The 110,846-nt window shown below is 58.7% G+C and carries 111 protein-coding genes, 1 tRNA gene and 1 pseudogene (2 of these 113 cut by a window edge); 50 read left to right on the forward strand and 63 right to left on the reverse strand.

Going from position 1 to position 110,846, the window contains the following annotated elements:
* On the reverse strand, window positions 1–330 hold the beginning of the coding sequence (locus LGM20_RS00275; protein WP_023291424.1) for a PTS sugar transporter subunit IIC. 993 nt of this gene lie to the left of the window's left edge; 330 of the gene's 1,323 nt are visible here — the first part of the coding sequence; its start codon is at window positions 328–330; its stop codon lies off the left edge, out of view.
* An 11-nt stretch (window positions 331–341) separates the two neighbouring features.
* Entirely contained in the window at window positions 342–656 is a 315-nt protein-coding gene (locus tag LGM20_RS00280) for a PTS sugar transporter subunit IIB (RefSeq protein ID WP_023291423.1), read from the reverse strand.
* A gap of 94 nt (window positions 657–750) precedes the next feature.
* Here LGM20_RS00280 and LGM20_RS00285 point away from each other — a divergent pair, with 94 nt between their 5' ends.
* From LGM20_RS00285 to LGM20_RS00300, 4 genes are all read left to right on the forward strand, one after another.
* Window positions 751–966, forward strand: a complete 216-nt coding sequence (locus LGM20_RS00285) for a hypothetical protein (protein WP_130940719.1) — start codon at window positions 751–753, stop codon at window positions 964–966.
* Window positions 950–1,891 carry a LacI family DNA-binding transcriptional regulator gene (locus tag LGM20_RS00290; RefSeq protein ID WP_044525077.1) on the forward strand — a complete coding sequence of 314 codons (942 nt, stop codon included), beginning with the start codon at window positions 950–952 and terminating at the stop codon, window positions 1,889–1,891. Before LGM20_RS00285 ends, LGM20_RS00290 begins: the two co-directional genes overlap by 17 nt.
* A 211-nt stretch (window positions 1,892–2,102) precedes the next feature.
* A complete protein-coding gene (locus LGM20_RS00295; protein ID WP_023291421.1) occupies window positions 2,103–3,473 on the forward strand; it encodes an MFS transporter in 1,371 nt (456 codons plus the stop codon).
* Between the two features lie 13 nt (window positions 3,474–3,486).
* A complete protein-coding gene (locus LGM20_RS00300; protein WP_023291420.1) occupies window positions 3,487–4,749 on the forward strand; it encodes a gallate dioxygenase in 1,263 nt (420 codons plus the stop codon).
* Here LGM20_RS00300 and LGM20_RS00305 read toward each other — a convergent pair.
* A complete protein-coding gene (locus LGM20_RS00305) occupies window positions 4,746–5,972 on the reverse strand; it encodes a LysR family transcriptional regulator (protein ID WP_023291419.1) in 1,227 nt (408 codons plus the stop codon). The two genes, LGM20_RS00300 and LGM20_RS00305, sit on opposite strands and share 4 nt — an antisense overlap.
* A gap of 127 nt (window positions 5,973–6,099) precedes the next feature.
* Here LGM20_RS00305 and galB point away from each other — a divergent pair, with 127 nt between their 5' ends.
* From galB to LGM20_RS00325, 4 genes are read left to right on the forward strand one after another with little or no spacing between them, the layout of a single operon-like run.
* The gene (galB, locus tag LGM20_RS00310; RefSeq protein ID WP_012540275.1) at window positions 6,100–6,840 is read left to right on the forward strand and encodes a 4-oxalmesaconate hydratase; all 741 of its coding nucleotides are present in this window, start codon (window positions 6,100–6,102) and stop codon (window positions 6,838–6,840) included.
* Window positions 6,837–7,550, forward strand: a complete 714-nt coding sequence (locus LGM20_RS00315) for a 4-carboxy-4-hydroxy-2-oxoadipate aldolase/oxaloacetate decarboxylase (protein ID WP_023291418.1) — start codon at window positions 6,837–6,839, stop codon at window positions 7,548–7,550. Before galB ends, LGM20_RS00315 begins: the two co-directional genes overlap by 4 nt.
* A 1-nt stretch (window position 7,551) precedes the next feature.
* Entirely contained in the window at window positions 7,552–8,637 is a 1,086-nt protein-coding gene (locus LGM20_RS00320; protein WP_044525076.1) for a 4-oxalomesaconate tautomerase, read from the forward strand.
* A gap of 2 nt (window positions 8,638–8,639) precedes the next feature.
* A complete protein-coding gene (locus LGM20_RS00325) occupies window positions 8,640–9,506 on the forward strand; it encodes a DUF1932 domain-containing protein (RefSeq protein ID WP_044525075.1) in 867 nt (288 codons plus the stop codon).
* A gap of 3 nt (window positions 9,507–9,509) precedes the next feature.
* On the opposite strand, the gene LGM20_RS00330 is transcribed toward LGM20_RS00325, so the two are convergent.
* From LGM20_RS00330 to eefA, 8 genes are all read right to left on the reverse strand, one after another.
* A complete protein-coding gene (locus tag LGM20_RS00330; protein WP_023291415.1) occupies window positions 9,510–9,800 on the reverse strand; it encodes a YicS family protein in 291 nt (96 codons plus the stop codon).
* A 106-nt stretch (window positions 9,801–9,906) separates the two neighbouring features.
* Window positions 9,907–10,809: a DMT family transporter gene (locus LGM20_RS00335; RefSeq protein WP_004205129.1), complete on the reverse strand. Its 903-nt coding sequence runs from the start codon at window positions 10,807–10,809 to the stop codon at window positions 9,907–9,909.
* A gap of 152 nt (window positions 10,810–10,961) precedes the next feature.
* On the reverse strand, window positions 10,962–12,392 hold the full coding sequence (gene murP / locus LGM20_RS00340; protein WP_023291414.1) for a PTS N-acetylmuramic acid transporter subunit IIBC: 1,431 nt from the start codon (window positions 12,390–12,392) through the stop codon (window positions 10,962–10,964).
* 24 nt (window positions 12,393–12,416) lie between these two features.
* On the reverse strand, window positions 12,417–13,319 hold the full coding sequence (murQ, locus tag LGM20_RS00345; protein ID WP_023291413.1) for an N-acetylmuramic acid 6-phosphate etherase: 903 nt from the start codon (window positions 13,317–13,319) through the stop codon (window positions 12,417–12,419).
* Window positions 13,320–13,481: 162 nt separating this feature from the next.
* Window positions 13,482–14,645, reverse strand: a complete 1,164-nt coding sequence (locus tag LGM20_RS00350) for a multidrug effflux MFS transporter (RefSeq protein ID WP_044525074.1) — start codon at window positions 14,643–14,645, stop codon at window positions 13,482–13,484.
* A gap of 45 nt (window positions 14,646–14,690) precedes the next feature.
* Window positions 14,691–16,055 carry a multidrug efflux RND transporter outer membrane subunit EefC gene (eefC, locus tag LGM20_RS00355; protein ID WP_032454402.1) on the reverse strand — a complete coding sequence of 455 codons (1,365 nt, stop codon included), beginning with the start codon at window positions 16,053–16,055 and terminating at the stop codon, window positions 14,691–14,693.
* Between the two features lie 3 nt (window positions 16,056–16,058).
* On the reverse strand, window positions 16,059–19,166 hold the full coding sequence (gene eefB / locus LGM20_RS00360; protein ID WP_044525073.1) for a multidrug efflux RND transporter permease subunit EefB: 3,108 nt from the start codon (window positions 19,164–19,166) through the stop codon (window positions 16,059–16,061).
* Window positions 19,166–20,290 carry a multidrug efflux RND transporter periplasmic adaptor subunit EefA gene (gene eefA / locus LGM20_RS00365; RefSeq protein ID WP_044525072.1) on the reverse strand — a complete coding sequence of 375 codons (1,125 nt, stop codon included), beginning with the start codon at window positions 20,288–20,290 and terminating at the stop codon, window positions 19,166–19,168. The genes eefB and eefA overlap by 1 nt, the downstream gene beginning before the upstream one ends.
* A gap of 206 nt (window positions 20,291–20,496) precedes the next feature.
* Here eefA and LGM20_RS00370 point away from each other — a divergent pair.
* Window positions 20,497–20,620, forward strand: a pseudogene (locus tag LGM20_RS00370) (hypothetical protein).
* Here LGM20_RS00370 and LGM20_RS00375 read toward each other — a convergent pair.
* Window positions 20,580–20,696 (reverse strand): hypothetical protein, encoded by a 117-nt coding sequence (locus LGM20_RS00375; protein WP_032429230.1) that lies wholly within the window; start codon window positions 20,694–20,696, stop codon window positions 20,580–20,582. The pseudogene LGM20_RS00370 and the gene LGM20_RS00375 sit on opposite strands and share 41 nt — an antisense overlap.
* On the opposite strand from LGM20_RS00375, the gene LGM20_RS00380 reads away from it, so the two are divergent.
* Window positions 20,671–21,087: a GNAT family N-acetyltransferase gene (locus LGM20_RS00380; RefSeq protein WP_044525071.1), complete on the forward strand. Its 417-nt coding sequence runs from the start codon at window positions 20,671–20,673 to the stop codon at window positions 21,085–21,087. The genes LGM20_RS00375 and LGM20_RS00380 overlap by 26 nt on opposite strands.
* A gap of 810 nt (window positions 21,088–21,897) precedes the next feature.
* Here the strand turns inward: LGM20_RS00380 and LGM20_RS00385 are convergent.
* Window positions 21,898–22,545: a TetR/AcrR family transcriptional regulator gene (locus tag LGM20_RS00385; RefSeq protein ID WP_032454396.1), complete on the reverse strand. Its 648-nt coding sequence runs from the start codon at window positions 22,543–22,545 to the stop codon at window positions 21,898–21,900.
* A gap of 80 nt (window positions 22,546–22,625) precedes the next feature.
* Here LGM20_RS00385 and LGM20_RS00390 point away from each other — a divergent pair, with 80 nt between their 5' ends.
* Window positions 22,626–24,119 (forward strand): MDR family MFS transporter, encoded by a 1,494-nt coding sequence (locus tag LGM20_RS00390; protein WP_044525068.1) that lies wholly within the window; start codon window positions 22,626–22,628, stop codon window positions 24,117–24,119.
* On the opposite strand, the gene LGM20_RS00395 is transcribed toward LGM20_RS00390, so the two are convergent.
* On the reverse strand, window positions 24,116–25,030 hold the full coding sequence (locus LGM20_RS00395; protein ID WP_023291405.1) for a LysR substrate-binding domain-containing protein: 915 nt from the start codon (window positions 25,028–25,030) through the stop codon (window positions 24,116–24,118). The two genes, LGM20_RS00390 and LGM20_RS00395, sit on opposite strands and share 4 nt — an antisense overlap.
* A 95-nt stretch (window positions 25,031–25,125) precedes the next feature.
* On the opposite strand from LGM20_RS00395, the gene LGM20_RS00400 reads away from it, so the two are divergent.
* Together LGM20_RS00400 and LGM20_RS00405 are read left to right on the forward strand one after the other, a co-directional pair.
* Window positions 25,126–25,758, forward strand: a complete 633-nt coding sequence (locus LGM20_RS00400; RefSeq protein WP_044525067.1) for a pyridoxamine 5'-phosphate oxidase family protein — start codon at window positions 25,126–25,128, stop codon at window positions 25,756–25,758.
* On the forward strand, window positions 25,755–26,225 hold the full coding sequence (locus LGM20_RS00405) for a nuclear transport factor 2 family protein (RefSeq protein ID WP_044525066.1): 471 nt from the start codon (window positions 25,755–25,757) through the stop codon (window positions 26,223–26,225). The genes LGM20_RS00400 and LGM20_RS00405 overlap by 4 nt, the downstream gene beginning before the upstream one ends.
* 20 nt (window positions 26,226–26,245) lie before the next feature.
* On the opposite strand, the gene LGM20_RS00410 is transcribed toward LGM20_RS00405, so the two are convergent.
* The gene (locus LGM20_RS00410; protein WP_032433699.1) at window positions 26,246–26,782 is read right to left on the reverse strand and encodes a carboxymuconolactone decarboxylase family protein; all 537 of its coding nucleotides are present in this window, start codon (window positions 26,780–26,782) and stop codon (window positions 26,246–26,248) included.
* A 118-nt stretch (window positions 26,783–26,900) separates the two neighbouring features.
* Between LGM20_RS00410 and LGM20_RS00415 the strand changes: the two genes are divergently transcribed.
* From LGM20_RS00415 to LGM20_RS00425, 3 genes are all read left to right on the forward strand, one after another.
* Window positions 26,901–27,806 (forward strand): AraC family transcriptional regulator, encoded by a 906-nt coding sequence (locus tag LGM20_RS00415; protein WP_023291401.1) that lies wholly within the window; start codon window positions 26,901–26,903, stop codon window positions 27,804–27,806.
* A gap of 127 nt (window positions 27,807–27,933) precedes the next feature.
* Complete coding sequence (gene nlpA, locus LGM20_RS00420) at window positions 27,934–28,743, forward strand: lipoprotein NlpA (RefSeq protein ID WP_023291400.1); 810 nt, start codon at window positions 27,934–27,936, stop codon at window positions 28,741–28,743.
* Between the two features lie 24 nt (window positions 28,744–28,767).
* Window positions 28,768–29,622 (forward strand): DMT family transporter, encoded by an 855-nt coding sequence (locus LGM20_RS00425; RefSeq protein WP_023291399.1) that lies wholly within the window; start codon window positions 28,768–28,770, stop codon window positions 29,620–29,622.
* On the opposite strand, the gene LGM20_RS00430 is transcribed toward LGM20_RS00425, so the two are convergent.
* Window positions 29,612–30,172 carry an NUDIX hydrolase gene (locus LGM20_RS00430; RefSeq protein WP_044525065.1) on the reverse strand — a complete coding sequence of 187 codons (561 nt, stop codon included), beginning with the start codon at window positions 30,170–30,172 and terminating at the stop codon, window positions 29,612–29,614. The genes LGM20_RS00425 and LGM20_RS00430 overlap by 11 nt on opposite strands.
* Window positions 30,173–30,340: 168 nt before the next feature.
* Between LGM20_RS00430 and LGM20_RS00435 the strand changes: the two genes are divergently transcribed.
* Window positions 30,341–31,120: an MBL fold metallo-hydrolase gene (locus LGM20_RS00435; protein ID WP_023291397.1), complete on the forward strand. Its 780-nt coding sequence runs from the start codon at window positions 30,341–30,343 to the stop codon at window positions 31,118–31,120.
* A gap of 21 nt (window positions 31,121–31,141) precedes the next feature.
* Window positions 31,142–32,095 (forward strand): GlxA family transcriptional regulator, encoded by a 954-nt coding sequence (locus tag LGM20_RS00440; RefSeq protein WP_023291396.1) that lies wholly within the window; start codon window positions 31,142–31,144, stop codon window positions 32,093–32,095.
* Here LGM20_RS00440 and LGM20_RS00445 read toward each other — a convergent pair.
* Window positions 32,092–33,141 (reverse strand): NAD(P)-dependent alcohol dehydrogenase, encoded by a 1,050-nt coding sequence (locus LGM20_RS00445; RefSeq protein WP_044525064.1) that lies wholly within the window; start codon window positions 33,139–33,141, stop codon window positions 32,092–32,094. The two genes, LGM20_RS00440 and LGM20_RS00445, sit on opposite strands and share 4 nt — an antisense overlap.
* Window positions 33,142–33,503: 362 nt before the next feature.
* Here LGM20_RS00445 and LGM20_RS00450 point away from each other — a divergent pair, with 362 nt between their 5' ends.
* Window positions 33,504–34,202 (forward strand): winged helix-turn-helix transcriptional regulator, encoded by a 699-nt coding sequence (locus tag LGM20_RS00450; protein WP_044525063.1) that lies wholly within the window; start codon window positions 33,504–33,506, stop codon window positions 34,200–34,202.
* A gap of 49 nt (window positions 34,203–34,251) precedes the next feature.
* On the opposite strand, the gene LGM20_RS00455 is transcribed toward LGM20_RS00450, so the two are convergent.
* From LGM20_RS00455 to LGM20_RS00470, 4 genes are all read right to left on the reverse strand, one after another.
* On the reverse strand, window positions 34,252–34,542 hold the full coding sequence (locus LGM20_RS00455; protein WP_023291393.1) for a putative quinol monooxygenase: 291 nt from the start codon (window positions 34,540–34,542) through the stop codon (window positions 34,252–34,254).
* A 1-nt stretch (window position 34,543) separates the two neighbouring features.
* On the reverse strand, window positions 34,544–35,551 hold the full coding sequence (locus LGM20_RS00460) for a zinc-binding alcohol dehydrogenase family protein (RefSeq protein ID WP_044525062.1): 1,008 nt from the start codon (window positions 35,549–35,551) through the stop codon (window positions 34,544–34,546).
* A 112-nt stretch (window positions 35,552–35,663) separates the two neighbouring features.
* A complete protein-coding gene (locus LGM20_RS00465) occupies window positions 35,664–36,131 on the reverse strand; it encodes a DUF3237 domain-containing protein (RefSeq protein ID WP_032454383.1) in 468 nt (155 codons plus the stop codon).
* 165 nt (window positions 36,132–36,296) lie between these two features.
* Window positions 36,297–36,391: transfer RNA gene (locus tag LGM20_RS00470), tRNA-Sec, on the reverse strand.
* Between the two features lie 288 nt (window positions 36,392–36,679).
* Here LGM20_RS00470 and LGM20_RS00475 point away from each other — a divergent pair.
* On the forward strand, window positions 36,680–36,874 hold the full coding sequence (locus LGM20_RS00475; protein WP_044525061.1) for a hypothetical protein: 195 nt from the start codon (window positions 36,680–36,682) through the stop codon (window positions 36,872–36,874).
* 31 nt (window positions 36,875–36,905) lie between these two features.
* Entirely contained in the window at window positions 36,906–37,628 is a 723-nt protein-coding gene (locus LGM20_RS00480) for a MurR/RpiR family transcriptional regulator (protein WP_044525060.1), read from the forward strand.
* A 108-nt stretch (window positions 37,629–37,736) separates the two neighbouring features.
* On the opposite strand, the gene LGM20_RS00485 is transcribed toward LGM20_RS00480, so the two are convergent.
* From LGM20_RS00485 to LGM20_RS00500, 4 genes are all read right to left on the reverse strand, one after another.
* Complete coding sequence (locus LGM20_RS00485; RefSeq protein ID WP_032454377.1) at window positions 37,737–39,116, reverse strand: family 4 glycosyl hydrolase; 1,380 nt, start codon at window positions 39,114–39,116, stop codon at window positions 37,737–37,739.
* A 12-nt stretch (window positions 39,117–39,128) separates the two neighbouring features.
* A complete protein-coding gene (locus LGM20_RS00490; RefSeq protein ID WP_044525059.1) occupies window positions 39,129–40,688 on the reverse strand; it encodes a PTS transporter subunit EIIC in 1,560 nt (519 codons plus the stop codon).
* Between the two features lie 247 nt (window positions 40,689–40,935).
* Window positions 40,936–42,651 carry an AsmA family protein gene (locus LGM20_RS00495; protein ID WP_044525058.1) on the reverse strand — a complete coding sequence of 572 codons (1,716 nt, stop codon included), beginning with the start codon at window positions 42,649–42,651 and terminating at the stop codon, window positions 40,936–40,938.
* Window positions 42,652–42,802: 151 nt separating this feature from the next.
* The gene (locus LGM20_RS00500) at window positions 42,803–44,194 is read right to left on the reverse strand and encodes a nucleobase:cation symporter-2 family protein (RefSeq protein WP_004150226.1); all 1,392 of its coding nucleotides are present in this window, start codon (window positions 44,192–44,194) and stop codon (window positions 42,803–42,805) included.
* 283 nt (window positions 44,195–44,477) lie between these two features.
* Here LGM20_RS00500 and gltS point away from each other — a divergent pair, with 283 nt between their 5' ends.
* The gene (gene gltS, locus LGM20_RS00505; RefSeq protein ID WP_032454381.1) at window positions 44,478–45,680 is read left to right on the forward strand and encodes a sodium/glutamate symporter; all 1,203 of its coding nucleotides are present in this window, start codon (window positions 44,478–44,480) and stop codon (window positions 45,678–45,680) included.
* Between the two features lie 220 nt (window positions 45,681–45,900).
* On the opposite strand, the gene glpK is transcribed toward gltS, so the two are convergent.
* Window positions 45,901–47,412: a glycerol kinase GlpK gene (gene glpK / locus LGM20_RS00510; protein WP_004873089.1), complete on the reverse strand. Its 1,512-nt coding sequence runs from the start codon at window positions 47,410–47,412 to the stop codon at window positions 45,901–45,903.
* 21 nt (window positions 47,413–47,433) lie between these two features.
* Complete coding sequence (locus LGM20_RS00515) at window positions 47,434–48,285, reverse strand: MIP/aquaporin family protein (RefSeq protein ID WP_012967047.1); 852 nt, start codon at window positions 48,283–48,285, stop codon at window positions 47,434–47,436.
* 442 nt (window positions 48,286–48,727) lie between these two features.
* On the opposite strand from LGM20_RS00515, the gene zapB reads away from it, so the two are divergent.
* From zapB to LGM20_RS00535, 4 genes are all read left to right on the forward strand, one after another.
* Window positions 48,728–48,973, forward strand: a complete 246-nt coding sequence (gene zapB / locus LGM20_RS00520) for a septal ring assembly protein ZapB (protein WP_086075620.1) — start codon at window positions 48,728–48,730, stop codon at window positions 48,971–48,973.
* A gap of 152 nt (window positions 48,974–49,125) precedes the next feature.
* Entirely contained in the window at window positions 49,126–50,115 is a 990-nt protein-coding gene (locus LGM20_RS00525) for a sulfate ABC transporter substrate-binding protein (protein WP_023291381.1), read from the forward strand.
* Between the two features lie 189 nt (window positions 50,116–50,304).
* Window positions 50,305–51,075, forward strand: a complete 771-nt coding sequence (locus LGM20_RS00530) for a CDP-diacylglycerol diphosphatase (RefSeq protein ID WP_072096576.1) — start codon at window positions 50,305–50,307, stop codon at window positions 51,073–51,075.
* Window positions 51,076–51,139: 64 nt separating this feature from the next.
* Window positions 51,140–52,444, forward strand: coding sequence for an SLC13 family permease (locus LGM20_RS00535; protein ID WP_044525056.1), 1,305 nt, complete (start codon window positions 51,140–51,142; stop codon window positions 52,442–52,444).
* Window positions 52,445–52,535: 91 nt separating this feature from the next.
* Here the strand turns inward: LGM20_RS00535 and tpiA are convergent, their stop codons facing one another.
* Both tpiA and LGM20_RS00545 read right to left on the reverse strand, forming a co-directional pair.
* Complete coding sequence (tpiA, locus tag LGM20_RS00540; RefSeq protein ID WP_002922909.1) at window positions 52,536–53,303, reverse strand: triose-phosphate isomerase; 768 nt, start codon at window positions 53,301–53,303, stop codon at window positions 52,536–52,538.
* Between the two features lie 109 nt (window positions 53,304–53,412).
* On the reverse strand, window positions 53,413–54,012 hold the full coding sequence (locus LGM20_RS00545; RefSeq protein WP_023291378.1) for a YiiQ family protein: 600 nt from the start codon (window positions 54,010–54,012) through the stop codon (window positions 53,413–53,415).
* Between the two features lie 112 nt (window positions 54,013–54,124).
* Here LGM20_RS00545 and LGM20_RS00550 point away from each other — a divergent pair, with 112 nt between their 5' ends.
* Complete coding sequence (locus LGM20_RS00550; RefSeq protein ID WP_004173894.1) at window positions 54,125–54,553, forward strand: DUF805 domain-containing protein; 429 nt, start codon at window positions 54,125–54,127, stop codon at window positions 54,551–54,553.
* Here LGM20_RS00550 and fpr read toward each other — a convergent pair whose 3' ends face one another.
* The 7 genes from fpr to gmk form a co-directional block, all read right to left on the reverse strand.
* Window positions 54,554–55,300 carry a ferredoxin--NADP(+) reductase gene (gene fpr / locus LGM20_RS00555; RefSeq protein ID WP_023291377.1) on the reverse strand — a complete coding sequence of 249 codons (747 nt, stop codon included), beginning with the start codon at window positions 55,298–55,300 and terminating at the stop codon, window positions 54,554–54,556.
* A gap of 150 nt (window positions 55,301–55,450) precedes the next feature.
* Entirely contained in the window at window positions 55,451–56,461 is a 1,011-nt protein-coding gene (glpX, locus tag LGM20_RS00560) for a class II fructose-bisphosphatase (RefSeq protein WP_023291376.1), read from the reverse strand.
* 48 nt (window positions 56,462–56,509) lie between these two features.
* A complete protein-coding gene (gene recG, locus LGM20_RS00565; RefSeq protein WP_044525055.1) occupies window positions 56,510–58,591 on the reverse strand; it encodes an ATP-dependent DNA helicase RecG in 2,082 nt (693 codons plus the stop codon).
* 5 nt (window positions 58,592–58,596) lie between these two features.
* Window positions 58,597–59,286, reverse strand: coding sequence for a tRNA (guanosine(18)-2'-O)-methyltransferase TrmH (gene trmH, locus LGM20_RS00570; protein ID WP_017900060.1), 690 nt, complete (start codon window positions 59,284–59,286; stop codon window positions 58,597–58,599).
* A 163-nt stretch (window positions 59,287–59,449) separates the two neighbouring features.
* The gene (gene spoT / locus LGM20_RS00575) at window positions 59,450–61,570 is read right to left on the reverse strand and encodes a bifunctional GTP diphosphokinase/guanosine-3',5'-bis pyrophosphate 3'-pyrophosphohydrolase (protein WP_004205080.1); all 2,121 of its coding nucleotides are present in this window, start codon (window positions 61,568–61,570) and stop codon (window positions 59,450–59,452) included.
* A gap of 18 nt (window positions 61,571–61,588) precedes the next feature.
* Window positions 61,589–61,864 (reverse strand): DNA-directed RNA polymerase subunit omega, encoded by a 276-nt coding sequence (gene rpoZ / locus LGM20_RS00580; protein ID WP_000135058.1) that lies wholly within the window; start codon window positions 61,862–61,864, stop codon window positions 61,589–61,591.
* 54 nt (window positions 61,865–61,918) lie between these two features.
* On the reverse strand, window positions 61,919–62,542 hold the full coding sequence (gene gmk / locus LGM20_RS00585; RefSeq protein WP_002922664.1) for a guanylate kinase: 624 nt from the start codon (window positions 62,540–62,542) through the stop codon (window positions 61,919–61,921).
* Window positions 62,543–62,800: 258 nt separating this feature from the next.
* Here gmk and ligB point away from each other — a divergent pair, with 258 nt between their 5' ends.
* Window positions 62,801–64,480 carry an NAD-dependent DNA ligase LigB gene (gene ligB, locus LGM20_RS00590; protein ID WP_044525054.1) on the forward strand — a complete coding sequence of 560 codons (1,680 nt, stop codon included), beginning with the start codon at window positions 62,801–62,803 and terminating at the stop codon, window positions 64,478–64,480.
* Between the two features lie 5 nt (window positions 64,481–64,485).
* On the opposite strand, the gene LGM20_RS00595 is transcribed toward ligB, so the two are convergent.
* The gene (locus LGM20_RS00595; protein ID WP_002922654.1) at window positions 64,486–65,103 is read right to left on the reverse strand and encodes a trimeric intracellular cation channel family protein; all 618 of its coding nucleotides are present in this window, start codon (window positions 65,101–65,103) and stop codon (window positions 64,486–64,488) included.
* 275 nt (window positions 65,104–65,378) lie between these two features.
* On the opposite strand from LGM20_RS00595, the gene LGM20_RS00600 reads away from it, so the two are divergent.
* Window positions 65,379–66,638 (forward strand): chloride channel protein, encoded by a 1,260-nt coding sequence (locus LGM20_RS00600; RefSeq protein ID WP_044525053.1) that lies wholly within the window; start codon window positions 65,379–65,381, stop codon window positions 66,636–66,638.
* Window positions 66,639–66,687: 49 nt separating this feature from the next.
* Here the strand turns inward: LGM20_RS00600 and LGM20_RS00605 are convergent, their stop codons facing one another.
* Window positions 66,688–67,551 carry a YicC/YloC family endoribonuclease gene (locus LGM20_RS00605; protein ID WP_002922636.1) on the reverse strand — a complete coding sequence of 288 codons (864 nt, stop codon included), beginning with the start codon at window positions 67,549–67,551 and terminating at the stop codon, window positions 66,688–66,690.
* A gap of 623 nt (window positions 67,552–68,174) precedes the next feature.
* Here LGM20_RS00605 and LGM20_RS00610 point away from each other — a divergent pair.
* The 6 genes from LGM20_RS00610 to pyrE all read left to right on the forward strand — a co-directional run bounded on the left by LGM20_RS00610 (window position 68,175) and on the right by pyrE (window position 74,486).
* Window positions 68,175–69,875, forward strand: a complete 1,701-nt coding sequence (locus tag LGM20_RS00610; RefSeq protein ID WP_044525052.1) for a lysophospholipid acyltransferase family protein — start codon at window positions 68,175–68,177, stop codon at window positions 69,873–69,875.
* 89 nt (window positions 69,876–69,964) lie between these two features.
* Complete coding sequence (locus LGM20_RS00615) at window positions 69,965–70,930, forward strand: HlyD family secretion protein (protein ID WP_044525051.1); 966 nt, start codon at window positions 69,965–69,967, stop codon at window positions 70,928–70,930.
* Window positions 70,923–71,840 carry an ABC transporter ATP-binding protein gene (locus LGM20_RS00620; protein WP_023291370.1) on the forward strand — a complete coding sequence of 306 codons (918 nt, stop codon included), beginning with the start codon at window positions 70,923–70,925 and terminating at the stop codon, window positions 71,838–71,840. Before LGM20_RS00615 ends, LGM20_RS00620 begins: the two co-directional genes overlap by 8 nt.
* Window positions 71,827–72,966 (forward strand): ABC transporter permease, encoded by a 1,140-nt coding sequence (locus LGM20_RS00625; RefSeq protein WP_023291369.1) that lies wholly within the window; start codon window positions 71,827–71,829, stop codon window positions 72,964–72,966. The genes LGM20_RS00620 and LGM20_RS00625 overlap by 14 nt, the downstream gene beginning before the upstream one ends.
* Before the next feature lie 96 nt (window positions 72,967–73,062).
* Window positions 73,063–73,779 carry a ribonuclease PH gene (rph, locus tag LGM20_RS00630; protein WP_023319338.1) on the forward strand — a complete coding sequence of 239 codons (717 nt, stop codon included), beginning with the start codon at window positions 73,063–73,065 and terminating at the stop codon, window positions 73,777–73,779.
* A 65-nt stretch (window positions 73,780–73,844) separates the two neighbouring features.
* A complete protein-coding gene (gene pyrE, locus LGM20_RS00635; RefSeq protein WP_004205073.1) occupies window positions 73,845–74,486 on the forward strand; it encodes an orotate phosphoribosyltransferase in 642 nt (213 codons plus the stop codon).
* Window positions 74,487–74,531: 45 nt separating this feature from the next.
* On the opposite strand, the gene slmA is transcribed toward pyrE, so the two are convergent.
* The 3 genes from slmA to coaBC all read right to left on the reverse strand — a co-directional run bounded on the left by slmA (window position 74,532) and on the right by coaBC (window position 76,903).
* Window positions 74,532–75,128: a nucleoid occlusion factor SlmA gene (gene slmA, locus LGM20_RS00640; protein ID WP_004205072.1), complete on the reverse strand. Its 597-nt coding sequence runs from the start codon at window positions 75,126–75,128 to the stop codon at window positions 74,532–74,534.
* A 124-nt stretch (window positions 75,129–75,252) separates the two neighbouring features.
* The gene (gene dut, locus LGM20_RS00645) at window positions 75,253–75,711 is read right to left on the reverse strand and encodes a dUTP diphosphatase (protein WP_004145270.1); all 459 of its coding nucleotides are present in this window, start codon (window positions 75,709–75,711) and stop codon (window positions 75,253–75,255) included.
* Window positions 75,689–76,903 (reverse strand): bifunctional phosphopantothenoylcysteine decarboxylase/phosphopantothenate--cysteine ligase CoaBC, encoded by a 1,215-nt coding sequence (coaBC, locus tag LGM20_RS00650; RefSeq protein WP_044525069.1) that lies wholly within the window; start codon window positions 76,901–76,903, stop codon window positions 75,689–75,691. The genes dut and coaBC overlap by 23 nt, the downstream gene beginning before the upstream one ends.
* Before the next feature lie 172 nt (window positions 76,904–77,075).
* On the opposite strand from coaBC, the gene radC reads away from it, so the two are divergent.
* From radC to mutM, 4 genes are all read left to right on the forward strand, one after another.
* Window positions 77,076–77,741, forward strand: coding sequence for a RadC family protein (radC, locus tag LGM20_RS00655; protein WP_017900054.1), 666 nt, complete (start codon window positions 77,076–77,078; stop codon window positions 77,739–77,741).
* 216 nt (window positions 77,742–77,957) lie between these two features.
* Window positions 77,958–78,194: a 50S ribosomal protein L28 gene (gene rpmB, locus LGM20_RS00660; RefSeq protein ID WP_000091955.1), complete on the forward strand. Its 237-nt coding sequence runs from the start codon at window positions 77,958–77,960 to the stop codon at window positions 78,192–78,194.
* A 20-nt stretch (window positions 78,195–78,214) separates the two neighbouring features.
* Window positions 78,215–78,382, forward strand: a complete 168-nt coding sequence (gene rpmG, locus LGM20_RS00665) for a 50S ribosomal protein L33 (protein ID WP_002922510.1) — start codon at window positions 78,215–78,217, stop codon at window positions 78,380–78,382.
* Window positions 78,383–78,517: 135 nt separating this feature from the next.
* A complete protein-coding gene (mutM, locus tag LGM20_RS00670; RefSeq protein WP_044525050.1) occupies window positions 78,518–79,327 on the forward strand; it encodes a bifunctional DNA-formamidopyrimidine glycosylase/DNA-(apurinic or apyrimidinic site) lyase in 810 nt (269 codons plus the stop codon).
* 123 nt (window positions 79,328–79,450) lie between these two features.
* Here mutM and coaD read toward each other — a convergent pair whose 3' ends face one another.
* From coaD to rfaQ, 7 genes are all read right to left on the reverse strand, one after another.
* The gene (gene coaD, locus LGM20_RS00675; protein WP_004205067.1) at window positions 79,451–79,930 is read right to left on the reverse strand and encodes a pantetheine-phosphate adenylyltransferase; all 480 of its coding nucleotides are present in this window, start codon (window positions 79,928–79,930) and stop codon (window positions 79,451–79,453) included.
* Window positions 79,927–80,703 carry a glycosyltransferase family 2 protein gene (locus LGM20_RS00680; RefSeq protein ID WP_023291366.1) on the reverse strand — a complete coding sequence of 259 codons (777 nt, stop codon included), beginning with the start codon at window positions 80,701–80,703 and terminating at the stop codon, window positions 79,927–79,929. Before LGM20_RS00680 ends, coaD begins: the two co-directional genes overlap by 4 nt.
* Window positions 80,703–81,977, reverse strand: a complete 1,275-nt coding sequence (gene waaA, locus LGM20_RS00685; RefSeq protein ID WP_004205065.1) for a lipid IV(A) 3-deoxy-D-manno-octulosonic acid transferase — start codon at window positions 81,975–81,977, stop codon at window positions 80,703–80,705. The genes LGM20_RS00680 and waaA overlap by 1 nt, the downstream gene beginning before the upstream one ends.
* A gap of 91 nt (window positions 81,978–82,068) precedes the next feature.
* Window positions 82,069–83,058, reverse strand: coding sequence for a glycosyltransferase (locus LGM20_RS00690; RefSeq protein ID WP_023291365.1), 990 nt, complete (start codon window positions 83,056–83,058; stop codon window positions 82,069–82,071).
* 29 nt (window positions 83,059–83,087) lie between these two features.
* Window positions 83,088–84,182 (reverse strand): glycosyltransferase, encoded by a 1,095-nt coding sequence (locus tag LGM20_RS00695; protein ID WP_044525049.1) that lies wholly within the window; start codon window positions 84,180–84,182, stop codon window positions 83,088–83,090.
* Between the two features lie 2 nt (window positions 84,183–84,184).
* On the reverse strand, window positions 84,185–85,312 hold the full coding sequence (locus LGM20_RS00700) for a glycosyltransferase family 4 protein (protein WP_044525048.1): 1,128 nt from the start codon (window positions 85,310–85,312) through the stop codon (window positions 84,185–84,187).
* Window positions 85,309–86,385: a putative lipopolysaccharide heptosyltransferase III gene (gene rfaQ / locus LGM20_RS00705; RefSeq protein WP_044525047.1), complete on the reverse strand. Its 1,077-nt coding sequence runs from the start codon at window positions 86,383–86,385 to the stop codon at window positions 85,309–85,311. The genes LGM20_RS00700 and rfaQ overlap by 4 nt, the downstream gene beginning before the upstream one ends.
* A 111-nt stretch (window positions 86,386–86,496) precedes the next feature.
* Here rfaQ and LGM20_RS00710 point away from each other — a divergent pair, with 111 nt between their 5' ends.
* Both LGM20_RS00710 and LGM20_RS00715 read left to right on the forward strand, forming a co-directional pair.
* Window positions 86,497–87,459 (forward strand): polysaccharide deacetylase family protein, encoded by a 963-nt coding sequence (locus tag LGM20_RS00710; RefSeq protein WP_023291361.1) that lies wholly within the window; start codon window positions 86,497–86,499, stop codon window positions 87,457–87,459.
* Window positions 87,460–87,477: 18 nt separating this feature from the next.
* On the forward strand, window positions 87,478–88,557 hold the full coding sequence (locus LGM20_RS00715; protein WP_044525046.1) for a glycosyltransferase family 9 protein: 1,080 nt from the start codon (window positions 87,478–87,480) through the stop codon (window positions 88,555–88,557).
* 44 nt (window positions 88,558–88,601) lie between these two features.
* On the opposite strand, the gene LGM20_RS00720 is transcribed toward LGM20_RS00715, so the two are convergent.
* Genes LGM20_RS00720 through rfaD form a run of 5 tightly spaced genes read right to left on the reverse strand, consistent with a single transcriptional unit; the run spans window position 88,602 to window position 93,631 of the window.
* Entirely contained in the window at window positions 88,602–89,771 is a 1,170-nt protein-coding gene (locus LGM20_RS00720) for an O-antigen ligase family protein (protein WP_044525045.1), read from the reverse strand.
* Window positions 89,749–90,657 (reverse strand): glycosyl transferase, encoded by a 909-nt coding sequence (locus LGM20_RS00725; protein WP_023291358.1) that lies wholly within the window; start codon window positions 90,655–90,657, stop codon window positions 89,749–89,751. Before LGM20_RS00725 ends, LGM20_RS00720 begins: the two co-directional genes overlap by 23 nt.
* Window positions 90,657–91,628: a lipopolysaccharide heptosyltransferase RfaC gene (gene rfaC, locus LGM20_RS00730; protein WP_044525044.1), complete on the reverse strand. Its 972-nt coding sequence runs from the start codon at window positions 91,626–91,628 to the stop codon at window positions 90,657–90,659. Before rfaC ends, LGM20_RS00725 begins: the two co-directional genes overlap by 1 nt.
* 3 nt (window positions 91,629–91,631) lie before the next feature.
* Window positions 91,632–92,690 (reverse strand): ADP-heptose--LPS heptosyltransferase RfaF, encoded by a 1,059-nt coding sequence (gene rfaF, locus LGM20_RS00735; RefSeq protein ID WP_044525043.1) that lies wholly within the window; start codon window positions 92,688–92,690, stop codon window positions 91,632–91,634.
* 8 nt (window positions 92,691–92,698) lie between these two features.
* A complete protein-coding gene (gene rfaD, locus LGM20_RS00740; RefSeq protein ID WP_023291355.1) occupies window positions 92,699–93,631 on the reverse strand; it encodes an ADP-glyceromanno-heptose 6-epimerase in 933 nt (310 codons plus the stop codon).
* A gap of 213 nt (window positions 93,632–93,844) precedes the next feature.
* On the opposite strand from rfaD, the gene kbl reads away from it, so the two are divergent.
* From kbl to LGM20_RS00755, 3 genes are all read left to right on the forward strand, one after another.
* The gene (gene kbl, locus LGM20_RS00745; protein WP_017900044.1) at window positions 93,845–95,038 is read left to right on the forward strand and encodes a glycine C-acetyltransferase; all 1,194 of its coding nucleotides are present in this window, start codon (window positions 93,845–93,847) and stop codon (window positions 95,036–95,038) included.
* Window positions 95,039–95,050: 12 nt separating this feature from the next.
* Window positions 95,051–96,076 (forward strand): L-threonine 3-dehydrogenase, encoded by a 1,026-nt coding sequence (tdh, locus tag LGM20_RS00750; RefSeq protein WP_044525042.1) that lies wholly within the window; start codon window positions 95,051–95,053, stop codon window positions 96,074–96,076.
* 220 nt (window positions 96,077–96,296) lie between these two features.
* A complete protein-coding gene (locus tag LGM20_RS00755) occupies window positions 96,297–97,034 on the forward strand; it encodes a glycosyltransferase family 2 protein (RefSeq protein ID WP_231792015.1) in 738 nt (245 codons plus the stop codon).
* A 5-nt stretch (window positions 97,035–97,039) separates the two neighbouring features.
* Here the strand turns inward: LGM20_RS00755 and LGM20_RS00760 are convergent, their stop codons facing one another.
* From LGM20_RS00760 to gpmM, 3 genes are read right to left on the reverse strand one after another with little or no spacing between them, the layout of a single operon-like run.
* Window positions 97,040–97,996, reverse strand: a complete 957-nt coding sequence (locus tag LGM20_RS00760; protein WP_044525041.1) for a divergent polysaccharide deacetylase family protein — start codon at window positions 97,994–97,996, stop codon at window positions 97,040–97,042.
* A 3-nt stretch (window positions 97,997–97,999) separates the two neighbouring features.
* Window positions 98,000–99,271 carry a murein hydrolase activator EnvC gene (envC, locus tag LGM20_RS00765; protein WP_023291352.1) on the reverse strand — a complete coding sequence of 424 codons (1,272 nt, stop codon included), beginning with the start codon at window positions 99,269–99,271 and terminating at the stop codon, window positions 98,000–98,002.
* A 9-nt stretch (window positions 99,272–99,280) separates the two neighbouring features.
* Window positions 99,281–100,825: a 2,3-bisphosphoglycerate-independent phosphoglycerate mutase gene (gpmM, locus tag LGM20_RS00770; RefSeq protein WP_023291351.1), complete on the reverse strand. Its 1,545-nt coding sequence runs from the start codon at window positions 100,823–100,825 to the stop codon at window positions 99,281–99,283.
* A 245-nt stretch (window positions 100,826–101,070) separates the two neighbouring features.
* Here gpmM and LGM20_RS00775 point away from each other — a divergent pair, with 245 nt between their 5' ends.
* The 5 genes from LGM20_RS00775 (at window position 101,071) to cysE (ending at window position 104,300) form a co-directional block, all read left to right on the forward strand.
* Entirely contained in the window at window positions 101,071–101,502 is a 432-nt protein-coding gene (locus LGM20_RS00775) for a rhodanese-like domain-containing protein (RefSeq protein WP_023291350.1), read from the forward strand.
* Between the two features lie 104 nt (window positions 101,503–101,606).
* Complete coding sequence (gene grxC / locus LGM20_RS00780) at window positions 101,607–101,858, forward strand: glutaredoxin 3 (RefSeq protein ID WP_002922429.1); 252 nt, start codon at window positions 101,607–101,609, stop codon at window positions 101,856–101,858.
* A gap of 60 nt (window positions 101,859–101,918) precedes the next feature.
* Window positions 101,919–102,386: a protein-export chaperone SecB gene (gene secB / locus LGM20_RS00785; RefSeq protein WP_002922428.1), complete on the forward strand. Its 468-nt coding sequence runs from the start codon at window positions 101,919–101,921 to the stop codon at window positions 102,384–102,386.
* A complete protein-coding gene (gene gpsA / locus LGM20_RS00790; protein WP_004205045.1) occupies window positions 102,386–103,405 on the forward strand; it encodes an NAD(P)H-dependent glycerol-3-phosphate dehydrogenase in 1,020 nt (339 codons plus the stop codon). Before secB ends, gpsA begins: the two co-directional genes overlap by 1 nt.
* Window positions 103,406–103,478: 73 nt before the next feature.
* Window positions 103,479–104,300: a serine O-acetyltransferase gene (cysE, locus tag LGM20_RS00795; protein WP_002922426.1), complete on the forward strand. Its 822-nt coding sequence runs from the start codon at window positions 103,479–103,481 to the stop codon at window positions 104,298–104,300.
* Window positions 104,301–104,402: 102 nt separating this feature from the next.
* On the opposite strand, the gene trmL is transcribed toward cysE, so the two are convergent.
* The 5 genes from trmL to LGM20_RS00820 form a co-directional block, all read right to left on the reverse strand.
* Window positions 104,403–104,876: a tRNA (uridine(34)/cytosine(34)/5-carboxymethylaminomethyluridine(34)-2'-O)-methyltransferase TrmL gene (trmL, locus tag LGM20_RS00800; protein WP_023291348.1), complete on the reverse strand. Its 474-nt coding sequence runs from the start codon at window positions 104,874–104,876 to the stop codon at window positions 104,403–104,405.
* Window positions 104,877–104,980: 104 nt separating this feature from the next.
* The gene (lldD, locus tag LGM20_RS00805; RefSeq protein ID WP_004205042.1) at window positions 104,981–106,165 is read right to left on the reverse strand and encodes an FMN-dependent L-lactate dehydrogenase LldD; all 1,185 of its coding nucleotides are present in this window, start codon (window positions 106,163–106,165) and stop codon (window positions 104,981–104,983) included.
* Window positions 106,165–106,938 (reverse strand): transcriptional regulator LldR, encoded by a 774-nt coding sequence (gene lldR, locus LGM20_RS00810; protein ID WP_004205041.1) that lies wholly within the window; start codon window positions 106,936–106,938, stop codon window positions 106,165–106,167. Before lldR ends, lldD begins: the two co-directional genes overlap by 1 nt.
* Window positions 106,935–108,590 (reverse strand): L-lactate permease, encoded by a 1,656-nt coding sequence (gene lldP, locus LGM20_RS00815; protein ID WP_044525040.1) that lies wholly within the window; start codon window positions 108,588–108,590, stop codon window positions 106,935–106,937. Before lldP ends, lldR begins: the two co-directional genes overlap by 4 nt.
* A 281-nt stretch (window positions 108,591–108,871) precedes the next feature.
* A complete protein-coding gene (locus LGM20_RS00820) occupies window positions 108,872–109,234 on the reverse strand; it encodes a YibL family ribosome-associated protein (RefSeq protein ID WP_002922410.1) in 363 nt (120 codons plus the stop codon).
* Between the two features lie 272 nt (window positions 109,235–109,506).
* Here LGM20_RS00820 and LGM20_RS00825 point away from each other — a divergent pair, with 272 nt between their 5' ends.
* Window positions 109,507–109,731, forward strand: coding sequence for a hypothetical protein (locus LGM20_RS00825; RefSeq protein WP_044525039.1), 225 nt, complete (start codon window positions 109,507–109,509; stop codon window positions 109,729–109,731).
* Here LGM20_RS00825 and mtlR read toward each other — a convergent pair.
* Window positions 109,720–110,316, reverse strand: coding sequence for a mannitol operon repressor MtlR (mtlR, locus tag LGM20_RS00830; RefSeq protein ID WP_002922401.1), 597 nt, complete (start codon window positions 110,314–110,316; stop codon window positions 109,720–109,722). The two genes, LGM20_RS00825 and mtlR, sit on opposite strands and share 12 nt — an antisense overlap.
* Window positions 110,316–110,846, reverse strand: partial view of a mannitol-1-phosphate 5-dehydrogenase gene (gene mtlD / locus LGM20_RS00835; RefSeq protein WP_023291346.1) — the 3' portion only. It continues 618 nt past the right edge of the window; 531 of the gene's 1,149 nt are visible here — the last part of the coding sequence; its start codon lies off the right edge, out of view; it ends in the stop codon at window positions 110,316–110,318. Before mtlD ends, mtlR begins: the two co-directional genes overlap by 1 nt.

Here is a 110,846-nt window from a genome sequence, read left to right on the forward strand (position 1 = left end):
ATCGAGCTGAAACTGACGACCGAGGCTGGCGCCAATGCCGACCGAGATAAAGAAGGTCATTACGCCCATGCTGAGGTTAAACGGCAGCATCAGCTGTTCGCGGTAGTGCTGGGAGAAATCGAGCCAGCCGCGGGCAAAGCCGTTGGTGGTATCGGGTGAAAACGGCGGAAAGATAAATACCAGCATGAAAGAGCCGATGATCATAAACGGCAATGCGGCAGTGAAGCCATCGCGGATAGCGATAACATATTTCTGCTGCCCAAGGCGTCCTGCCAGCGGAGTAATAGATTGCTCGATCACGGCAATCATGGACTGATACAGAGAACTCATTTCAACACCTCTCAGTGCGCCGCTGGGATCAGCGACAGAGCATAATTCAGGACGTTGTCTCCCCGCTGCATGCCGTAGTCCATCGTATCGATGGGCTGAACCGGAATGTTCAGGGAAGCCGCTTTGTCAGACAGGGTTTTCAACATGTATTTCACCTGGGGGCCAAGCAACACCACCTGATACTGCGGAAACTGGATGTCAAATTCGGAAACGCCATAGGCGTCAATCTGCACCGGCAGATCACGTTCATTCGCCGCCTCCACCATCTTTCTGACCAGCAGACTGGTGGACATTCCGGCAGAACAGCACAGCATAATCTTGTACATCGACGACCATCCTCAAAATGTAAAAAGTTATTGCGTGGATGATTTGATATCAGACGGAAACCGGTTTCCATTCATAAAAAGCAGAACTGTGATAGTGGTCAAGATCTCCTGCTTATGGGGCGGATTTATTGGATTTGGCTCACATTATTCTGTCGATTTGGCGATGTTTTGCGCTGAAATGGAAAATCGGTTTCCAAACAAATGGCGAAATGGATATACTGCGCTGGTCATAATTGAAGCGATTCAGGTTTACGGGATTTTAGCGGGGCGCGGCGCCCGCGCAGGGGAAAATGATGTCGACAATCAATGATGTTTCACGACTTGCCGGGGTTTCCAAAGCCACGGTGTCGCGAGTGTTGAGCGGCTCACGTGGCGTGAAGGAGGCCAGTCGTCAGGCGGTGCTGCAGGCGGCGGAAACGCTCAATTACCGGCCAAACATGATAGCCCAGTCGTTGCTTAGCCAGTCCACCGGCTGCATCGGCGTCATCTGCGCCCAGGACAATATCAATCAAACCACCAGCTATCTCTACGCCCTGGAAAAACAGCTCAGCCAGCACCAGAAGCACCTGCTGCTGCGCTTCGCCAACACCAGCAGCGGCGTGATGAACTCGCTGGAGGAGTTGACCTGCGGGCTGTGCGATAACGTGCTGATCATCGGCGCGCGTTTTCCTCTGAATATTAACCGCCCGGACGTAGTGCTGGTGGACTGCCTCGACAGCGAGGGCGAAAACAGCATTCAGTTCGATCACGCCTTCGCCGCCGAAACCGCCTGTCACTATCTGATAAGCCAGGGCAGAAGGCAGATTGCGCTGATCCATCCCCAGAGCAGCGGCTTCGCCGATCAGGTGCTGCTGGGCTACAAGCACGCGCTGGAAAAAAACTTTTTGCCGTTTAATCGCAATCTGGTGTTTCTGGATAACACCTCGCCGTCGGTGGCGGTGCAGGAGCTGGTCAATAACGCCACGACGCTGAACTTTAACGCGCTGCTGGTGAGCGATGAACAGCAGGCGCAGCGCGTGGTGCCGCAGCTGCAGGCGTTTAACCGCGCCGTTCCGCAAAATGTGATGGTGTTTAGCCTCGCCGGATCGTTAGAGCTGCCCGGTATCCCGACTATCCCGGCGATTGAATATTCCATGGACGCGATGGCGTCGCGGATCGTCAACTGGTTGACCGAGAAAACGGACAACCCGGGCGGCAGTCCGCTGCGCGGCGATTTAATTATTCCGAAGCACTGATCGTCGCTCTTGCCCTGACCCGCCGCCGTTGGCTGCGGGTTTTTTAATGGCTGTTTTTTGTCGTATCCTTCACATTATAAATAAAACTCATATCTGTCGCCGGGTTTTCGAACCGGACAGCCTGCGTGACCTGCCTTAAGTTGAGTACGAAAGTTCCACTCAAAAAACACTAACCAGAACATTCGTACCGCCTGCTTGAGGAAGTCACCCTATGAATCACATGAACGTTGTCGATGTGAAAGCGTGGATAGATGCCCGCCCGGTCTCGCGCTTTCAATGGAACGTGCTGCTGCTCTGTTTCATCATCATTATGCTGGATGGGTATGACGCCGCGGTGATGGGCTTTGTCGCCCCGGCGCTCATCGAGGACTGGGGCATCAGCCGGGCTGAAATGGGGCCGATTCTTGGGGCGGCCATGTTCGGCGTCGCCATTGGCGCGCTGGTGGCGGGCCCGCTTTCTGACCGCTACGGCCGAAAGCGCATTTTACTCTGGTCGGTGGCGTTGTTTGCGCTGTTCAGCCTGGCCGGCGCCGTGGCGCAAAGCCCATCGCAACTGGCGCTGATGCGTTTTCTTACTGGCCTTGGACTTGGCGCGGTGATGCCCAACTGCGTCACGCTGGTGGCGGAATATATGCCGGAGCGGCGTAAAGGGGTGATGATCACCCTGATGTACAGCGGTTTTAACGTGGGTTCCGGCCTCGGCGGCTTTATCGCCGCCGGATTGTTATCGCATTACAGCTGGCATTCGGCGCTGATTTTTGGCGGCGTGCTGCCGCTCGTGGTGCTTCCCTTTATGATCGTGATGTTACCTGAGTCGGCAATGAGCATGGTGGCGCGCCGATTACCTGGCGAGCAGATCGCCAGGGCGCTTAACCGGCTTGGGGGCCAGTTTACGGCTGAAACCGTTTTCCAGCTGAATGCGCCGCCCATCACGCGGAGCAGTAAAGTGGCGCAGCTGTTCCGGCATGGCTATGCCCGCGGCACGATAGCGCTGTGGCTGACCTATTTTATGGGCCTGTTCGTGATATATCTGCTGAACGGCTGGCTGCCAACCATTCTTCGCTCCGGCGGGTTGTCGCTGCAGCAGGCGGCGATGATGACCGGCTTGTTCCAGCTTGGTGGCCCGCTGGGCGGGATCCTTGTCGGTATGCTGATGGATCGTGCCTCGGCGAAAGCGGTGATTGCGGCAACCTATTTTCTCGGCTGCCTGTGCTTGATGTCCCAGGGGTTGATGGATTTCGGATCGGCGGCGCTATCGGTGCTGATTTTTATCAGCGGGATGTGCATTAACGGCGCGCAGAACGGTCTGCAGGCCTATTCGCCAGCCTATTATCAAACCGAAATCCGCGCCACCGGCGTCAGCTGGATGCATGGTATCGGCCGTACCGGCGCTATTCTCAGCTCCACGCTGGGCGGGATGCTGATGCTGGCCGTACCGGGACACTCCTCGATCTTTTTAGTGCTTGCGCTACCGGCCTGCCTGGCGGGGATCTGTATTTTGTTGCACCGTATGAATCACGCTAAGCCTCGACTCACAGAGGCAGAACTGGACGCTTTGTCATCCCCCCTGGAACACCGATAAGTGGAGTTATCAGATGGCTAACATTCTCGGCGGTATCGCCGTCTCTCATACCCCGACTATCGGCTTCGCGGTCGATCATCATAAACAGCAGGACCCGGCATGGTCGCCGATCTTCCAGAGCTTCGAACCGCTGCAGCGCTGGCTGGAGGAGAAAAAACCGGATGCGCTGGTGTACATTTTTAATGACCATGTGACCGCCTTTTTCTTCGATCACTATTCGACTTTTACGCTGGGAATCGACAATCAATATGACGTTGCCGACGAGGGCGGCGGACCGCGCTGCCTGCCCCCGGTACAGGGCAACGCGGCGCTCTCAAGGCACATAGGCGCCAGCCTGATGGCCGATGAGTTTGATATGTCGTTCTTTATGGATAAAAAGCTCGACCACGGCCTTTTCTCGCCGCTTTCGGCGCTGTTGCCCTGGGATGAAGAGCAGGGGTGGCCGACGGCGGTGATCCCGTTACAGATCGGCGTGCTGCAATTTCCGGTACCAAGCGCGCGTCGTTGTTACAAACTCGGCCAGGCGCTGCGGCGGGCGATTGAAAGTTTCCCGGAAGATATCAATGTGGCGATTGTCGCGACCGGCGGGCTCTCTCATCAGGTCCATGGCGAGCGCTGCGGATTTAATAATCCTGAGTGGGACGCCCAGTTTGTTGACATGCTGGTTAATGACCCGGAAAAGCTTACCGAAATGACCCTTGGCGAATATGCCGAACTGGGGGGAATGGAGGGGTCTGAGGTGATCATGTGGCTGGTGATGCGCGGCGCGCTATCAGCCAATGTCACCGAAACCTGGCGCGACTATTACCTGCCGTCGATGACCGGTATCGCTACGCTGATCCTTGAGAACAATGCGCGCATGCCCCCCGTCGATACCCTGACGCGCCATCGCCAGCATATGGCGCAGCAGTTGGCCGGGGTGGAGAAACTGCCGGGAACCTATCCTTTTACCCACGAGCGCAGCCTGAATGGCTTGCGGCTTAACCGTTTCCTGCATCGGCTGATTGAGCCTGCCTGGCGCGAACGTTTTCTGCAGTCGCCTCAGTCGCTTTATGCCGAAGCTGGACTGAGTGAGGAGGAAAAGCAGTTGCTCAACGCACGCGACTGGCGTGGATTGATTCAGTACGGCGCCAGTTTCTTCCTGCTGGAGAAAATGGGCGCGGTGGTCGGCGTATCCAACCTGCATATTTACGCCGCGATGCGCGGGCAGACGCTGGAGGCGTTTCAGCAAACGCGTAACCAACAGGTAACTTACTCAGTGGCGGGTAAACGTTAAACGGTCCCGCCCTGAACCTGCTGATAAATAAAACGCAACAGCGCCTGCGTCGCCGGGGAGGGCAGGCTGCCGGCGCGAAACGTCAGTCCGATACGCCGGGTGGTATCAGGCAGGGGGACCGGCAACACGCTGAGCAGCCCGTTGTCTGTCTCAAAACGCATCTGGCTGGCGGAAACCGCCGCCAGCATGTCTGAGTCCCTCAGCAACCCTCGCACCATCGCCGCATCCCCGGTCTCCACCGTCGGCTGAGGCAGCGGCAATCCTAAGGTGACAAACGCCCTATCCAGCAAATGGCGTGCCGGGGCGTTGGCGCGCGGTAGCACCCATTGCGCTGTCGCCAGCTGGCTACGCGGGTCTGGATGGCGTAGCAGTGGGTGGTTATTACGCAGTAAAATCAGCATATCCTCTTCGAATAACGCCTCGCTACAGAGGTCCGGTAGATCTTCATCCTGGCGCAGCGCACCGATAATAAAATCGATATTACCTGCCCGCATATCGGCGACCAGCGACTCATACGGGCTTTCATTGGTCATGAGAGTAATGCCCGGGTGCTGTGCCAGAAAGGCGGCGATGGCGGTGGGCAGTAGCCGGGTGCGACTCAGCGGCAGAGCGCCAATACGCACGGTGCCCTCCAGTACCCCACGACGGGCGGCGAGATCGCTCCAGATATTTTCCAGTTCGTTGAGCGCTCTGCTGACCGGCGGATAGAGCAGTTCTGCGGCAGGCGTGGGGCGTACCCCTTCTGGCGTTCGGCGAAACAGCGCCGAATCCGCCCCTTTTTCCAGGACCTTCAGCGCGGCGCTGACCGCCGGTTGGGTGATCCCCAACTGTTGCGCGACGGTTTGGGTATGGTTGACGTGATAGAGCTGAATAAAAATGGCTAACCGGCGGGTATTGAACAGCCAGCCGGCGTCCGCCAGGGGGCCGCTGGTGCGGGTATGGTGTTTCTGCAATAGCGCCGGAATGGCCTGCAGGTCGTCAATCGCCCGCCGGGCGCGCGGCAGGATGCACTTGCCATACTCGGTGGGCACCATGCCGCTGTAATGGCGTTCGAATAGCGTGACGTTCAACGCGGCTTCAAGATCGCGGATAGCCCGGGTTATCGCTGACTGCGTGCGGAATAAGTCATCGGCAGCACGCGAAACGCTTCCGCGCAGCGCGACCTGACAGAAAAAACGCAGCTGCATGATATTTATGATTTTATTGTGCATTCTCTTCAGCATTATTCGTCAGGCCTGATACAGTGAGTGAGTCGACAACATAAATAAAAATCATAGCCTTCGCAAGTTAACGAATTACCTCCCAACGGCGGGACATGACAAGCTGAAAAAAACAACAGAGGAAGCCATCATGTCTCATCCGGTTAGCGAAAAAAGTGCCCTTGTCGTCAGCGCCCACTCGGCCGATTTCGTTTGGCGCGCGGGCGGTGCGATAGCCCTGCATGCCCTGCAGGGCTATCAGGTCCATGTGGTCTGTTTGTCCTTTGGCGAGCGCGGCGAGTCCGCCAAACTATGGCGTAAAGGCAACATGACGGAGGAGGCGGTGAAGCAAGTCCGTCGCGAAGAGGCGCAGGCTGCTGCCGAGATCCTGGGCGCCAGCGTCGAATTCTTTGATATCGGCGACTATCCGCTGCGCGCCGATAAAGAGACGCTATTTCGTCTGGCGGATGTGTATCGCCGTATCCAGCCCCACTTTGTCCTGACGCACTCCCTGCACGATCCCTATAACTACGATCATCCGCTGGCCTCCCATCTGGCTCAGGAAGCACGGATTATCGCCCAGGCAGAGGGCTATCGCCCCGGTGAGAAAATTGTCTCTGCTCCCCCGGTTTACTGTTTCGAACCGCACCAGCCGGAGCAGTGCAATTGGAAACCCGATGTGTTACTGGACATCACCGCCGTCTGGGAGAAAAAGTATCAGGCCATTCAGTGCATGCAGGGTCAGGAGCATCTGTGGGAATACTACACCCGCGTGGCGCTGCAGCGCGGGGTACAGGCCAAGCGCAATATCGGCATCACGGCCGCGCGCGATATCGTTCACGGCGAAGCCTTCCAGAGCATCTTCCCCCGCGTAACGGAGAACCTGGCATGAACCTGTTAAATAAAAAAGGCCTTGTGATCCGCCATCTGCCGCGCCATGACGAGGCGGTTTTGCGCCGCTGTGAGGCGGCCGGGGTGGCGACGCTTCATGAGGCCTGGGATCGTCAGGGGCTGATGGGGCCGACAATCCGTCCGATTCAGCAGGGTGTCAGTCGGGCGGGCAACGCGGTAACCGTGCTGGTGACGCCAGGTGACAACTGGATGTTTCATGTCGCGGTCGAGCAGTGCCGCGCCGGCGATATTCTGGTGGTGGCCCCGACGTCGCCGTGCGGCGATGGCTTCTTCGGCGATCTGCTGGCGACGTCTCTACAATCGCGCGGCGTGGTCGGTCTGGTGGGCGATATCGGCATTCGCGATTCGCAGACGCTACGGGAGATGGGATTCGCCGTCTGGTCTCGTCAGGTGTATGCCCAGGGAACAGTGAAAGAGAGCCTCGGTTCGGTTAACGTGCCGGTGATTTGCGCAGGCCAGCTTGTGCAGCCGGGCGATGTCGTAGTGGCTGACGACGACGGAGTCGTGGTGCTGCCGCACGCTCAGGTTCGTGATGTGCTTGATAAAGCGGAAGCCCGCATGAGTAATGAACTTGCGAAGCGTGAGCGGATGCGCCATGGCGAGTTGGGACTCGATATTTACGCTATGCGCCCGCGTCTGGCGGAAAAGGGGCTGCGGTATTACGACAGTGCTGATGAGGTGGAGGAGTAAGATGGCGCAACGTGGGATCCCTTGTCTGTGGATGCGCGGCGGCACCTCGAAGGCGGCCTGTTTTCTTGCTGACGATTTGCCTGCCGATCCGGCGCAACGTGATGCGGTGCTGCTGGCGGTGATGGGCTCGCCAGATCCCCGGCAAATTGACGGGATCGGCGGCGCCGATCCGCTGACCAGTAAAGTGGCGATTATTCGCCGCTCTGCACGGCCTGACGCCGATGTGGACTATCTGTTTGCCCAGGTGAACGTGGCGGGGGCCACGGTGGATTACGGCCAAAATTGCGGGAATATTCTTGCCGCCGTTGGCCCTTTCGCCATCGAGCGTGGGCTCGTTCCCCACGATGCGCCGCTTACTCGGGTGCGTATTTATATGGAGAACACGGGGCAACTGGCGGTGGCAGAGATCCCCTGCGATGCCGAGGGAGTCAACTACGTCGGCGAGAGTCGTATCGATGGTGTGCCGGGCAGCGCCAGTCCAATCCTGCTCCATTTTCTTGATGTGGCAGGCTCCAGCTGCGGGACACTGCTGCCGACCGGCAGGGTCCGCGACCGTTTTGATGGCGTCGAGGTGACCTGCATCGATAACGGGATGCCTGTGATCCTGCTGCGCGCTTGCGATCTGGGATGCACAGGCTATGAGACACGCGAACAACTGGATAATGATGACGCGCTTAAACGTCGCCTCGAGTCGATTCGTCTGCAGGCCGGGCCACTGATGCAGTTGGGTGACGTCAGCCAGCGTACGGTGCCAAAGATGACCCTGATCGCCGAGCCGCGACACGGCGGCGCCATCAGCAGCCGCACCTTTATCCCGCATCGCTGCCACGCGTCGATCGGCGTTTTTGGCGCGGTGAGTGTCGCCAGCGCCTGTCTGATCCCGGGCACTGTCGCGCAGGGCATGGCGCAGGTCGCGCCAGGCGAGACGCCGCTGCTCAGCGTTGAGCATCCGACAGGTGAATTTAGCGTGACGCTTCAGCTTGACGCTGATGGCGCCCTGGCAGGCTGCGGCCTGTTACGCACGGCGCGACTGCTGTTTGCTGGCGAAGTTTTTATTCCGGCCCGCGTCTGGCCGTGTGAGGAGTAATGATGACGACAATCGCGTTTATTGGTTTTGGCGAGGCGGGTGGCATTCTGGCGGCAGATCTGGCCCGTGAGCATGCGGTGACCATTTGGGATTGCAAGCTCAATGGCCCGGAGCGAGAGGCAATGGTCAGGAAAGCCAGTGAGTCGGGCGTTCAGGTGGGGAGTTCGCTGGCGCAGGCGCTGGAGAGCGCCACGCTGGTTTTTTCTACTGTGACCGCCGGTGAGGCGCTAAAGGTCGCGCAGCTGGCCGCCGCGCTGCTGCAGCCGGGGCAATATTTCCTCGATCTCAACTCCGTGGCGCCGGAGACGAAACGGCAGGCGGCTGGCCATTTTCTTCCCGGCGTTTACATTGATGTCGCGGTGATGGCGCCGGTGCCGCCGGCCCGATTGCAGACACCGTTATTGATCGGCGGGCCGCAGGCGGAGGCGATGGCGCCGCGTCTGCAGGGGCTGGGGCTGAACGCCCGCTATGGCGCCAGTACGGTGGGCCAGGTGTCGGCGATAAAAATGTGCCGCAGCGTGATGATCAAGGGTCTTGAAGCGCTCACCACTGAATGTCTGTTCGCGGCCCGTGAATATGGCGTCGAGGAGGAGGTGCTGAGCTCCTTGCATCATAGTTTCCCCTCTCTGGGCTGGACGGGGACGTTTCCCGACTATCTGATCAGCCGGGTGGCGGAACACGGAATTCGGCGCAGCGAAGAGATGGAAGAGGTGGTGAAAACCCTGCGTGACGTGGGTAGCAGCGGGGTCATGAGCAAGGCGATCGCGAAAAGCCAGCGCCAGCTTCCGCACCAGATGGCTGCCCGTAGCCTGAGCTACAGGCAGTTGACGCCGTTTGACTGGAGAACGCTGGTCGCCAGGCTGAAATAGTCGCTATTTGGCCGGACAGACGATTTTGTCGATCGCGGCCTGGTAGCTTTTCTGGTTATTGCGCTCTTTCGCCAGCGTTGCTTCGCGGACCGCGTTCTTGTTGCCGTCGGTCGCCAGCACGTTATTGGCAAAATCGTTGTCGCTGAGGTGGCTTGCTGGCGCGCATTTTTCCTTCACCGCTTTAAGCACCTGCTGCTTTTGCTGTTCGAACTGCAGGCTTTGCAGCGGTGATTCAGCCCACGCCGACGTGGCGCTCAGGGCGGTGACCAGGCATACCATCCAACATGCTTTCATCAGGCTTCTCCTTCCGTAATCGCTTCCGTCAACTATATGCGCAGGCGGGAAAACACGCAAATAGCGGTTAATTTAACTTGTTGAAAAGGCGTTTGTTATCATCGCCTCAGGCGGCTCTCACCCGCCGCCGCGAGTCGATGGCGATCAGCACCACCGAGGCCAGGATCAGCAGCGTGCCCAGCCAGTCCGGCAGCGTGAAGGTGATCCCCAGCAGCAGAAGCGACAGCAGGGCGCTGCTCAGCGGTTCGGCGCAGCTGAGGATCCCGGCTTTGGCGCCGCCAATCTTCTGCGCGCCGTTAAGATAAAGGCTGAAGGTCAGCGAAGTACCGATCACCACCAGGTAGAAAAAGGCTAACAGCAGGCTGCCGTTAACCACAAAATCGGTGCCCTGGCCGCCATAAAACGGCAGCAGCATCGCGCCGCCGAACAGCATGCTCCATCCCACGATCGGCAGCGTCCCGTAGCGGGCAATCAGCGTCGAGGGATAGGTGGTATAAAACGCGGCGGCAAACGCCGAGGCGATCCCCCAGAACAGCGCCGCCGGCGAAATCGACAGCGTCGTCGGGTTGCCGTGGGTCACCAGCAGAAAGGTGCCTGCCAGCGAGGTGCAGATAGCCCCCAGCACCAGCGGAGTGGGGCGCGCTTTACGGGCGAGGGCGAACCAGGCGACGATGATCGTCGGGGACAGGAACTGCAGCACCGTGGCCGTGGCGGCATTCGATTTTTCAATGGTCATCAGAAAGGTGAACTGCACGGTTAACGCGCCAAACAGCGAGAAAAACAGCAGGCTGACGGCGTCGCGGCGGTTTTGCAGCACGCGGAAAATGCGGTCGCCGTGAACAAAGCCGAGCATCAACAGGATCAGCCCGGCGAACAGCAGACGCGTCATGGTCAGAAACGGCGACGACATCTGGCTTTCCTGCATAATAAACTGCGCGCACACCCCGGAACTGCCCCACAGCACGGCGGCAATCAGTACGTTCAGCATCCCTTTTTTGCTGGAGCCCATCTTTTCCTCTGGCGAAATATGACAAAGGGGAATCATAGCATGCGCCCGCCCGGGGCGGCGGGGCAGGAAATGGTAGTCGGGCGCGGCGGTACAACTATTTTGCAGGCCCGGTAAGGCGAAGCCGCCGCCGGGCATTAACCGACAAACGCGCTCTAACTTAAATCGACATTTTTACTGCCGAACAGCCAGGTGAGCGCAAAGCCGCACAGGTAGGAGACCGCCAGTCCGCCGGCGTAGACCGCCATCCCGGCGTAAATCCCGCTGCCGGAGGTCATCAGCGGCAGCGCCACCAGCCCGGACGGACCAAACACCGTGTTCAGGCCGACCGGCAGCCCCAGCCAGGCGATCAGCCCGACGAAGAAGCCGCCGCAGGCGCCGCCGAGGCAGGCGGTGACAAACGGCTTCATCCGCGGCAGGGTGACGCCGTAGATTAGCGGCTCGCCAATCCCGAGGAAGCCCGGAATAATCGCCCCCTTAATCTGGGTTCGCAGCAGCGAATCGCGCTTCGCCCGCCAGAACAGCGCCAGCGCCGCCCCCACCTGCCCGGCCCCGGCCATCGCCAGGATTGGGAACAGCGAGTTAAAGCCCTGGGCATCCACCAGCGCAAAATAGACCGGGACAAACCCCTGATGGACGCCGAACATCACCGCCAGCAGGAACAGACCGGCCAGCACCGCCGAGCCAAACGGATTGCCGTTAAGATGCAGGAACAGCCACGACATGCCGGTAAACAACCAGCCGCCAATCGGCATGATCACCGTAAAGGTCACCGCGCCCATGATCAGCAGCGTCACCGCCGAGGTGAGGATCATATCGAGGTTGGCCGGCATGACCCGCCGCACCTGGCGTTCAACCCACGCCCCAAGGATGGCGGCGATCAATACGCCGATGATATTGCCGCGCGGATCGATACCGTGGCCGAAGAAGGTGGAGATCCCGGCATAGACGCCGCTGGTCGCCTCCGGGTTGTAGCCCAGCACGAACAGCGAGGCGATAATCGCGCCGTTCACGCCGGAGCCGCCGAACGCCTTCTGGGCGTTATAGCCAATCAGGATACTCAGGAAGGTGAACATCCCTTTGCTGAATACCTTCATATAGCCAATCAGCGCCACCAGGCTGGCGTTCGGATGGGCGTTCTCCAGCACGAAAACCTGTTCCGCCAGGGTGGCGAAGCCCAGCAGCAGCCCGACGGCGATAAAGCCGGGGATCAGCGGCGTAAAAATGGTGGCGAATTTGGCGAGAAACTTCTGCACCGCGCTGGTCTGCTTGCCCTTCAGCGCCTGTTTTTTCTCCGCCGCGACGTCGGCCAGCGTCGGCGCGGCGGGCGCCTCCTCCAGCAGGCCGTTCATCATCTCGGCGGCGGTTTGCGCCTTGCCGGGGCCGAGCACCACCTGGAACTGCTCGTCGCTGACGATCACCCCCATCACGCCGTCAATCTGGCGTATGGCGGCGGTGTCGGCCAGGCCTTCATCGCGCAGGGTCAAGCGCAGGCGCGTCATGCAGTTGCCTGCCTGCGCGACGTTAGCGGCGCCGCCTGCGTGGGCGAGGATCCGCGCTATCATCTCTTTCGTTATTTTTGCCATTGCCCGTTACCTGTCTGTCGGCGCTCAGGTGTTGCTGAGCGCCTTGCGGATATAGCCGTTGTTCTTCGCCAGCAGCGACTGCGCCGCTTCGGCGCTTAAGTCCGCCAGCACCATCACGATCGCCGTTTTACAGTGGCGGCCGCAGGCCTCCAGCGCCTTCTGGGCTGTGGGACGATCGCAGTCGGTCGCCTCCATCACGATGGAAACCTGGCGCTCAATCAGCTTGGCGTTGGTCGCTTCGACGTCGACCATCAGGTTGCTGTAGACCTTGCCGACGCGGATCATCGCCCCGGTGGAGATCATGTTCAGCACCAGCTTCTGCGCGGTACCGGCTTTCAGGCGGGTCGAGCCGGTCACTACCTCCGGGCCGACCACCGGGGTGATGGCGACGTCCGCCAGCTGAGCCATTTCGCCATGCGGGTTACAGCTGACGATGGCGACAAAGGCATTCTGACGATGGGCATACTCCATGGCGCCAATGACGTACGGCGTGCGTCCGCTGGCCGCCAGCCCCACCAGTACATCGCGGTTGCTGAAGTTCAGGTTCTGCAGATCCATCGCCCCCTGCGCTTTGTTGTCTTCCACGTTTTCCACGGCGCTGAGAATCGCTTTATGTCCGCCGGCGATGATCCCCACCACCTGCTCCGGGCGGGTGCCAAAAGTCGGCGGGCATTCGCTGGCATCGAGGATCCCCAGACGCCCTGAGGTGCCAGCGCCGATATAAATCAAGCGGCCACCGGCCTGCAGCGCCGTCGCGACCTTATCCACCACCTCGGCAATCTGCGGCAGATAGGGCGTAATCGCCTGGGCCACCTGCTGGTCTTCCTGGTTTATCACCGTCAGCATCTCGAGGGTGGAAAGGGTGTCAATGTTGGCGCTGTTGGCGTTGCGTCGCTCGGTCAGCAGTTTGCTCAGGTCAATACTCATAGGAACCTCGTTATTCTCAGTCGTGCGCAGTATAAGGAATTATTTATTCCTTGCCTGTGAAGAGTATCACGATTAGTTCGAGGAGAATAATATGAGAATGGTAGAGATGGCGGGAAATAGTGCGGTAATCAAGGTGGAATATTTTATTACCGCACCTGGCGTTTAGCGCGCGCCGCGCGGCTGGCTGAGGCCCATCAGCAGCGCCAGCAGGTAGCAGATCGCCATCGCGAGGCTCATCTTCAGCATCGTTTCGCCGCCGAGGCCCGCCAACGGCGCGGCGATGCCGCCGAAAACAAACATCAGGGTGCCCATCAGCGCGGACGCGGTCCCGGACTGGGCGGCGTCGACGGCGCTCATCGCTTCCGCGCCGGCGACGGTACTGATGCCGCTCATCAGCGACACGGTAAAAAACAGGCCGACCAGCGCCAGAACCGGCAGCTGCAGCCAGGCAAACAGCAGCATGATCGCCGCGCAGCCCACCGCCAGCGTCAGGCCGCCGCGCAGCAGGCCTTCGGCGCTGAAGCGGCGCGCCAGACGGGAAAAGATCATCGTCGCGATAATCAGCCCGATACCGTTCAGACCAAACAGCAGGCTGAACTGCATGGCGCTCATGCCGTATTCGCTCTGCATTACGAAGGAAGAGGAGCCGATGTAGGAGAACAGCCCGGCCATCATAAACGCCTGAATCAGGCAGAAGCGCAGAAAACGACGATTCTTCAGCACCGGCTGGCCGGGCCGCTGGCGGGCGGCATGGGTCGCCGCGGCCGGGCGCGTTTCCCGCAGGATAGTCAGGCTCATGACCAGCAGCGCGCCGCCAATGGCGGCCATCGTCCAGAAGAGAATTCGCCAGTCGAAGGCGGTGATCACGTAGCCGCCCAGCACCGGGGACAGGACCGGCGCAATGCCGTTCACCGTCATCAGCAGGGCGAAAAACTGGGTCAGCAGGGTGCCCTGGTATTTATCGCGGGCGATGGAGCGCGACAGCACCGAGCCGCCGGCGCCGGCGAAGCCCTGTAAAAAGCGCCAGACAATCAGCATGTTGATATCCCGGGTCAGGGCGCACATCGCCGAAGAGAAGATAAACAACAGCAGGGACAGCGCCAGCGGTTTCAGGCGGCCAATCCGGTCGCTCAGCGGGCCGAAAAACAGCTGACCCAGGCCGAGGCCAATCAGCGCGGCGGTCAGCGACAGCTGGGTCTGGGTGCTGGTGGCCTGCAGCTGCTGAGTGATCTCCGGCAGAGCCGGCAGATAAAAATCCGTGCACAGCGGCCCAATGCCCGACAGCAGGCCGAGGATCAGCGCCCAGGAGAGGGAAACACGTGGCATAACGATTCCTTACAGAAGCCGGGCGCGGTCGCCCGGCGGGTGAAATTAACTGGCGCCGCCGCCCAGCGACTGCCAGAGGGTGATCCGGTTATTGAGGTCGGTCTGCTGCAGGGACAGCAGCGTCGTCTTCGCCGACCACAGCGTGCGCTGGGCGGTGAGCACCGACAGATAATCGCCGACCCCAGCCTGATAGCTCTTCATGGCGATATCCAGCGAGGTCTGCTCGGCGGCGACATACTGTTGCTGGGCATCGAGCTCTTCATTTAGCGTTTCCCGGCGCGCCAGCGCATCGGCAACGTCCTTAAAGGCGCTCTGAATCGATTTCTCGTAGGTGGCGATCAGCCCCTTCTTCTCCGCTTCCGCATAGCGCAACTGCGCCAGGTTGCTGCCGCCGGTGAACAGCGGCAGGCTGATGGAGGGGGCGAACGACCACACCTGCATCCCGTGGCTGAACAGCGACGACAGCGAGTCGCTGCCGACGCCGGCGCTGGCGGTCAGGGAAATCGACGGGAAGAAGTTCGCCCGCGCCGCGCCGATATCGGCATTGGCGCTCTTCAGATTATGCTCCGCTTCCTGAATATCCGGCCGGCGCAGCAGCACCGACGATGATACCCCCGCCGGCACCAGGGCGATGCAGTTATCCCCGAGACTGTCGAGGGTGCCGGGCAGCAGGCTCTCCGGCACGGTTTCCCCCGCCAGCAGGTTAATAGCGTTTTTATCCTGCGCCACCAGCGTGCGGTAGCTGGCGACGCTGGCGCGCGCCTGCTGATAGACGCTTTCCGCCGAGCTTAAATCGCCGGCGGAGGCGGTGCCCACCGCCATCTGACGGGCGACGATGTTGCGCGAGTTTGCTGCGCTGTCCATGGTCTGCTGCGCCAGCGCCAGATTGCTGTTATCCGTCGCCAGGGTCACCCAGGCGGTGGTCAAATCGGCAATCATCGTCAGCCGGGTATTCTGCGCGGTGAATTCGCTGGCAAGCCAGGTTTCGCGCGCCGCGCGCGACAGGCTCTGGTTCTTGCCAAACAGATCCAGCTCGAAGCTGGAGACCGCCCCGTCGGCCTGCGAAGCGGAGCTCAGGCCGCTGGCCACCGTTTTGCTGCGGGTATGGCTCAGCTCGGCATCGACGGTGGGGAACAGCGACGCCCGCGTCTCGCCGTACTGGGCGCGCGCGGCCTCGATATCGGCCAGCGCCTTTTGCACATCGCGGTTGCTGTTCAGCGCGATACTGACCACTTTTTTCAGCCGCGCGTCATTGACCACTTTCTGCCAGTCGCCGACCACCGCCGTCGATTCGCCGTGCGCCCCGGGCAGGGTAGCCGGCACCGGCGCGGCCGGGCGATCATAATGCGGGTCAAGCGAGACGCAGCCCGCGGTCAGGAGCGCGATAAACATAAAACTCAAACGAAACATACCTTACTCCTGAGAAGAACGTTGGCGGGTGAAGAAGCGTTTCACCAGCACGAAGAACAGCGGTACGAAGAACACCGCCAGCAGGGTGGCCGTCAGGGTGCCGCCGATGATGCCGGTGCCGATCGCCACGCGGCTGTTGGCCCCGGCGCCGGTGGCGATGGCCAGCGGCAGCACCCCGGCGATAAACGCCAGCGAGGTCATGACAATTGGGCGCAGACGGGTCTGCGCGGCGCGGATCGCCGCCCGGGAGAGCGAATAACCCTCATCCACTGCGGATTCAGCGAACTCCACGATCAGGATGGCGTTCTTCGACGACAGGCCGATGGTGGTCAGCAGCGCCACCTGGAAGTAGACGTCGTTGCTTAAGCCTCGCAGCGTCGCCGCCAGCGCCGCGCCGAGCAGGCCGAGCGGGATGACCATGATCACCGAGAACGGCACCGACCAGCTCTCATACAGCGCCGCCAGGCACAGGAACACCACCAGAATCGAGATGGCGTACAGGCTCATCGCCTGGCCGCTGGCCAGCTTTTCCTGCAGCGAAATGCCGCTCCACGCCCAGGTGGAGCCCGCCGGCAGGCTGTCGGCCAGCTTTTCCATCTTGTCCATCGCCGCGCCGGAGCTGAAGCCGGCGGCGTTTTCGCCCTGGATCTCAAAGGCGGCGGAGCCGTTGTAGCGCACCAGGCTTTCCGGGCCGTATTGCCAGTGGGTGGTGGCGAAGGCGGAGAAGGGCGTCATGCTGTTATCGCTGCCGCGAACGAACCATTTGCCGAGGTCGGAGGGCACGGCGCGCGCGTCGCTCTCGCCCTGGATGTACACCTTCTTCACCCGGCCGCGGTCGATAAAGTCATTCACGTAGGTACCGCCCCAGGCGCTGGAGAGGGTATCGGTCACGTCGCTCAGCGACAGCCCCAGCGAGACCGCTTTGTTGTTATCGATATCCACCTGCAGCTGCGGCATCTGCGGCAGGTCGTTGGCGCGCACCGACTGCAGCTCGCCGCTCTGGTTGGCCGCCGCCAGCAGCTGACTGCGCAGCTTCATTAGGCTGTCGCGGTCGGTACCGCCGCTGGCCATCAGCTCGAAGGTGAAGCCGTTGCTCTGTCCGAGACCGTCCACCGACGGCGGGGTCATGGCGAACAGGGTGGCGTCGCGGATCGTCCCCAGCTCTTTATTGGCGCGCAGGGCGATGGCCTGGGCGGTATTGTCGTCGCCTTTGCGCTGCGACCAGTTGTTCAGCGACACGAAGGCCATCCCGGCGTTCTGACCGCTGCCGCTAAAGCTGAAGCCGTCGACGGTGAAAATGACGTTGGTATTGGCTTTCTCTTTGGTCAGGAACCAGTCGGTGACCTGGCGACGCACCTCGGCGGTACGCACCGCGGTGGCCCCGGCGGGCAGGGTGTACTGGACCATGATCTCCCCTTGGTCCTCCACCGGCAGAAAGCTGCCCGGCAGTTTCCACATCGCCAGCGCCATCGCCCCGCAAATCAGGACGTAAGCGCCCATCATCACCGCGCCACGGCGCAGGCCGCCGAGCACGCGGCGCTGGTAGCCCGCTTCCGTGCGCCCCCACAGGCGGTTAAACGCGCCGAAGAACCCTTTGGTATGAGGCCTGGAGTGGCTGAGCAGCGCGCCGCACAGCGCCGGGGTGAGGGTCAGGGCCACCACCACCGACAGCATCATCGCCGAGATAATGGTCACCGAGAACTGGCGATAAATGACCCCGGTCGAGCCGCCGAAGAAGGCCATCGGCAGAAAGACCGCCGACAGCACCAGGGCGATCGCCACCAGCGCGCCGGAGATTTCGCCCATCGATTTTTCGGTGGCTTCCCGGGCGGGCAGCCCTTCGTCGCGCATAATGCGCTCGACGTTCTCCACCACCACAATGGCGTCGTCCACCAGCAGGCCGATCGCCAGCACCATGGCGAACAGCGTCAGGGTGTTAATCGAGTAGCCGAACAGCGCCAGCACGCCGAAGGTGCCGAGCAGCACCACCGGGACCGCTACCGCCGGGATCAGCGTGGCGCGGAAGTTCTGCAGGAACAGATACATCACGCAGACCACGAGGATAATCGCTTCGAAAAGGGTCTGAATCACGTCTTCGACCGAGATTTTGATGAACTCGGTGCTGTCCTTTGGATAGGCGATATCGTAGCCCTGCGGCATCTGACGCTGGAATTCGGCGATTTTGCTTTTCACCAGGGTCGCGGTGTCCAGCGCGTTGGCGCCGGGGGCCATCATCACCGCGATCCCGGCGGCCGGGTGGCCGTTGAGATTGGCGGTAGCGGTGTAATCCTCGCTGCCCATCTCCACCCGCGCGACATCGCTCAGGCGCACCACCGAGCCGTCGGCCTGGCTTTTCACGATGATCGCTTTGAACTGGTCAGGGGTTTGCAGCCGCGACTGCGCGCGCACGGTGGCGGTCAGCTGCTGGGCGCTGGACGATGGCAGGGCGCCGATTTTACCGGCGGAGACCTGCACGTTCTGGGCCTCAATCGCCGACTGGACGTCGGAAGGCATCAGCGAGTAGGAGGCGAGTTTAGTCGGGTCCATCCAGACGCGCATCGCGTATTCGGCGCCGAACACCTGCAGGCTGCCGACGCCCTCTACGCGCGCCAGCGGGTCCTGCAGGTTGCTGACCAGCCAGTCGGAGATATCGGAGCTGGTGGCGCGGTCGGTTTTGTCATACACCGCGAGGATCAGCAGGAAGCTGCTCTGCGATTTTTCCACTGTCACGCCGGACTGCTGGACTTCGCTCGGCAGCCGCGATTCCGCCTGCTGGACTTTGTTCTGCACCTGCACCTGGGCGGTGTCCGGGTCGGTCCCCTGCTCAAAGGTGACGGTGATGCTGACCGAGCCGTCGGAGCTGCTGGTGGAGCTGAAGTAGAGCAGATGGTCGAGGCCGGTAAGCTGCTGCTCGATCACCTGGGTGACGCTGTTCTCCAGGGTTTCGGCGGAGGCGCCGGTGTAGGTGGCGGAGATTTTCACCGCCGGCGGGGCGACGTCCGGGTACTGGCCCACCGGCAGAGTGCGGATCGCCAGCACGCCGGCGAGCATAATCAGAATGGCGATCACCCAGGCAAAGACCGGGCGACGCACGAAGAAACGGGAGAACATCAGGCGTTGCCTCCGTTATTGTTGACGGCAACGGCCTTCACCGTCTGGCCAGGGGCCACTTTACCCGTGCCTTCGACGATCAGCTTGTCGCCCGCTTTCAGGCCGCTCAGCACCAGCCATTTATCGCCGTAGGTGTCGCCGGTTTCCACGGCGCGCTGCGCAACTTTGTTGTCGGCATCGACCACCAGCGCCGTGGCGTCGCCTTTGGCATCGCGGGTAATCCCCTGCTGCGGGGCGAGGATCGCGTCGTTCATGATGCCTTCATCGATGCGCGCGCGGACAAACATCCCCGGCAGCAGGACGTGATGCGGGTTGGGGAAGATGGCGCGCAGGGTTACCGAGCCGGTGGATTCATCGACGGCGACTTCGGTGAGCGCCAGACGCCCTTTTTCGCTGTAGGTGCTGCCATCTTCAAGGATTAACGTCACGCTGAGGGTATCGCTATTGCTGGCCAGGCTTTGTTTGCGTAAACGCAGGAGATCGACGCTGGATCGCGTCAGATCGACATACATGGTGTCGAGCCCGCGGATCGTCGCCAGCGCGGTATCCTGATCGGCGGAAACCAGCGCCCCCGGCGTGACCGACGAGATGCCGATGCGCCCGGCAATCGGCGCGGTGACAGTGGTCCAGTTCAGGTTGATGCGCGCGCTCTCCAGCGCCGCTTTCTTCGATGCCACGCTGGCCTTGTCCTGGGCGCAGGTGGAGGCGGCGTCGTCGGCGTCCTGGCGGGAGACGCCGTTATCCCGGACCAGCGACGCGTAGCGCTGAGCCTTCTGGCAATCGGAGACCACCAGCGCCTGGGCCTGTTTCAGCGCCGCCGCCGCTTCATTCCAGGTCGCGCGATAGCTGGAGGGATCGATCTGGTAAAGGGCCTGCCCGGCCTTCACCATATCGCCTTCGGTAAACAGGCGCTTCTGGATGATGCCGCCCACCTGCGGGCGTACTTCGGCGCTGAGCGAGGCGGTGGTGCGGCCGGTGAGCTGGCTGACTACCGGAACCGGCTGGCTTTGCAGAGTGACCACGCCCACTTCCGGCGTGGGTTGCTGCGGGGCAGATGTCTGCGCATTATCGCATCCGCTGAGGAGAAATAATGCTGTCGCGATGGGAGCTATGATGTATTTCATTATATTTTCTCAAGATATAAGACGTCCGCCCCGTTTATTTAAAAACGAGGGAATAGGTTGGGCGCTGAGGCATTTTCGGCTAAGCGAAAATGACAAAAAAGGAACACAGATGTTCCTGAACGTGATTGTTATTGTGTCTCCGCTGAAGCCAACCTCTTCGGCCTTCAGGAGGTGAAAAGCGCATCTCCTCTGGTTTTGTGGTGAGAATGATCATTCTCATTTTTTTCCCATTATACGATCCGCCGCGATAATGGAAAGGTTTTTTTGCTTACTTTTAGAACGCAAAAAATTAAGGCAAATAATCATGGAGAAAATAAGAATTTTTTGTGAAAGTGGAGAGGAAAAATAACCTTTCGGCACCGCGATACTGGAGATAGTTAATGGCGTTAATTATTACAAAAAGCATTAATCCCGACGACCAACAAGAATTGTTTGTCGGTCTGCGGCACTATAATCAGCAGTATCTTGATGCGGCGCAGTTTGGCGATCTGGGCGTTTACTCCCGCGATGCGCAAGGGGTGATGCAGGGCGGGCTGATTGCCAAACGCAAGGGTAACTGGCTGTGCATTGAGTATCTGTGGGTCAGCGAAGCGACGCGCGGTCGCGGACTGGGGAGCGAGCTGATGCAGGAGGCGGAGCGGCAGGCGCAGGCGCTGGGCTGCAGCCATCTGCTGGTGGATACCTTTAGCTTCCAGGCGCTGCCGTTTTATCAGAAATTAGGCTATCAGCTGCAGATGTCGCTGCCCGACTTCCCGCATGCGGGGATGCAGCGTCACTATTTGTCGAAGGCGCTGTAACGGTCCTGATATCGCCGGGCGGTCAGGTACCGTACCTGTGATTGTGCCGGATGGCGGCATAAATGCCTTATCCGGCCTACATAGTTCTCCCGTAGTTTCGCCCCACCCAGGACCGGCAAGCGCAGCGCCGCCGGGCAGGATATCAGGCACGGCACCAGTATTCTTGCCGGGTGGCGGCTGCGCCTTACCCGGCCTACGGTTCGTGCTGTGCCCGCCATGATGCCGAGCGGCCTGTTGTTGATATACCCACTTGCGCGACTGAAACTGCCGGTGCTGGCGGCCTCAAAATCGCTGAGACGTTCCCGGAAGGCCGGGGCAGCCCGCATGGATGCGGGCTGAGGGCCGTGTTTTGCATGGACGCTGCCTCGGCCCGACCCGAAGCCTGCAGGGATAAGTCGAAGGTACCGCGTAGCGGCGATTTTGCTGGCCGGAGCCCGGGGGTACAGGGGGCGGCGGCGACTGGCCGCCCCCTGTGCGCTCCCTGCGCCATAAGAGACATAGCGCAGAAGAAATATCGGGAGCGCAATCTGCCCGGACATAACACGGGAGTGGTAGCCCTGCTAAGCGTAGCGCGAGCAGGGAAATTTACGGTTGTGCCGTTATTTCTGTAGCCCTGCTAAGCGCAGTGCGAGCAGGGAAATTTACGGTTGTGCCGTTATTTCTGTAGCCCTGCTAAGCGCAGTGCGAGCAGGGAAATTTACGGTTGTGCCGTTATTTCTGTAGCCCTGCTAAGCGTAGCGCGAGCAGGGAAAATCCCGGATGGCGGCGCGTGGCGCCTTATCCGGGCTACAAAAGCCTCAAAACCACGCCTTAACCCCCGACGCCATGGCCCATTAACGCCAGCGCGTGACTGACGATGGTCTGGCGGTCGACCGCCTGTAAACGCGGATCGCTGTGGATGCGCGAAAACGGCACCAGCACCAGGCTAATCACCGTGGTAAACAGCAGCTCCGGCGACAGCGCCGGGTTAATCTTGCCCTCCCGCTGCCAGCGGCGCACCGCCTCCAGCATCACCTGAAAACGCTCCTCGCCGAAGCGGGCGTCCATATGCTGACGCAGGATCGGCATCTCGCCGATGATCTCCTGCATCCACAGCGGCGCGAACCAGGCGTTTTTCTCCGCCATGTGCGCCAGCGTCTCGACCATCATCGTCAGCGCCAGCACAGGGTCCTGCGGATGGTCGACAAAGATGCGGCTGATGTGGTTGCGCAGCGGCATAAAGCGCTCTTCGATCAGCTGCGTCACCAGCGCATCCCGCGAACTGAAATAGTAATGCAGCATCGCCGGCGTCACCCCGGCCTCTTTGGCGATGGCGTTCAACGACACGCGGGCCGCGCCGTCGCGGGCAAACAGCGTCAGGGCGATGTCCATCAGCTGTTCGCGGTTGGCGGTACCCGGTTTTTTGCCGCGCGGCCGCCCCGGGCGGCGGGGGGCATCCTGATCCTTTTGTGCTGTCATGATATGGCGATCTCTTGACCCGACTCATTCTTTCACTAAATATTAATTATGCATTTAATTAATTTCAAGCGAGTGTTGTGATGACTTCTCAAGTCGCGAACCCACCGGGGCAGTCGATACGCCTGCTGTTTAGCGCCTTGCTGCTGGTGATGCTCCTCTCCGCGCTGGATCAGACCATTGTCTCCACCGCGCTGCCGACGATTGTCGGCGAACTGGGCGGGCTGGACAAGCTTTCCTGGGTGGTTACCGCCTATATCCTCAGCTCCACCATCGCGGTGCCGCTGTACGGTAAATTCGGCGATCTGTTCGGCCGCAAAATCGTGCTGCAGGTGGCGATTGGGCTGTTTCTTGTCGGCTCCGCCCTCTGCGGGCTGGCGCAGAACATGACCCAGCTGGTGCTGATGCGCGGCCTGCAGGGGCTCGGCGGCGGCGGCCTGATGGTCATCAGCATGGCGGCGGTGGCCGACGTCATCCCGCCCGCCAGCCGTGGCCGCTATCAGGGGCTGTTCGGCGGCGTTTTTGGCCTGGCGACGGTGATCGGCCCGCTGATCGGCGGCTTTTTGGTGCAGCACGCCTCCTGGCGCTGGATCTTCTACATCAACCTGCCGCTGGGCCTCTTCGCGCTGCTGGTGATCGGCGCGGTATTCCACAGCAGCAATAAACGCAGCCAGCATGAGATTGACTGGCTGGGGGCGATTTACCTCAGCATGGCGCTGATGTGCATCATCCTGTTTACCTCGGAAGGGGGCAGCGTTCATGCGTGGAATGACCCGCAGCTGTGGTGCATTCTGGCCTTCGGCATCGTGGGGGTCATCGGTTTTATCTACGAAGAGCGAATGGCCGCCGAGCCGATTATTCCGCTGTCGCTGTTCCGCAACCGCAGCTTCCTGCTGTGCAGTCTGATCGGCTTCGTCATCGGCATGTCGCTGTTTGGATCAGTCACCTTCCTGCCGCTCTATCTGCAGGTGGTGAAGGAGGCGACCCCCACCGAGGCCGGGCTGCAGCTGATCCCCCTGATGGGCGGCCTGCTGCTGACCTCGATTATCAGCGGGCGGATTATCAGCCGTACCGGTAAATATCGCCTGTTTCCGATCCTCGGTACCCTGCTTGGCGTGACCGGCATGGTGCTGCTGACCCGGATCACCATTCACTCACCGCTGTGGCAGCTGTACCTGTTTACCGGCGTGCTGGGGGCCGGTCTGGGGCTGGTGATGCAGGTGCTGGTCCTGGCGGTACAGAACGCGATGCCGGCGAAGCTTTACGGCGTCGCCACCTCCGGCGTGACCCTGTTCCGCTCGATCGGCGGCTCCATCGGCGTGGCGCTGTTTGGCGCGGTGTTCACGCACGTGCTGCAGAGCAACCTGCAAAAGCTGTTGCCGGAAGGCGCGGTACTGCCGCCGGGAATGAATCCGGTGGCGGTGCAGCACCTGCCCGCGGATATCCGCCTCGACTATCTCGACGCCTTCGGCGCGGCGATCCACGGGGCGTTCCTCATGGCGGCCTGCATTATGGCGGTGGCGTTTGTCCTCTCCTGGCTGTTAAAGGAGGCGCCGCTGAAGACCGCGACGCACTAAGCGGCCCCGGCGATGCGCAGCAGCGCCTGACGCAGCGCCGGCGCGGCAAAATCGATAAATTTTCGCAGCTTAAGCGGCGCCAGGTCCCGGGCGGTATACAGCAAATGGACCGGCGCCGGCTCCGGCTCGACGCGCTCCAGCAGCAGACGGAGCTCACCCTGTCGCAGGCCGTCCAGCGCCTGATAGTGCAGTAAGCGAGCTACGCCCACCCCCAGCCGCGCGGCATCGGCAGCGCTCTCCGGCGTGGTGACCGATAACGCCGGCGGCAGGTTAATCAACTGGTCCTCGCGCTCAGCGGCGCGAAAGCGCCAGCCGCGATAGGGCATCGGCGATTCAATGCGGATGATCGGCAGCGCCGCCAGATCGCGCGGCCGCTGCGGCTCGCCGTATTTCGCCAGCAGCGCCGGATGGGCGCAGGCCACGATGCGCATCCTGCCGAGGCGGGTGGCCACCATGCTGCTGTCCGCCAGGTCGCCTATCCGCACCGCCAGATCGATATGGTCGCCCACCAGGTCGGCGTTACGATCGCTGAGCAGCAAACGGACGTGAATCTGCGGGTAACGGGCGATAAATTCAGCGATCACCGGGAGAACGTGCTGGCGTCCAAACATTGTCGGCGCAGAGATCACCAGCTCGCCTTTCGGTTCCTGATACTCGCCCGTCGCCTGGCGTTCGGCGTTTTCCACCTCCTCAAGGATCCGCCGCGCGGCAGCGACATAATCGACCCCGGCGTCGGTGAGCGTCAGTTTGCGGGTGGTCCGCGCCAGCAGGCGCACCCCCAGCGCGTTCTCCAGCTCGCCGATATGGCGGCTGACGGTGGTCAACGGCATATTCAGCGCCCGCGCCGCCGCCGACATACTCCCCAGCTCGGTCACTTTCACCAGCAGCGCCATCGCGCTTAATCGATCCATTATTCTCCCGATTTTTGGAAAGATGATTGCCACTAAACCAGTATTATCATTTTTCGCAGTACAGTCCATGATGGCGCCAGACAACAGGAGGCGCTATGGCAGCAACCTTTCTCGATATCGCCATCACCCCGGACGTGATGGATGTGCAGCATGAAATGGGCAGCGACCAGCTGTGGCAAACGCCGCGCAGCCGACGCCAGGCCGACCGCTTCGGCGACAGCGAAGCGGGGATGATCGCCACCCGCGACAGCTTTTATCTGGCGACGGTGTCGCAGAGCGGCTGGCCCTACATTCAGCATCGCGGCGGCCCGCCGGGGTTTCTGCATCTGCTGGACGATACCACCCTGGCGATGGCGGATTTCGGCGGCAACCGTCAGTACATCACCACCGGCAACCTGCGCGGCAGCGACCGGGCCTGCCTGTTTTTGATGGATTATCCGCGCCGTGCCAGGCTGAAAATCTACGCCACCGTCGAGGTCGTGGCGGCAGAGAACCACCCGCCGCTGCTGGCGCAGGTGGCGCCGGCCAACTATCGCGCCCGCATCGAGCGCCTGTTTCTTTTTCATCTGCAGGCGTTTGACTGGAACTGCCCGCAGCACATTACGCCGCGCTACAGCGCGCAGCAGGTGGCGGAGTACAGCCAGAACCTGCAGCAACGTATTCATGACCTGGAGCAGGAGAATCAGCGCCTGCAGCAGCAATTAGCCCGCAGAGGAGAGTCAGCATGACCGAACAACGTCCCCCGTTACCGCCGTTTACCCGCGACAGCGCTATCCAGAAGGTCCGCGCTGCGGAAGATGGCTGGAACAGCCGCGATGCCGAAAAGGTCGCTCTGGCCTACACCATGGACAGCGAATGGCGCAACCGCAGCGAGTTTGTCCACGGCAGGGGGCAAATTGTCGAATTCCTGCAGCGAAAATGGCATAAGGAGCAGCAATATCGGCTGATTAAGGAGCTGTGGGCATGGCAGGAAAATCGCATCGCCGTGCGCTTCGCCTATGAGTGGTGCGACGACAGCGGCAACTGGTTTCGCTCGTACGGCAATGAAAACTGGGAGTTTGATCAGCACGGGCTGATGCAGACGCGCTACGCCTGCATCAACGACCTGCCGATCGCCGAAAGCGAGCGCCTGTTCCACTGGCCCCAGGGGCGTCGCCCGGACGATCATCCGGGGCTCAGCGACCTGGGGCTGTAAAACCGGCGCTGCGCGACGGATTAATCGGCTTTCGGGAAGTCGACCACCGTGTCGTTAACCCGGTTCACCATATTGGTGAACAGGATCGCGCTGATGGCGCTGATAATCTCAATCACCTGCTGGTCGCTAAAACCGGCGTTGCGCAGCGCGGCGACGTCGGCTTCCGGCAGCGTGCCGGTGGTGGTCACCAGCGTCTGCGCAAATTTCACCAGCGCATCAAGCTGTGCCTCTTCCGCATACTCCCCGCGGCGCAGGGCGTGGATCTGTTCGCTGCTGAAGCCGGCTTTTTTCGCCATCAGCGTATGTGCGGCCAGGCAGTAGTCACAGCCGGTGGCTTCGCTGACCGACAGGTTAATGGCTTCCAGCTGTTGGGCGCTGAGGCTGCCTTTATGTAGCATCGCATTGTGCGCCAGCGCCTGCTGCAGCGCGGCCGGCGAGTGGCCGCCGATGGCCAGGTAGGCATTCGGCACTTTGCCCATCGCTTTTTTGATCCCGGCGAAAATATCGGCGGCTTTGCCGGTGGCGTCTTGTTCACGGATATCAGCTAAACGGCTCATGGTTAACTCCTGTTGTTTTCGAGGGTGTGTGTTGGCATCGGGGTCATCTTAGGCGGTTGCCGCATGCTAGACTGGCGGTCTTCGTCTCACCTTTTTGTCTTATCGTCTCAGGAGAAGCATGGACAGTCTCAGTCATCTGCTGGCGCTGCTGGCGCCGCGCTGCGAAGTGAACCTGCACTGTCGCTTCGGCGGCCGCTGGCAGGCCGGGCACCAGCAAATGCGCAGCGGCGTGGTGCCATGGCACGTGGTGCTGCGCGGCGAGGGGCGGCTCAACGTCGGCGGCCAGACCCATCACCTGCGCGCGGGAGATGTGGTCCTCCTGCCGCACGGTTCGCCGCACCTGATGGAGAGCCTGGTGGAGTGGGGCCAGGTGCTGCCGGTGGCGCATCGCTTTAACGGCACGGTGACGGAAATGCGCGCCGGCCCGGCGGAGGGGGCGCTGGAGATGCTGTGCGGCGAATTCTATTTTGGTCCGCACGTCAGCTGGCTGTTCACTGAGGCGTCGACGCTGATCCATCTCCATACCGATGCGCGCGAAGACTGCCCGGAGCTGCAGCCGTTGCTTAACATACTGGTCCGCGAAAGTCTGGCGCAGCGTCCCGGCGGCAGCGCTATCGTGCGCAGCCTCGGCGATACGCTGCTGGTGCTGCTGCTGCGCATGCTGCTTGGCGAGCAGCAGCCGCCAGGCGGGCTGCTGCGTCTGATGAGCGATGAGCGCCTGATGCCGGCGGTGCTGGCGGTGATGGCGACCCCGGAGCAGCCGTGGACGCTGGAAACCATGGCCGCCCGCGCCTTTCTGTCGCGGGCCACCTTTGCCCGCCATTTTGCCCGCGTTTATCACCTGACGCCGCAGGCGTGGCTGTCGCAGCTGCGAATGGCGCTGGCCGCCCGGCTGCTGCGCCTGGAGCGTCAGACCAACCTCGAGGTCATTGCCGAACGCTGCGGCTTTCAGTCGCTGGCGTCCTTCTCGAAGCGCTTCAAAATGCGCTATGGCGTGACGCCGGGCGAGTGGCGACGGGGCTAGCGCTTCGCGCCTGGCGAAGATGATTTTATTTCCGGTTGCGCGGTTTGCTGTTTATTACCCCACCCGAAAGTCGCTATAGTTTTGCACGAAAAAAACAACGACAGTCAGGACGGACAGGGTGAAGAGGATGAGATTACGTTTACGTGCCGCCGCCGCGGTAATGCTGGCGGGTCTGGCGCTGGTCGGCTGCGACCAAAAGGGTAATGAAGCGAAGCACATTAAGGTCGGCGTGATTAACGGCGCTGAACAGGATGTGGCGGAAGTGGCGAAGAAAGTGGCCAAAGAGAAATATGGTCTGGAGGTTGAGCTGGTGGGGTTCAGCGGCTCGCTGTTGCCTAACGAATCGACCAACGCCGGGGATCTGGACGCCAACGTCTTCCAGCATCGGCCTTTCCTTGAGCAGGACAACAAAGCGCATAACTACCATCTGGTGGCGGTAGGCAATACCTTCGTCTTCCCGATGGCCGGCTATTCGCGCAAGATAAAGTCAGTCGCCGAACTGAAAGACGGCGCGACGATCGCTATCCCCAACGATCCGACCAACCTCGGGCGGGCGCTGCTGCTGCTGCAAAAAGAGAAGCTGATAACCCTCAAAGCCGGTACCGGCCTGCTGCCGACGGCGGTGGATATCACCGACAACCCGCATCATCTGAAAATTATGGAGCTGGAAGGGGCGCAACTGCCGCGCGTACTCGACGATCCTAAAGTCGACGTGGCCATCATCAGCACCACCTACCTGCAGCAAACCGGGCTGTCGCCGGTTCGCGATGGCATCTTTATCGAAGATAAAAACTCGCCCTACGTGAACATCATCGTGACCCGTGAAGACAATAAAGACGCCGAAAACGTGAAAGAGTTTATGCAGTCGTACCAGTCGCCGGAGGTGGCGAAGGCGGCAGAGACTATTTTCAACGGCGGCGCGGTGCCGGGCTGGTAAGCCAACTTACAGGGAGAGGCGCGTATGGTACGCCAACGGCAGGCCGATCTGCTGCTGATTGCCGCGACGGTGATTGCCGCCTGCGGCTGGATTTTTTCCCGCGAGGCGATCGCCGGCATGCCGGTATTCGCGTTCCTTGGGCTGCGCTTTTTCTTCGCCGCGCTGCTGCTGCTGCCGTTTTGCCGCGGGTTTCGCCCGCAAAAGCAGCACTGGCCAAAGCTCATCATCAGCGGGCTATGGTTTGCGCTCAACCTCTGCCTGTGGATCTACTCGGTCTCCACGACGGCGTCGCTCGGCGAAGGGGCGTTTATCATGAGCCTGTCGATGATGTTCGTCCCGCTGACCGCGTGGGTGATGATGAAGGTGCGTCCGCCGCGGGCCTGGTGGGAGTGCCTGCCGATCGCGGTGGTGGGCCTGGGCCTGCTCAGCCTGCACATGCCGATAGTCTTCCATCCCAGCCAGGGCTGGTTTTTGCTGACGGCGCTGGTGCAGTCCATCTGGTTCTGTTACACCAGCCGCTGCGCGCGCGAAGTACCGCTGATCCCCCTGACCACCGTGCAGCTGGCGATCACTGGTATCGTCGGGTTGACCCTCTCCGCTGCCGTTGAACGCTGGGACCAGCCGATGACCCTGCCGACCTTCGGCTGGCTGGTGGCCAGCATTGTCATCGCCACCAGCCTGCGCTTCGGTCTGCAGATGAAGGGGCAGAAGTACGCGGCGGTGGCCAGCGCGGCGATCATTATGGTGCTCGAACCGCTGCTGACGGTCATTGCCGCCGCGCTGTGGTATGGCGAACAGCTGCCGCTGCAGAAGATTATCGGCGGCGTGCTGATCCTGGTTGCCCAGCTGTGGTTCCGCTGGCGGATGCTTAAGCCGTAGCCTGCCCGGTGCGCGGCTGCGCCATCAATTGCAGCAGCGGCACCAGCGACAGCCCGTCCGGCATTTCGCCGCGGGCGATCAGCTGGTTTATCTCCTCAAAGGTAAACCAGCCGGTTTCCATCACTTCATCCTGATCCGCATCCATCCCCACCCAGCGTAAACCGGTGGCCAGCCAGGTGATAAACAGCTGATCGCTGCTGCCGTAGGAGGGGTTGAAGCGAATGATCTCCTCGACGCGTTGCGCCTGCCAGCCGGTCTCTTCCCGCAGCTCGCGCAGCGCGGCGACCGCCGGATCTTCCCCTTCGTCAACGCCGCCTGACGGAATGGCCCACACCACCTTGTCGATCAGGTAGCGGTAGTGGCGAATCAGCAGCACTTTCTCATCCTGAATGGCCACAATCCCCACCGCCGGGCGCGGATAGTGAATGGCGTAAAAGTCGCGGCGCTCGCCGGGGGCGATATCAATACCCACCTTGCGCATGCTGAACCACGGCGTCTCGGCGATGACCTGCGGGTCGTGCATATCGGCGGCGGTCAGTTTTTTCTTCATCCTGCCACTCCTGTCAAAAATGGAGCCTTCAGAACAACATAGCCGGAGGCGGATAGCAATCGCCACAGGTTGGCCCGATTTCATCGATCCTTGCCCAAATGCCCCTATTGCGCCAGGCTGGTACTCAGTACGATGTTCGTCAAATCACCCCCCCTGAGGAACGCCAACATGAACATCACCCATATCCGTAACGCGACCCAGATTATTGAATATGCCGGGAAAAAGTTTCTGATCGATCCGATGCTGGCGGACAAGGGCGCCTGGCCGGGTTTTCCGGGCACCGCGCGCAGCGAGCTGCGCAACCCGCTGGTAGCGCTGCCTTTTTCCCGCGATAAAATCATCGACGTTGACGCGGTGATCGTCACCCATACCCATGACGATCACTGGGACGAGGCGGCGATCGCCGCGATCCCGAAAACCCTGCCGGTGTTCGTCCAGCACGAAGCCGACGGCGCGTTGCTGCGCAGCCAGGGTTTCCAGGATATCCGCCTGCTGACGGCAGACAGCGAATTTGCCGGCGTGCGCCTGCTGAAAACCACCTCCGGCCAGCACGGCAGCGATCGCACCTACGCGGTGCCGGCGATGGCCGAACGCCTGGGCGAGGCCTGCGGCGTGCTGTTTCGCCATCCGCAGGAGAAGACGCTGTGGCTGGTGGGGGATACCATCTGGCGTGATGAAATTGCAGCCGACCTGCTGAAGCTGCGCCCGGACGTGGTGGTCCTCAACGCCGGCTACGCCCACGTCATCGGCTTTGGCCCGATTATCATGGGCAAAGAGGATCTCCTGAACGTACACTTCACCCTGCCGGAAGCGAAAATCATGGCGATTCACCTGGAAGCGGTCAACCACTGCCTGGTGAGCCGGGAAGAGATGCGCCAGTATGCGCTGGATAATCAGATAGCCGAGGTAGTGTGTATCCCGCAGGATGGGGAAACCGTGGTTTATTAACGTGCGCAAGGGGAAGGAACGATGAAACTCACCGACGTGGCGATTGTTGCCGTAGAGGGCTTTAGCCCGTTTCATTACGCCGTTCCCTGCATGCTGTTTGGCGATTCGGTCTCTGAAAGCAAACGCTTTAACCTGCACATTTGCGCCGAGCGGCCGGGGCTGCTGCGCGCCCGCGACGGCTTTGCGCTGTACGCCAGCGGCGATTACGCCGTGCTGGAACAGGCGGATATCGTGGTGGTGCCTTACTGGGGCGAGGTTGACCGCCGCCCGCCGCAGGCGCTGCTTGATAGCCTGGTGCGGGCCCGGAATAACGGCGCGGAAATCGTCGGTCTGTGCCTCGGCGCGTTCGTCCTGGGCTACGCCGGGCTGCTGGACGGGAAACGCGCGGCGACCCACTGGGAGTTTGAGCAGGATTTTCAGCGTCGGTTTCCGCAGGTGCGGCTGGATATCAACGCCCTGTACGTCGACGACCAGCGGATCATTACTTCGGCGGGCACCGCGGCGGCGCTGGACTGTTGCCTCTACATCATCCGCCAGCGTTTCGGCAGCCTCGCGGCCAACCAGATCGCCCGGCGGCTGATTGTTTCACCGCACCGCGAGGGCGGCCAGGCGCAGTTCATCGCCCAGCCGGTGCCGAAAAACACCCGCGATGCGCGAATCAACTGCCTGCTGGATTATCTGCAGCAGCATATTGCCGAGCCGCATAATCTTGATTCGCTGGCCCGGGTGGTGGCGATGAGCCGCCGCAGCCTGACCCGCCACTTCGCCCGGGCGACCGGGATGAGCATTACCGACTGGCTGACCGCCGAACGCCTGCGCCGCAGCCAGAGCCTGCTTGAGGCGGGCGATCTGCCGGTTGAGCAGGTGGCGGAGGCGGTGGGTTATCTCTCTGCCGTCACCTGGCGTCAGCAGTTTAAGGCGCGCTTTGGCGTCAGTCCGACCGAATGGCGGCGCACCTTTCGCCGCGGCGCTTAGCCGGCGAGGGTCGCGCTGTCGATCACGAAGCGGTATTTCACATCGCCCTTGACCATTCTTTCCCAGGCTTCGTTGATCTCATCCCCGCGGATCAGTTCGATATCGGCGACGATGCCGTGTTCAGCGCAGAAGTCGAGCATCTCCTGAGTTTCCGCGATCCCGCCAATCATCGACCCGGCAATCGACCGGCGGCGGATGATCAGATTGAACACTTCCGGCGACGGATGCGGCGTGGCCGGAGCGCCCACCAGCGTCATGGTGCCATCGCGCTTCAGCAGCGTGGTGAAGGCATCGAGATTATGCGGCGCCGCCACGGTGTTGAGGATGAAATCGAAGCTTTTGACGTGGGCCGCCATTTCGTCTTCGTTACGCGACACCACCACCTCATCGGCGCCCAGCGCTCTGGCCGCATTACGCTTGGATTCGGAGGTGGTAAAGGCCACCACGTGAGCCCCCATGGCGTGGGCCAACTTGATTCCCATATGCCCAAGGCCGCCGATGCCGACCACGCCGACTTTTTTACCCGGCCCGGCGTGCCAGTGGCGCAGCGGCGAGTACGTCGTGATCCCGGCGCACAGCAGCGGCGCGACGGCGGCCAGCTGCGCTTCGGGATGGGTTATCCGCAGCACGTAGTGTTCTTTAACCACGATCTGCTGTGAATAGCCGCCCAGAGTGTGGCCCGGCGCGTCCTGAGTCGGTCCGTTGTAGGTCAGCACCATATGGTCGCAGTAGTTCTCCAGCCCCTCAGCGCACTCCTCGCACTGTTGGCAGCTATCGACCATGCAGCCGACGCCCACCAGATCGCCGACGGCGTAGCGCGAGACAGCGTCGCCGACCGCGGTGACCCGGCCCACAATTTCATGCCCCGGCACGCAGGGATAGAGCGTTCCCGCCCATTCCGATCGCGCCTGGTGGAGATCGGAGTGGCAGACGCCGCAGTAGGCGATGGCGATCTGCACATCCTGCGGCCCCGGTTCGCGGCGGGTGATGGCCATTGATTCCAGCGGCTGGCTGGCGGAGTAGGTACCTATAGCGTTGATCAGCATAGCGAAACCTCTTGATCGAATAGAGCGGGAGATGGATGCGGGTGATCAGTGGCATCGATAAGGGTAGCCTGGACTGGGAGAGATGCGAGGGGGAAAGCGGCATCAGGTACGGCGTAAGCGAGCGAGTCGCCGGAGCCGCAATTTATAAGGCTGGTTTATCATTTAAGCGGCTAAGCCGTATAAATATTTACGAAAATTATTGTTTTTTAGTGATGTAAAATCGAGGTAAACCGCTTATGCCGATAATAATGCTTACACTCTTTTTATTATGGAAACGACTTGGTTTTTATTCATGATTGCGCGTGTTGATACTATTACCGCTGAAAATCATGCCCTTCAACCTGACTTAATGACACAACACGATGTCGAAACCTGACGCCAACGGCCAGAATTCCCGGTCATTACCCTCTTTTTTTTATGGACGACGAACAAAACCGTTACCTGCGGTGGAATCCTTATTATCCGCGTTCCGGCCTGTCAGCACCCCTTTTGAACTGGCGCAGTCAAACTATTACCATTTTCCCTTGGCCCAAAGCGAATCCGGCTTCATTCTCCTCGAAGAAGGCGTGGCTTCAGTTTGCTTTGCGGAAAATCAACTGGTGATATCGACGGTCCTCGCCCCGGCTATATTGGGATTAATTGATAATTATGGCGTGTTTAACGGACTCCCGGATATACGCCACAGTTCTCTGTTTGCTGAGACGGATTTAAGCGGGCGCTGGATAGCGCATCAGGCTGCGGTCAATATCCTGAATGAGAAAAACCTGTGGCAGGAGATGGCCCATATCCTGACGCAGCGGTTGATGGTGTTGAGCATGCGCGAGCGGGAGCTGCTGGGGGTGGACTCTTACCAGATGGTGCGCATCCTGTTAATGGAGCTGGCGGTCTATTCGGAGACGTACCGTAGACAGATCAATGTATTAAGGTTTATCCAGCGGCGTACCAACCTGTCGCGTAGCCGCATTATGTCGATTCTGTCGGAGCTGCGCAAAGGCGGTTATATTATTATCCACCGCGGGGTGTTGATGACTATCGCCCAACCGCTTCCCGCCAATTTTTGAGCCTGGCAGGCGAAGGGCGTGATTTGTCGCCCCCCACCTGCTGGTCCGCTTAGGGCTCAATCGCCGTCAGGTAGTCCAGCCGCAGCGGCTCAGCCAGCAGACGCTCCATCTGCGTAACAAACGCCTGAAAATAGGGCATCTCTACATGCGCATCAAGGGCGTCCTGCCCACGCCACGCTTCGCGCATGTAGAAAGTGTCCGGCGCGTCGCGCAGCTGGAACAGCGCGTAGTCGAGATTGCCCGGCTCCTGTCTCGTCGGCAGGAGCAGCTTCTGCAGGGCCTGGCGCAGCGCGTCCGTTTGGCCTGGTTTCGCCTTGAGCACGGCGAGCAGGGTTATCATCTTAAAATCCCTCCAGCACAATCTTGCCCACCGCGCGTCCGGTTTCCAGCTGGCGATGCGCTTTCTGCAGATTGTCGGCAGTGATGGCGCCGTAGTGTTCGCCGAGGGTGGTTTTGATCGTGTGGTTGTCGATCAGGGCCGCCACGCGGGTCAGCAGCTGATGCTGGGCGATCATGTCATCCGTCTCAAACATTGAGCGGGTGAACATAAATTCCCAGTGCAGGGAGAGGCTTTTGGCTTTCAGCGGCACCACGTCCAGGGTCTCCGGATCATCAATCAGCGCCAGCTTGCCCTGCGGGGCGAGGGCGTCAATCAGCGCGTTGAAGTGCTGGTCGGTGTTGGTCAGGCTGGCGACATGGGTCACCGCGTTGATGCCGATACGCGCCAGCTCGTCGGCGAGCGGCTTGCTGTGATCGATAACATGGTGCGCGCCCGCCTCGCGGACCCACCGTTGACTCTCCGGACGCGAGGCGGTGCCGATCACCGTCATGGCGGTCAGTTTGCTGGCCAGCTGGGTCAGGATCGAGCCCACGCCGCCCGCCGCGCCGACGATCAGCAGCGTGTCGCCCGCGTTGCCGCCTTCCGTGACGCCGAGACGGTGAAACAGCAGCTCCCAGGCGGTGATCGCCGTCAGCGGCAGCGCGGCGGCGGAGGCGTTATCGAGGGTGCGCGGTTTGTGCGCCACCAGGCGCTCATCCACCAGCTGATATTCACTGTTGCTGCCGGCCCGGCCCAGGGCGCCGGCGTACCAGACCTCATCGCCTGGCGCGAACAGCGTCACTTCCTCGCCGACGGACTGCACCACGCCAACGGCGTCCCAGCCCAGCACCCGCGGCGTGTCGCCCTGGAAGCCGGCGCGCACTTTGGTGTCTACCGGATTGACCGAGACCGCCTTCACGGCAACCAGCAGGTCACGCCCGTGGGCGGAGGGGACCGGCAGGTCGATCTCGGTTAAAAAAGGGATATTGTCGCCGTCAGCGGCGGCTTGAGTAATGGCGATAGCTTTCATAACTGCTCCGGTCTGTGAATCGGGTGAATAAAGCGATGACGCGATAGTAGACCGGTGCCGGGAGGGGAAAAACGGGTTAACGGCAATAACAGTTATATGCAGAAAGTGAAAATCAGCCCACCTGATAGAAATCGAGCATCACCCCATCCTGAGTACGCCCGCCAGCACAGATAAACAGCGAGGTGGTTAGCCAGCTGAGCGCGGGGGTATCCACCTCGAAGGTGGGGACGGTGCGAAAATAGATATCTTCCGGCGGAATAGTGCTAAAAAAGCGCATATCGTCGGCGAACAGTTGGTCATGATAGTGGGCCGGCACCCGGCGGATACCGTTGTTTTCCACGTACACCGTCCCTTCCTCCACCTGCAGGGCATAGCGGGCGGATAGCCTGCATGTGCCGTCGGGCCCGATAATCTGGCTATCGACGCCGCCGGGCAGCACGTGGCCGCGCAGTTGACCCGAGACGCTGCCGCCGAGAATCGGGATCAGCTGGCGCTTGCCGGTCTGCGGACTGCGGGAGACTATCACCGGTTTATCAACCTGGATGGTAATGGAAAAACAGTGTCTCAGTTCGGGGGTCATCATGGCTCTCCTGTTTCGGTTGGCAACGACACGCGGCCTTTGCGTCAGTGTAACGGGTTTGCAGGAGACAAAATAACGCAGGGTTTGGATGAAAATGATTGGCTGAGATGATGGGTTTTGCGACTCAGTTTGGTTGGGCGTGGCTGTGGGCGAGCAGAGGCAAACTGGCGGAAGATCACAGGAGTTGAACCTGCCCGGGACCGCTGGCGGCCCCAACTGGATTTGAAGTCCAGCCACCTCACCGGAGATGACGATCTTCCGCGCCTCGATTGCTACATGGAGGCGGGGCGCATTATAGCTACTTTCAGCCGTTTACCACATACCTGAACGCACTTTTTTACTGTTAAAACTGGACTTTGCAGAACAGTCTGAGACAAATCCGTTCAAAATCCATGAGTTACACTTTTTCATACTCTTTTCAGGCTAACGCGATCGCAAAATACATGAAACATATTCTGATAATGACCTAATTCATCTTCCTGCGGCAAAGGCTGATAAAAAATGTAACCGGTACCCATCTGTGGTGCCGCCAAGGGAATTGTGCCCATATGAAAGATCCTGTTTTGTCCGTCAAAGAGAAAAATGGCTACGGCATCATGGGCGACGGCGCCACCCTCCCCATTATTCTCGCCTTGTTCACCCTCATTTCGGCGGAGAGGGTTTTTTTATTCCATTTTTGTACAAAAAGTAACATTCATTTCAGTCTGGTGACTCAGGCCGCAGACGCTATTCCTGAACGGTGATAGCGTATGCTGCCGCTGAGAGGAGCCCGCCATGGACTTAGAAAATATCTTTCGTGACGTGAAGCTAAGCAAAACGGAAATGACCGTGCTGCGCTTTATCCAGAACGACCCGGAGCTGTGTATCCGCCAGGGGATCCGCGCCGTGGCGGAGCAGTGCTACAGTAACCCCTCCTCGCTGGTGCGGTTGGCGAAAAAGCTTAAGTTCAGCGGCTGGCTGGAGCTGGTCTATTTCATCAAGTTCAATATCACCATGCCGAAGCTCGATGTCACCAACGATATCGACTATATGAGCATTCAGCCGGCGGAGGCGCTGACGCCGCTGCTGGCAAGCCTTGCGCAGCAGCGCGTCCTGATCCACGGCAGCGGTTTTTCGCAGTTGATTGCCCAGTATATTTATAACAAGTTCCTCGTCACTGGGGTGAATGCCAGCCTGGCGCTGTGGCCGGATTACGAAATCCTTGAGCAGAAAAACGCCGCTCGCTTCGACTCCATCTGGATCATTTCTAAATCCGGGCGCAGCAGCTCGGCGCTCAACTGGGTGAAGGCCATGGAGGGGAAGGAGATCAACCTGGTCTGCTTTACCGGTGATTATCAGAGCCCGCTGGCGCAGGCTGCGGATACGGCGTTTATCATTCACGATCCGCAGAAGTTCGACGATGATATTTACTGGAGCAACCCGTTTTTCGGCTACTGCATCCTAGGCTTTGAGCGGCTACTGAAGATGTGGTTTACCCGCGCACCTGGCAATAGCTAGCCCCGCTAAGCGCAGTGCCGCCGGGCAATATATCAGGCGCCGCGCCGCCATGTTGCCGGGTGGCGGCTGCGCCTTACCCGGCCTACGCCTCCAGGTCCGGTCAGTGATTTACCGCCAGGCGGCGAACTGCTTATCGTCGAGATAAGCTTCGACCAGGGTTTTCGCCAGCGACCAGGAACCGATCAGCGGGTGCGCCATCAGCGCCCGCACCGCCAGCGACTTATCCTGCTGCAGGATCGCCGCTACCGCCAGCCGCTCATACTCTTTCACGCAGGAAATCATATTCTTCTGCGCCGTCGGCACCTTCGTCGGCGTGACCGGCCTGAGGCCCTCCCGGCTCAGGTCGCAGCTGATCTCAATCACGTCGTCAGGGCGCAAAAAGTCGAGCGTGCCATTATTCTGGATCGACACCACGATCCGCTTGGTGGTGGTGCTGTTCACCGCTTCCAGAATATCCAGCGCCACCCCGGCATAGCCGCCGGTGTCCGGCTCTTCGATAAACTGCCGCAGCGTCAGCGGCTCGCGGGTATGAAATTTCTCCTGCCGGGATTCGTTCTGCATATAGCTGTTTTCCCGGCGCAGGTAGTGCTGCATCCAGATATTGAAGGCGGCTTCCGGCTGCGTTCTGGCATCCACGGTGCGCAGCGCCTGGCGCATCTCCTGATTGATACGGGCGATCTGCTCCCCGCGCGTTTCGCCTGCCCCCTGAATCGCCTTCAGCGCCTCGTCGCGATAGTAGTAATAATAGAGATATTCGTTGAGTAACTGGTTATCGCACAGCCGCACCAGCTCGGGTGAGAAGTACTGCATCGCGGTCTTCTGGTACAGCGCCGGGCTGGCGATCAGCCGCTCGGTCACCGCTTCCCCGCGCACGGTGAAGTGGGTAAACCAGGAGAAATGGTTCAGCCCATAGCATTCCACGCTCAGGTCGCGCTCCTCACAGCCGAGGATCGCCGGCAATTCACGAATCAGCTCGGAAGGCGCATCGCAGATCCCATAGACCCGACGCTTAAAGCCGGACTTGACGATCGCTTCCGTCACCAGGCCTGACGGGTTGGTAAAGTTAAACAGAATGGCGTCTTCGGCGGCATGGGCTTCGATCAGCCGGCAATAGTCGAGGATCGCCGGGATCGAGCGCATAGCCATCGCGAAGCCGCCGGCGCCGGTGGTCTCCTGGCCGAGGGTGTTATGTTGCAGCGCAATGCGCTCGTCGCGAATGCGGCTTTCATCGCCGCCGACCCGCAGGGTGGTAATAATATAATTGGCGTTTTGCAGCGCCGCGACCGGGTCGGTGGTGGTCGTGAAATGAATATCCGGGCGAATGGTCGTAAATACATAGCGGGCAATTTCGCCAAATATCGCCAGATTATCCGCAGAGTTATCGAGAAAAACCACCTCCGTTAAACCAATGCGGTGAGCATTATATGCCAGAGATTTCGCTAAAAATGCAGAGCGAACGCCGCCCCCGCCTAATACGGTTAATTTCATACAAACTCCTCATTAATTTTCTGCTAACCAGTTATCAACCCGGGAACGTACCTGTCCCACTTTTACGCCATAAATAACCTGAACTTCATTACGATTGCGCACCACGCCGTTGGCGCCGGTATTTTTTAATTGCGCGTCATCAACTTGCGCCATATCGCGCACGGCTACGCGCAGACGAGTAAAACAATTATCGACGGAGAGAATATTCTCCTTGCCCCCGAGGCCGCGGATAATGTCATCGGTAACCGACTGCGGCTGCGCGACTTTCTGGCGGTACTCCGCTTTGCTGTAGAGCTTCACGCTCTCGTCATCTTCCCGGCCCGGCGTTTTCAGATTCAGCTTCACCACCAGGGTGCGGAAAATCACGTAGTAGACGGCGAACTGGCCGATCCCGATAAGGACATATCCCGGCCAGCGCGTTAAGGAGACCGGCAGCGGCAGGTTATAGATCAGAAATTCGATCAGGCCCGATGCGCCCCAGGGGCGTACGGTGAAGAGGTCGCAAATGGCCTGCGAGGCGGCGGTTAACGTCGCATGGATCACCCACAGCAGCGGCGAGACAAACAAAAAGGTGAACTCAATCGGCTCGGTGATGCCGGTCAGCATGGAGGTGATAATCGCCGGCAGCAGAATCGCCTTAGCCATTACTTTTTTCTCCGGCTTCGCGGTGTGGTAGAACGCCAGCGAGGCGCCGGCGAGGCCGAAGATGGTGGTCATCCCTTGCTGTGAGAAGCGTAGGGCCTCATTCATCACCGGGGTCAGATCCGGGTGGCGCATATAGGCGAGGAAAATGGCCTGGGTACCGGAGACCACCTGGCCGTCCACGTTCAGGGTGCCGCCAATCTGGGTGAGCTGGAAGGGGGACCAGACAAAATGGTGCAGGCCGGTCGGGATAAGAAATTTTTCAAAGAAACCATAGACGAAGACCCCGGCGACCCCGGCATTTTTCATAAAGCCGGTGAGGGCGGAGATGCCGTGGGTCATAAACGGCCAAATCCAGGTAAAGGCGATGGCGTAGAAGATAACCACCGGCGTCATCGCCACCAGCGTCAGCTTGGCGCCGCCGTACATCGACAGCGCGCCGGGCAGGTCAATGGTAGAGACTTTATTGTGCACCCACGCGATGGTGCAGCCGAGAATAATGCCAAGGAAAACGCCCATATCCACCACCACAAAGCCCAGCAGCTGGGTTTGCCCGGTGCCATAATATTCACCGTTAATTTTTTCGGCGAGTCCGTGGGTGTGTTCCAGCCAGGAGTGGTTGGCGCCAAGAAACATAATGAAGCACATCACCGCAACCAGCGCGACTTCGGTTTTTTTATCTTTTGCCAGACCATAGCTAATGCCGACGCAAAATAATAAGCCGAGGTTGCCAAATAAAGGCCAAAAGGTGTCGCCGAGCATCTGCCCAAGCTGGTGCAGGAAACTGGTTTCAGCAATTAATGTCGGATTAGTTAATACTGAACTGAGGGCCAGAATTAAGCCAATGACCGGCAAGAACAATACGGCGCCGATCATGGCCCGGGAGAATTTTTGCATATTCTCCAGAATACGCTGACGTATTTCAGGCATGATTGATCCTTTTATATTTTTGTAGGGACAGGGAGCGGTTTTTTATCGACTTCCAGTATTTTGGTTATAGCAACTCTGATATTTGAAGGGAACCAGTAGCGGTAAATAGGCACAGATAGGCGCTTATTGCACACAGGTTTCAGAATGCCTGCAGACCCTCTCCCTGACAGGGAGAGGGCGTAGCCAGAGCGGCGTTTTTGCAGAGAAGCCTTCCCTCTCCCGTGGGGGAGAGGATGATGGGATATCGCTATGGCGTGACGGGAGCGGGCGCTGGCGCGGCGGGGGCGGTATTGACCTCGCCGTTGCGCATCGTTTGCGCCACCTGCTGTTTCTCCATGTTCACGGCGCTAAGCTGTGCGTTGACCGTCGGCTTGAGCGGGGCATCGGCCTGCACGCTGCCGCTGGCGGTCAGCTGGAGATTGCCATCCCCGCTGATGGGGAGCGAAGGCCAGCCCCAGGCCTGCAGAATATTCAGCGGCACGCCGCGGCCGTTCAAGCTCAGATTGACCTGGCGCTGCGGCAGCTGGGATACCGCGGCGGTGGCCTGCAGGATACCGCGCTCGGTGAACGCGCTGAGCTCAGTGATATTGAGCGTCGACGCCGTGGCGCTCAGCTTGAGTGAAGGGCGGCGCACGTCAATTCGGTTAAAAGTCGCCGCCGCGGCGTTCAGCGTCGCGCTACCGTTCCACACCCCCCAGCTGCCGTTTTTCACCAGCTGAAGCTCGCCGCCATAGCCATCGAGAGCGGTAATTTGCCATGGGAAGGCAGGGTCCACATCGATGATCAGGTTGCGGCTGGCGCTGAATTTTTTCAGCGTCAGGCTTTGCAGCCAGGCCGGCAGCGGCGTCATCCACAGCGGCTTCCAGTTCGCCGGCAGCGTGTACTCCAGCCCGGCGAAGGCGGTGTCGTCGAGCACCAGCGCGTTACCGGCGCGCAGCCAGTTGCCGGAGGTTCGCACCATGCCGCCCTCCCAGCGCGAGGAGAACTGGCGCAGGGCAATACCCTGGGGTGAAAATTCGGCATTCACGATCGGGTCGAAAAAGTGCAGCGAGCCGTAGATAAATTCGCTGGCATTCATCGACAGCGTGCCGTCCTGGCTCTGCCAGCCGCCGTGACTGAGCGTCAGGTTGCGCAGGTTCAGGTCGAGGTCGGTTACCGCCCAGTCCGGCCCCTGCAGGCGGGCGTCGGTGATATCCAGGCGGCCAATCTGCAGAGAGGGGACCGTGGTTAAGGGCGCGAAAAAGTCGGCCAGCGAGGCGGCGCTCTGCAGTCGGATCTCATTTAGCTGAAGGTTATCCACCAGCCAGCTGCCGTCGGCGCTGCGTTTCGCATTGCCGGTTAAGGTGCCGCGGGCGACATCGGCGCCGAGGGTGGAGAGGGTGACTTCGCCCTGATCAATCTTGCCCTGAATCAGGACGTTGCTGGCTTCGACGCCGTTGAGCGTCATTGAACCCGCGCTCATCTGGATCTGCGCCGTTTTCCCCAGCACATTGCCTGCCTCCGGCGCCCATGGACTGACGCCGCCGGTGACGCGCTGCGCGCTGAGCGCCCAGCCGGTTTCCGGACTATTGAAAGCCATATTGCGCAACATCAGCCGGTCGGCAGCGAACGGCAGGTCGGCAGAGTGGGGGGACAGATTCAGGGTACCGTCGTTAAGGACAATCTCATCCGCATGCAGCGGGTCGCTAAACTGGCGGGTGCTGAAGCCAATATCGACCGTTTTCGCCACCAGGGTTGCCGGCTTGCCTTCCCGGCCAAAGGTGACGTTTTGCAACTGCACATGCAGAGGGGAGGAGAAATCATGATCCATCGCATCGAAGGAGACCTGCCAGCCGGTGCCATTGCTGAGCCAGGCGCTGGCCTGGCGGGCGCCCCAGTGGGTTTGCAGCAGGAACCACGCGCCAACCATGACGAGCAGCAGAGCGACTAGCAGCCAGAGAATCAGCTTTCCAAGAAATTTCATGGTCTTCCATTCTGTGAGATGCACATAACCGTGTTATGCCCGATTTAGGCGCACTTCTCAAGGCAGGCGTGGTTTATTTCCGTGACGGAGCAGGCGGTGGAGGACAACAGGGGGGCGTCCCGGCCGATGGCACGACCGGGGGCGCGTTAAATCAGGCTTTTTCCGGCGGGAAAATTAAATTCAGAACAATCGCCGTGATACCGCCGGCGGCGATGCCGGAGGAGAGCAGATTCTTCAGCCAGTCCGGCGCGAACTGCAGGATCAACGGCTGTTGCGACACGCCGAGGCCCACCGCCAGCGACAGGGCGATAATCAGGATCGCCCGGCGATTCAGCGGCTCGCGGGAGACGATGCGCACGCCGGACGCGGCGATGGTGCCGAACATCACCAGCGTGGCGCCGCCGAGCACCGGCTCAGGGATATGCTGTACGAAACCGCTCACCGCCGGGAACAGCCCGAGGACGATCAGCATCAGCGCTACCACAAAGCCGACGTAGCGGCTGGCGACGCCGGTCAGCTGGATCACGCCGTTGTTCTGGCCGAAGCAGGAGTTCGGGAAGGTGTTGAAGACCGCGGAAACAAAGGAGTTGAGGCCGTTAGCCAGCACGCCGCCTTTCAGGCGTTTCATATACAGCGGACCGGAGACCGGCTGCTCGGAGACATCGGAGGTGGCGGTGATATCGCCGATGGTTTCCAGGGAGGTGATCATAAACACCAGCATCAGCGGCAGCAGGAGGCTCCAGTCGATGCCGAGGCCATAGTACAGCGGCGTCGGAACGGTGATGAGGCTGCTGTTGGTCGGGGCGGTGTTGGCCGGCAGCATATCGAGGAACCACGCCGCCAGATAGCCCGCCGCCATGGCAATCACCAGCGAAGCGATGCGCAAATAGGGATTACGCTGGCGGTTGAGAATGATGATCAGCGCCAGCACGATGCCCGCCAGCAGCAGGTTCTTCGGCGCGCCGAAGGTGTGGTCGGCCATCGCCGCGTAGCCGCCGCCGATGGAGGTCAATCCGACCTGAATCAGCGACAGGCCGATAATCATCACCACCACGCCGGAGACCAGCGGGGTAATGATGCGGCGCGCCAGATGCAGGACGCGGGAGAGGACCATTTCCGTGCAGCTGGCCAGCATCAGGGTGCCGAACAGGGCGGCCATCATTGTCGGGACGTCGGCGCCGCCGGTTTTCAGCGCGGTGCCGCCCATGATGAGCGGGGCGACAAAGTTGAAGCTGGTGCCCTGGATGGAGAGCAGTCCGGAACCGACCGGGCCCCAGGCTTTGATCTGAATAATGGAGGCCACGCCCGAGGCGAACAGCGACATGCTGATGATATGTTGGGTATCTTGCGCCGGGAGACCGAGAGCCTGGCAGATTAACAGCGCCGGGGTGATCACCGCGACAAACATCGCCAGCAGGTGCTGGAAGGCGGCGAACAGGGTTTGCGGTAGCGGTGGGCGATCTTCGAGGCGGTAGATTAATTCGCTGGCTGGTTTATGCGCAACCGGTTGCGCATTTTCTGACTCTGCGGTGTTAACGGACATCACAAGCAATCCCAAGGTGGCAAAGCGGGAATTTTATCGGACTGTAGACCAAAAGCAAACGTTTGCCAGCGATTGCCCATAAAAATTTATGCCGTGAATATGCGCAACGAGATAATTAACATTTTGTATGCTAAATCGCATCATTCAGGATACAAAATATGTTTTCCTGTCATTTTTTCCGCCGTTCTGCGTAAAATCCCCCTCTGACTCCTCATGATGAGAAGCTAAAGACACCAGGAATATCGTCGCGTGTGAATGGATCATGCGCCATAAGGAGCTTTTTATGTTTCATCTCGATACCTTATCGACGCTCGTTGCCGCAACGCTTGTGCTGTTACTCGGCAGAAAACTCGTCCAAACCGTTCCCCTCCTCAAGCAATACACCATTCCTGAACCTGTTGCCGGCGGTCTGCTGGTGGCGCTGGCGCTGCTGGTGCTGAAAAAAAGTATGGATATCGAAATTGATTTCGATATGAGCCTCAAAGATCCGCTGATGCTGGCGTTCTTCGCCACCATCGGGCTAAACGCCAACCTCGCCAGCCTGCGGGCGGGCGGCAAGGTGCTGGGTACCTTTCTGATTGTGGTGGTTGGTCTGCTGCTGCTGCAGAACGCTCTCGGTATCGGCATGGCGAAGCTGCTGGGGCTGGATCCGCTGATGGGGCTGCTGGCCGGCACTATCACCCTTTCCGGCGGCCACGGCACCGGCGCGGCGTGGAGCAAGCTGTTCATTGAGCGCTATGGCTTTGCCAATGCCACGGAGGTGGCGATGGCCTGCGCGACCTTCGGCCTGGTGCTCGGCGGTCTGATCGGCGGCCCGGTGGCGCGTTACCTGGTGAAGCACTCTTCCTCTCCTGACGGGACGCCGGACGATCAGGTGGCGCCGACCGCCTTTGAAAAGCCGGACGTGGGGCGGGTGATCACGTCGCTGGTGCTGATCGAGAGTATCGCCCTGATCGCCATCTGTCTGACGCTGGGCAAGGTGGTTGCGCAACTGCTGGCGGGCAGCGTCTTTGAGCTGCCGACCTTCGTCTGCGTGCTGTTTATCGGCGTGATCCTTAGCAACAGCCTGGCGCTGGCGGGGTTGTATCGGGTGTTCGATCGCGCGGTGTCAGTGCTGGGCAACGTCAGCCTGTCGCTGTTCCTCGCCATGGCGCTGATGAGCCTCAAACTGTGGGAGTTGGCCTCCCTGGCGCTGCCGATGATTATTATCCTGGCGGTCCAGGCGTTGGCGATGGCGCTGTATGCGGTGTTCGTCACCTACCGGATGATGGGCAAAAACTACGATGCCGCGGTGCTGGCGGCGGGCCACTGTGGGTTTGGTCTGGGGGCAACGCCGACGGCGATTGCCAATATGCAGGCGATTACCGACCGTTTTGGCCCGTCGCACATGGCCTTCCTGGTGGTGCCGATGGTGGGGGCGTTCTTTATCGATATCGTCAACGCGCTGGTGATTAAGCTGTTTCTGCTGCTGCCGGTGTTTGGCTGATAAAAACCCGGAGGCGGTGCGCTACCTGATTATGTGGTCTGCGGGCTGTGTAGCCCGGGTAAGGCGTTTACGCCGCAACCCGGGGATACCCCGGGATTTATGCGCTGGCGCGGCTTCTCCCCGGCTCGCGCTGCGCTTAGCCGGGCTACGGGGTGTGCGGCCTGCTGGTTGTATCCCGGCCAAGGCGTTTACGCCGCCAGCCGGGAATACCTCAACAATCTTACGCTTCGTCGTGCTCTTCCCACGCCAGGGCGCGTTTCACCGCTTTCTTCCAGCCGCTGTAGCGATAGTTGCGCTCGGTGGTTTCAATGCCCGGGCGGAATTCGCGCTCAATCACCGCTTTCTCCTGCAGCTCATCAAGGTTCTGCCAGAAGCCGACCGCCAGCCCGGCCAGATAGGCGGCGCCCAGGGCTGTGACTTCGCGCACTTCCGGACGCTCCACACGGGTGCCGAGGATATCGGACTGGAACTGCATCAGGAAGTTGTTGGCCACCGCGCCGCCGTCCACGCGCAGGGCGTGCAGACGGATACCGGAGTCAGCCTGCATTGCTTCCAGCACGTCGCGGGTCTGATAGGCGATGGACTCCAGCGTCGCACGGATAATGTGGTTCGAGTTCACGCCGCGGGTGAGGCCGAAAATCGCGCCGCGGGCATACGGGTCCCAGTAGGGCGCGCCAAGACCGGTGAACGCGGGCACGACATACACGCCGTTGGTGTCCTTCACTTTGGTGGCGAAGTACTCGGAGTCGAACGCATCGCTGATGAGCTTCATCTCGTCGCGCAGCCACTGAATGGAGGCGCCAGCCATAAACACCGCCCCTTCCAGAGCGTAGTTCACCTCGCCGCGCGGACCGCAGGCGATGGTGGTCAGCAAACCGTGAGTGGAGGTCACCGCTTTTTCGCCGGTGTTCATCAGCATAAAGCAGCCGGTGCCATAGGTATTTTTCGCCATCCCTTCCTTGACGCACAGCTGGCCGAACAGGGCCGCCTGCTGGTCACCGGCGATCCCGGCGATAGGAATACGGGTCCCGCCTTTACCACCGATGTTGGTCTGGCCGTACACTTCGGACGACTTGCGCACTTCCGGCAGCATGGCGCGCGGAATATCCAGCGCGTCGAGCATCTTGTCGTCCCAGTCCAGGTCGTGGATGTTGAACAGCATGGTGCGCGAGGCGTTGGTGTAGTCGGTGACGTGCACGCGACCCTGGGTCATCTTCCAGATAAGCCAGGTGTCCACGGTGCCAAACAGCAGCTCACCGCGCTTCGCACGCTCACGGGAACCTTCGACATGGTCGAGGATCCATTTCACCTTGGTGCCGGAGAAGTAGGGGTCCACCACCAGGCCAGTGGCCTTGCGGATATACTCCTCCATCCCGTCACGCTTGAGCTGCTCGCAGATCTCTGCGGTGCGGCGGCACTGCCAGACGATGGCGTTATAGATCGGTTTGCCGGTCTCACGCTCCCACACCACCACGGTCTCACGCTGGTTGGTGATACCGATGGCCGCGATCTGATCGGAGTTGATATCCGCTTTGGCCAGCGCTTCGACCAGCGTCGAGCTTTGGGACGCCCAGATTTCCATCGGGTCGTGTTCGACCCAGCCTGGCTTAGGATAAATTTGTTCGAATTCTCGCTGGGAGACGCTGACGATATTGGCATCATGATCCATCACAACGGCCCGGGAGCTGGTAGTGCCCTGGTCAAGCGCAACGATATATTTTTTGTCGGTCATAGTCGGTGTCCCGTAGTCAGATTACAGCGAAGCTTTATGTTGAGTGGTGGAAGAGGAGGGGCTCTGTTGCTCTTCGTCCACGCAGGTGTCGCAAGGCAGGTGGCGGCCAATCAGCTTACGATAGCTGAACGCGCCCAGCGCCGCGCCGACCACCGGTGCGCACAGCGGCACCAGGAAATAAGGTATATCTTTGCCGCCGGTGAAGGCGACATCACCCCAGCCGGCCAGCCAGGCGAAGGCTTTCGGGCCGATATCACGCGCCGGGTTCATGGCGAAGCCGGTCAGCGGGCCCATGGAGGCGCCAATCACCGCGATCAGCAGGCCGATAAGAAGCGGCGCCAGCGGGCCGCGCGGCACGCCGTTGCCATCGTCGGTCAGCGCCAGGATGACGCCCATCAGGATAGCGGTAATCACCATCTCTACCGCGAAGGCCTGCACAAAATTGATATGCGGGTTCGGGTAAGTGGAGAAGATGCCAGCCAGATCAAGGCTTTCCACGCTGCCGCGTACCATATGGTGGGTGGTTTCATAATCGAGGAAAAGATTGTAATAAAGCCCGTAAACTAATGCCGCAGCGCAAAAGGCGCCAGCGAATTGCGAAATAATAAAAGGAACCACTTTGCGGCCATCGAAGCAGGCGAACAGCCAGAGCGCGATGGTCACCGCAGGGTTAAGGTGCGCACCGGATACCCCGGCGGTCAGGTAGATCGCCATGGCGACGCCCAGACCCCAGATGATGCTGATTTCCCATTGTCCGAAGCTGGCTCCCGCGACCTTGAGCGCAGCCACGCACCCAACGCCGAAAAAGATCAACAACCCGGTACCGAGGAACTCTGCGATGCACTGGCCTTTTAAGGTTGATGTTTGGCTCATAATCGAATCCTGAAGCGTGGTGATGATTATTGTATGTAGGGTGGTCACAGACGACCATATTGCCATGTAGGCATAGTGTTAATTTATCGTTAACGAGCAAAAACGAGAAATATCGAACTTCAAATGTGTGTACCACGTCAAGAAAATGAGCGTTTTCGCGCCATTTGCGCGCATTGAGCGCGCTGCCGGAGCGTTTCACCTCGCATTTTGTTAACCATAAAATTAACAATGGCTCATGAAGTACGAGCGAACTGCGCTGAAAGTACCAGGTAAAGACTGAAAAGTGTTGCAAACCGCAATCTGCGCGGCTTGCCGCTGGACAGGGGAGGCGGGGATTCATACAATCGACGATAACACCGCTATGTGCGCTAATTTTCGTTAAGGCGGGACCGCGTATACGAAACACCAGTTTCTATCAACGCCTTGCAAGTTCAGGAGAGGTATGACGATGTCATTAGAAGTGTTTGAGAAATTAGAATCTAAGGTTCAGCAGGCGATTGATACCATCACTCTGTTGCAGATGGAAATCGAAGAGCTGAAAGAAAAGAACAACACCCTGGCGCAGGAAGTTCAGAGCGCGCAGCATGGTCGTGAAGAGCTGGAGCGCGAAAACAGCCAGCTGAAAGAGCAGCAGCAGGGCTGGCAGGAGCGTCTGCAGGCGCTGCTGGGCCGCATGGAAGAAGTCTAATCGCTTCGCGCCCTCTCCCGCCAGGGAGGGGGTGATCCTTATCCCTTCCTTTATACTCGCAAGTTATAGCCAATCTTTTTTTATTCTTTAATCATTGAATCGCTTTCTGGCACGCTTAGCCCATCACAACACGACATAAAGAGAGCGGTGCGATGAATAAGTGGGGCGTAGGGTTAACTCTGTTGCTGGCATCCGCCAGCGTTCTGGCAAAAGACATTCAGCTATTAAACGTATCTTATGATCCAACGCGCGAGCTGTACGAACAGTACAACAAAGCGTTCAGCGCGCACTGGAAGCAGGAGACCGGCGACAACGTGGTGATCCGCCAGTCGCACGGCGGCTCCGGCAAGCAGGCGACCTCGGTGATTAACGGTATTGAAGCGGATGTGGTTACGCTGGCGCTGGCCTACGACGTCGACGCGATCGCCGAGCGCGGCCGTATCGATAAAAACTGGCTGAAGCGCCTGCCGGATAACTCCGCGCCCTATACTTCCACCATCGTGTTCCTCGTCCGTAAGGGCAATCCGAAACAGATCCATGACTGGAACGACCTGATCAAACCGGGCGTGTCGGTCATTACCCCGAACCCGAAAAGCTCCGGCGGCGCTCGCTGGAACTACCTGGCGGCCTGGGGCTATGCCCTGCATCAGAACCATGGCGACCAGGCGAAAGCCCAGGAGTTCGTCAAGGCGCTGTATAAAAACGTGGAAGTGCTGGACTCCGGCGCGCGCGGTTCGACCAATACCTTCGTAGAACGCGGGATCGGCGATGTGCTGATCGCCTGGGAAAACGAAGCGCTGCTGGCGACCAACGAACTGGGCAAAGACAAGTTTGAAATCGTGACTCCGAGTGAGTCGATTCTGGCTGAGCCGACCGTTTCGGTGGTCGATAAAGTCGTGGATAAGAAAGGCACCCGCCAGGTGGCGGAAGCGTACCTGAAGTATCTCTACTCGCCGGAAGGCCAGGAGATTGCGGCGAAGAACTTCTACCGTCCGCGCGATCCGAACGTGGCGAAGAAATATGCTAATGAATTCCCGAAACTGAAGCTGTTCACCATCGATCAGGAGTTCGGCGGCTGGACGAAAGCGCAGAAAGCGCACTTCTCCAACGGCGGCACCTTCGACCAGATTAGCCAGCGTTAAACCTCTCCAGCCCCGCTCCGGCGGGGCTTGCTGCCATCGCCCTGCAGTGGCTGTGCTTGCGCGGGCCTACAGGCTGCCAGCGTAGCCCGGGCAACGCGCCAGACGCCATCCGGAAAAGCGCCCCGCCCGTCATCTGTTTTCATTTAGTCATCAAATTACGTTACTCTTCCGCTTCAGGCTTAACAGGGAATGAAAATGAGAAGAGTAAGATACTTTTTGCTGGCGCTGCTGGTGGCGATCCTCGCGGCGCTGGCCGGCGGCTACTACTGGCTGCACTCTGGCAACCCGGACGCGTTGCGCAAGATTGTTCTGCAGCAGTGCGTTCCCCATCAGCAACAGCAGCAAAACCCGTCGCCGTGCGCCGAAGTGAACCTCAAGGGCGGCTATGTGCTGTTTAAAGACCGTAACGGCCCGCTGCAGTATTTGCTGATGCCGACCTACCGCATTAACGGCACCGAAAGCCCGCTGCTGTTGGATCCGCTGACGCCCAACTTCTTCTGGCAGGCCTGGCAGGGGCGTGAAATCATGAGCCAGCGCCACGGCGCGCCGGTCCCGGATAACGCGGTATCGCTGGCAATCAACTCGCGCAGCGGACGCACGCAAAACCATTTCCATATTCATATCTCTTGCCTGCGCCCCGATGTGCGCGCGCAGTTAGATAAGGATGCGGCGGCGATCAGCAGCCGCTGGCTGCCGCTACCGGGTGGGCTTGAGGGCCATGAATACCTGGCGCGCCGGGTGACGGAGGCGGAGCTGGCCCAGCGCAGCCCATTCCTGATGCTGGCGGAAGAGGTGCCGGAGGCGCGTCAGCATATGGGACGCTTCGCGCTGGCGATGGCCCAGCAGGGCGACGGCTCGCTGGTGCTGCTGGCGACGGAGCGTAACCTGCTCTCCCTGAACCGGGCCTCGGCGGAAGAGATTCAGGATCATCGCTGCGCCATCCTTAACGCAAACCACTAGTTCTGGCGTTTACCTGTCTTACCTGTCGTCGTATTCTTGCTGAAAAAAACGACAGGAGACAGGCATGTCGCTCTGGCTTACCCACCCGCTGTTCCTCCCTTCACTGATTGTCGGCGTCACCATTGTGCTCTGGGCGACGTCGCTGCTGCCGGAGTTTATCACCGCGCTGCTGTTTTTCGCTGCGGCGATGATGGCGAAAATCGCCCCGCCGGAGGTGATCTTTGGCGGCTTTGCCTCCTCGGCCTTCTGGCTGGTGTTCAGCGGCTTTGTGCTCGGCATCGCGATCCGTAAAACCGGGCTGGCGGACCGGGCGGCGCAGGCGTTGTCTGCGCGGCTAACCGACTCCTGGCCGCGGATGGTCGCCAGCGTGGTACTCCTGAGCTACGCCCTGGCGTTCGTGATGCCTTCCAACATGGGGCGCATCGCGCTGCTGATGCCGATCGTGGCGGCGATGGCCCGCCGGGCGGCCATTGCCGACGGTAGCCGCGGCTGGTTCGGCCTGGCGCTGGCGGTGGGATTCGGCACCTTTCAGCTGTCGGCGACCATTCTGCCCGCCAACGTGCCGAATCTGGTGATGAGCGGCGCGGCGGAAGGCTCGTACGGTATCCACCTGAATTATGTCCCCTATTTACTGCTGCATACGCCGGTGCTTGGCTGGCTGAAAGGGGCGGTGCTGGTGGCGCTAATCTGCTGGCTGTTTCCTGGTAAGCCGCATCCGCCGCGCGACCTGGCGCCGCTGCCGGCGATGAGCCGCGACGAGAAGCGTCTGGCGTGGCTGCTGGCGGTGGTCCTCACGCTGTGGGTGACCGAGAGCTGGCACGGCGTCGGCCCGGCGTGGACCGGCCTGGCGGCGGCGGTGGTAACGCTGCTGCCGCGGGTGGGCTTTATCAGCGGCGAGGAGTTTGCCAGCGGCGTGAATATGCGCACCTGCATCTACGTCGCCGGGATTCTGGGGCTGGCGATCACCGTCACCCAAACCGGGATTGGCGGCGTGGTGGGCAATGCGCTGCTGGAAGTGATGCCCCTGGATAAAGACAATCCTTTCACCAGCTTTCTCGCTCTGACCGGGATAACCAGCGCGCTGAACTTTATTATGACCGCCAACGGCGTGCCGGCGCTCTACACCACCTTTGCCCAGAGCTTTGCCGACGCCACCGGCTTCCCGTTGCTGAGCATAATTATGATTCAGGTGCTGGGCTATTCCACGCCGCTGCTGCCGTATCAAGCGTCGCCGATCGTGGTCGCGATGGGGTTAGGCAAGGTCCCGGCGAGGGCGGGGATGCTGCTGTGTCTGGCGCTGGCGGCGGTGAGCTATTTGATTTTGCTGCCGCTGGACTACGCCTGGTATCAGCTGTTGGGGAAACTGTAGCGGCAAAAAAAGCCCGGCTTGCGCTGTGCGAAGCCGGGCTTCAGAGAGTTATCAGTCATCCCGGTCGCGTGTCGCCGCCGGGAAAAGCGGATTAGGCTTTTTTCGCCGCTTCTGCAGCTTTCACGATCACCGCGAAAGCGTCTGCTTTCAGGGAAGCGCCGCCAACCAGCGCGCCGTCGATGTCCGGCTGGGTGAACAGCTCTGCTGCGTTGCCAGCGTTAACGGAACCGCCGTACTGGATGATCACTTGCTCAGCGATTTTGGCGTCAGCTTTAGCAATGTGGTCACGGATGAATTTGTGCACCGCCTGAGCCTGAGCCGGGGTCGCGGATTTGCCGGTACCGATAGCCCATACGGGTTCGTAAGCGATAACCACGCCTTCGAAAGCGGCAGCGCCCTGCGTTTTCAGTACCGCGTCGATCTGACGCGCGCAAACTTCTTCCGTTTTGCCCGCTTCGTTTTCCGCTTCGGTTTCACCGATGCACAGTACCGGAGTCAGACCCTGCTCTTTCAGCACGGCGAATTTCTTCGCGATCAGCTCGTCGGATTCTTTGTGGTAGGTACGACGCTCGGAGTGGCCGATGATGATGTACTGCGCGCCGATATCTTTCAGCATTTCGGCGGAGGTTTCACCGGTGAAAGCGCCGGACAGGTTCACGTCAACGTTCTGCGCGCCCAGGTGGATGTGGCTGCCTTCTGCCGCACGCTTAGCCAGGTCCAGATACATTTCCGGCGGGGCGATGGCAACTGCACAGCCGCTTACGCCAGCCAGCTCGGTACGCAGGTTCGCAACCAGTTCGTTTACCATGTGGCGGCTGCCGTTCAGTTTCCAGTTACCCATCACTAAAGGATGTCGCATTTTAATTCTCCACGCTACTTAAGCGAATTAAGGAATATAGCCGCCCCAGAGGGCAGCATGGTCTGTGAAACAGTATAGAGACTCGTCACTGGAAAGGCTTTGCTTTTTGTCATTTATTGTTACCTTCCAGCGTTTCAGATAGCGCCAGCTTAATCGGTTCAATAGCGAAGGTCAGACCCTTTTCGCCATGATCTGCCACCACATAGCGCACGGCGCCCTCGGTGTCGGCGAAGTAGCGTTTGCCTTTGCCGGCGGTCAGCAGTTTCTGCAGTTTTTGCTGGCTCTGCGCCGGGCTAAGGGTGGGCACGAAGGCGCGGATCATGGCGCTCATATACTCCAGCGCTTTGGCCTTCGCCGCTTTTTGCTCCGGCCCCTGGATCGGTAGCCAGGTGATCTGCATGGATTTGATCTTCAGCGTGCCGCGCTCCAGCGCGGTGGAGGCATAGAGATTTTCGTTTATCTTGCTGGCGGCGCGGGTCAGGTTAGCCCGATCGCGGCTGGTTGATATGGAACGGAATTCATTCAGAGGCAGCTTCGGGTTATCGGCGTTAAATTTTTCCCGGAACTGGCTGATCGACAGGTCAAAGCTCGGCGCGCCGGCGAGCAGGTAGGGAGCAGCGGTCGTCGATTCGCTTTCTGCGGACAACGCGTGCGGGCCGACGGCAAGGCCCATCAGCCCACTGAAACACAAGATTGTCCACTTCTTCATGCCCGTCGTTCCTTTTTTTGCCTGCTGACGATTAAATCGGGAAGCGCGGCGCTTGTCAAAAAGTCACGACGCCAGGGTAAACTACGCAGACGATGATGATAAGGAAAAACGCATGACCCTACAGCAGTGGTTATTCTCAATTAAAGGGCGCATTGGCCGCCGCGATTTCTGGATCTGGATTGCCATCTGGCTGGTGACCATGAGCGCTCTGTTCACCCTGGCAGGCAGCAATCTGCTTAATCTGCAGACGGCAGCGTTTATTATCGTCTGCCTGCTGTGGCCGACGGCGGCGGTGGTGGTGAAGCGACTGCACGATCGCGGCAAATCCGGACTGTGGGCGCTGCTGATGATTTTGGCGTGGATGCTGCTGGCGGGGAACTGGGCGATGCTGCCGCAGGTCTGGCAGTGGGGCGTCGGGCGCTTTGTGCCGACGCTGATTATCGTCATGATGCTGATCGACCTGGGGGCGTTTGTCGGCACCCAGGGCGAGAATAAGTTCGGCAAGGAGACCCAGGACGTGCGCTGGAAAGCGGACGCCTGATTACCAGTAATGCTCCGCCGTCATGTGGCCCGGCCGGCGACGCAGATGTTTGGTCATCTGCCGGGTCTCTTTTAACAGCTGTTGGGTATCGCGCACCATCTGCGGGTTGCCGCACAGCATCACATGGCTGGTGTCGTTGGTCATCGGCAGGCCGACCGCCTCCTCCAGCGCCCCGGTTTCAATCAGGAACGGCACCCGGCCGGTCAGCGAGCCTGCCACGGTTTCGCGACTGACCACCGTCTGGATGCGTAATTTGCCGGCGTAGCGCTGCTCAAGCTCGCGCATCAGCGGCAGATAGCTCAGGTCCGCGGCGTAGCGCACGGCATGGACCAGCACCAGATGGTTAAAGCGCTCAAGATCTTTGCCTTCCTGGAGAATCGACAGGTAAGGCCCAAGCGCGGTGCCGGTCGCCAGCATCCACAGGGTATCGCAATTCGGTACTTCCTCGAGGACGAAGAAGCCAGCCGCTTCGCTCACCACCTGGACCTCATCGCCCGGCTTCAGCGCCGCCAGACGCGGGCTCAGTTTGCCTTCCGGGACGGTGACCAGATAGAACTCGAGATCGGGATTGCCGGGAGCGTTGACGTAGGAGTAGGCGCGCTGCACGCGTTCGCCGTCGATTTCCAGCCCGAGCTTGGTAAATTGCCCGGCGGTAAACGGCTGAACCGGCGCCCGCACGTATAAACTGAACAAGGCGTCCGTCCAGTACTCCACTTTTGTCACTTTGCCGCTAACCCAGTCCGCCATCGTCTTCTCCTGTTGCCAAGCGATGCTTTATCTTCGGCCCAGACGGGCAAGATTTCCACCCCGCAGGCGCAAGAAAGCTCTATTGATCAAATATAAACGAAGAACAGGACAACCGCCCGCGGACGGTTGCCTGGAGGAGAGAAAGCGGTATTACAGGATGTGCTGCTGGACGTCCGGATCTTTACGGTCGAGGTAATGAATCGACTGGATCCGACGGATGGTGCGCGACTTGCCGCGGATCAGCAGCGTCTCGGTGGTGGCCATATTGCCCTTACGGGTGATGCCGTCCAGCAGATCGCCTTTGGTGATGCCGGTGGCGGAGAAGACGACGTTATCGCTGCGCGCCATTTCATCAAGGCGCAGCACTTTACCCGCTTCGATGCCCATGGTTTTGCAGCGCGCCAGCTCGTTTTCACCGATGCGACGATTCTCTTCGCTGTCGCCCTTCACGTGGTGACGAGCCAGCAGGCGGCCCTGCATATCGCCGTCGAGCGCGCGGATCACCGCGGCGGAAACCACCCCTTCCGGCGCGCCGCCGATGCCGTACAGCACGTCGACTTCGCTATCCGGCATGCAGGTGAGAATGGAGGCCGCGACGTCGCCATCGGGAATGGCGAACACGCGCACGCCCAGCTGCTGCAGCTGAGCAATCACCGCGTCGTGGCGCGGTTTCGCCAGCACGGTGACGGTCAGCTCGCCCAGCGGCTTGTTCAGCGCGCGGGCGATATTGCGCAGGTTCTCTTCCAGCGGCAGACTGAGGTCGATAGCGCCTTTAGCGCCCGGGCCGACAATCAGCTTTTCCATATACATATCCGGCGCGTTGAGGAAGCAGCCTTTATCGCCGACCGCCATCACCGCCAGGGCGTTAGCCTGGCCCATCGCCGTCATCCGGGTGCCTTCGATGGGATCGACGGCGATATCCACCGCATCGCCCTTGCCGGTGCCCACTTTTTCGCCGATATAGAGCATCGGCGCTTCATCGATTTCGCCCTCGCCGATGACGATGGTGCCGTCGATATTGACGAGGTTAAGCATAATGCGCATGGCGTTCACCGCGGCGCCGTCGGCGGAGTTTTTATCGCCGCGGCCCAGCCATTTATAGCCCGCCAGCGCGGCGGCTTCGGTGACACGCGAAAATTCGATGGCCAGTTCTCGTTTCATAATCCACTCATTGTGTAGAAAAATTGCCCGCAGCGCGGCAAAAGCGCGCTACGCGTTGGAATAGCGTTCGGTTTCCGGCATCCAGCGCTCGATCAGCGCCTGGGCCTGCAGCGGATAGCGTTCATGAATGTGGCGTGCAATGCGCTGAACGTCGGGGATCATCGCCTGATCGCGCAGTAAATCCGCCACTTTAAACTCGGCGTTGCCGGTCTGGCGGGTGCCGAGCAGCTCGCCGGGACCGCGAATTTCAAGGTCTTTCTGGGCGATGACGAAACCGTCGTTGCTGTCGCGTAGCACCTGCAGACGCTTCTGCGCCGTTTTAGAGAGCGGCGATTTATAGAGTAGCACGCAGTGGGAAGCGACCGCGCCGCGCCCGACGCGCCCTCTGAGCTGGTGCAGCTGCGCCAGACCCAGACGTTCCGGGTTTTCGATAATCATCAGGCTCGAGTTCGGCACGTCGACACCGACTTCAATGACCGTCGTGGCGACCAGCAGGTGCATTTCGCCCTGCTTGAAAGCCAGCATCACCGCCTGCTTTTCCGCCGGTTTCATCCGCCCGTGCACCAGACCGATATTCAGCTCCGGCAGCGCCAGCTTGAGCTCCTCCCAGGTGGCTTCCGCCGCCTGGGCCTCCAGCAGATCGGACTCTTCGATGAGGGTACAGACCCAATAGGCCTGGCGGCCTTCGTGGGTGCAGGCGTTGCGCACGCGGTCGATAATATCGCTGCGCCGGGTGTCCGGGATGGCGACGGTGGTCACCGGGGTTCGGCCCGGCGGCAGCTCGTCGATAACCGAGGTATCGAGGTCGGCGTAGGCGGTCATCGCCAGGGTGCGCGGGATCGGCGTGGCGGTCATGATCAGCTGATGCGGATGGAAACCCTGCTGCTGACCTTTCTCCCACAGCGCCAGCCGCTGGTGTACGCCGAAGCGGTGCTGTTCGTCGATAATCACCAGCGCCAGGCCATTAAACTGCACCTGTTCCTGGAAGATGGCGTGGGTGCCGACAATCATCTGCACCTCGCCGCTGGCGATCGCGTCCTGCTGCGCCTGGCGGGCTTTGCCTTTCTGTTTGCCCGCCAGCCAGCCGACTTCAATGCCCAGCGGTGCAAACCAGCTGCGGAAGTTATTGGCGTGCTGCTCGGCGAGCAGTTCGGTGGGCGCCATCAGCGCCACCTGTTTGCCGTGGGCGATAGCGCGCAACGCGGCCAGGGCGGCGACCAGCGTTTTACCGGAGCCGACGTCGCCCTGCACCAGGCGCATCATTGGCACGTCCAGCGCCATATCGCGCTCGATCTCGGCGGTGACCCGCGCCTGCGCGCCGGTGGGCTTAAAGGGCAGGGAGGCCAGCAGCTGATTTTTCAGGGTATCGTTGGCGCCGAGCGGCAGGGCGTGATAGCGCTGGGCGCCTGCCCGCAGCGCCAGCATGCTGAGGTTGTGCGCTAGCAGCTCTTCCAGAATCAGGCGCTGCTGCGCCGGGTGCTTGCCGCTTTCCAGCTCGCTAAGCAATAACGATGGCGGCGGACGATGCAGGGTGCGCAGCGCCTCCGGCAGGCTCATCATCCCCTGCGCCAGCTCCGGCGGCAGGAGTTCGCCGATAGCGCAGGTCTCCAGCAGCTCGAGCGCCTGATCGGTGAGCTTGCGCAGGGTCGCCTGCTTAATGCCCTCGGTAGTCGGATAGACCGGCGTTAGGGTCTCCTGCAGCTCCGGGGTGCTCATATCGCCCTGGACGCGATATTCCGGGTGGATCATTTCGGCGCCGTACTTCCCGCGTTTGGCTTCACCGTAGGCCAGCACGCGTCGACCGGTCGCGAGGCTGTTTTTCATCGCCGCGTTGAAGTTGAAAAAGCGCATGGTGAGGATGCCGGTGCCGTCGCTGATCTGGCAGGTCATCATTCGGCGGCCGCCGAAGGTGATATTGCTGTTGAGCACTTCGCCTTCCACGGTGGCATAAACGCCGGGAAGCAGATCGGCTATCGGATAAAGATGGGTGCGATCTTCGTAGCGCAAAGGCAGGTGCAGCAGCAGATCCTGTACCGTATGCAGGCCGATCTTCGCCAGCTTGCTGCTCTGCGCAGCCCCGACGCCGGTGAGTGAACTGAGCAGAACGGCATCTAACAGGCGGCCTGACATCGGGTTTACCTCGCAGCCTGCATGGTGGCCCACCACGCGGCATCGGCTTCCACTTCGCCCTGCTCGTTAACGTGGGGGTAAGGCAGCCCTTTTTGTCTCGCGACGCGGGCCAGCACCGGATAGCCGCCTTCAAACAGCAGGCGCTGTTGCTCTTCCGGCGGCAGCATGCTGTTGGCGCGTTGGTACATCCCGGCATTCTGTCGCTGCCGCTGGGCTTCATACAGGATCAGCGCCGAGGCGACGGAGACGTTCAGCGACTGCACCATGCCGATCATCGGGATAATAATGTCCTGATCCGCCAGGGCCAGCGCTTCCTGAGTGATGCCGGTTTTCTCCTGACCCATCAGGATGCAGGTTGGGCGCGTATAGTCGATTTCACGGAAATCGATGGCTTTGTCGGAAAGATGGGTGGCGAGGATTTGCATACCCTGGCCTTTGAGGTGGCCGACGGCATCTGCGATGGTACGGTGGGTTTTCACCTGCACCCAGCTGTTGCTGCCCGCGGCGGCGGAGGCCATGGTGCGCATCCGGCTGCTCGGCCAGACCGCGTGCACCTCGTGTACGCCAACGGCGTCTGCGGTCCGGATGACCGCAGAGACGTTATGGGGCTTATGGACCTGCTCCATGCAGACCGTCAGGTCAGGCTGACGCCTGGCGAGCATCTCGCAGATACGCGCATAACGCTGTGAATTCATTACTCTTAATCCTTCGAATTACCTCTTTAGCCGCTGCGGATCACGCGGCCCATCCCTGGGCCTCGCCCCTGACGGGGGCGCTGCAGGCAGCGTTCAAATCTGCTCCCGGCAGATTTGTCATTCGCTTGCCGCCTTGATGCAATTCGAATGTTTTGTCTAAAAGCTAATTTCGGTTACGGGTGACTTTAATCACGTCCGGCATGACGCGTATTTTGCGCATGATATTCGCCAGATGCACGCGGTCGCGGGCGGTCAGGCGGATAAAGGCGCTGTATACGCGGCCATCTTTCTCTTCCGTATTCAGGCTCTGGATATTGGAAGAGGCGGTGTTGATCGCCGCCGTCAGGTTAGCCAGTGCGCCCTGGTGGTTAAACATATCCACCTTGATCTCCGTAATGAACTCCTGAGCGGTCTCTTTATCCCACTCAACCGCCATAAATTTCTCCGGCTCTTTCTGGTAGCCGCGGATGTTACGACAGGATTCATGATGGATAACCAGCCCTTTGCCGGGACTGACGTGGGCGATAATCGGGTCACCGGGGATCGGGCGACAGCACTTGGCGAAAGTGATCAGCACGCCATCGGCGCCTTTGATCGGCAGATGGCCGTGGTTTGAGGCATTGGCCGGCACCGGCGCCGCAGCGGCTTCGCCCTGCTGCAGGTTTTTTGCCACCACCACGCTCATGGCGTTGCCCAGACCGATCTCCGCCAGCAGATCGTCAAGCGAGGCCAGCTTCATCCGGTCGAGCTCGCGCTGGATATTCTCCGGCGGGATCTCGGCGAGTTTGCGGCTACCGCCCAGCGCGTGGTTGAGCAGGCGACGGCCAAGGCTGACCGAGTCATCGCGCTTGAGGTTTTTCAGCAGCTGACGGATTTTGGCGCGCGCCTTCGAGCTGACGACAAAGTTCAGCCAGGCGGCATTCGGACGTGCGCCCGGCGCGGTAATAATTTCGACAGTCTGACCGCTGGAGAGCGGCTGCGACAGCGGATAGGGCTGGCGGTCGACGCGCGCGCCGACGCAGGCATGGCCGATATCGGTATGCACCGCATAGGCGAAGTCCACCGGCGTGGCGCCAGCGGGCAGTTCGACAATGCGCCCTTCCGGGGTGAAAACGTAAATCTCATCGGGGAACAGATCGGATTTAACGCTCTCGATAAATTCAAACGAGCTGCCGGCGCTCTGCTGCAGCTCCAGCAGGCTTTGCATCCAGCGCTGGGCGCGGATTTGCGCGGTGGTGCTGCTTTCGCCGCCGTGCTCTTTATAAGCCCAGTGCGCCGCGACCCCCATCTCCGCCATCTGGTCCATGTCTTCGGTACGAATTTGTACCTCGACCGGGACGCCGTGGGGGCCGATCATCGAGGTGTGCAAAGACTGATAGCCGTTCGCTTTCGGAATAGCGATGTAATCTTTGAAACGACCTGGACGCGGTTTATAGAGGCTGTGCATCTGGCCAAGCACGCGGTAGCAGACATCGGCATCATGGACGATAACGCGGAAGGCGTAGATATCCATGATCGAGTGAAAACGCTGCTCTTTAAGCACCATTTTGCAGTAGATCGAGTACAGATGCTTTTCGCGACCGCTGACGCGGCAGGGGATCCCCGCTTCCTGCAAACGCCCTTCGATTTCCGAGAGAATCTTTTGGATCATCTCTTTACGGTTGCCGCGCGCCGCTTTGACCACCTCTTTAATGACGCGGTAGCGGTTCGGGTACAGCGCCTCAAAGCCCAGCTCTTCGAGCTCGGTTTTGATGTGATGGATACCTAAACGGTGCGCCAGCGGGCTGTAGATTTCCAGCGTTTCGCGGGCGATGCGGCGGCGTTTATCCGGGCGTAGCGAGCCCAGGGTACGCATGTTGTGGGTGCGGTCGGCAAGCTTGATGAGGATGACGCGGATGTCCTGCACCATCGCCATGATCATTTTGCGAAAGTTTTCGGCCTGTGCCTCTTTCTTATCGCGGAACTTGAGCTTATCAAGTTTCGATACCCCCTCTACCAGTTCGGCGACGCTTTTACCAAAAAGCTGTTCCATGTCCTGGTAGGTGGCGGGAGTATCTTCAATCACATCATGCAGCAGCGCGGCCATCAGCGTTTCGTAGTCGAGCTTCATCTCGGCCAGAATACAGGCTACCGCGACCGGGTGCGTGATATAAGGTTCACCGCTTGAACGTGTCTGACCCTCGTGAGCGTCACGTGCAACGAGATACGCCTGCCGCAGACGTTTGATCTGGTCTTCCGGCAGGTAGTTTTGAATCAGCTGATTCAGGCTTTCAAACAGATACAAGGGCGACCCGCTGTGTGATTAACGACGACCTTCAGCAATCGCGGTAACGGCTTGTAATTCAGCGGCTTCCTGCTCTTGCTGTTCCTGGCGCTCACGTACGTCGAGGATCTGGTTGTTGATCAGACCTTCTTCGATTTCGCGCAGTGCGATTACGGTGGTTTTATCGTTTTCTTCCGGTACCAGCGGATCCTTTCCGCCTACCTGCATCTGACGAGCGCGACGCGCGGCGACCAGTACCAGGTCAAAACGGTTACCAATTTTCTCTACAGCGTCCTGAACAGTTACGCGTGCCATACTTAAAATGCTCCACAGGTGAAGAAATGACTGGGCATGATACTGAATGTGGGTTCAGTCTGCCAATAGTTTGGTGATTAAAGCGCCATGTCGCTGCTTTTGGCGGCTCATGCGCAGACGTTCAGCGCGGATGATATTTTTCAGGTCGCTCAGGGCGGTGTCAAAATCATCGTTCACAATCAGGTAATCATATTCGGCGTAATGGCTCATTTCCGCAACGGCCTGGGCCATTCGTTTCGCGATCACCTCTTCGCTGTCCTGGCCGCGGCCGCGCAGGCGACGGTCCAGTTCATCTTTTGACGGCGGCAGAATAAAAATGCTGCGTGCGCCAGGCATGCTTTTACGGATCTGCTGCGCGCCCTGCCAGTCGATATCGAGGAAGACATCAACGCCGGTCGCCAGCACCTGCTCGATCGCTTTACGCGACGTGCCGTAATAGTTGCCAAAGACCTCTGCATGTTCCAGAAACGCGTTTTCGCCAATCATCGAGCGGAATTCGTCGTGATTCACGAAGAAATAATGTTCGCCGTGCACTTCACCCGGACGCGGCGCCCGCGTGGTATGGGAAACCGATACCTGGGTGTCATACAACGGTTGGGTTTTTAATAAAGCCTGAATCAGGCTGGATTTACCCGCGCCGCTAGGGGCGGAAACAATATAAAGCGTGCCTTGAGCCATGAGTGTCTTTTGTATGTGGTTATCGAAAGAGGTCCTACATACGAGCCTATTATACACGTCGCCGCGGCGTGACGCAGTCCTTGTCACACTTTTTGCCGCTGTTTCTTTCATTTTGCCTGCCGTTTTCCTGAATTCGCCAGCCGTTGCTGCAACGAGGTGTAAATCCTGGAAGGCGCTTCGCAGGGTGAAAAAGCGCCCGTCGCGGTTTCCGGCATTCTGCCGCAGACTCTCCGCCAGGTGATGAAGGAGGGGACAGCAATGCGTAAAGGAGGAGGGTGGCTGGCGATAGGGATGTTCTCCGCCAGCGCGCTGGCGACGTGTCCGGACTGGCCGCCGGCCAAAGGCAGACAGGAGATCGCACGTCTACATCAGCAGATTGACGCCTGGAACGAGGCTTACTGGCGACAGGGCGCCAGCGAGGTGAGCGATGACGTTTACGACCAGCTCGCCTTGCGCCTGGCGCAGTGGCGGCAATGCTTTCCGGGCGCGACGCCTGAGGATGACGATCTGCCTCCGCCGACCGGCGATACGCGTCATCCGGTCGCCCATACTGGCGTGCGCAAGCTGGTGGATGAGGCCAGCGTGGCCCGCTGGATGAAAAATAAAGCCGACCTGTGGGTACAGCCTAAAGTGGACGGCGTGGCGGTCACCCTGGTCTATCGCCAGGGGCATCTGGTTCAGGCTATCAGCCGCGGGGATGGCCTGCGCGGTGAGTTGTGGACCGCCCGAGCGCGGCAGATCCCGGCGCTGGCGAAGCTGACGACCGGCGAACTGGCCAACAGCGTGCTGCAGGGGGAGCTATTTCTGCGTCGGGAGGGGCATATTCAGCAGCAGGCTGGCGGAATGAACGCGCGGGCGAAAGTCGCCGGGTTGATGATGCGGGCTGGCGCGGCGGCGGCGCCGCTCAGCCAGCTGGACGTTTTTATCTGGGCCTGGCCAGACGGTCCCTCGGATATGCGCCGTCGACAGCAGCTGCTGGCGCAGGCGGGGTTCGGCTACAGCGGACAATACACCCATTCGGTAACGCGCGTTGAGCAGGTGGCGGAGTGGCGCCAGCGCTGGTATCGCTCGCCGCTCCCCTTCGTCAGCGATGGCGTGATTGTGCGTGAAGGACGCGAACCGTCGGGGCGCGTCTGGTCACCGGGAAGGGGCGAGTGGCTGGCAGCCTGGAAATATCCTCCGGCATCGCGGGTGATGGAGGTGCGGGCGATCCATTTCAGTACTGGCCGCAGCGGCAGACTCAACGTAGTGGCTGAGCTTGAGCCCCAGCGGCTGGATGACAAACGCGTGCAGCGGGTTAACGTTGGCTCTGTGAGCCGCTGGCAGGCGCTGGATATCGGGGTTGGCGATCAGCTGCAGATCAGTCTGGCAGGCCAGGGTATTCCACGGATCGACGCTGTTGTCTGGCGGACGGTCGAGCGCCATAAACCGACGCCGCCGGCGGCGAAATTCAATGCGCTAACCTGCTATTTCGCCACCCCCGAGTGCAGCGAACAGTTTCTTTCCCGGCTGGTCTGGTTGTCATCAAAGTCGGCGCTGGATATCGATGGCGTAGGGGAAAGCGTATGGCGCGTTATTCAGCAGCAGCACCCGATGGAGCATCTTTTTTCCTGGCTGGCGCTCACGCCGGAGCAGCTGCAGGCGATGCCGGGGATCTCGGCTGCCCGCGGGCAGCACCTCTGGCATCAGTTTGATCTTATTCGTAAACGGCCTTTTATACGCTGGGTGCTGGCGATGGGGATCCCGGTGCCCCAGGGGGCGCTGGCGCAGCCTGGCAGTGAAAACTGGCGCCTCCTCACGGCAAAGAGTGAAGCGCAATGGCGCACGCTGCCGGGCGTGGGGGCGATCAGAGCCCGACAGTTAGTGGCTTTCCTGCATGACCCTGACGTGGCGGCGCTGGCGCAATGGCTTAGCAGGCAGCGCATCCCCGGGTTTTAAGGCGGTTAGTGGGCGTCGTGGGTGTAGTGGAAGACCGGTAGCCCGAGCTTCCAGCGCAGCGCCAGCATGCGGGCGGTAAAGCCGAACAGCAGCGTGGCCAGGACCACCACATCGTGGCTGCTGACGTAGTGTTGCAGCGCTATATAGAGTACCGCTGCGGCAAACGAGATCCCGGCATACAGCTCTTTCTGGAAGACCAGCGGAATGCGCTTGCAGAACATATCGCGCAGTACGCCGCCGAAAACGCCGGTGATGACCGCAGCAATAGAGGCGATAACCGGGCCTTCGCCCATATCCAGGGCGATCTGCGCGCCGATGATGGAAAACACGATCAGCCCCAGCGCATCCAGCACCAGGAAAAGCCGGCGAAGGTGCGGCATTACCGGGGCGGCAATTGTGGTAAGGACGGCGGCGACGGCGACAATGATGACGTATTCCGGATGCTTCACCCAGCCGAGAGGATAGTGTCCCAGCAGGATATCGCGAACAGAACCCCCGCCCAGCGCGGTCGCGGTGGCGATAATAATGACGCCAAACGTGTCCATCCGCCGACGACCGGCAGCCAGCGCTCCGGTCATGGCTTCCGCGGTGATACCGATTAAATACAGAACATGAAGCAGCATAGATCCCCCCAGACAGTGGCCGGCAGGTTAACGATTTGTGCGCAGGATCACGATTGATATTTTCTAAAGTGAAGTCGTTAGGCCAGGAAAAAGTAATGACAACATGGCTTAAATTGGCTTTATTTGGTGGTTAAGTATTATTTTTTGAATTTTTACAGATTAGAAAAAGTAATGTCTTATTCCCGATCGGTTATCTATATTGAAAACGCTATGAATACCTAATGTTTAAGTCCCGACCTTTATCCTTTTATTTTCTTTCTCGAGGAGATGAGAAAATGCGTGTCGCCGCCGGGAACAAACATTATCTGACTCGCCTGATGGCTGTGGTATTAACCGGGATTCTGGCCGGTCTGTCCGGTATGGCGCTGGCGCTGATTTTACATGCCATTCAGCACCTGGCTTTTGGCTACAGTCCAGCGCATATCGTTGGTTCGGTGTCATTTTTACAGGGCGTCACGGCGTCGCCCTGGCCACGTCGCATCGCGGCAATCGTGGCCGGCGGCATCGTCGCCGGATTTGGCTGGTGGCTGCTTGGTCGCTATGGGCAGAAGCGGGTTTCCATTGCCGCGGCGGTGGCTAACCCTTCCGTCCCCATGCCCGCGGGCACCACGACGATCCACGCTCTGCTGCAGATCGTCACCGTAGCGCTGGGTTCCCCGCTTGGCCGCGAAGTGGCCCCCCGGGAAATGGGCGCGCTGGGAGCGGGGATGGTGGCGCGTAAGCTGCGCCTGCTGGAGGATGAAACCCGTACGCTGATTGCCTGTGGGGCGGGCGCGGGCCTGGCGGCGGTGTATAACGTCCCGCTGGCAGGGGCGTTGTTCACCCTCGAGGTCATGCTGCTGTCGTTTAGCTGGGAAAAAACGCTGGCGGCGATAATGACCTCGGCGATTGCCGCCTGGACGGCCACCCTCGGGTTAGGGGATGAATCGCAATACCATTTTGTTTCCAGCGCGCTTCCGCACACCTTTCTCTGGTGGGCGATTCTGGCGGGCCCGATTCTTGGCGCCGGCGCCTGGCTCTTTCGCAAAGCGACCAGCGCAGCGCGTTCACGCGTGCGAAGTAACTGGCAGATGCCGGTGTTCTGTCTGCTGGCGTTTTCGCTTCTGGCCGTCCTTAGCCTCTGGTTCCCTGCGCTACCGGGCAATGGCAAGGGGCCGATGCAGCTGGCGCTCAGCGACGGGCTGCCTCACTCCATGGTCGCGATCCTGTTAGGGCTGAAGCTGGTGGTGATCCTGGCGGTGTTGCGCGGCGGCGCGGAAGGCGGGTTGTTAACCCCGGGGCTGGCGGTGGGCGGGTTGGTCAGCCTGCTGCTCTGCGCGCTCTGGCAATCAGGGTTCCCTGGCGGAGATGAAAGCAGTTTCGCCCTGGTGGGGGCAGCCGCTTTTCTCGCCGCCTCCATGCAGATGCCGCTGACGGCGGTGGTGCTGGTGATGGAGTTCACCCACATGGATCACAGCTATCTGGCCCCGACGCTGCTGTGCGCGGCAGGGGCGTTTTTGACCTGCCGGGTACTGGATAAAAGACATTGCTTTTGAAATGAATGAAAAAAGGCCGGTAAACCGGCCTTCAGAAAGGTATCTGAGATTACTCGATATTCTGGATCTGCTCGCGCATTTGCTCGATCAGCACTTTCAGCTCAATCGCAGAGTTGGTGACCTCGGCATTGATCGATTTTGACGCCAGGGTGTTCGACTCACGGTTGAACTCTTGCATCATAAAGTCGAGACGGCGACCCACAGCCTCTTTCTTTTTCAGAATGTTGTAGGTCTCTTTTACGTGGGCTTCGAGGCGGTCCAGCTCTTCGGCAACGTCGATACGCTGCGCCATCAGCACCAGCTCTTGCTCGAGACGGTTATTCTCCAGCTGCACTTCCGCATCTTCCAGCTTGGCGACCAGACGCTCGCGCTGCCACTGGAGAATTTCCGGCATATGGGCGCGAACTTTCGCCACTTCGCCGCTCACGCCTTCAAGACGCTGCTCGATAAGCGCTTTCAGCGCCTGGCCTTCCGTTTCGCGAGCGACGATGAAGTCATCCAGCGCGCCGTCAAGGGCTGCCAGAATATCGGCGGCGATGGCGTCAAGATCCTGTTCTTTGGCGGCCATCACGCCCGGCCAGCGCAGGATATCAACCGGATTGATTTCCCCTTCATCACTCTGCATTTTTACCCAGTTGGCGGCGTTAACCAGCTGTTTAGCCAGCTTTTCGTTGAGAATCAGTTCGCCCTGAGCGCTGGGGTCTTGTTCAAAACGCAGGGTGCATTCGACTTTACCGCGAGTCAGGCGGGCGCGAATGCGCTCGCGTACCACGGGCTCCAGGCTACGGAACTGCTCCGGCAGGCGGAAGTACGTTTCCAGATAGCGCTGGTTTACCGAGCGCAGCTCCCATGCGGCGCTACCCCAGTCACCCTTGATTTCACGGCGGGCATAGGCGGTCATACTGCGGATCATAGACGTTCCTGTTTTCGTAATAATGAATGCAAGGATTATAGCTATGCCGGCGGTGACTTAACAGGAATAGTGATGAAATACTTCAAGACTGATTTTTTAAGGGACATAGCTTCGGTGTATTTAATGCGATTACTTTGCTTAGTGAAATGTATCCTTTTATAGCAGATAGGAAATAAGCTTTGATTCTTTCGCGGCTTAAGCATCATTATGCTGTTAATTTTTATCAAATGAATTCTGTCTATTCGCAGTAAAGCTATCTCTCCCTGCTTTCAGGCAGAATAAAAAAGAGTGAAAAACCGTAGGCCTATTTTTATTATTGAATGTGAGTATGATCATCCACATGTTTTTGTATCGTCTTAAAGCTATATCGTGGTATTTTTTACAAAGTATAACCGCCAAAAATGTTATGGGGTATTACCTTTAACTATTATGTATGCTTTTTCTGAATTCAATATGACAAAAGTATTAATATCTCTGTTGGGTGCATTCTCTTCATGAATATAATCAATTTAATTATATTTATTTGTTTTGTAATGGCAATGATTTAACTTTATGTAGTATTGTCCGGCAGCAAGATCGCGAGTATAGTCATTTTAGATGAGTTCTATAAAAAGGATTTTAATATGGACACTATCTTTGATAAAGTCATTAGAGAATTTTTCCCAAATACAAATATACCCTTTTGGAAAAAATGGCTTTTCAGGTCCGCTTTCGGCAATAAGAAATTTACTCGCATAATATATAACGATCGGTTAGTTAATCAAAGTGGAGTCGAATGGGTTAATTCGGTCGTCGATCTCCTTGAATTGCAATGTGCAACCGAACAACATCAATTTAATAACATACCCGAAAATGGGGCAGCGGTTGTTATTTCAAATCATCCAACTGTCATCGATGGTCTTGCTTTAATACATACGGTCTCCCGGGTGAGGAAAGATATAAAAATAATTGCCAACCACATTTTGCCAATTATATTTCCACAGGTGGCAGAACTGACCATTGGTATTGAAAATATGGCCGGTAAGATGAGCCATAAAAAATTTAGAGAGATGAACAATCATCTGCGAGAGGGAGGCGTATTAATTATATGTCCAGCGGGTAAACTGGCTAACTGGTCTCTTTCAGGTTTACAGGAGCATAAGTGGAACCCCGGTTTTTTACAGCTGGCGATGAGAAATAATGCGGCGCTGGTGCCTATTCATATTACGGGTAAAAACAGTAACGTTTATTATCTTACTGCAACGATCTGGCGGCAACTGTCAAATATAATGGTTATTCGTGAAGCTCTCCGCCATCGTGGAAAGACCATGGGAATCAATATCGGACAGCAAATAACCTTATCTTCATTGCAAAAATACAATGAAGATCTTTCTGCAGCAGCTAATGTATGTTTGATGCACCTCCAGAGCATAGGGAAGAATGGAGCAGCTCTTGTCGATACGATTTCGCCACAAGGACTAAAAGAAGATAGAGAGGATTTAATAAGTGCGATAGATGAGTGCGAAATATTAAGACAGTTTGATGATGGAAGAAAATTATTGATTTATCGCTGCAATACTGGCCGTTTCTCACCAATTATTGATGAGTTAGGACGCTTACGCGAACGCTGTTATCGCGATATTGGTTCAGGGTCCGGTAAAGATAGAGATAATGATATTTTTGATGAAAGTTATTATCACATTTTATTGTGGGATCCTGCTGAAACAGAAATTCTGGGGGCGTACCGTCTCGTTCCTGTTGGCGAGCAACTCGCCCGCCATGGAATAGCTGGCCTCTATAGTAATAGCTTATTTAAATATCATGATAGCGCCTATTTGTGCTTAGAGCAGTGTGTAGAAATAGGTCGTGGCTTTATCCAGAAACCTTATCAAAAAGGTAATGTTCTTGATTATTTATGGCAAGGTATATTCGATTTTATAAAAAGATACCCCAACTATAAATATTTATTAGGTGTGTTGACTATCCCAGGATCTTTTCCTGAAGAGGTACAGAAACTGATTGTGAGTTTTTATAATATGTACTTTCCCACCACGACTGATTTTTGTACACCAATAGCCCTGTTCACGGTAGAAACTACACAAAGCGATAGTCCTTTTAGCGGAAACGATTTTAGCGAAGACTGGAGTATGTTAAATCATCTTCTGAGAGAAAAAGGTTATAAGCTGCCCTGGCCTTTTAAACAGACTGCTAAATGGTTCTCTCCAGGTGGGTCGTCGATTATTTCATTTACTAAAGATGAGGCTTTTAACTCGATAGCTGGGTTAAATCTGAGCGCTATTGATAAATTGAATGAAGTATACGTTAAACATTATTTAAAAGACTGAGTTGACGATGACTAGCGGGTACTGGAGTAATGATGCTTTAATCCAGCCGTCAGTAATAAGGGAAATGATATGCGTATGGATACGTTTTAATGCAAAAGTCAGTAACTAAATGCTTTGTCATGATTTCGATGCTAGTACTCTCGGGATGTGATAACAAACCGGATAACATGCTATCCGGTTATTCACATGGTGAATTTGTATACCTTTCTTATTCTGGTAATGAAAAAATAGAACGAATCTTCATTAATAAGGGCGATAATGTCATTCCAGGACAGGAGTTAGTGAAGATTGACTCCTTCGATGCACAAAATATTTTCCTGCGTGCTGAAGAAAAACTTTCAGCTGAGAGCGCAGTGTTACGAAATCTGAAATCGGGAGAGCGGCCAGAAGAGCTGGATATTATACGGTCACAGCTAAAAAAAGCCCAATCGGCAGAATCACAGGTAAAGCGGCAGCTTGGGCGATATCGTCATCTTTATGCCAACCATGCCATATCGCGGGCGGAATGGGAGGATATCAGGGATGAGTTAACGCAAAAAGGCGCACAGGTTGAAGAGTTAATTAATCAACTCAAGGCACGGCAACTACCGGCCCGTCAGGATGAGATTAGCCAACAGCTCTCGATGGTGGCCGCGGCAAAACTCGAACGTGATAAAGCGCTTCGGGATGTTCAGCAAACGACGATTGTATCTCCAATAAATGCCAAAGTTTTTGATATTATATATCGTGTCGGGGAGCGTCCTTCAGCCGGCAGACCAATAATCAGTCTGTTACCACCTGAGAATATAAAAGTACGCTTCTTTATACCCGAGGCGATGCTCGGTAAATTTTATATCGGGACGAAGGTAAGACTTTTATGCGACGGTTGTGCAGAACCTATTCCTGGCGTTATTAATTATATCAGTCCTGAAGCAGAGTTTACGCCCCCGGTTATTTACAGTACGAAACGCCGTGAAAAACTTATTTTTATGGCCGAGGCGATCCCTGTCCTGGAGCAGGCTGAACGGATGAAAATCGGTCAGCCGTTTGATGTGGAGATTATTGGCAATGAATAATCTTTGTATTGATGTGAAAAATCTCAATAAACATTTTGGCGAACATCATGTCGTAAAGGATTTCTCATTACAGGTGGCAAAAGGCGAGATTTATGGTTTTCTTGGTCCGAACGGTAGCGGAAAAACGACATCGATACGGATGATGTGCGGTTTGATTACGCCCGATTCAGGTGAAGGTTTTTGTCTGGGTATGGACATCTTCACTCAGCGGGAAAAAATAAAACAAAAGATAGGCTACATGACTCAGTATTTCTCGATGTGGGGAAATTTAACTATTCGGGAAAACTTATATTTTATTGCACGATTATATGGCCTTGACCAGCGTAAGGCCCGGGTTGAGGATGCGCTTACAGAATTAGGTCTTACTTCCCGGCAGCACCAGCTGGCTAAGGAACTTTCTGGCGGCTGGAAGCAAAGAATGGCCCTCGCCGCCTGCATGTTGCATGAACCTGTTTTGCTGTTTCTGGATGAACCGACCGCTGGCGTGGATCCAAAAGCGCGACGGGAGTTCTGGCAAATGCTGCATCAGCTCTCTGACAAAGGGATCTCAATACTGGTGAGTACGCATTATATGGACGAGGCAGAGCGCTGCCATAAAGTTGCTTACCTCTCTTATGGTCGGCTACTGGCGAATGGCACTATTGCATCGATTATCGCTTCGCAGAATCTTATTACCGTGAGAACCAGCGGCGCTGGGCTGACGGTGCTTGAAAGCCAGCTCCAGCGCTTGCCGGATATTGAACAAACGGTCATTTTTGGCAATCAGCTTTATGTTACTTCCAGAGATGAAGCGAAGTTAGCATCCGCGCTATTTGCTTTTAAACAACAGGGTTATGAGTTCTGCCAGGTCGATACCAATCTGGAAGACGCATTTACCTATTTGATGAAAAACAATTGTGAAAAAAATTAATTTAAACTTCTCTCTAATCCGCTGGTTCGGTGTGGTTATTAAGGAGATCCACGAATTACGTCGTGATAAAGTCAGTATCAGCATGGTACTCCTTACCCCTATTTTTCAGCTGATCATTCTTGGCTATGCGATAAATATGGACCCGCATCATCTTCCTACCGCATTACTGAATTACGATAGCGAACGCATGAGTCAGGTTTTTGTGACAGGAGCGCAAAATACCGGATATTTTTCGATGATACCAGTCGATTCTGAAGAGGCAGCTCAGAAAGCATTTGTTCGAGGTGATGTCACTTTTATCGTAACGATCCCCGAGGGGTTTACGCGCAAGATGCTGCGTGGAGAAAAACCTCAGCTGCTCATTCAGGGGGATGCTATCGATCCGATGACCACGGGAAATGCGTTAAGTGCTCTGGTGCAGGTTGCGAAATCGATGTTTCAGCAAGACTTGCCGGGTGAAATGCGTGTAGAGCAAAAAGAGGATGATTTTGAGCTTATTATCCATCGCATGTTTAACCCGGAGGGGATCACCCAGTTTAATACGATTCCCGGTATTATGGGGTCGATACTCAGTACAACCTTGATCCTGATGACCGCTCTGTCGATTACTCGTGAGAGAGAAAACGGTGCGTTAGAAAATTTACTGGTTTCTCCTTTGACGGGGCTTGAGGTCATTGTTGGTAAGATAACACCTTTTGTTATCATTGGCCTGTTTCAGGCGACGTTAATTCTGATTGCCGCCGTTCTGTTATTTGATATTCCTCTTCATGGCAGCGTTTTCCTGCTTTTTTTGGTGTTGTTAATTTATGTCTTCCTCTGCCTGTCAATCGGCATTGGTATTTCTGGCATAGCGCAAAACCAACTGCAGGCGCTGCAAATGTCGTCATTTTATTTTATCCCTTCCATTATGCTGTCTGGCTTTATCAGTCCTTTTATTAGTATGCCCGACTGGGCGAAAGCCATTGGCTCCTGTTTGCCGCTGACCTACTTCATCCGGTTGGTAAAGGGCATTATGCTGAAAGGGTATTCTGCGACGGCATTATTACCCGATCTGTTGCCGCTGATTGGCCTGGCGGTGATAGTGATCGGCGTAGGGTTGAAATCTTATCGGAAAACGCTGGACTGACATTATGTGCGCGCCCGGCAGGTGTTGGCATAGGCTTTTCGCCATGAAATTCGTATAATGCGGCCTTACATTCGTTTCAAGCCGGAGATTTCTATCATGCGTCCAGCAGGTCGTAGCGCCAACCAGGTGCGCCCCGTTACCCTGACCCGTAATTACACAAAACACGCTGAAGGCTCTGTGCTGGTTGAATTCGGTGATACCAAAGTGCTGTGCACCGCCTCCATTGACGAAGGCGTACCGCGTTTCCTGAAAGGACAGGGACAGGGGTGGATCACCGCTGAATATGGCATGCTGCCGCGTTCAACGCACACGCGTAACGCGCGTGAAGCGGCAAAAGGCAAACAGGGCGGCCGGACGATGGAAATTCAGCGCCTGATCGCCCGTGCGCTGCGCGCGGCGGTTGATCTGAAAGCGCTGGGCGAGTTTACCATCACCCTCGACTGCGATGTGCTGCAGGCCGACGGCGGCACCCGCACCGCGTCTATTACCGGTGCCTGCGTGGCGCTGGCCGATGCGCTGAATAAGCTGGTGGCGGCCGGCAAGCTGAAAACTAACCCGATGAAAGGGATGGTGGCGGCGGTCTCTGTTGGGATCGTTAATGGCGAAGCCATCTGCGATCTGGAGTACATCGAAGACTCTGCCGCGGAAACCGATATGAACGTGGTGATGACCGAAGATGGTCGCATCATCGAGGTGCAGGGTACGGCAGAAGGCGAGCCGTTCACCCATGAAGAGCTCCTCACTCTCCTGGCGTTAGCCCGAGGGGGGATCGAATCCATTATTACGACGCAGAAGGCGGCGTTAGCAGATTAGTTTTTAAGGCGACTGAGAAGTCGCCTTTTTTTTGACCGTAAAAAAGTAAGATGAGGAGCGAATCCATGAAGCCGTATCAGCGCCAGTTTATTGAGTTTGCGCTTAGCAAGCAGGTTCTTAAGTTTGGCGAGTTCACGCTGAAATCCGGGCGTAAGAGCCCCTATTTCTTTAACGCCGGCCTGTTTAACACCGGGCGCGATCTGGCTCTGCTGGGCCGTTTTTATGCCGAGGCGCTGGTGGATTCCGGGATTGAGTTCGACCTGCTGTTTGGCCCGGCCTACAAAGGGATCCCGATTGCCACCACCACCGCGGTGGCGTTAGCCGAACACCATGACCGCGACCTGCCTTACTGCTTTAACCGTAAAGAGGCAAAGACTCACGGCGAAGGCGGCAATCTGGTCGGTAGTCCACTGCAGGGCCGGGTCATGCTGGTGGATGATGTGATCACCGCCGGTACGGCGATTCGCGAATCCATGGAGATCATCCAGGCCAACGGCGCGCAGCTGGCGGGTGTGCTGATCTCCCTGGATCGTCAGGAGCGCGGCCGCGGCGAAATCTCCGCCATTCAGGAAGTGGAGCGGGATTACGGCTGCCAGGTTATCTCGATCGTCACCCTGAAAGAGCTGATCGCTTACCTGGAAGAGAAACCGGAGATGGCGGAACACCTGGCGGCAGTTCGCGCTTATCGCGAAGCCTACGGCGTGTAACGAAAAAGCCCGGTAAGCAGAGCGCTACCGGGCAATGCAAAAAAACTACTGCAGCTGTGCGGCGACCAGCGGCCAGCGGGCGTCGAAATCATCCGTCGGACGGTATTTGAACTCGCTGCGCACAAAGCGCGACAGCATGCCCTCGCAGAAGGCCAGCAGCTGGCTGGCCAGCAGCGTTTCGTCGAGAGTGTAGCCTTCGCCTTCGCGCATTTTTTTCTCGCGCATCACCTGACGCAGCTGCACTTCGATGCGTTCAAAAAGCTGGTTGATACGGCCCTGCAGCCGATCCTGTTCGAACATCAGCGCGTGTCCGGTGAGGATGCGCGTCAGCCCAGGATTACGCTCGCCAAACCCAAGAATCAACAGAACAATCAGGCGCAGGCGCGCTGATGTGTCCTTCTCATCTTTCAGAATCAAATTGATGCGCGTAATCAGACTGTCTTCAATGAACTCGATCAGGCTGTCAAACATGCGGGTTTTGCTGGGAAAATGGCGATACAGCGCGGCTTCAGAAACGCCGACGGAAGCCGCCAGTTTCGCGGTGGTAATACGTTGGCTACCATCGCTGGATTCCAGCATTAGCGCCAGAGATTGAAGTATTTCTTCGCGACGATTCCGTTTCGCAGTTTGCTTTTCTGCCATGTTTTAAAATACCCCTGAAAATAAGCACTTGTCAGGCAGACATCCACAACGCGACCGCAAACCAGAGTTTGCGGTGATGTTATTGCATTATGCGCGTTGGGATGCAGATTCCGTGTTGCTGGGCTTATTTACGCCCTGAGTGACCGAAGCCGCCTTCGCCGCGGTCGGTGGCATCGAAAGATTCCACCAGGTTAAATTCCGCCTGCACGACCGGCACAAAGACCATCTGCGCGATACGTTCGCCCGGCTCGATAATAAAGCTCTGCTGACCGCGGTTCCAGACGGACACCATCAGCTGCCCCTGGTAATCGGAGTCGATAAGGCCCACCAGGTTGCCCAGCACCACGCCGTGCTTATGACCCAGGCCCGAGCGCGGCAGGATCACCGCCGCCAGAGAGGGATCGGCGATATGAATCGCAAGGCCGGTCGGCAACAGCGTGGTTGCGCCCGGCGCCAGCTCTACGGCGTCGTCGAGACAGGCTCGCAGGTCAAGTCCGGCGGAGCCGGAGGTGGCATAGGTCGGCAGCGGAAATTGCTGGCCGACACGCGGGTCCAGAATCTTAACGTCGATTTTTTTCATCATAACGGGTCACGATCTCGTCGAGTAATAATTGGCCCAGGAGTTCCTTGCGCTCAAGTGGTAAGCGCTTTTCCCCATCCTGCCAGAAAAGGTGTAATGCGTTGCTATCGCTGTTAAATCCCTGATTAGGCTGGGAAACATCGTTGGCGCAAATCAGGTCGAGGTTTTTGCGGGCACGTTTTTGCCGCGCATATTCTTCCACATTATTCGTTTCGGCGGCAAACCCAACGACGTAGGGGCGATGCGATTTTAGCGCTGCAACCCCGGCGACGATATCCGGGTTTTTAACCATTTTTATTGTTAATTCATCACCTTGTTTTTTTATTTTATCTTCGGCGATGGCGGCGGCGCGGTAATCCGCCACCGCGGCGCAGCCAATAAAAATGTGCTGCTGCTGAGCGCTGGCCTGGACGGCCGCTTCCATTTCCAGCGCGGTAGTGACATCAATGCGCTGCACAAAGGGCGGTGTCGGTAGCGATACCGGTCCGCTGACCAGGGTCACGTTCGCGCCGCGCTGTGCGGCGGCGGCGGCAATCGCGAAGCCCATCTTACCGGAGCTGTGGTTTGAGATGTAACGCACCGGATCCAACGGCTCACGGGTCGGGCCCGCGGTAATCATGAGGTTGAGATGTTGCAAATCTTTGACAGGGGAAGCGAAATGCTGTGCGGCCATCTCCACGATGGTTAACGGATCGAGCATTCGCCCCGGGCCGACGTCGCCGCAGGCCTGGCTACCGCTGTCCGGTCCCCACAGCAGCAGGCCGCGGGAAGCGAGCGTCTGCAGATTATGCTGGGTGGCCTGCGCGCGATACATCTGCTGGTTCATGGCGGGCAAGACGGCAACCGGGGAAGGGGTGGCGAGACAGATCGTCGACACCAAATCATTGGCCATGCCTGCCGCCACGCGGGCGATCAAATCGGCGGTCGCCGGGGCGAGGATCACCAGGTCGGCCCATTTTCCGAGCTCAATATGGCCCATGGCCGCTTCCGCCGCCGGATCGAGCAGGCTGTCGGAAACCGGATAGCCGGATACCGCCTGCAGGCTGAGTGGGGTGATGAACGCTTTTGCCGCCTCCGTCATTGCGACACGCACTTCCGCGCCGCGTTCACGTAGTCGCCGTACCAGTTCCGGGGTTTTATACGCCGCGATACCGCCGCTGACGCCCAGGACGATTTTTTTACCCGCCAGAGTCATCATGATGTATTCCTGTTGCCGTAGACCAGAATCCGCGCATCTTATCACAATCCTGCCGCCGTCGTGCCTCTGACGGGCATTCACTTTGCGAGCGGCTACGCAGGGTGAAAAGCGGCGGGTCGGCAGCGTCGTCAGGTTGTGCCAGGATAGGCTGATTCACGCAGGAGGGCGCATGGACGGAACGGAAAATCTGATGCCACGGGAGAAGATGCTGCAATTCGGCATCGAGGCGCTGACGGACGTTGAGCTACTGGCGCTGTTTCTGCGCATTGGCACACGCCGTCAGGATGTGCTGAGCTACGCCCAGGCGTTATTGCAGCGTTTTGGTTCGCTCTACGCTCTGCTTTCCGCTGATAAAGCGCAACTGGTTGCCGTTGACGGGCTGGGGCTGGCGAAATATGCGCAACTGAAGGGGATTGCCGAGCTGGCGCGGCGCTATTTTAGCTCGCAGCTGGTTGAGGAGGCCGCGCTGGTCACCCCCTCGATGACGCGGGAATTTTTGCAAAGCCAGCTGACGGAAGAGGAGCGCGAGATCTTTATGGTGATCTTTTTAGATAATCAGAACCGCGTGTTGAAACATAGCCGCCTTTTTTCTGGTACTCTTAGCCACGTTGAGGTGCATCCGCGAGAAATTGTACGCGAAGCCATCAAAGTGAACGCCGCCGCCGTGATCCTTGCGCATAATCATCCCTCCGGTAGTCCGGAGCCGAGTCAGGCTGACAGGCTGATTACCGAAAGGGTGGTAAAGTGTTGTCGATTCATGGAGATACGTGTGCTTGACCATCTGGTTATCGGCCGCGGTGCGTATGTATCTTTTGCCGAACGTGGCTGGATTTAGCCCCGAACTGGCGATCCTTCGGGATCTTTGTCTGTTCGGGACTTGAGCACATCGCCGAGTCAGCGTATACTACGCCACCTTTGAGAATCTCGGGTTTGGCATTTGGGCCTGGCAGTCGAGAGTTCACATTGAACTGCGATGACCAGGCTGTAAAGCCTGACGAGGCGCCAATACCCCATACGAAGCTCGAGCTAATTTGATTTTTGGAGAATAGACATGTCCCGAGTCTGCCAAGTTACTGGCAAGCGTCCGGTGACCGGTAACAACCGTTCCCACGCACTGAACGCGACTAAACGCCGTTTCCTGCCGAACCTGCACTCTCACCGTTTCTGGGTTGAGAGCGAGAAGCGTTTTGTCACCCTGCGCGTATCTGCTAAAGGTATGCGTGTAATCGATAAGAAAGGCATCGATACAGTTCTGGCTGAACTGCGTGCCCGTGGCGAAAAGTACTAAGTACTTAGAGGAAATAAATCATGGCTAAAGGTATTCGTGAGAAAATCAAGCTGGTTTCTTCCGCTGGTACTGGTCACTTCTACACCACCACGAAGAACAAACGTACCAAACCGGAAAAAATGGAACTGAAAAAGTACGATCCGGTTGTACGTCAGCACGTTATCTACAAAGAAGCTAAAATCAAATAATTTTAGCCTCCTTGTATAAAAACCCCGCTCCGGCGGGGTTTTTTGTTTTTAAAACTCCCCCATATTGCTTTCACACACTCCCTTTTCAGCCACCTGTCCGTGAAGCACAATACGCCGGGTAAATGGAGGAAAATCATGCCTGAATTACCAGAGGTTGAAACCAGCCGCCGCGGCATTGAGCCGCACCTGGTTGGCGCAACCATTCTGCACGCCGTCGTGCGCAACGGACGGCTGCGCTGGCCGGTTTCTGAAGAGATTTATCGCCTGAGCGACGTTCCGGTGCTCAGCGTGCGTCGTCGCGCCAAATACCTGCTTCTGGAACTCCCGAACGGCTGGATCATTGTCCATCTCGGGATGTCGGGAAGCCTGCGCATCCTGAGCGAAGAGCTGCCTGCGGAAAAACACGATCACGTTGATCTGGTTATGAGTAACGGTAAAGTCCTGCGCTATACCGATCCGCGCCGCTTTGGCGCCTGGCTGTGGACCAAAGAGCTGGAAGGCCACCCGGTGCTGGCGCATCTGGGGCCGGAGCCGCTGAGCGACGCCTTCAACGCCGATTATCTCCAGCAGAAATGCGCGAAGAAGAAAACCGCGATCAAACCCTGGCTGATGGATAACAAGCTGGTGGTGGGCGTCGGCAATATCTACGCCAGTGAATCGCTGTTCTCCGCCGGGATCCACCCTGACAGGCTGGCGTCCTCACTGTCGCGGGACGAGTGCGGGCAGCTGGTGAAGGTGATTAAGCTGGTCCTGCTGCGTTCGATAGAGCAGGGCGGCACCACGCTGAAGGACTTCCTGCAAAGCGATGGCAAGCCCGGCTATTTTGCCCAGGAGCTACAGGTCTATGGCCGCAAGGGCGAACCCTGCCGGATCTGCGGCACGCCGGTTGTCGGGACCAAGCATGCCCAGCGGGCGACCTTTTATTGCCGCCAGTGTCAGAAATAGTCACCGGAACAGGAATGATTGTCGGCCAGGTCAGCGGACCTGCGGGTGCGCATCTGGTGGGCCGGGGACGTTTGTAGGCCAGATAAGCGCAGCGCCAGCCTGGCTCATGCCCCAGCAGATGCGTTACTTCAGCTTATTCAACAGCGCCTGGTGGACGTTGGCTGGCAGGAAGTGGGAGACATCGCCCTGGTGGCGCGCGACTTCTTTGACCAGCGAAGAGGAGATAAACGACCACTCTTTGCACGGCATCAGGAACACGCTCTCAAGGGTGGGCATCAAATGGCGGTTCATATGGGCCAGCTGCATCTCATATTCGAAATCCGCCACCGCCCGCAGGCCGCGGATCAGGATATTGGCCTGCTGCGCGCGCGCGAAGCTGGCCATCAGGTCGCTGAAGCCGACCACCTGAACATTCACCAGGTGGGCCGTCGCCTGCTCCGCCAGCGCAATACGTTCATCAAGGCTGAACATCGGCTTTTTACTCGGGCTGGCGGCGATAGCCAGCACCACTTTATCGAACATACTCGCCGCGCGGGTGACGATATCGATATGGCCATTGGTGATGGGATCGAAGGTACCCGGATAGATCGCTTTTGTGCTCATGATGACTCTTTCTCCGAGTAGCCGTGGCTCAGCGCCCACAGCTCGGTATATTTCGTAAACGTATACTGCGCGTTGACCATCGCCAGTAACCAGCCCTGCTTACCGTCCAGCACCCCACCGCGCAGCAGCAGCGTTTTCAGGAACGCGCCCAGCGTGTGGCTGAATATCCCCGCCATCGAGGTCTTCTTGCCCTTCCGGTGGCGTTCTAGCGCCCATGCGGCGGCGTAAGCCAGCTGTTTTTGCTGAAAGCCAGCGAAGTCGCGGCACGTCAGATGCAGGAGATCGCCGGTCAACGGAATGACCTCGGCGCCCAGGCTATCCAGCGATTCATGGACCAGATTATCGTTATAGCGGTAACGGGCGCGTTCGTACAGGCGCAGGACGCGATCGGGGTACCAACCGCTGTGGCGCATAAAGCGTCCGAGAAAATAGTTACGGCGGGCGATGCTGTAGATGGCGCCGCGCTGCGGGGCTGCCAGGACTGTAAGAATAGCCTGTCTGAGTTCCGGCGTGACGCGCTCATCGGTATCGATCATCAACACCCAGTCGCCGGTGGCGTAGTCCTGCGCGCGCTGGCGCTGAATGCCATAGCCTCGCCAGTCGGTATGGGTATAGACCTGCGCCCCGAGGCGGCGAGCCAGCTCGACGGTGCCGTCGGTACTGCCGGAGTCGAGGACGATAATTTCATCCGCCCAGCTAACGGAGTCCAGACAATCCGGCAGCAGGTCCGCTGCGTTTTTGGCGATCATCACCACGGAAAGCCGGTTCGACATTAATGACTCCGCTGCGGCAGGTAAGGTTGCAGTAACTGTAGCAGACGCGACAGCGCGCCCTGGTTCTGGTGCAGCACTTCCACCGCGTGACGGCCATACCACAGGCGGTAGTCTTCATCGGTCAGCAGCGTGGAAACCTCTTTGACCAGCGAGTTAGCGTCGGTGACGGTGATCAGGCCATCGTCCTGCTGCAGCTTGGCGCAGATATCTTTGAAATTGAAGGTATGCGGCCCCATCAGCACCGGAATGGCGTGTGCCGCCGGCTCGAGCGGATTATGGCCGCCGCGCTCCACCAGGCTGCCGCCGACGAAAGCGAGGTCGGCAATGCCGTAGAGCAGCATCAGTTCGCCCATGGTATCGCCAATGACCACCTGGGTACTGGAGGAGGGGATCTCGCCGGTGCTGCGCAGAGTGAAGCTCATTCCGGCTTTTTGCACCATGTCGCGGGCGTCAGGGAAGCGCTCCGGATGGCGAGGAACAAGGATCAGCAGCAGGTTCGGAAAGGTCTCCAGCAGCTTTTTATGCGCCTGGAGGATAATTTGCTCTTCGCCATCGTGGGTGCTGGTGGCAATCCAGACTTTGCGGTGCGGCGCCCATTGCCGGCGCAGCGTCACCGCGCGGGCCGCCAGCTCTGGCGTGACGGAAATATCGAATTTCAGGCTGCCGGTGACCGCCAGCTGGTTGCGCTTCAGTCCCAGCGCGAGGAAGCGGTTGCCATCTTCTTCATTCTGCGCGGCGATAAGCGTAATACGGCTCAACAGGCGGCGCATAAAGCCGCCCAGCTTGGCATAGCCTTTGGCGGAACGTTCGGACAGGCGGGCGTTGGCAATCACCAGCGGGATCTTACGCTTATGCAGCGCGGCTACCATATTCGGCCACAGTTCGGTCTCCATGACGATCACCAGCTTCGGCTGAACGGTGTCCAGGAAGCGGTTCATGGCGCCGGGCAGATCGTAGGGCAGATAGACGTGATGGACATCTTTGCCGAAGGCCGACATGGCGCGCTCGGAGCCGGTCGGCGTCATGGTGGTGACGGTGATCGGCAGAGAAGGGTAGCGGTGGCGCAGGGCGCGAACCAGCGGGATGGCGGCTAAGGTCTCGCCGACGGAAACGGAGTGCAGCAGAATGCCATCCGGCTCTACCTTGTTCTGACAGAAGCCATAGCGTTCCGCCCAGCGTTTACGGTAGGCAGGAGCCTTACGACTGCGCAGCAGCAGCCGCAGCCACACCAGCGGCTGAATAAGGTAAAGTAGGGTGGTATAAAGCAATTCCAAACTATTTATCCGTTCTCTGTTTTGGCGGGCAAATTCTAAGCATTTAGCCCGCGTAAAGCTATCTCTTTGGCGGAAACAGCGGGTTTTTGGTCTATCCCGCGTGGCGATAACGCTTAATACGCAGATAACGGCGTCCCAGGCGCCAGCGTAAACGGAAAGTACAGGCGTTTTTCCAGATTAACCGCCAGATACCGCGGTCGAAGAATTCTTTAATGATAACATGCTTTTTCGACTCATCTTTCATACTGTCGAAGGTGTGGATGATCCCCAGGCCTTCTTTGGCGATCTGCCAGCGACAGGCGGCGATATGGCGCACTTTGTCCGGGTAACGCTGGTTGATCGCCTCCAGCATCTCCAGAATTTTCATGTAATGGCGCGCCGAGCGCATCAGCGTGTCGTCGTTGTCCGGCTTATGCGACACCGACTCAGAGTGGATGTAGTAATCATAGAATTGCTGACTGGTGTACTGCACGCGCTCCGCGGCCAGCAGCGCCTCTGTGGTCCACGGGATATCCTGATGGCGCAGGCCGGGTTCGAAATGGAAGTGATGCTGGCGGATAAAATCGTGGCGATAGATATTGAGCCAGGTGACGTGCAGAAATTTCCGCGAGTCCAGGGCCTGCTTGAGCCAGACATGGCCCGGCAGCACACCGGTCGAGGGCAAGCGATCCAGCGGAAAGATCGGGTGGCTCTCGCGGCGCTTTTCGTACACGTAGGTGCCGTTGCAGGTGGCGACATCGAGATGTGCTTTCTCCGCCATCTCCAGCAGCGTGCGATACATGCCCGGATAGAGTTTATCGTCGATGTCCGGAAACGCGAGATACTTGCCGCTGGCAACCGCCAGGCCGGTATTGCGCGCGACCGAGACGCCCTGGTTTTCCTGCTCCAGCACCTGGACGTTCTGCAGCCGATCCCGCCATTCGGCGATCACCGCCAGGCTGTTGTCCGTCGACCCATCGTTCACCAGGATCAGTTCATAGCTGTCCAGCTGCTGCTGTTCAATGCACTCAAAGAATTGCGCAAGAAATTTCTCACCGTTGTAGACGGCAGCCACGATGCTCAGTAAAGGCGTTTGACTCATAAATCTTCGATCCTGGTTAACTAACGGCGTCAGATGCGCTGCAGCTGACGGTACTGCTGACAAATGGACACGACGCTGAATTTTTCCAGCGCGGCATCGTCGATGGCCGGCGGGTTATGGTAAATGCTTTGCATCGTCTGAGCCAGCGCCGGACTGGTGAGATCCGCCAGACCGCGGGCAAGTTCGCCGGTGAGGATCTCGGTGACGCCGCCGGGGCAGCGGGTGCTGGCGACCGGGGTATGCAACAGCAGCGCCTCCACCACCACATTGCCGAATCCTTCGCTATCCGAGCTCAAAACCAGCATCCGCGCGCCTTTGATCCACGGTAAGGGGTTTTCCTGAAAACCTTTGAACCACACCCGGTCGTCAATCTGCAGCGTTTTGGCCAGCTGGCGCAGGCGCTGCTCTTGCTCCGGTTTCCCCTGGCCTAACAGCACCAGCGGCGCGTCGATGCCGCTTTGCGCGTAGGCTTCGAGCAGGCGGTCGTGGCGTTTGCCGGGATGGAAGCGGCCGACGTGAATCAGGTAGTCGCCGTCCGGGCGCTCGCTGTCGGCTTCCGCCCCGGCGCGCAGGGCGGCGATATCGAAGGGGTTATAGATGGTTTTCAGCTGCGCCGGGCGCAGGGCGAAGGCGTCCACCAGATCGCGCCCCACGGCGTCGGAAACCGCCACCACGTTGCGCCCCTGGTAAATCCGCTTAATTTTCTGCTGCTTCATCCAGCGGTCAAAGCCGGTACGGTGACCAAGATAAGAGGCCGAGAAGACGCCGTGCAGGCAGAACCAGACGTTGTGCTCGCGCAGCGCCCGGCTGCGGGCGACGATGCGGTCGGTTTTGTGCAGGTTGGAGAGCACAAGGTCAAATTGTCCCTGCTGCTCGGCCCGGATGACCGCGGCGTCCAGCTGGCGGGCGCGGCGGGACAGCTCGGTCAGCTTGCGCCACGGTTTGCGGCAGCGATCGGCCACCACCTGGTAGTCGAGCCCCTCGGGCAATGGGTACTCGCAGACGTCGCGTAGCGAAATGAGCGAGACCCGATCGCCGTCGCGCAGGAACTGCGCTGCCAGGGTGAGAACGACTTTCTCCGCGCCGCCGCCGGGCAATCCGTCAATCACAAATAAGATGCGCATCGTTATTTCACCAGATCCTGATAAAGGGAAAGCAGCTGGGTTGAGAGGCGCTCGCTGGTGCAGGTCATGATGCGCTCGCGGGCGCGGTCGCCTTCCGCGGAGCCCAGCGCGCGGGCAGGCAGGGCCATCACCGCCTGCTGCAGCGCCGGGATATCCAGGGCGTCGCAGACGTAACCGTTGTGGCCGTTGACGATAAACTCCGCCCCGCCGCAGCCGGTGGTGGTGATCACCGGCAGACCGCAGGCCATTGCCTCAAGGATAACGTTGGGGAACGGATCGTAGAGGGTCGGCAGCAGCAGGCCATCGGCCATCTGATAGAACGGCAGCGTCTCCGACTGCATGCCGAAGAAGCGCACCCGCGCTTCGCAGCCGAGACTCTTCGCCAGCGCCTGATAGCGCGGCTGATCTTTATCTTTGCCAACCACCAGCAGATAGCGATCGGTCGGGGCGATGGCGCGGATCGCCGCCGCCAGCCCTTTACGCTCAAAGCCGGAGCCGACGTAAATCAGGCAGGTCGCCTGCAGCGGCAACTGCCATTTGGCGCGTAAGGCGGCAAAGGTTTCTTCGCCCGGCGGCAGGAAACGCTGGTTATCAATGGCGTTATAGATAACGTGGATCTTGTCCGCCGGCAGGCCAAAGTCTTCGATGATCTCGCGTTTGATCATCTCGGCGTTGCAGATCACCCCGCGCAGATGCGGGTCTTCGTACATCTCCCGTTCCGCTTGCATCACATAACGGTGGTAGCGGTCGGCAAACAGCAGGCGGCTTTTCCAGGCCGGTAAAATGCGCGAGCGCTGTTGCAGCCAGCGGCGATGAACGCCGTCGCCGGCGCGGTAGAGATCGCAGCCGGGAATACGCTCATGGCTCTGCACCAGGTCGAAGGATTCGCGCTGCCAGAGCGCCCGCGCGGCGTTGGCAAACCCGCGCTCGCGGCTGATGCGCCCCCATTTGCGCGGATTACAGATATGGATCTGCCAGTCCGGTTTCACCGGCCCCTGCCATTCGCGGGTGATGACGTTCAGCTGCAGATGACTGCTGTCGAGGGCTTCCAGCGCGCGGGAGACAAACCGTTCTGCGCCGCCGTCCGGGCGGTACTTCTGCCGCACCAGAGCCAGCCTGAATTTACTCATGCCAGTACCTTTTTCGCCGCCGCGATCACGGCGTCGGTAGGAATTAAATCGAGATAACGTTCGTCGGTGTTGGTGTTGATGGCGTCCGGGTCGGGCAGCGGACCGAAGTCGCCTGCCCAGATCACCTCGCCTTTCGCCTGCCATGGACGCCAGAAGGTCAGCTTCGAGGGGCCGAACAGGGCGACCAGCGGGGTGCCGAGAGCCGCAGCCATATGCATCGGCACCGAGTCGACGCCGATAAACAGCCGGGCGTGATCGATCACCGCCGCCAGCTGGCGCAGCGTTAACTGGCCGGCTAAAGAGTGCAGCCGCGCCTGCGGGCAGCCGGCGATGATGGTCTCCACCATCTTCTTCTCTCTATCGTCGGGGCCGGAGGTGAGTACCACCGGGTACCCTTCGGCGGACAGCGCGTTGATCAGCGCGCTCATCCGATCTTCGCGCCAGCATTTAAAGAACCAACGCGACGTTGGCTGGATGACGATGTAGTTATCCCGGAAGTCCTCCGGCAGCAGGGCGCGGCTGGTGGCCCAGTCTGCTTCGCTGTAGCCCATCCGCGCCGGGGCGTCGTTCAACTGGATACCGAGCGGAGCGAGGATAGAGAGATTCTGCTGGACCGTATGCAGCTGATTATGCTGTTGGGTGGCGGCCAGCGCGGTGTGGCAATAGCGCCAGAACGGGTGGCGACGCTTCGGAAAATCAAAGCCGATCCGCGTCGCGGCGCCGGTCAGTTTGCTGATAATCGCGCTCGGCCACTGGTCGGCAAGGTTGAGCACCATATCGTATCGCTGCTGGCGCAGCGTCTGAATGAGCTGCCATTGCATCTTCAGCTGATGCTTTTTCCCCTGCTTTTTCCAGCGGCGGTCGAGACCATAAATTTGGTGGATATCGGGGTTGGCGGCGAGCATATCCCGGGTCTCTTCATACAGCAGGACATCCACGCTGGCGGCGGGATACTGCTGTTTCAGCGCGTGAATAAGCGGGGTGATCAGCAGCATGTCGCCATGATGGCGCAGCTTAATGACCAGGATCCGCGCCGGGTTCAAGGGGCTGCGGGAGAGGGTTTCAGGCGTCATACTCTGTTCTTCATCCAGGATAAGGGTTCCGATTCTAGGGGATCAGACAGATTGAGAGAAGCGTTGTATTGCTCTACCATGACCCGATACGTATGGCCTGAGGACGTTTTCGTGCACAATCCCGCATTTCTCATCACGATTGATACAGAGGGCGATAACCTCTGGCAAAAACATGACAGCATCACCACCGAGAATGCGCGTTATCTCCCGCGTTTTCAGCAGCTTTGCGAAAAGTATGGCTTTAAACCGGTCTATTTGACCAATTATGAAATGGCCATCGATCCCTTTTATATCGAATTCGCCAGAGACGTGATTGCCCGCGGCACCGCGGAAGTCGGTATGCATCTGCATGCCTGGAACAGCCCGCCGACCGAGCCGCTGACCGCCGATGACTGGCGGCATAAGCCTTATCTCATTGAATACAGCGATGCCATGATGCGTGAGAAGGTCGACTATATGACGCGTCTGCTGGAGGACACCTTCCAGACCAAAATGGTTAGTCATCGCGCCGGGCGCTGGGCCTTTGACGAGCGCTATGCGCGTCTGCTGGTGGAGTACGGGTATCAGGTGGATTGCTCGGTGACCCCGCGGGTGAACTGGAAGACCGCCAAGGGGGCGCCGCAGGGCGATGGCGGGACCGATTATCGTCGCTTCCCGCAGCATGCCTATTTCCTCGATGAAAATGACATCAGCCGCGAGGGCCGCTCGCCGCTGCTGGAAGTGCCGATGAGCATTCAGTACAAGCACTCCGCGTGGATGAACAGCGTGAAGCAGGGCTACGACCGCCTGCGCGGCAAAGTGCGTTCCCCCTCCGTGCACTGGCTGCGTCCGATGGGCGGCAACGTGGAGACGATGAAAAAAGTCGTCGAACAAACGTTGACGCAGGGCAATGACTACGTGGAATATATGCTCCACTCTTCAGAATATATGCCCGGCGGCAGCCCCACGTTCCAGAATGAACGGGATATTGAGCGTTTATACGCTGACCTTGAAGCCTTTTTTAGCTGGCTGGCGCCGCAGGTGAAGGGCATGACGTTGGCAGAATATTACCAGCGGAAAATCACACAGCGCTAACACAGCTCAAGGTACCGTATGCGTATCCTTAAACAATTGACGCGGAAAAAGAACGCTTTTTTCCGCGGTATTAAATTTAATTTAATTAACTATCGATACAGAAATAAGCCGGCGCGCAAACCCTTCGACCCGGCCCCCGTGCGCCGCGTGCTGCTATTGCGCCTGGACGATAAAGTCGGCGATATGGTGGTGACCACCGGCTGCGCCAGAATACTGGCCGAAAGGGGATATCAGGTTTCGGTGTTAACCGGACCAATATGCTGCGAAATATTAGCCGGCTCAGAATTCATTGAGCAAGTATATTTATATCGACCACGCATGTCCTTAAATACGTTACGGGCGGCGGGTTTTGATGCGGTTATCGATTTTGATGACGTGACCAGCTATGAACGCTTTAAATTACTCGCCGATTTACGGGCGACCAGCGTGATTGGCTTTAATAAAGAGCCCTATAAACTTTACGATCATTCGATCGCTTTTTTTGACAGCAACAGCCATATTTCCCTGCGCTATCAACAGGTGGTGAAGCTTTTTGGCGTCGTTGACGACCAGCCATACGACTATCATCTCCCCGGCTGTCGCCATGAGCGGGAGAAAGTGGCGCGCTTGCTTTCCCAGGCCGGAGAGGTCGCACTGCGCGTCGCCATTAACCCTTTTACCGCCTCCGAGGATAAAGACTTCTGTCGTCATCAGGTGGCGACCCTGGTCGAGCGGCTACATGCTCTGCCTTACCGGGTCTGTATCGTGATGGTGGGTCGCAGCGAGAAAATTCAGCAGCTGGGGCTGGATATGGCGCTGTACGTCGCCGACAGCACCATCAACTCCGCCGTGGAGGTGATTCGCAGCTGTGATTTAGTCATTACGCCGGACACCTCGATCGTGCATATCGCCCGTGCTTTCGATAAACCGATGGTGGCGGTCTATAACAAACGCAAACTCAAGGATACCGGGCTGCCCGGCTATCATATCTGGGCGCCGGGCTATGACAAAGCGAGGCAGATCGTTTGTGAAGAAGCGAATGTCGCCGATGTGGCGATTGAGTCGGTATGGCCGGTGATTAAAGAGCAGGCCGACCGGCTGGTCGCCGCCCGCAGTTAATAGAAAAGTGAATATAAAAAAGGGCCGTCAGCGGCCCTTTCTTGTTAACGCTTTTCCGCCAGCCCTTTGCTGAGCGCAATGCCCAGCGGCAGCCAGAACAGCACCCAGGTTTCCCGGGGGTTGCTGATGATAAACATCCCCTGCGAGGCCATAAACACCAGCGCGTAAAACAAGATCGCCAGACTGTAGCGGCTGTCGGAGCGGCGCTTGCGCCACGCCTGCCACAGTCCGCAGGCAATGACCGCCAGCAACAGCAGTAAACCCACGATGCCGCCTTTCAGCAGGGCGCCCATATATACGCTGTGGGTGGTGGTGATGTGTTCGCCGCTGTAGTTGATGAAATCCAGTTCATAGCTAAAACCGCGTCCCAGCCAGGGCTGGCTGGCCATCTCCGACAGCGTATGGTGCCAGATGCTCAGGCGCAGCCCGCTTTGGGTGCCCAGCTCTTCGAAACGGGCGAGCAGCATGTCGCCCACCGGCGTCATGACCAAAAGCAGAGCCACCAGCACGGCCAGCGCCGCGGCGATCAGCAGGTTGCGGCGGGTGAAGACGTGCAGGTGCAGCGTACAGCCGACCGCCAGCACCAGGGCGATGATCGGCCCGCGGCTTTGGGTCAGCAGCATCATCACCAGCATGATGGCCACTGGCAGATAGAGCCAGTGGCTGGCTTTTTCTTTCAGTAGCATGCCGCAGATTAAGATGCCGATGCCGCAGTATCCGGCAAGGTCGATAACGTTTGTTGGCCCGGGGTTCTCGGGGGAGACCGCTCGTTCGGTGAGGACCAGGGTGTGGTCGAACATCAGCGTCCACAGCGAGAGCACGGTGATCCCGCCAACCACCGCCAGCATGGCCAGGCGGCGGGTTCGTTCGTCGCTGAGCAGCATCGCCATCAGCAACAGATAGCCCGTCAGGTACACGCCGTGGGTGATCGGCGAGTCGATATGCTGCGGCGTATGGCCCCACAGGTTACTGAGGGCGTAATAGATAAAGAAGACCGCCAGCAGCGCCCAGGTCTGCCACTGTTCGCGTAACACGCCGGCCAGCGCCTGGCGGTTTTCCGGGCGTATCAGCGAGAGCAAGAGCAGCAGGATCGATAAATGCAGCAGGTTATTGGTCCGGGTGGACATGCAAAAAATCGCGCTGAAAAATAAAAACAAAGGAAAAACAATCGAGTAACCCTGTCTGGCGTAGTTACTCATTTTTAAAGTACTCATTAAACGCAACCTTTTCGAAAATAGTGTCCGGCACAGCGCTTTCTGGTGAAAAATTAATTACCCGGATCTGGCGTTGCTGCAGTACCTGCGCGGCATGCGCAAAGGAGGGCATGACGAGGGTATCCACTTTTGTTGCCAGGTACGAAGGCAATTTTTCTTGTTGTGTTTCGTAGAATCGCGGCTGGTTGAAGTTAGTCATATCCAGACCGCTCACCAGGATAGTGCTGAAGCCCAGCCAGGCGAGGATCTGCAGCGCCCAGTAGACCACCGTGCCGGCATCAAAGACGCCCTGGCGAATATCGGTGCTAAAACAGATATCCGGGCGCTGGGGATGAAAGCACATCGCCGGATTCTGCTGGTAAGTGCGCTTTATCGCTTCGCTGGCGACTTTCGGCTGGTAAATCTTATAGCAACCGTCCTCAATCAACGCCAAACGGCAGCGCAGCGCGTCCGCATGGCGATCGACGATTTTGGCGATCCCATGCATGGTGGTGAACAGCAGAATGTCCGGCTGACTGACGATGGCGCGGATAATGTCCGGCTTCTTATCGAAAAACTCCATGTCGACGATGGTATAGAGCGAAAAGTGCAGTCGGTCGGCAAGATGCCAGGCGCCATTGACGCCCATCACCGGGATCGTTTTCGACAACAGGGAAAAATCGATATTGCGGGTCGAAGGGCCAGTGGCGGTCAGCAGGACTTCGCCCTGCATGCTGTTTTTCAGCGCGCTCAGGCTGACCAGCGGCACCGTTTTCCCTTTATAACGCAACGCGCTGATTTCGCCGCTCGGCGCGCGGGTGATGCGGGTAAAAGGCCACAGATTTTCATTGTGACGATAAGCGCGAGGGCGGGTGTAGCGATAGATCTGCTTAAACAGGGATCCCATCAGAGCAGCCCCTGATTTTGCAGAAGAAGATGAACCCGGCTGGCGGTAATATCGCCGGTGCTGGCGCTGTTTTCCGGCCGCACGATGTGCTGGTTTTTACCGTATCCGCCAATCAGCCCCGGATCGGTCGGGCCGTAGAGCGTGAAGTTCGGTTTATCCAGCGCGGCGGTCAGATGACTCAGGCCGGTATCGACCGAGACGACGGCCCGGGCGCTGGCCAGAACCTGCGCCACCTGCTCAAGGCTCAGGCGCGGCAGCACTTCAACATACTCCCGGCCTTCCGCCAGCCGCTTCGCCCGCGCCTCTTCGTGCGGGGCGCCCCACGGCAGCTTAATGCGGACGCCGCTGTCGGCCAGCAGATCGAGCAGTTCCTGCCAGCGGTTTTCCGGCCAGTGCTTATCGTCGCGGGTGGTGGCGTGCAGAAACACCAGATAGGGGGCGGCAGCGCTAGCCTCGTGCTGCAGGAAATGGCGCGCAATGGCGTAATCCCCCTGGGTTTGGGGTTTCGCGTAGCCGAGGCTTTTGGCGAACAGCTCGCGGGTACGCTCCACCGCGTGCTGCTGTTTCGCAATGTGGTGGCAGCGGTTGTAAAACAGGCTGGCCAGCGGCTCGCGGGCCGTTTGCCAGTCCATACCATGCTTGACGCCGTGCGCCAGACGGGTGACCAGCGCAGCGCTTTTCACCAGCCCCTGGGCGTCGATAATGGCGTCATACTTGACCGCCTGGACGGCCTCGCGAAAGGCTTTACGCTCCGCTTTGATCGGCGCGGAGAACCAGGCTTTACGCCAGCGGCGGATCGCCACCGGGATCACCCGCTCGACGCTGTCATGCCAGGAGGGGATCTGCGCGAAGCCTTCTTCCACAACCCAGTCGAAGCGGATGCCGGGGATGGCCTGCGCGGCGTCGGTCAGCGCGGGCAGCGTGTGCAGCACGTCGCCCATCGATGAGGTTTTTACAATCAATACCCGCATCCGCTACGCTTCCTCGTGCCCGGTTTTTTCCGTCAGCAATTCGTTCAGCTCTTGCAGGACGCGCTCTGGCGTAATGTCGATCAGGCTCTGATGATAACCTTCCGCGGCATCGCCTTTGCGCACCTTGTGGTAGCCGGTAATCAGACGGATCACGCGCGCTTTATGCGACAGCGGCGGGGTAAAGTCCGGACTGCTCGGGCCATACAGCGCCACCAGCGGACGGTCCAGCGCCGCGGCGACGTGCATCAGCCCCGAATCGTTAGTCACCACCGCTTTACAGGCGGCAATCAGGATCACCGCCTGCTCCAGCTGGGTTTCACCCGCCAGATTCCGGCACCAGGCCTGCTGCTCGCTGCTGAGGGCGGCGATGATCTCTTTGCCGGCCTCGTTATCTTTTGCCGAGCCAAATAGCGCAATCTGATAACCATCGTCGATGAGCTTTTTCGCCAGCGCAGCATAGTGATAGTGCGGCCAGCGTTTTGCCGGGCCGAACTCCGCGCCGGGGCAAAAGCCGATGATCGGCCGATCGTTGGACAGGTTAAAGGCGCTGCAGGCCTGCGACTTTTCCCCTTCGTTGACCTGCAGCTGCGGCCATAGCAGCGGCTGCGGCAGATCTTTGGCGCAGCGCATCACGCCGTTGTCGTAGGCCAGCGCCACGTAGCGTTCCACCATCAGCGGCCAGGCGTCTTTGTCCAGCACCCGGGCGTCGTTGAGCAGGCCGTAGCGCATCTCGCCGCGCCAGCCGGTGCGCAGCGGGATGTTGGCGAAGAAGGGGACTAATGCCGATTTAAACGAGTTTGGCAGCACGTAAGCGCGATCGTAGCGACGCTCGCGCAGGCTGTGGCCGAGCTTGCGGCGTTCGCCGATAGCCAGCGCGCCGTGGCCCAGCGGCATCGGGATCGCTTCGTTCACTTCCGGCATGCGCGATAACAACGGACGACACCAGGCTGGCGCCATCACGTCGATAATCGCCTGGGGATAGCGCGCCCTGAGCGTACGATAAAGACTTTGCGACATCATCATGTCGCCCACCCAAGACGGGCCTACCACCAGAATTTTCATGTTATCTCTTACGCATCCCGATTCAGCCAGGCCATATACTCCGTTACGCCTTCGGCAACGGTTTTGAACGGTTTGTCATAGCCCGCTTTACGCAGGTTAGTCAGATCCGCCTGGGTGAACGCCTGGTAGCGGCCTTTCAGTTTGTCCGGGAATGGGATGTACTCGATGCTGCCTTTTTTGTGGTACGCCAGGGTCGCGTCGGCGACGGCCTGGAAGGATTCCGCGCGGCCAGTGCCGAGGTTGAAGATGCCGGAAACGCCGTTTTCCCAGAACCACAGGTTGACGTCAGCCACGTCGCCGACGTAGACGAAGTCGCGCTTGAAGCCGTCGCTGCCTTCGAACAGTTTCGGACTTTCGCCATTATTCAGCTGGGTGTTGAGGTGGAAAGCGACGCTCGCCATGCTGCCTTTGTGGCCTTCGCGCGGCCCGTAGACGTTGAAGTAGCGGAAGCCGACGATCTGCGAATTGGCTTCCGGCAGGATCTGACGAACGTATTCATCGAACAGGAATTTGGAGTAGCCGTAGACGTTAAGCGGCTGCTCATACTCGCGAGACTCGATGAAATCGCTGGTGCGCCCACCGTAGGTGGCCGCCGAAGAGGCGTACAGGAACGGAATTTCGCGCTCCAGGCAGTAGTGCAGCAGCTCTTTGGAGTACTGATAGTTGTTGTCCATCATGTACTTGCCGTCCCACTCCGTGGTGGAAGAGCACGCGCCTTCGTGGAAGATTGCGTCAATGTCGCCGAACTCTTCGCCTGCCATAATCTGGATCAGAAAGTCTTCTTTATCCATGTAGTCAGCGATGTTCAGGTCAACCAGGTTCACAAACTTGGTGCCGTCTTTCAGATTGTCGACAACCAGAATGTCGGTAATGCCCTTGTCATTCAGCGCTTTAACGATGTTGCTGCCGATAAAGCCTGCGCCGCCGGTTACGATGATCATAACTGTACCTTTGAAGTTGAGAGCCCGGAGACAATCCGGACATGAATGCTCATATCATATCACCACATGAGCAAGCCTACAGCCATTCGCAGAATAAGGTGCTGGGCTGACGTGATTTATGCTGCAAATAATTCATTCAGGCCTGCATCATCTCGTATCAGCGTATAGCTTTGGGTAATATGTGCCAAATTTTGCCGAATCTGGAGAGTTGCAATGCGTGGTGATTTCTACAAACAGTTAACTAGCAATCTGGAGACCGCTCGGGCCGAAGGCTTATTTAAAGAAGAGCGCATCATCACCTCGGCGCAGCAGGCGGACATTACCGTCGGCGACAGCCACGTGATTAACTTCTGCGCCAATAACTATCTGGGTCTGGCCAACCACCCGGCGCTGATCGACGCGGCGAAATCCGGTATGGACAGCCACGGCTTCGGGATGGCCTCGGTACGCTTCATCTGCGGCACCCAGGATACGCACAAGCAGCTGGAGAAGAAGCTGGCGGATTTCCTCGGTATGGAAGACGCAATTCTCTACTCCTCCTGCTTCGACGCCAACGGCGGCCTGTTTGAAACGCTGCTCGGCCCGGAAGACGCCATTATCTCCGACGCCCTGAACCATGCCTCGATCATTGACGGCGTGCGCCTGTGTAAAGCGAAGCGCTTCCGCTATGCCAACAACGATATGCAGGAACTGGAAGCGCGTCTGAAAGAAGCCCGCGACGCTGGCGCGCGTCACGTGCTGATCGCCACCGACGGCGTCTTCTCGATGGACGGCGTGATCGCCAACCTGAAAGGCGTTTGCGACCTGGCGGATAAATACGATGCGCTGGTGATGGTCGATGACTCCCACGCCGTCGGCTTCGTCGGCGAAAACGGCCGCGGCTCCCACGAATACTGCGATGTGATGGGGCGCGTCGACATCATCACCGGCACGCTGGGTAAAGCGCTGGGCGGCGCCTCCGGCGGCTACACCGCCGCACGCAAAGAGGTGGTCGAGTGGCTGCGCCAGCGTTCCCGTCCGTATCTGTTCTCCAACTCTCTGGCGCCGGCCATCGTGGCCGCCTCCATCAAAGTGCTGGAGATGGTCGAAGAGGGCGCAGACCTGCGCGATCGCCTGTGGGCCAACGCGCGTCTGTTTCGTGAAAAAATGACTGCGGCAGGCTTCACCCTGGCGGGCGCCGACCACGCCATCATTCCGGTGATGCTGGGTGAAGCGGTGGTGGCGCAGAACTTTGCCCGCGAACTGCAGAAAGAAGGGATCTATGTCACCGGCTTCTTCTATCCGGTGGTACCGAAAGGCCAGGCGCGTATTCGCACCCAGATGTCGGCGGCGCATACCCCTGAACAAATTGAGCGTGCGGTGGAAGCCTTTACCCGCATCGGCAAACAACTGGGCGTCATCGCCTAATAAGGGTGTGAGATGAAAGCGTTATCCAAACTGAAAGCGGAAGAAGGCATCTGGATGACCGACGTACCGGAACCGGAAGTCGGCCATAACGATCTGCTGATTAAAATCCGCAAGACCGCCATTTGCGGGACCGACGTGCACATCTACAACTGGGATGAGTGGTCGCAGAAGACCATTCCGGTGCCGATGGTGGTCGGGCACGAATATGTCGGCGAAGTGGTGGGGATTGGCCAGGAAGTGCGCGGCTTTAAGATTGGCGACCGCGTCTCCGGCGAAGGGCATATCACCTGCGGTCACTGCCGTAACTGCCGCGCGGGCCGTACCCACCTGTGCCGCAACACCATCGGCGTGGGCGTCAACCGCCCGGGCTGCTTTGCCGAGTATCTGGTGATCCCGGCCTTTAACGCCTTTAAAATTCCCGACAATATCTCTGATGACCTGGCGTCCATCTTCGACCCATTCGGCAACGCCGTGCACACCGCGCTCTCCTTCGATCTGGTGGGGGAAGACGTGCTGGTCTCCGGCGCCGGTCCGATCGGCGTGATGGCGGCGGCGGTGGCGAAACACGTCGGCGCGCGTAACGTGGTGATCACTGACGTTAACGAGTACCGTCTCGATCTGGCGCGCAAAATGGGCGTCACCCGCGCGGTGAACGTGGCGAAAGAGAACCTCAACGACGTGATGGCCGAGCTGGGGATGACCGAAGGTTTCGACGTGGGTCTGGAGATGTCCGGCGCGCCGCCGGCGTTCCGCAGCATGCTGGATACCATGAACCACGGCGGCCGTATCGCGATGCTGGGTATCCCGCCGTCGGATATGTCCATCGACTGGACCAAGGTCATCTTCAAGGGGCTGTTTATCAAAGGGATCTATGGTCGCGAAATGTTCGAAACCTGGTACAAGATGGCGGCGCTGATCCAGTCTGGCCTGGATCTTTCGCCGATCATCACCCACCGCTTCGGCATTGACGACTTCCAGAAGGGCTTTGACGCCATGCGCTCCGGTCAGTCCGGTAAAGTGGTTCTGAGCTGGGAATAACGCCTCCGGTCTGTTGTAAACATCAGCAAAAAAGGCGCCTGCGGGCGCCTTAATTTAGATTTGGATAACATTTTTAGCCTGCTTAATATCAAGCGCACAATTTCTACATCGATTTTACGGTTATTCGCTTATACAGTGTGTTTAGTCGCGGTTTAACTTTGAAACGATCATGCTTAAACTCTCCGTATGCTTACTGACCTGTAACTCCGCACGTCTGCTCATGGAGGTGCTGCCCCCGCTGCTGAAGGTGGCCGATGAGTGTATTGTCGTCGACTCCGGTAGCACCGACGAAACGGTCTCTATTTGTCAGCAGTTTGGTCTCACCGTCCATCACCATGCCTATAAAGCCCACGGCGCGCAGATGAACTATGCCATCGGGCTGGCCAGCCATGACTGGGTGCTGTGCATGGACAGCGATGAAATTCTTGATAACGACGTCGTGGCGGCCATTCAGGCGCTAAAAGCGGGGGAGGAGCCTGACCCGGCCTGCGCCTGGCGTTTGCCGCGCTACTGGTTTGTCCTCGGCACGCAGGTGCGGACGATCTACCCTATTTCCTCGCCGGATTACCCGGTGCGCCTCTTTAACCGCCAGCAGGCGCGGTTTAACGACCGGCCGGTGGATGACCAGGTGGTCGGACACGCGCGCTCCGTCAGGCTGCCGGGCTTTGTACGCCATGACACCTTTTATTCGCTGCATGAAGTGTTTAATAAGCTGAACAGCTATACCACCCGGCTGGTGAAGCACCAGCAGATCACACCTTCGCTGACGCGGGGGATCGTCAGCGCCATTGGCGCTTTCTTTAAGTGGTATCTGTTCAGCGGGGCGTGGCGCTATGGCAAAGTCGGCGTGGTCACCGGCCTGTACGCCACGTTTTACAGCTTTCTCAAATATTTTAAGGCGTGGTACGCCCACGAAGATAACCAGGCGCCCGTCGCGCAAAAGCGAACGGACCCCTGAGTGGTCTAGCTGCCGGGATTGTCCCAGCCCTGCCATTTGAGGCGATAGTACTGGACCAGCGCGCTCTGGCTAATGCTGTCGCTGAGGATAGTGAAGAAGCGGCTGGCGTTCACGGGCTCCAGCGGGCGCTTCGGCTTGCAATACTTCACGCCGTGGAACGGATTACGCGGCTTCTGCTGCTGCGGCGGCGTTTGTTGCACAGGCGGCTGAGCGTAGTTTGGCGTCGAGTTGTCGACCTGCGGCTCGTTGAGCAGGCTGCTCGGGCGCACCAGCGTGATATCCGGCGGCAGGTTATAGACCATCTGCTGCAGCACCCGCACCGTCGTCGGATGCGGATGGCCAATGGCTATCGCCGAACCGTTACGCCGCGCCAGGGCGATGGCGCGGTTGAACTGGGTGCGGATATCGGCTTCATTCTGCGTATCGTCCAGAAACACCTTACGCTTAATCACCTTCACCCCGGTGCCCTGCGCGGCGCGCATGGCCTGGGTATTGCCGATGGTCACGCTGTCGAGAAAATAGAGATTGTAGCGCTCCAGGGCCTGCATCACCTTCTGCATGCCAAACAGGTTGGAGGTCATCGCGCTGCCCATATGGTTATTCAGCCCGACGGCGTAGGGGACTTTGCCATAGGCCTCGCGGATGATGCGCTCGATCTCCTCGCTGCTCATTTCGGGACGCAGGGTGTCTTTTTCCAGCGGCTGTTTGCTGAGCGGCGCCATCGGCAGGTGGATGAGCACTTCATGGCCCAGATTATGCGCTTTCGTGGCCATTTCCCGGGCGTGCGGCGCGTTCGGCAGCACGGCGACGGAGATAGTGGACGGCAGCGCCAGCACCTGATTTTCGGTCTGCGGGCGGTAGCCAAAATCGTCAATAACGATGGAGAGTTTGCCAGCGAACGCTGGCGCCGCCAGAGCCAGCGAACCGGCTACGGCAAGAGCAATTGCGCGAAATTGAAGCAAAACTTATCTTCCCAACCACGGCTGTGGATTGACCGCCTGACCCTGGCGGCGAATTTCGAAATAGAGCGACGGACGGCCCTGACCGCCGCTGCTGCCTACGAGCGCGATAGGCTGACCGGCACGCACCTGCGTACCGACGCTGACCAGCGCGCTTTGGTTATAGCCATACAGGCTCATGTCGCCTTTGCCATGCTCGACCACCACCACCAGACCATAGCCCTGCAGCCAGTCGGCCAGAATGACCCGACCATCGGCAATCGCTCTGACTTCGGTGCCTTCAGACGCGGCGATAACCATCCCTTTCCAACGTAGTTCACCTTGCAGCTGTTCGCCATATCGATGAAGGAGCGGACCGCGAACCGGCCAGAACGCCTGACCGCGCGGCGAGCCCAGCCCACCGGTGCGTGACATCAGCGAACGCTCGCTTTCCGTTGGTTTATAGGTGGTGCCTTTGCGCGATGCTTCCTGCTGGCGGTCGCGCACCGCCTGCGCATCGCGAGCTTCCCGATCGGCACGGGCTTTGGCGGCAGCCTCCGCCTGGGCGATACGACCGCGTAGGCGCGATTCGTTAGCCCGCAATTCACTTAACTGTTGCTGACCCCGCTGAATGGAGGACTCCAGGCCGGAAAGGGTCTTTTTCCGTTCGTTACGCGCCTGCTCCAGCTTCGCCTGCTGGGCTTTTTGCTCGTAGACCAGCGTCTGCTGCTGGCTCTGCTTCTCTTCGAGCATCGACTTTTGCACCGCCATCTCTTCGCGCGTTTTCTTCAGTTCCGCGATGGTTTCCTGGCGGGCCTGGTTGAAATAGCTGAAATAGACCTGCATCCGCTGATTGCGCTGACCCTCTTCACCGCTCAGCACCATCTGGATGCCGGTATGCGGCCCCTGGCGGAACGCCGCGTCAAGCTGCGCGGCGAGGTTACGCTCCTGAGACGCGCGCTGGCGCTCCAGCTTCGCGAGAGAAGCGTTCATCTCGTCAATCTGCTTATTGAGCTGGTTCAGGCTGTCCTGGGTTTCGCGCAGTTTGCGGGCCGCGGCGGCGATCGCCTCTTCCTGCGCTTTGAGCTGAGCGAGCAGGCTTGCGCGCTGCTGCTGCTGTTGCTTAATCGCCCGCTGCCTGGCGGCGATGTCGGCCTGGATGGACTTTAGCTGATCGCGATCGTCGGCGTGCGCAGATGACGCGCACAGTAATACGCCAGCGCTGAGCGCGCTGGCGTAAAGGACGGATCGAACTGCCGTTGCGATCCATGTAGTTGAATACGTCGCCTTTCCCCTCATGGGGAAGGATTATTCCACGATGAACAGCGGCTTGCCAGTCATCTCTTGCGGGATTTCCATTCCCATCAGCGACAGCATGGTCGGGGCGATGTCTGAAAGTTTGCCGCCATTGACCGCTTTGACCGCTTTGTTACCGACGTAGATCAGCGGAACCGGCAGGTTAGTGTGGGCGGTGTGCGCCTGACCGGTGGCCGGGTCGCGCATCTGTTCGGCGTTACCGTGGTCGGCGGTGATCAGCAGCTGGCCGCCAACGGATTCCACCGCCTGCGCCACCTGATCGATACAGTGATCCAGCGCTTCAACGGCTTTCACTGCCGCTTCCATCACGCCGGTATGGCCAACCATATCGCCGTTCGGGTAGTTACAGATGATGGTGTCGTACTGGCCGCCTTTGATGGCCGCGACCAGTTTTTCGGTCAGCTCGGCGGAGCTCATTTCCGGCTGCAGATCGTAGGTCGCCACTTTCGGCGAGTTAATCAGAATCCGCTCTTCGCCTTTGAACGGCTCTTCTACGCCGCCGTTGAAGAAGAAGGTGACGTGGGCGTATTTCTCGGTTTCGGAGATGCGCAGCTGGGTTTTATCGTGCTTCGCCATCCACTCGCCGAAGGTATTGGCCAGCGAGGCGGGCGGGTAGGCGCAGGCCACTTTGATGTCGGCGGCATATTCGGTGAGCATCACGAAGTCGAGGTTAACCACTTTCTTACGCGCAAAGCCGTCGAAGTCGGCGTTGACGAAGGCGCGGGTGATTTCGCGTGCGCGGTCAGCACGGAAGTTCATGAAGATCAGCGCATCGCCATCTTCCATCGCGGCGTCGGCCTGGCCGGCGGCGCGGATCACGGTCGCTTTCACGAACTCGTCGTTTTCGTCACGGGCGTAGGCAGCCTGCAGGCCGGCGACGGCGGTATCGGCCTGGAATTCGCCTTTCGCCAGCGTCATCAGATCGTAAGCCTGCTCAACGCGATCCCAGCGGTTATCGCGGTCCATGGCGTAGTAGCGGCCAATGAGCGACGCGATGCGGCCCTTGCCCAGCGCGGCAAATTTGGCTTCGAATTTTGCCAGCGTTTTTTCCGCGCTGCGCGGTGGGGTGTCACGACCGTCGAGGAAAGCGTGCAGGTAGATCTTCTCAGCGCCGCGCTCTGCCGCCAGCTCCACCATCGCCATGATGTGATCCTCATGGCTGTGAACGCCGCCCGGAGACATCAGACCCATGATATGTACCGCTTTACCCGCGGCAACCGCTTTATCGACCGCGGCGGTCAGTACCGGGTTGGCGAAGAAGGTGCGTTCTTTAATTTCCACATCGAGACGGGTCAGGTCCTGATAGACGATACGACCGGCGCCCAGGTTGACGTGGCCCACTTCGGAGTTCCCCATCTGACGGTCCGGCAGGCCAACTTCCAGGCCGGATGCATCGATCAGGGTATGCGGACGTTTGGCCCACAGGGCGTCCATTACCGGCGTTTTAGCGCTGTAAATGGCGTTATCCTGTTGGTCTTCGCGATAGCCGTAGCCATCCAGAATCACCAGTACCATAGGTTTTTTAGTAACCGACATTGCGACAACCTCATGCTCAAAGACAGAAATTTTGCGTAATTTTACTACAGCTGAATCGTTTAAATCCCCGTGAAAGATCAAAGAAAGGGAGCGGCCGGGCCGCGGCGCGTCAGCGAGAACGGCTTTTTTTCGCCGCCGCCCGCAGAAAATACATTACATCGCGCTCACTGGCTGTAATTGCCGCAAGGCACAGGTATACTCCTTTCCTGGTTTTTTTCTCACTTAGTCGGGAGTTGTAACCCCCCATGCAAGAAATTATGCAATTCATCGGCCGTCACCCTGTTCTGAGCATCGCGTGGATCGCGCTGCTGGGGGCGGTGCTGTTCACCACCTTCAAGGGCCTGATGTCGAAAGTTAAAGTCATCACCCGTGGTGAAGCGACGCGTCTTATCAATAAAGAAGACGCGGTGGTGGTCGACCTGCGTCAGCGTGACGATTTCCGTAAAGGCCATATTGCCGGCGCCATCAACCTGCTGCCCAGCGATATCAAAGCGAATAACGTCGGCGAGTTGGAAAAACACAAATCGCAACCCATTATTGTGGTAGACGGTTCCGGCATGCAGGCGCAAGAGCCAGCCAGCGCGCTGAACAAAGCCGGGTTTGAAAAAGTCTTTGTACTGAAAGAGGGCATTGCTGGCTGGAGCGGCGAAAACCTCCCTCTGGTACGCGGCAAATAACTTACCTCGCGTGGTGATGCCGCCGCGTTTTCCCCTTCGCGCCTGACGTGAGGGGAACACAGGCTGCGGCGTAAAACCCTCAGGGTAATAACAGGAGTGAAGTCATGGCCAATATTGAGATCTACACCAAAGCGACCTGCCCGTTCTGCATCCGCGCGAAAGCGCTGCTGAACAGCAAAGGCGTAACGTTCCATGAGTTGCCGATCGATGGCGATGCCGCGAAGCGTGAGGAGATGATCCAGCGCAGCGGACGGACGACGGTTCCGCAGATTTTTATTGATGCGCAGCACATTGGCGGCTGTGACGACTTGTATGCGCTTGATTCACGTGGTGGACTTGATCCCCTCTTGCGCTAATTTTTGCGCGCTTTCCCTGCCGGAAGCGCGTATTTAAGGACAACACGAAAGGGTTTTACTATGTCAGAACAAAACAGCACCGAAATGACCTTCCAGATCCAGCGTATCTATACCAAAGATATCTCTTTTGAAGCGCCGAACGCGCCGCAAGTTTTCCAGAAAGACTGGCAGCCGGAAGTTAAACTTGATCTGGATACCGCCTCCACCCAGCTGGCTGAAGGCGTTTATGAAGTGGTGCTGCGTGTAACCGTGACCGCCGCGCTGGGCGAAGAGACCGCGTTCCTCTGCGAAGTACAGCAGGGCGGTATTTTCTCCATCGACGGCATCGAAGGCACCCAGATGGCGCACTGCCTTGGCGCATACTGCCCGAACATTCTGTTCCCGTACGCGCGCGAGTGCATCACCAGCCTGGTTTCCCGCGGTACCTTCCCGCAACTTAACCTTGCGCCAGTGAACTTCGATGCGCTGTTTATGAACTATCTGCAGCAGCAGGCTGGCGAAGGTGCAGAACAACATCAGGATGCCTGATGAACGCACTTAATGCTGCAATGACTGTGATCGGTGCCGGCTCTTACGGCACCGCTCTTGCCATCACCCTGGCAAGAAATGGCCACCACGTTGTGCTCTGGGGCCATGACCCGAAACATATCGCGACGCTGCAACACGATCGCTGCAACGCCGCGTTCCTTCCCGATGTGCCTTTCCCGGATACGCTGCATCTTGAAAGCGACCTGGCCACCGCCCTGGCCGCCAGCCGCGATATTTTGGTGGTGGTGCCAAGCCATGTGTTTGGTCAGGTGTTACGCCAGATTAAACCGCTGATGCGTCCTGACGCGCGTCTGGTATGGGCGACCAAAGGTCTCGAGGCCGAAACCGGTCGTCTGCTGCAGGACGTGGCGCGTGAAGCGCTGGGCGATGATATCCCGCTGGCGGTGATCTCCGGGCCAACCTTCGCCAAAGAGCTGGCCGCCGGCCTGCCGACGGCGATTTCGCTGGCGGCGACGGATCCGCAGTTTGCCGAGGATCTGCAGCACCTGCTGCACTGCGGCAAGAGCTTCCGCGTCTACATCAATCCGGACTTTATCGGCGTCCAGCTCGGCGGCGCGGTGAAAAACGTCATCGCCATCGGGGCGGGGATGTCGGACGGCATCGGCTTCGGCGCCAATGCGCGGACGGCGCTGATTACCCGTGGCCTGGTGGAAATGTCTCGCCTTGGCGCGGCGCTGGGCGCCGACCCGGAAACCTTTATGGGCATGGCCGGTCTCGGTGACCTGGTGCTCACCTGCACCGACAACCAGTCCCGTAACCGTCGCTTCGGCATGATGCTCGGCCAGGGGATGGACGTGCAAAGCGCCCAGGAAAAGATTGGCCAGGTGGTTGAAGGCTACCGCAATACCAAGGAAGTTCGCGTTCTGGCACAGCGTTTAGGTGTCGAAATGCCAATAACCGAGGAAATTTATCAGGTATTGTATTGCGGAAAAATTGCGCGCGAGGCAGCATTGACCTTATTGGGTCGCGCCCGCAAGGACGAGCGCAGCAGCAATTAGCTTTCCTTTGTCACCTGAATGACCCTGCCAGCGCAGAACTGGTAGGTCATTACCATATCGCCTGGAGTATGCAATGCCGTGTGAAGAACTGGATATCGTCTGGAATAATATTAAAGCCGAAGCCCGGGCTCTGGCGGACTGTGAGCCAATGCTCGCCAGTTTTTACCACGCAACGCTACTCAAGCATGAAAATCTGGGCAGCGCGCTGAGCTATATGCTGGCCAATAAGCTGGCTTCCCCGATTATGCCGGCTATCGCCATTCGCGAAGTGGTGGAAGAAGCCTACGCCGCCGACCCGGAAATGATCGCCTCGGCGGCCTGCGATATTCAGGCGGTGCGCACGCGTGACCCGGCGGTGGATAAATACTCGACGCCGTTGCTCTATCTGAAGGGTTTCCATGCCCTGCAGGCCTATCGTATCGGCCACTGGCTGTGGACTCAGGGCCGGCGTGCGCTGGCGATTTTCCTGCAAAACCAGGTGTCCGTCTCTTTCCAGGTGGATATCCACCCGGCGGCGAAAATCGGCCGCGGGATTATGCTCGACCACGCCACCGGTATTGTGGTTGGCGAAACGGCGGTGATTGAGGATGACGTCTCTATTCTGCAGTCGGTCACCCTTGGCGGTACTGGTAAAACCAGCGGCGACCGTCACCCGAAAATTCGCGAAGGCGTGATGATTGGCGCCGGGGCGAAAATCCTCGGCAATATCGAAGTCGGGCGTGGGGCGAAGATTGGCGCCGGTTCGGTGGTATTGCAGCCGGTTCCGCCTCACACCACCGCCGCAGGCGTGCCGGCGCGTATCGTCGGCAAGCCGGAGAGCGACAAGCCGGCGATGGATATGGATCAGCATTTCAACGGCATCCACCACACTTTCGAGTACGGCGACGGGATTTAACGTCTTGCCCGGTGGCGCTGCGCTTACCGGGCCTACGATCTCTCCCCGCCCAGCATGTCGCCCGGATAAGGCGCGGTGCGCCGCCATCCGGGAAGGGGTCAGTTAGCTGCGCAGCACGGCGCCTGGATACCCCAGCTGCCGCCAGGCCTCGTACACCACCACCGACACCGCGTTTGACAGGTTCATGCTGCGGCTGTCCGGCATCATCGGAATCCGAATTTTCTGCTCCGGCGGCAGGGCATCAAGGATGCTGGCCGGCAGACCGCGGGTTTCCGGACCAAACATCAAGAAATCGCCATCCTGATAGCTCACCGCGCTGTGCGCCGGCGTACCTTTGGTGGTCAGGGCGAACAGACGCTGCGGCTGCGCGCTGGCGATAAACGCCGCGTAATCGGCGTGGCGCTGCACGGCGGTGAACTCGTGATAGTCCAGTCCGGCGCGTCTCAGGCGCTTATCGTCCCAGGTGAAGCCCATGGGCTCAATGATATGCAGACTGAAGCCCGTGTTGGCGCACAGGCGGATAATATTCCCGGTGTTCGGCGGGATCTCTGGTTCGAATAACACGATGTTCAGCATACTGCCCCCTTAATTGCGGGGGGCAGAATAGCAGATATTTGGTCAACCCTCACCCCGGCCCTCTCCCTGAGGGTGAGGGCCGGGGGAGAGCAAAACGGCGCAGCTTATGCCGCGTTATGCTGCTTCAGCGCATCGAAGGTCTGCAGCGCCTCCGCGTTCTGCACCAGCGAATCACGGCTAATGTCCGCGATGGTTTTTGCGCCGGTCAGGGTCATCGCCACCTTCATCTCTTTCTCGATCAGATTCAGCAGATTCGCCACTCCCTGCTTGCCATGGGTCGCCAGGGCGTACAGGTAAGCGCGGCCCAGCAGTACGCTGTCGGCGCCCAGGGCGATCATGCGCACGACGTCGAGACCGTTGCGGATGCCGCTGTCGGCGAGAATGGTAATGTCGCCTTTCACCGCGTCGGCAATCGCCGGCAGGGCGCGGGCGGAGGAGAGCACGCCGTCAAGCTGGCGGCCGCCGTGGTTGGAGACCACAATGCCGTCGGCGCCGAAGCGTACCGCGTCGCGGGCGTCCTCCGGGTCGAGGATCCCTTTGATCACCATCGGTCCGTCCCAGAAATCACGGATCCACTCGAGGTCTTTCCATGAAATCGACGGATCGAAGTTATTCGCCAGCCAGCCGATGTAATCCTCCAGGCCGGTCGGCTGGCCGAGATAGGCGGAGATATTCCCCAGATCGTGCGGACGGCCGTTGAGGCCTACGTCCCATGCCCACTGCGGATGGGTGACCGCCTGCCAGTAGCGGCGCAGGGCGGCGTTCGGGCCGCTCATGCCGGAATGGGCGTCGCGGTAGCGGGCGCCGGGAGTCGGCATATCGACGGTAAAGACCAGCGTTGAACAACCCGCCGCCTTCGCGCGCTCCAGCGCATTGCGCATAAAGCCGCGGTCGCGCAGAACATACAGCTGGAACCACATCGGCCGCTTGATGGTCGGGGCGACCTCTTCGATCGGGCAGACGGAAACGGTGGAGAGGGTAAACGGAATGCCTTTGTCATCCGCTGCGCCGGCGGCCTGCACTTCGCCGCGGCGGGCGTACATTCCGCACAGCCCCACCGGCGCCAGCGCCGTCGGCATCGCCAGCTTCTCGTTGAAGAGGGTGGTCTCGAGGCTCAGGTCCGACATATTGCGCAGAATACGCTGGCGCAGCGCCACGTCGGAAAGGTCCTCGACGTTGCGGCGCAGGGTATGTTCGGCGTAAGCCCCGCCGTCGATATAGTGGAACAGGAACGGCGGCAGGATACGCTGGGCGGCGGCGCGATAGTCGCTGGCGGCGGAAATAATCATCACGAATTCTCCCTGGAATTATCAATAGCATCGCCGGGCAGGCGGGTAATTCGCGCCTGGCGGGCCTGGTCTTCATCAAAACGTTTAATGGTGGCGTGGACAAAACCTAAGTGGGCCATCATCGCCTGGCGCGCCGCCTCGGCGTCGCCGGCGACAATCGCCTCCATGACGGCCTGGTGCTGTTCGGTCAGGCGGGCAAAAACCGGCGGCACCAGATACATCCGCTGACGGCTCTGCTTGACGGAGGAGTGCAGCAGGTCGAAAAAGCCGCGCATGGTTTGCAGGAGCACCACGTTATGCGAGGCTTCGGCGATGGCCAGATGAAAGCGGACGTCCGCCTGCGAGGCGATATCCGGGTCTTCGCTCTGGGTCGCTTCAAAGCACAGGCGAATTTTTTCTTTATCGGCGTCGGTGGCCCGCATCGCCGCGTGCCACGCGGTGCTGGCTTCGATGGCGTGGCGGGCCTCGAGGATGTCGAAGCTGTAGTCAGGGTCATCGGCCAGCAGCGTCTTCAGCGGCTGGACGATGTTTTGCTCCGACCACGGCTCATGCTGAAAGCGGACGAAAGTGCCGCCGCCGCGACGGCTCAGCAGCACCCCTTCATTGACCAGCATCGCCAGCGCTTCGCGCAGGGAATTGCGCGAGACGCCGAGCTGAGCGGCGAGCTGGCGCTCGGCGGGCAGTCGCATGCCCGCCTCCAGCTGTTGTTCTTCAATCAGCGCCCGGACGCGACGCGCCACGTCGTCGGCCAGGCGTTTAGGCATCACTATCACGGTATCATCCAGGTTAAAACGTAGGCCTGCAGCGTAGTGATCAGACCCACCATGCAGGTGAAGATCAGGCTGTGTTTGACGGTAAAGCGGAACAGATCCGACTCTTTACCCACCAGGCCTACCGCGGCGCAGGCGATGGCGATCGACTGCGGGGAAATCATCTTGCCGGTGACGCCGCCGGTGGTATTGGCCGCGACCAGCAGGATATCGGAGACGCCAATCTGCTGCGCCGCCGTTGCCTGCAACGCGGCGAACAGGGCGTTAGACGAGGTGTCCGAACCGGTCAGGAATACCCCCAGCCAGCCCAGGAACGGCGAGAAGAAGGTAAACGCGTGGCCGGTATGGGCCAGCGCCAGGGCCAGGGTCGACGACAGCCCGGAGTAGTTGGAGATAAAGGCGAACGCCAGCACCATGCCGATAGAGTAGATCGGCAGCGCCAGGTCCTTCAGCGTTCCGGCGAAGGTGGTCAGCGCGTCTTTCGGCTTCATGCGCAGCCAGACGATGGACAGCAGGGCGGCGAACAGAATGGCGGTGCCGGTTGCCGACAGCCAGTCAAACTTATAGATGGCGGCGTAAGGCGTCGCGGCGCTGACCACCGGCGGCATGCGTGCGACCATTTTATCGAGGAACGGCACCGAAATATTGATGACGAAGTCATACATCGCGCCGCCCGGTGCGAACAGCGCTTTGAACGGCGGCACGCTCCACAGGGTCACGGTGGCGGTCAGGAACAGGAACGGCGACCAGGCGCGGATCACTTGTCCCGCGGTGTAGCGCGTGCGGGCCAGCGTCATATCCACCTGCGAGGCGCCGATATCGCCAAAGCGGAAGATGCGCACCGGCTGCCAGCGTTTGAGGAACAGGGTCAGGCAGACCAGGGAGACCAGCGATGAGATGATGTCCGGCAGCTCCGGGCCAAGGAAGTTAGAGCTGAGGTACTGGGCGATAGCGAACGAGCCGCCTGCGACCATCACCGCCGGCCAGGTCTCTTTGATGCCCCGCCAGCCGTCCATAATCGCCATGATCCAGAACAGCACGATAATGGTCAGGAACGGCAGCTGGCGACCCACCATCTGGCCGATGGCGAAGCTGTCGATACCGGTCACCTGACCGGCTACCAGGATCGGGATGCCCATCGCGCCGAAGGCCACCGGCGCGGTGTTGACGATCAGGCACAGGCCTGCGGCATACAGCGGGTTAAACCCGAGGCCGACCAGCAGCGCCGCGGTAATCGCCACCGGCGCGCCAAATCCCGCCGCCCCTTCGAGAAAGGCGCCGAACGAGAAGCCGACGATCAGCATCTGCAGGCGCTGGTCAGGCGTAATCGACAGGATCGACGAGCGGATAATGTCGAACTGTCCGGTCTTCACCGAGATTTTATAGACGAAGACTGCGGCAATAATAATCCAGGCGATGGGCCACAGTCCGTAGAAGAAGCCATACACCACCGAGGCCAGGGCGCGGTCCACCGGCATTTTATAGAACAGCAATGCGACGGCCAGGGCGATCGCAACGGTCCAGGTAGCGGCGAGATAGCCTTTCAGTTTGAGCTTTATCAGCGCAAAAAAGAAAAACAGAATCGGTAGCGATGCGATAAGACTGGATAACCAGATATTACCGGCGGGATCGTAGTTTTGTTGCCAGAGATTCATGCAGGGTCTCCATCGGGCCGCCAGGACGGGTGGGCTGAGTCTGCGCTCTTTGCCGACCCGTCGTAGGTAAAATTGGCCCGGCCAATTAGGGATAGCAGGGTTGATGACAACGAATGGTTAACCAGATGTTGCTCTTAGGCAACGGGTTTGTGATGTATTTTGATGGATTTGTGAACTGCCGGGGGTAGATAAAATTATTGGTTGGACCAATCGGCCGGGCAGGGAACGAAAAGGGGGGGGGAAGGACAGAATAACCCTCTCCGAACGGAGAGGGCTGGGGATCAGAATTCGCTGCGGGCGAAACCGGTCATCTCTTTCAGGCCCATTTCCCGGCCCAGGGCGGTCATCGGATGGACGACCACCAGGCCGCGGACGCTTTTCTTCAGCTTACCCATATCGGCCTGCTCTTTTTTGGTAATCGCGCGGCGGAACGGCAGGCTCATCAGCTTCTGCGCCTCTTTGCTCAGCTTCTGGCTCTGGACGGAACGCAGACGTTCAATCTCCGTTTCCAGAGTGGCTTTTTCTTTCTCCAGCTCCGCGTATTTATCGGCAGCTTCCACCAGCGACAGCTCGGCCTGCTGGTGGCGGATGGCGTCGAGACGATCGCTCAGACGTTTGATTTCATTCTTTTCGACTTCTTTCATGGTGATTTGATCTGTTAATAAAGGGGCTTCATTCGCCTATAGTATGTGCCGTGACCGCTATTGTTGATAGCTATTTATCAAAAATTCGCCGTTTATCGCCGTCAGAATACAATACCTTAATCTGCTAATAATTTGAATTTTATAATTATTCCTTCCGATACCCGCGCTAATTTCATTTCTGTGAAGCCTGTCGGCAGATAAGCACGTTTTCCTTAACCCACGCCGGTGAATTGGCTAATGCTTAATCAGATTATTCCCAAAAGGAGGACGTGATGGCAAAGATCGGCGACGGCGTACCACGTTTAATCGACAAAGCGGTTGATTTTATGGCTTCCAGTCAGGCGTTTATGGAGTATTTGAAAAAGTCTCCGCGGCTGCAGCATGTACCGCGAGATATCCCTCAGGATAAGGAAGCGTTGTTTCTGCAGCGTCTGGAATATTATCGTCAGCTTTACCGGCCGACCTGCGACCAGACGGCGCCGGAATCAGAGCGTTGATTTCTGGAAGGCTTTTTTTAAGCTGATTCGTGAAATCAGCTCAGTCAGGGACAACACCATCGTTGAACGCACCATCTGCTGGTAACGCAGTTTCTGCATTGCCAGCAGTTCGGCGTCGCTGTCATCAAACTGCGGCGTTGGCGGCAGGGCGGCGACGCAGTGCAGTTCGCCGAACGGACCGATAATTTCGTCGTCGGTAAAGCTGTACTCATTGCCGTCGTGATTAAGCTCTTCGCGCAGGGCCATCAGCAGCTCGGCGTCTTCATATTCGGCACGGCTTATCACCCCAAGGCCATAAATCAGCTTCAGGCGTACTGAGAGATCGCCGAGCGGCCCGCTGCCCTCCAGCAAGGGCTCGACGGCGTATTTCACCGCGTAGTCGTCTTTACGGAACACCTGAAGCACCAGAATATTGACCGCTTCCGTTAACAGCTCGACGGTGGCGATCAGGAAGCTTCGTACGGTTTTGCCAGCATTCAGACGCTCAAGCACACGGTTTTCAAATGCTTGTGTTTCTTCCATCATTGCCTGCATATCTGACAGGAGTCGTAATGGGCGCGACGTCGGCCGCGCCAGGTTGTGCATCATTTTACCGCGTTGTAGTCGTTAACGGCTTCCGCGACGACATCGCTTGCCGCGTCAAGGCCGGAAATCTGCGCCAGCGCGGCCTGAGGCCCTTTGTCGGCGATCAGTGTCGCCAGCTCCTGCGCCTGCGGATCGTCTTCGCTACGGAAATGCATCGCCGCCGCAATCCCTTTCACCAGATTGCGGTGCGGCAGGCCGTATTCCAGCGTACCCAGCAGCGGCTTAATTAAACGGTCGCCGGCGCTCAGTTTGCGCAGCGGCTGACGGCCTACGCGCTCGACATCGTCTTTCAGGTACGGGTTCTCGAAACGGCCAAGAATTTTCTGGATATAAGCCGCGTGCTTCTGCGGGTCAAAGGCGTAGCGTTTGATCAGCACCGCGCCGCTCTCCTCCATCGCGCCCTGCACGACGGCCCGAATTTTCTCGTCGAGGATCGCGTCGCGAATCGTCTGGTGGCCCGCCAGTTTTCCGAGGTAGGCGGTTATAGCATGCCCGGTGTTCAAGGTGAAGAGCTTGCGTTCGACAAATGC

The sequence above is a fragment of the Klebsiella quasipneumoniae subsp. quasipneumoniae genome (assembly GCF_020525925.1).
Taxonomy (GTDB): Bacteria; Pseudomonadota; Gammaproteobacteria; order Enterobacterales; family Enterobacteriaceae; genus Klebsiella; species Klebsiella quasipneumoniae.

What these genes read in the sequence shown, in the direction of transcription:
- LGM20_RS00430 (WP_044525065.1), bottom strand. Translation starts at nt 30,172, where the DNA reads ATGAAGAAAAAACTGACCGCCGCCGATATGCACGACCCGCAGGTCATC.
- eefC (WP_032454402.1), bottom strand. Translation starts at nt 16,055, where the DNA reads ATGTTTCGTTTGAGTTTTATGTTTATCGCGCTCCTGACCGCGGGCTGC.
- LGM20_RS00410 (WP_032433699.1), bottom strand. Translation starts at nt 26,782, where the DNA reads ATGAGCCGTTTAGCTGATATCCGTGAACAAGACGCCACCGGCAAAGCC.
- rfaC (WP_044525044.1), bottom strand. Translation starts at nt 91,628, where the DNA reads ATGCGGGTATTGATTGTAAAAACCTCATCGATGGGCGACGTGCTGCAC.
- LGM20_RS00315 (WP_023291418.1), top strand. Translation starts at nt 6,837, where the DNA reads ATGAACCTGTTAAATAAAAAAGGCCTTGTGATCCGCCATCTGCCGCGC.
- LGM20_RS00295 (WP_023291421.1), top strand. Translation starts at nt 2,103, where the DNA reads ATGAATCACATGAACGTTGTCGATGTGAAAGCGTGGATAGATGCCCGC.
- murQ (WP_023291413.1), bottom strand. Translation starts at nt 13,319, where the DNA reads ATGAGTATTGACCTGAGCAAACTGCTGACCGAGCGACGCAACGCCAAC.
- LGM20_RS00690 (WP_023291365.1), bottom strand. Translation starts at nt 83,058, where the DNA reads ATGAGTCAAACGCCTTTACTGAGCATCGTGGCTGCCGTCTACAACGGT.
- cysE (WP_002922426.1), top strand. Translation starts at nt 103,479, where the DNA reads ATGCCGTGTGAAGAACTGGATATCGTCTGGAATAATATTAAAGCCGAA.
- lldD (WP_004205042.1), bottom strand. Translation starts at nt 106,165, where the DNA reads ATGATTATTTCCGCCGCCAGCGACTATCGCGCCGCCGCCCAGCGTATC.
- LGM20_RS00320 (WP_044525076.1), top strand. Translation starts at nt 7,552, where the DNA reads ATGGCGCAACGTGGGATCCCTTGTCTGTGGATGCGCGGCGGCACCTCG.
- tdh (WP_044525042.1), top strand. Translation starts at nt 95,051, where the DNA reads ATGAAAGCGTTATCCAAACTGAAAGCGGAAGAAGGCATCTGGATGACC.
- LGM20_RS00775 (WP_023291350.1), top strand. Translation starts at nt 101,071, where the DNA reads ATGCAAGAAATTATGCAATTCATCGGCCGTCACCCTGTTCTGAGCATC.
- LGM20_RS00290 (WP_044525077.1), top strand. Translation starts at nt 950, where the DNA reads ATGTCGACAATCAATGATGTTTCACGACTTGCCGGGGTTTCCAAAGCC.
- mutM (WP_044525050.1), top strand. Translation starts at nt 78,518, where the DNA reads ATGCCTGAATTACCAGAGGTTGAAACCAGCCGCCGCGGCATTGAGCCG.
- LGM20_RS00380 (WP_044525071.1), top strand. Translation starts at nt 20,671, where the DNA reads ATGGCGTTAATTATTACAAAAAGCATTAATCCCGACGACCAACAAGAA.
- LGM20_RS00680 (WP_023291366.1), bottom strand. Translation starts at nt 80,703, where the DNA reads ATGTCGAACCGGCTTTCCGTGGTGATGATCGCCAAAAACGCAGCGGAC.
- pyrE (WP_004205073.1), top strand. Translation starts at nt 73,845, where the DNA reads ATGAAGCCGTATCAGCGCCAGTTTATTGAGTTTGCGCTTAGCAAGCAG.
- LGM20_RS00545 (WP_023291378.1), bottom strand. Translation starts at nt 54,012, where the DNA reads ATGAAGAAGTGGACAATCTTGTGTTTCAGTGGGCTGATGGGCCTTGCC.
- LGM20_RS00490 (WP_044525059.1), bottom strand. Translation starts at nt 40,688, where the DNA reads ATGCCTGAAATACGTCAGCGTATTCTGGAGAATATGCAAAAATTCTCC.
- rfaQ (WP_044525047.1), bottom strand. Translation starts at nt 86,385, where the DNA reads ATGACGCCTGAAACCCTCTCCCGCAGCCCCTTGAACCCGGCGCGGATC.
- mtlR (WP_002922401.1), bottom strand. Translation starts at nt 110,316, where the DNA reads ATGCACAACCTGGCGCGGCCGACGTCGCGCCCATTACGACTCCTGTCA.
- LGM20_RS00700 (WP_044525048.1), bottom strand. Translation starts at nt 85,312, where the DNA reads ATGAGTAAATTCAGGCTGGCTCTGGTGCGGCAGAAGTACCGCCCGGAC.
- LGM20_RS00720 (WP_044525045.1), bottom strand. Translation starts at nt 89,771, where the DNA reads ATGAGTACTTTAAAAATGAGTAACTACGCCAGACAGGGTTACTCGATT.
- LGM20_RS00695 (WP_044525049.1), bottom strand. Translation starts at nt 84,182, where the DNA reads ATGCGCATCTTATTTGTGATTGACGGATTGCCCGGCGGCGGCGCGGAG.
- LGM20_RS00400 (WP_044525067.1), top strand. Translation starts at nt 25,126, where the DNA reads ATGGCAGCAACCTTTCTCGATATCGCCATCACCCCGGACGTGATGGAT.
- LGM20_RS00450 (WP_044525063.1), top strand. Translation starts at nt 33,504, where the DNA reads ATGTCGAAACCTGACGCCAACGGCCAGAATTCCCGGTCATTACCCTCT.
- LGM20_RS00435 (WP_023291397.1), top strand. Translation starts at nt 30,341, where the DNA reads ATGAACATCACCCATATCCGTAACGCGACCCAGATTATTGAATATGCC.
- LGM20_RS00755 (WP_231792015.1), top strand. Translation starts at nt 96,297, where the DNA reads ATGGAGGTGCTGCCCCCGCTGCTGAAGGTGGCCGATGAGTGTATTGTC.
- trmL (WP_023291348.1), bottom strand. Translation starts at nt 104,876, where the DNA reads ATGCTGAACATCGTGTTATTCGAACCAGAGATCCCGCCGAACACCGGG.
- LGM20_RS00395 (WP_023291405.1), bottom strand. Translation starts at nt 25,030, where the DNA reads ATGGATCGATTAAGCGCGATGGCGCTGCTGGTGAAAGTGACCGAGCTG.
- coaD (WP_004205067.1), bottom strand. Translation starts at nt 79,930, where the DNA reads ATGAGCACAAAAGCGATCTATCCGGGTACCTTCGATCCCATCACCAAT.
- fpr (WP_023291377.1), bottom strand. Translation starts at nt 55,300, where the DNA reads ATGGCGGACTGGGTTAGCGGCAAAGTGACAAAAGTGGAGTACTGGACG.
- LGM20_RS00415 (WP_023291401.1), top strand. Translation starts at nt 26,901, where the DNA reads ATGGACAGTCTCAGTCATCTGCTGGCGCTGCTGGCGCCGCGCTGCGAA.
- dut (WP_004145270.1), bottom strand. Translation starts at nt 75,711, where the DNA reads ATGATGAAAAAAATCGACGTTAAGATTCTGGACCCGCGTGTCGGCCAG.
- LGM20_RS00525 (WP_023291381.1), top strand. Translation starts at nt 49,126, where the DNA reads ATGAATAAGTGGGGCGTAGGGTTAACTCTGTTGCTGGCATCCGCCAGC.
- LGM20_RS00515 (WP_012967047.1), bottom strand. Translation starts at nt 48,285, where the DNA reads ATGAGCCAAACATCAACCTTAAAAGGCCAGTGCATCGCAGAGTTCCTC.
- LGM20_RS00600 (WP_044525053.1), top strand. Translation starts at nt 65,379, where the DNA reads ATGCGTGTCGCCGCCGGGAACAAACATTATCTGACTCGCCTGATGGCT.
- LGM20_RS00385 (WP_032454396.1), bottom strand. Translation starts at nt 22,545, where the DNA reads ATGACAGCACAAAAGGATCAGGATGCCCCCCGCCGCCCGGGGCGGCCG.
- eefA (WP_044525072.1), bottom strand. Translation starts at nt 20,290, where the DNA reads ATGAAATACATCATAGCTCCCATCGCGACAGCATTATTTCTCCTCAGC.
- slmA (WP_004205072.1), bottom strand. Translation starts at nt 75,128, where the DNA reads ATGGCAGAAAAGCAAACTGCGAAACGGAATCGTCGCGAAGAAATACTT.
- LGM20_RS00305 (WP_023291419.1), bottom strand. Translation starts at nt 5,972, where the DNA reads ATGCTGAAGAGAATGCACAATAAAATCATAAATATCATGCAGCTGCGT.
- LGM20_RS00475 (WP_044525061.1), top strand. Translation starts at nt 36,680, where the DNA reads ATGAAAGATCCTGTTTTGTCCGTCAAAGAGAAAAATGGCTACGGCATC.
- LGM20_RS00715 (WP_044525046.1), top strand. Translation starts at nt 87,478, where the DNA reads ATGCGTATCCTTAAACAATTGACGCGGAAAAAGAACGCTTTTTTCCGC.
- tpiA (WP_002922909.1), bottom strand. Translation starts at nt 53,303, where the DNA reads ATGCGACATCCTTTAGTGATGGGTAACTGGAAACTGAACGGCAGCCGC.
- gltS (WP_032454381.1), top strand. Translation starts at nt 44,478, where the DNA reads ATGTTTCATCTCGATACCTTATCGACGCTCGTTGCCGCAACGCTTGTG.
- radC (WP_017900054.1), top strand. Translation starts at nt 77,076, where the DNA reads ATGGACGGAACGGAAAATCTGATGCCACGGGAGAAGATGCTGCAATTC.
- rpmB (WP_000091955.1), top strand. Translation starts at nt 77,958, where the DNA reads ATGTCCCGAGTCTGCCAAGTTACTGGCAAGCGTCCGGTGACCGGTAAC.
- secB (WP_002922428.1), top strand. Translation starts at nt 101,919, where the DNA reads ATGTCAGAACAAAACAGCACCGAAATGACCTTCCAGATCCAGCGTATC.
- LGM20_RS00425 (WP_023291399.1), top strand. Translation starts at nt 28,768, where the DNA reads ATGGTACGCCAACGGCAGGCCGATCTGCTGCTGATTGCCGCGACGGTG.
- LGM20_RS00335 (WP_004205129.1), bottom strand. Translation starts at nt 10,809, where the DNA reads ATGGGCTCCAGCAAAAAAGGGATGCTGAACGTACTGATTGCCGCCGTG.
- LGM20_RS00330 (WP_023291415.1), bottom strand. Translation starts at nt 9,800, where the DNA reads ATGAAAGCATGTTGGATGGTATGCCTGGTCACCGCCCTGAGCGCCACG.
- LGM20_RS00610 (WP_044525052.1), top strand. Translation starts at nt 68,175, where the DNA reads ATGGACACTATCTTTGATAAAGTCATTAGAGAATTTTTCCCAAATACA.
- recG (WP_044525055.1), bottom strand. Translation starts at nt 58,591, where the DNA reads ATGTCAGGCCGCCTGTTAGATGCCGTTCTGCTCAGTTCACTCACCGGC.
- grxC (WP_002922429.1), top strand. Translation starts at nt 101,607, where the DNA reads ATGGCCAATATTGAGATCTACACCAAAGCGACCTGCCCGTTCTGCATC.
- eefB (WP_044525073.1), bottom strand. Translation starts at nt 19,166, where the DNA reads ATGTTCTCCCGTTTCTTCGTGCGTCGCCCGGTCTTTGCCTGGGTGATC.
- ligB (WP_044525054.1), top strand. Translation starts at nt 62,801, where the DNA reads ATGCGTAAAGGAGGAGGGTGGCTGGCGATAGGGATGTTCTCCGCCAGC.
- LGM20_RS00350 (WP_044525074.1), bottom strand. Translation starts at nt 14,645, where the DNA reads ATGCCACGTGTTTCCCTCTCCTGGGCGCTGATCCTCGGCCTGCTGTCG.
- LGM20_RS00375 (WP_032429230.1), bottom strand. Translation starts at nt 20,696, where the DNA reads ATGCTTTTTGTAATAATTAACGCCATTAACTATCTCCAGTATCGCGGT.
- LGM20_RS00550 (WP_004173894.1), top strand. Translation starts at nt 54,125, where the DNA reads ATGACCCTACAGCAGTGGTTATTCTCAATTAAAGGGCGCATTGGCCGC.
- galB (WP_012540275.1), top strand. Translation starts at nt 6,100, where the DNA reads ATGTCTCATCCGGTTAGCGAAAAAAGTGCCCTTGTCGTCAGCGCCCAC.
- rpmG (WP_002922510.1), top strand. Translation starts at nt 78,215, where the DNA reads ATGGCTAAAGGTATTCGTGAGAAAATCAAGCTGGTTTCTTCCGCTGGT.
- LGM20_RS00405 (WP_044525066.1), top strand. Translation starts at nt 25,755, where the DNA reads ATGACCGAACAACGTCCCCCGTTACCGCCGTTTACCCGCGACAGCGCT.
- glpK (WP_004873089.1), bottom strand. Translation starts at nt 47,412, where the DNA reads ATGACCGACAAAAAATATATCGTTGCGCTTGACCAGGGCACTACCAGC.
- LGM20_RS00465 (WP_032454383.1), bottom strand. Translation starts at nt 36,131, where the DNA reads ATGACCCCCGAACTGAGACACTGTTTTTCCATTACCATCCAGGTTGAT.
- LGM20_RS00825 (WP_044525039.1), top strand. Translation starts at nt 109,507, where the DNA reads ATGGCAAAGATCGGCGACGGCGTACCACGTTTAATCGACAAAGCGGTT.
- LGM20_RS00300 (WP_023291420.1), top strand. Translation starts at nt 3,487, where the DNA reads ATGGCTAACATTCTCGGCGGTATCGCCGTCTCTCATACCCCGACTATC.
- LGM20_RS00535 (WP_044525056.1), top strand. Translation starts at nt 51,140, where the DNA reads ATGTCGCTCTGGCTTACCCACCCGCTGTTCCTCCCTTCACTGATTGTC.
- LGM20_RS00500 (WP_004150226.1), bottom strand. Translation starts at nt 44,194, where the DNA reads ATGTCCGTTAACACCGCAGAGTCAGAAAATGCGCAACCGGTTGCGCAT.
- LGM20_RS00725 (WP_023291358.1), bottom strand. Translation starts at nt 90,657, where the DNA reads ATGGGATCCCTGTTTAAGCAGATCTATCGCTACACCCGCCCTCGCGCT.
- nlpA (WP_023291400.1), top strand. Translation starts at nt 27,934, where the DNA reads ATGAGATTACGTTTACGTGCCGCCGCCGCGGTAATGCTGGCGGGTCTG.
- gpmM (WP_023291351.1), bottom strand. Translation starts at nt 100,825, where the DNA reads ATGTCGGTTACTAAAAAACCTATGGTACTGGTGATTCTGGATGGCTAC.
- LGM20_RS00440 (WP_023291396.1), top strand. Translation starts at nt 31,142, where the DNA reads ATGAAACTCACCGACGTGGCGATTGTTGCCGTAGAGGGCTTTAGCCCG.
- LGM20_RS00620 (WP_023291370.1), top strand. Translation starts at nt 70,923, where the DNA reads ATGAATAATCTTTGTATTGATGTGAAAAATCTCAATAAACATTTTGGC.
- LGM20_RS00595 (WP_002922654.1), bottom strand. Translation starts at nt 65,103, where the DNA reads ATGCTGCTTCATGTTCTGTATTTAATCGGTATCACCGCGGAAGCCATG.
- LGM20_RS00485 (WP_032454377.1), bottom strand. Translation starts at nt 39,116, where the DNA reads ATGAAATTAACCGTATTAGGCGGGGGCGGCGTTCGCTCTGCATTTTTA.
- LGM20_RS00325 (WP_044525075.1), top strand. Translation starts at nt 8,640, where the DNA reads ATGACGACAATCGCGTTTATTGGTTTTGGCGAGGCGGGTGGCATTCTG.
- coaBC (WP_044525069.1), bottom strand. Translation starts at nt 76,903, where the DNA reads ATGACTCTGGCGGGTAAAAAAATCGTCCTGGGCGTCAGCGGCGGTATC.
- LGM20_RS00455 (WP_023291393.1), bottom strand. Translation starts at nt 34,542, where the DNA reads ATGATAACCCTGCTCGCCGTGCTCAAGGCGAAACCAGGCCAAACGGAC.
- gpsA (WP_004205045.1), top strand. Translation starts at nt 102,386, where the DNA reads ATGAACGCACTTAATGCTGCAATGACTGTGATCGGTGCCGGCTCTTAC.
- trmH (WP_017900060.1), bottom strand. Translation starts at nt 59,286, where the DNA reads ATGAATTCACAGCGTTATGCGCGTATCTGCGAGATGCTCGCCAGGCGT.
- LGM20_RS00615 (WP_044525051.1), top strand. Translation starts at nt 69,965, where the DNA reads ATGCAAAAGTCAGTAACTAAATGCTTTGTCATGATTTCGATGCTAGTA.
- rfaD (WP_023291355.1), bottom strand. Translation starts at nt 93,631, where the DNA reads ATGATCATCGTAACCGGCGGCGCAGGCTTTATCGGCAGCAACATCGTT.
- LGM20_RS00480 (WP_044525060.1), top strand. Translation starts at nt 36,906, where the DNA reads ATGGACTTAGAAAATATCTTTCGTGACGTGAAGCTAAGCAAAACGGAA.
- LGM20_RS00530 (WP_072096576.1), top strand. Translation starts at nt 50,305, where the DNA reads ATGAAAATGAGAAGAGTAAGATACTTTTTGCTGGCGCTGCTGGTGGCG.
- kbl (WP_017900044.1), top strand. Translation starts at nt 93,845, where the DNA reads ATGCGTGGTGATTTCTACAAACAGTTAACTAGCAATCTGGAGACCGCT.
- LGM20_RS00280 (WP_023291423.1), bottom strand. Translation starts at nt 656, where the DNA reads ATGTACAAGATTATGCTGTGCTGTTCTGCCGGAATGTCCACCAGTCTG.
- LGM20_RS00605 (WP_002922636.1), bottom strand. Translation starts at nt 67,551, where the DNA reads ATGATCCGCAGTATGACCGCCTATGCCCGCCGTGAAATCAAGGGTGAC.
- envC (WP_023291352.1), bottom strand. Translation starts at nt 99,271, where the DNA reads ATGAGGGGAAAGGCGACGTATTCAACTACATGGATCGCAACGGCAGTT.
- LGM20_RS00445 (WP_044525064.1), bottom strand. Translation starts at nt 33,141, where the DNA reads ATGCTGATCAACGCTATAGGTACCTACTCCGCCAGCCAGCCGCTGGAA.
- LGM20_RS00495 (WP_044525058.1), bottom strand. Translation starts at nt 42,651, where the DNA reads ATGAAATTTCTTGGAAAGCTGATTCTCTGGCTGCTAGTCGCTCTGCTG.
- zapB (WP_086075620.1), top strand. Translation starts at nt 48,728, where the DNA reads ATGACGATGTCATTAGAAGTGTTTGAGAAATTAGAATCTAAGGTTCAG.
- murP (WP_023291414.1), bottom strand. Translation starts at nt 12,392, where the DNA reads ATGGCAAAAATAACGAAAGAGATGATAGCGCGGATCCTCGCCCACGCA.
- gmk (WP_002922664.1), bottom strand. Translation starts at nt 62,542, where the DNA reads ATGGCTCAAGGCACGCTTTATATTGTTTCCGCCCCTAGCGGCGCGGGT.
- glpX (WP_023291376.1), bottom strand. Translation starts at nt 56,461, where the DNA reads ATGAAACGAGAACTGGCCATCGAATTTTCGCGTGTCACCGAAGCCGCC.
- rfaF (WP_044525043.1), bottom strand. Translation starts at nt 92,690, where the DNA reads ATGAAAATTCTGGTGGTAGGCCCGTCTTGGGTGGGCGACATGATGATG.
- LGM20_RS00820 (WP_002922410.1), bottom strand. Translation starts at nt 109,234, where the DNA reads ATGAAAGAAGTCGAAAAGAATGAAATCAAACGTCTGAGCGATCGTCTC.
- lldP (WP_044525040.1), bottom strand. Translation starts at nt 108,590, where the DNA reads ATGAATCTCTGGCAACAAAACTACGATCCCGCCGGTAATATCTGGTTA.
- rpoZ (WP_000135058.1), bottom strand. Translation starts at nt 61,864, where the DNA reads ATGGCACGCGTAACTGTTCAGGACGCTGTAGAGAAAATTGGTAACCGT.
- LGM20_RS00390 (WP_044525068.1), top strand. Translation starts at nt 22,626, where the DNA reads ATGACTTCTCAAGTCGCGAACCCACCGGGGCAGTCGATACGCCTGCTG.
- rph (WP_023319338.1), top strand. Translation starts at nt 73,063, where the DNA reads ATGCGTCCAGCAGGTCGTAGCGCCAACCAGGTGCGCCCCGTTACCCTG.
- LGM20_RS00460 (WP_044525062.1), bottom strand. Translation starts at nt 35,551, where the DNA reads ATGAAAGCTATCGCCATTACTCAAGCCGCCGCTGACGGCGACAATATC.